Origin of the sequence: Butyrivibrio hungatei, from assembly GCF_900101605.1 — a bacterium.
GTDB lineage: Bacteria > Bacillota > Clostridia > Lachnospirales > Lachnospiraceae > Butyrivibrio > Butyrivibrio hungatei_B.
Genome location: NZ_FMUR01000009.1, coordinates 1 through 115,343, shown reverse-complemented (window position 1 = coordinate 115,343; position 115,343 = coordinate 1). Strand labels below are relative to the sequence as shown.

The following is a 115,343-nucleotide window of genomic DNA, read 5'->3' as shown; positions in this document are numbered from 1 at the left end:
GAAGATGAACGAAGAGCACAGCCTTGAGCTTATCGACAGCTACGAAGCTTGATATATTTGTTTTGTAAAAGAAATTATAAAGACCTGGCCATATTATATGGTCAGGTCATTTAATGAAATGGGGCGTCTTATCTATGAATAAAAAGAAAATTTTATTCAATGCAATAGTTGCGGCATTAATGGCATTTGCCATTTTTGTTACTAACGCTCTATGCCTTGAACTGGCAGCAGGCGAAGAGCTTAAGGAAGCAACTGGATGTACTTTCGTCCTTAATTCCGAATTTGTTCCTGCCGGGGTGAAGGGTTACTATGTAAATAAGTACAGACCTATGGAATCATCATCTGTAAGTTACAATGTGCATGATAACAGCGCCGACTCCATGCTTACGAACAGAGAAAAAGCCGAGATCGCAAGCGGTGAAAAGAGTATCGACAGCCTCGGAAAACTCGATAAGCACAAATATGAAGCTCTCGTTTCGGAAGGGTATAAGGCTCAATATGGAGCAGATGTGGGATTCAAAGTAGAATCTTTTGACCACATAGAAATAGACGGCTATCCCGGTTACAAGATAGTCGCCAAATATGAACCCGAAGGCTCGCAGGTCGTTCATCAGACCGTATATATAATACGTTCCAAATATCGCACATTCACCATCACATATCAAAGAGCTGCAGATGACGATTGCGAGGAAAGCTTTAATATAAGTGCAAGTACTATAAGGGTCCACTGACCGTTACGCGGTGGCAGTGTAAAACTTAGGGGCTTATTGCAAGGTATGGCTGTAGCCTTTTTGCTGCTTTCATCGAAATTATATTGGCCCGAGGATTGGATATATGCTGCGCGAAGTTGTCTGAGCAGATGCACCTTAGAATTTTCACCTGTTCATGCAGATTCGTTATATCCTCTTGTTTTTCTAAAGGTCAGATTACTTTCCCTCTTGCATGCTTCGAAAAGAACTTGCAGGACGCTCGAAAAATTATATTGGTCATGGTCATACGGTGCGTAGCACCTACAGCAAAAAGGCTACAGCCATGCCTTGCAATAAGCGGGAAGTTATATATATGCCGCAGTATAATTCTCGGATTTTACAAGTACTTCATCCGTAAAAAGTCTGATCTGTAAAAGGTCCCGGTTATCGGGGTGGCTTGACGCATCGTCAAGCATACTCAGCATTATTTCTATTTGTACATCTTCGCATGTCCCGCGAAGAGATTCATATTTGTTTCTGATTTCAGAACGCATTTTTCCAAGACAAAAGAATGAACCTAAAAAGTTATTGTCCGCCGCAAGCCATGCTCTGGCGTTTTGCTCGAGTACCTTGTGGTATTCGTAACTGTCGCCGAGACCGCATGTGCCGAAGAAAACAACATTTTTGCCGTGCAGAGAGGAGATAAGATCGATTATCTCAAGACTGCATGAACCTCGGTTGACCCAGAAGCCTATAAAATAAAGCTCTGCATCCAGAGTGCCGTTCCAGGCCCGTATGTCTACAAGGCCCTTGTCATCTTTGGGACAATTTATGGCATTATAAATTTCTTTTGCCAGCATAAGGGTATTACCTGTTTCACTGGCGTACACGACCAGATATTTTTTCATTCTATGCTTTCTTTTTAAACTCGGTCATACACTTGGGGCAGCGAACCATGATGGTTCCGGCACCCTTTGGTATGCGTATCTTCTGCTTGCATTGCGGGCAGGTATAGATGTGATAGTGTTTGCGCTGAACAAAGTTGTTTTGCGTTTTTCTGAAGAATAAACGTATCTTTTGCTCAATTCTTATAAAACTCTCATTTTCCTTGTATCTCTTTGTGATATTTTTCGATAAAAGCCTGAAATATGAGTAGATCAATAACGCAAAGGCAACATAGTATAGAATACCAAATGGTGAACAAAGCGAGACGATCAAAGCTATTACTGACAATATCAAAAGAAACCTTGTGAGTTTGTCCATTCCGTAGGAACCGTAGCGTCCCTGGAAAAATTGGGAGAAAAAGTTTCTCATTTTAGGTCTCCTTATTATGAAATTATATACAAAAGTCGGTGTACAAAACCTCCACCGACATCATAATTGTACCGTCAGAATGCTATATATACAATGAACTTAAGAGGAAATTATTATAAAAAAACGATAAAACAGCGACTTTCAGCGATTCAATGTGCCAAAAAAACGATGTTTTCGCGCTTTTTGGGCAGGTTGATTATTATTAGATTAAACAATATAATAATAGAGGTTGCTCAGCTAAATTAAGAGCAACCTTTTAGTCTTTTATATGGAGGAATTATATGCAGATCATAGTAGTTGGCTGTGGAAATGTCGGCCAGACGCTTACTCAACAACTTAGCAAGGAGGGACATGACATAACAGTCATTGAGGAAAACAGTAATGTTCTCCAATATGTGGTAAACAGTTATGATGTCATGGGAATAGTTGGTAACGGTGCCAGTTATTCCATAATGAAGGATGCGGGAATTGAGTCAGCGGATCTTATGATTGCTGTTACTGAGTCGGATGAGCTTAATCTTCTCTGTTGTCTTATTGCGAAGAAAGCAGGTAACTGCCACACAATAGCAAGAGTACGTAATCCGATCTATAAAAAAGAGATCAATTTCATCAAAGAAGAACTTGGTCTTTCAATGGTAATCAATCCCGAGGAAGCAGCGGCGGGAGAAGCGGACAGACTTCTTAAGTTCCCGTCGGCTACGAAGGTTGAGACTTTTTCAAGGGGAAGAGCGGAGCTCGTAAAGTTCATCGTTACCAAGAACCTCAGAATCTGCGATAAGGCTCTGAGAGATATCCCTGACGACCTCAAGAAGCAGGTTATTATTTCTGTTGTATCACGTGACAATGAAGTATTTATCCCGGACGGTAACTTTATATTAAGGGCCGGAGATGAGATAACAATTTTTGGATCGAGCAGAAACACACTTACATTCTTTAGAAAGCTCGGACTTCCGACTGCGAAGGTTCCGTCAACTATAATCGTCGGCGGCGGAGAGACAGGTTTTTATCTGGCAAAAGAGCTTATCTCTATAGGAATCAAAGTTACTCTTTTTGAAAAAGATGCATCAAGATGCAAGGAGCTTTCGGAGCTTCTTCCTCAGGCACTTATAATAAACGGCGACGGAACGGATAAGGATATGCTTCTTGAAGAAGGCATCACTTCCGTCGGTTCTTTTGTAGCGCTCACAAACCTTGATGAAGAGAATATCATGCTCTCAATGTACGTTAAGAGCATAAATCCCAAGGCTAAGATTATTACTAAGGTTCACAGAGTAAATTACGGGGATATAATCGGTTCGCTTGATATAGGAAGTGTCATTTATCCCAAGAATATTACCGCTGACAGGATAGTTCAGTTTGTAAGAGGTATGTCAGCTTCCAAGGACAGTAATATTGAGACATTGTACAAACTTAATGATGAGCGCGTTGAGGCACTTGAGTTTATCGTAAGAAAGGGAAGTCCCGTAATCGATGTTCCTCTTGCACAGCTCAATCTTAAGAAGGGCATTCTTATAGCCTGCATAAATCACTACGGAGAGATACTGTCTCCTACAGGTGCGAGTGTGATCAAGGACAGAGACTCCGTGATCGTTGTTACAACGCATACAGGATTAAAAGACATAAATGATATTTTGGAGAACTAAAAAATGAATTATTCAATGATCAGATACATTCTCTTTAGGCTTATGAGAGTAATGGGATGTCTGTTTATGCTACCGTTTGTAGTGGCAATTATCTATAAGGAATATGACAGCGCGGTGTCTTTTCTGGTACTTGCGGCGGCCTGCTCACTTATAGGTGTCATAGGCTCGTTAAAAAAGCCTGCAAACAAGGTTATCTATGCAAAAGAGGGCTTTTCTATCACGGCCGTTGCTTGGATACTTATGAGTCTTTTGGGAGCGGTTCCCTTTGTTATTACAGGAACCATTCCAAGTTACGTTGACGCTGTGTTTGAGACGATATCAGGTCTTACGACCACAGGAGGAAGTATTCTTACAACTCTTGACGGGATAGAGTACAGCGTACAGTTCTGGAGAACATTTACACACTGGATCGGAGGAATGGGAGTTCTGGTATTCCTTCTTGCAATCGTTCCGATGGCGGACGGATACAGTATGCACCTTATGCGTGCGGAGAGCCCGGGACCCGTTGTAGGTAAGATCGTTCCCAAGGTAAAAGATACCGCTAAGATTCTTTACCTTATTTATTTTGGAATCACCGTTGTTGAGATCATATGTCTGTTTCTTTCGGGAATGCCGCTTTATGATGCGATAACGATTTCTTTTTCAACTGTCGGAACGGGTGGATTTGCCGTTAACAATGCAGGTGTCGGCGGATACTCTGTGTTGAGCCAGGCCATAATCATTGTATTCATGGCACTTTGCGGAGTAAACTTTACCGTTTACTATTTCCTTTTAAACAGGAAGCCCAAAGAGGCTTTTGCCATAGATGAAGTAAAATTCTACTTTGGAACAATGTTCCTTGCAGCAGCACTTATTGCTGTGAATATATACAGGGCGGGAATTCTTGATAATGCAGGGCTTTCGTTCCACCATTCGCTTTTTGCGGTTGTTTCCGTTATGACTACGACAGGATTTGGAACACTCGACTTTGATAAATGGCCGATGTTTTCAAAGATGATCCTGTGTATTCTTTCACTTGTCGGAGCCTGCGCGGGTTCAACAGGTGGTGGATTCAAGTTCTCAAGAGCGATCATTGTAGTAAGAAACTTTAGGAATGAGCTTAATTTCATAGTTCATCCGAAAGCTATAAAGAGAGTTTACATGGACGGACACACGGTTGAAGGAACTACGGTTAAGTCGGTTTCTGCATATCTTGGCCTATATGTTATGACATTTATTGCTTCGACAATAGTGGTTGCACTCGATAATTTTGATTTCCAGACGACGGTTACTTCGGTTGCGGCTACGCTCAACAATATAGGACCGGGACTTGGAATGGTAGGACCTATGGGTAATTATTCAGAGTTCTCTGTTTTGTCCAAAATAGTCCTTATGTTTGATATGCTTGCCGGAAGACTTGAGTTGTTACCGATATTTATAATCATGAAACCCAAAACATGGCGTAGATAAGCCATTTTCAAGAAATTGAATAAAATTTGCAATATTTTTGAAAAAATCTATTGGAATTTGTGTCCAAATTGTGATAAACTTTAGTTTATTCTGTGAAATAATAGTTAAAAAAGAATAAAGTTTATTTTGAGGTGAAGATGAAAAGAGCAAGGTGGGTAGTTATTGTTCTTGCTGTGGTATTTGTTGTCGCTTTGTCTGTCGTTAGCATTCATATTTACAGAAGGCACGGCTCTAATCAGCAGACAGCTGATAATGAAGATGCATACTATGCCGCAGAAGAGACACTTCTTAAGTATTTGGGCGTTGATAATAAAGAGGATGATTCTTCCGATAGTGACGAGGAAATAGTTGCAGATCTGACGGCGAACAGCAGGTTTACCCAGAGGGTGACTGTTAAAGACGATAATGATGAGATACTCCCGTACAGCGGAACGATAACTAAAGATCCGGAATCGTTTTATCCGGGAACATATGAGATATCATTTAATCAAGAAATTTTGCCAAAAGAGGTAACGGTTGAAGTTGAGATGGATGTGTTAAAGGGCGATGAGGTCTACATACTTACGGGAGATAAGGATTCAGGTTACACGGAGTATGCGGTTGTAACCGTGGATAAGTACAATACCGTAAGATTTTCAACGGAAACGTTGCAGACATATACTTTGTCTACAACAAATATTGCCGCAGCACAGGAAGCTATGGCAGGCATTGTAGGGGATTGAATCAGTTTGAAAGTGCGCCGGCGATAAGAAGCGTGGTCACATATAAGATGATGAGATGAACAGGGTAAAAAGCGTAGAGCAGATATTTATATTTGCCAAGCTTTTTGCCTTGTTTTTGATTATAAAGAAATATTAGGATAAAGGCTGGAAAACTTTGCCATTCAGTGCTGTATGAAGCGATAACAATATATGCGGCGAGTATGTTTAAAGGAAAGATCGGTCTGAAGAAGCAGAATATTACTGCAAGGAAGATTCCGTAGCATTTGTAGTCGCTTTGCATAAAAGATGCAGCGGCAGATGTTATCAGAATTATTATGATGCTTGCGAACATTGCATATGTGGTATTCAGATTTTTTTTATGAAAATAATTACTTACGGCATCTACGCCGCATAGCGTGATAAGGGCAAGAAAAAGCGTTATGAATACATTGCTGTTTTCAAGATCTATTTTCCCGTAAAAAGCATAGTCATAGGGGAGCTCAGATATCAAAGCAAAAATTAGCAGGCTTGCAGCATATTTTAGTCTGTTTGAAGTATGTATGAAACCTTCCGTGATTAGAAAGATAAAGATAGGGAAGGATGTTCTTCCGATAAATCTCAGTGCCTTATATATTGTATTAAGGGTGTCAAAAGACATCCCCACAGGTAAAATGTCATCTTCTACAAGTGGGGCAATCACAGCGGCTCCTATGTGGTCTATAAGCATAGTCACAAGAGCTATCATTTTAAGCGTGTTTCCTGAGATTTTACGAAAATCTGCAAATTTATCCATTAGTCTAAGCTCCGTTATGTCAGATTGCGATAGGAATGTCTTTGAGCTGTTCTCCGGCAACTTCGTAGTTTTCGAGTGACACATCATTTCTGGTAAATTTATAGAAATCCTTTATATCCGGATTTAATGTAAACTTCGGCGCGGGAAGAGGAGTGCGCTTGATGAGCTCTTTTACAAGCGGAATGTGTCTGTCGTAAATATGGGCATCGGCTATCACGTGAACCAGTTCTCCCACGTTCATATCACATACCTGAGCCAGCATATGGACAAGGACCGCATACTGTACGACATTCCAGTTGTTTGCGGCAAGCACGTCCTGCGAGCGCTGGTTGAGTACGGCATTTAGCGTAAGTCTGTCTTCGCCTTTTTTCTGCGTGACATTATAAGTTACGCTGTAGGCACAAGGATACAGGTTCATCTCGTGAAGATCTGAAAACATGTATGTGTTGGTCATGATACGTCTGCTGAAAGGATTGTTCTTAAGATCGTAGATGACTCTGTCGATCTGGTCAAACTCGCCTTCTTTGTATATACTCTTTTGAGCAATCTGATAGCCGTAGGCTTTTCCGATAGAGCCTGTTTCATCAGCCCATTCGTCCCAGATATGACTGTGAAGATCGTTTATATTGTTACTCTTTTGCTGATAAATCCAAAGTATCTCGTCGGTAGCACTCTTAAGTGCTGTCTTTCTGAGCGTCATTATTGGAAATTCTTTTGAAAGGTCGTATCTGTTTACGACACCAAATTTCTTTATAGTATAGGCAGAAGTACCGTCCGGCCAGTGTGGGCGCACTTTTTCACCTTCTGTTGATGTTCCGTTCTCCATGATATCTTTGCACATGGAAATAAAAATTTCATCGGCTTTTGACATACCGTTCCTCCTGAATTTATATGATTACTTTCCCCATTTGTCGCACAATGCGATTATCTGGTCCGCAAATTTTGCTTTGTCTTTGTTTGTCATACCTTCGCTCTTTGCGATTATGCCGACAAGCCTTGCTCCGGCTGCCTTGAGTCTTGCGTAGACATCGGATACGAGAGTGGCCTCTTTGCTCTTTTTGGGAACAGGGACGGCTTCTTTTATGAAGGTTCCTGACACAAGGTCAAACTCTGTTCCGCTGTAAGGCGCGTAGGCATCAAAACCGTAATCGTCTCTGAGAAGTTTGGCAAAAGAGCTGCAGACGCTGTCTTCACCGTGCACGACGAAAACTTTTTTGGGGCGCTTTTCGTTAAAGCCGTTTATCCATTCGATAAGTCCGTTTTTATCTGCGTGTCCCGAGAGTCCTTCAAGTTTGCAGATATCGGCTTTGACATCTACGGTTTCGCCAAAGAGCTTTATCTGCTCGGCGCCGTCGATTATTGCCCTTCCCGTAGTGCCTACGGATTGATATCCGACGAAAAGAACGGTACATTCTTCTCTCCAGAGATTGTGCTTTAAGTGGTGTCTTATACGGCCTGCTTCGCACATGCCTGATGCCGAGATTATTACCTTCGGCTCGGAATCTTCGTTTATGGCTCTTGATTCTTCGGTCGTGATGGCAAGATTAAGCCCCGGAAAAGTTATGGGATTTATCCTGCGTTTAACAAGCTCCATAGCCTCTTCATCGTAACATTCATAGCGGTTTTCGTTAAATATCTCGGTTGCTTCGACCGCAAGCGGACTGTCCACAAATACCGGGAAATCGGGAAGAGACTTTACGAGTCTGTCCTTTTTTATCTTCCTGATAAAGTAGAGCATTTCCTGAGTTCTTCCGACGGCAAAAGAGGGGATGACAACATTTCCGCCTCTTGCAAAAGTTCTGTCGAGAATCTCCGACAGTTCTTTTATATAATCAGGTCTTTCCGTAGAGTGAACCCTGTCTCCGTAGGTCGATTCCATGAGGACATAGTCTGCCGAAGCGGTAAACTCGGGATCTTTGATAAGCGGCTGGGCTTTATTTCCGATATCGCCTGAAAAGACAATTTTTTTGCTGATATTTTTTTCCGTGATCCAAACTTCAATGCTGGCCGAGCCGAGAAGGTGACCGATGTCGGTGAAGCGTATCTTTATTCCGTCGCAGACAGTGATCTCATCGCCATATTTGCACGGAATAAAAGACTTTATCGTCTTTTCCGCATCTTCCATGGAATATGAAGGCTCAATCTGCGTTATATCTTTGTTTCGTTTGGCTTTTCTGTTGCGCCATTCGGCTTCCTGCATCTGGATATGAGCGCAGTCTCTGAGCATTATGTTGCACAGATCGCAGGTCGCGTCGGTTGAAAATATTTTTCCCCTGAAACCTTTGGAGTATAAAAGAGGAAGATTACCCGAATGATCCACATGAGCGTGGGTGAGAAATACATAATCAATCTCGGGTGCCGAAACCGGAATCGGGACATTCTCAAAATAATCTTTGCCCTGTTCCATTCCATAATCTATAAGAATATTTTTTCCACAAGCGGAAAGTAAATGGCAACTGCCCGTAACTTCGTGGTCAGCACCTATAAAGGTAAGTTTCATGGCGTTTCCCCCTTTTCATTTAGCATATCATAATTTCTTTGTGGAAAAAATAGCCGATATTTGGTAAAATAATTGCATTGACTTAATTAGCTAAGAAAAAATTGGGAGATGTTTACTATGAAAAAAAGGGAAAAATTTATTGCGATTGCAATGTGCACAGCTATGGCTTTTTCCGTTGTAGCTTGTGGAAAAGATAAGGGAGCTGACGATTCTTCACTTTCTGTTTCGGTTGAAGATGTTGCAGTAGAGGCTTCTTCAGAAGCTTCTTCAGAAGAAGCGGAGAACTTTGAGGTTCCGGAAGGAATGTACCTCAGTGAGATCACAGGTGAACCTATAAGTGAAGAACTCAAGGATCAGCGTCCCGTTGCGGTTATGGTAGATAATGAGAAGACAGCTCTTCCTCATTTTGGAACATCAGAGGCTGATGTTGTCTACGAGCTTATGAACAGTACACAGAATGACAGAATTACCAGACTTATGTGTATCGTTAAGGACTGGGATAAGATTGAACAGATGGGAAGCGTAAGAAGTACACGTCCTACAAATATCCTTCTTGCAGGTGAGTGGAATGCGGTACTTTGCCATGACGGCGGTCCTTTCTACATTGATGAGTATCTGAAGAACCCTTGGGCTCAGCACTTCTCAGGAACATTCCAGAGAGTAAAGAACGGAAAGCCCAGAGAATTTACAGAGTATGTTTGCAAGGGAGACCTTGATAAGAACTTCTCAAGTAAGTCTTCAGATCCTGAGTATTCAAAGAATTATACACAGTATAAGAATGAAGGAAGTCACTTCAACTTTGCTCCTTACGGCAAAGAAGTAGATCTTACAAAGGTTTATGAGAGGACTTATCCCGCAACAGAGATTTCACTTCCTTTCTGGCACAATACTTCAACACTTAAGTATAATGACGAGACTAAGGAATATGAGTACTATGAGTACGGTTCACGTCACGAGGACGGAGAGGATAACGAGCCTCTCAGCTTCAAGAATGTACTCATTCAGAAATGTGATTTCCATCAGTATGATGAGCACGGTTATCTTATTTATAACTGTATCGCAGCAGGACAGCCTGGATGGTACATTACAAACGGCGTTGCCAAAGATATTACTTGGGTAAAAGATGGCGATAATCATGTAACCAAGTATTATGATGAAAATGGTAAAGAGATTCAGATCAACACAGGTAAGACATATATCACACTTGTTCCGGCTGATACATGGGATTCACTTACTGTAAAGTAATAAATTAAAAAAACTATGAGGGCTGCAATGAATATGTTGCAGCCCTTTACTGTATTGTAGGAGGAAAATATGAAAGCAATAGTAGCAGTTGATAAAAATTGGGCCATAGGATATCAGGGACGTCTTTTGGTAAGTATAAGAGCAGATCAGCAGAATTTTAAGAATTTAACAATGGGAAAAACTATCGTATATGGAAGGAAAACTCTTGAGACGTTTCCTCGAAAAGCCGTTCTTCCCGGAAGAAACAATATTATTCTTTCTACAAAGGAGGATTATGAAGTAAAGGATGCCGTTGTGGCGCACAATAAGGAAGAGCTTTATGAGCTTATAAAAGATATTCCTTCCGATGATATATTTATCATTGGCGGAACAAGCGTGTATAATGAATTTATTGATGAGTGCGATACGGCTATTGTCACTTTTATCGATAAGGAATATCAGGCAGACAGTTTTTTTCCAAATCTTGATGAAAATCCTGACTGGGAGCTTGTCGATGAGAGTGAGGAACAGGTTTATTTCGACATAACATATACATACAGGACATACAAAAAGAAATAAAAGTGTTAATGGGGTGAGACGCCTATGGAGAAAAGAGTTCTTATTTTGATAAATAAAACTGCGGGGGTTGGAAAAGCAGGAAATTATACTATGGATATTGTGACGAGGTTTGCAAAGGCAGGATATGAGCCGGTTGTGTTTCCTATTTTGCCTGAGGATGGTATAACCTCGGAATCTATCATATATCAGTATGACGGCAGGGTAGATGCCATACTGTGCAGCGGCGGCGACGGTACGCTTAATCATGTGGTCAATTCAATAATGCGGATGAAGAACAAACCTGTTTTGTCATATATCCCTGCGGGAAGCACCAATGATTTTGCCAAAGGTCTTGGAATACCCGGAGTGAGAGCAAGAGCTATCGAGGCAGCGGTAGACGGAAAACCGTTCAGTTACGATGTGGGAAAGATGAATGGCACGTATTTTAATTATGTTGCGGCATTCGGAGCTTTTTCGAAAGTGAGTTATGCAACGGATCAGGAGTTAAAAAATGTTCTTGGCTACGCGGCATACATACTCAGTGCCATCGCTGAACTTCCGCAGAACATCGGATACAGCTGCCACATGGAGATTGAGGCTGACGGCGTAAAAGAAAGCGGTGATTATGTCTTTGGAGCAGTGAGCAATTCATCGTCTGTTGCGGGAATGACTCTTTTTGGAGATGAGCTGATACAGCAGGATGACGGACAGATGGAGCTTATTCTTATCCATGCACCAAAGAATCTTGTTGAATTTAATTCAATAATTTCCGCACTTGCGATGAAATCACCGGATAATCCGTATCTTACATACAAGCAGGTTAAGCATGTTACATTCAAAGCTACGGAAGATGTAGAGTGGACGCTTGACGGTGAATTTGGCGGATCGTATAAGGAGACGGATGTATCTGTCATAGAGAAGGCTATAACTATACGGACAAAGTATACATAAGGAAGATGTGGTGACAGGGGGACGGAGCAGTTGACACCTCGTACTGAGGTGTCAAATGCTCCGTCCCCCTGTCACCAAATGCTCCGTCCCCCTGTCACCAAATGCTCCGTCCCCCTGTCACCAAATGCTCCGTCCCCCTGTCACCACCGTCTCCCTGTCTGCTCCCCCTGTAACCAATTCAAAAAAAGGGAAACGCTGATGATTCAGTGTTTCCCTTTCTGAAAAAGAGGGTGTGGTTATCTATAGAATACTTCACCGAGTTTAAGATCTCTCTTAAACGACGGTATGGAAGTGTTCTTATCAATTATTACGGCTTCAATCCCCATCATTTCAGCCCAATCGGCCATCTGATCTGCGGTAAGGTCATAGGAGAATGCTGTGTGGTGTGCGCCGCCTGCAAGTATCCATGCTTCGGCTCCTGTGTAAAGATCCGGATAAGGTGTCCAATAAGCAGTTGCAACCGGAAGGTTAGGCATGGGCTTTTCTGTCTTTTTACATTCAACTTCGTTGATGATAAGGCGGAATCTGTTGCCGAGGTCTATAAGTGATGTGGCAATACCTTTGCCTTCTTTTGAAGTAAATACAAGCCTTGCGGGATCTTCTCTGTCACCCATTGAAAGCGGTTTAACCCTGATGCTGATAGGACCGTCTGCGATAGTCGGGCATATCTCAAGCATATGGGCTTCAAGTATTCCTTCTTTTCCCCTTACAAGGTTATATGTATAGTCTTCAAGCATTGAAGTGCCCTTTGCATCTTTCATGCCGGAAGTCATTATCTTCATAAGGCGTACCATTGCCGCAACTTTCCAGTCGCCCTCTGCGCCAAAGCCGTAGCCTTTTTCCATGAGCCTCTGGATTGCAAGTCCGGGAAGCTGGCCGAGTGAGCCGAGGTCGCCGAAGTGTGTAACGATTGCCTGATAGTTCTTTTCCTCAAGAAATCTTTCAAAGCCAAGCTCAATCTGAGCCTGAACGGCAACGTGTTTCTTGAATTCCTCGGGATCTCTTCCGTCAAGGATGATCTCGTATTTGTCATAATACTCATCGAGAAGAGCGTTTACGTCGGAAGCACTCACGGATGCGACACTGTCTGCAATCTCATTTACAGGATATGTGTCGACTTCCCAGCCGAATTTGATCTGAGCTTCGACCTTATCGCCCTCGGTAACGGCAACGTTTCTCATGTTGTCGGCAACACGCATTACTCTGATGTGACTTGATTCCATAACGCCGACAGCGGTTCTCATCCAGGATGCAATCCTGTTTCTTACTTCGTTGTCTTTCCAATAGCCTGCGATAACTTTGCGCTCGATGCCCATTCTGCTTACGATGTGTCCATATTCCCTGTCACCGTGTGCAGCCTGGTTTTCGTTCATGAAATCCATATCGATGGTATCGTAAGGAATTTCTTCATTGTACTGAGTGTGCAAGTGTAAGAGAGGCTTTCTGTATTCCTGAAGACCGAGAATCCATGATTTTGCGGGTGAAAACGTGTGCATCCAAGTGATCACACCTGCGCAAGTCTCATCGGCATTCGCCTCGTTGAAAGTCTGTCTGATAAGTTGATTTGTTATAAGAACAGGTTTCCAGACAACTTCGAACGGAAGTATGCCTGACTTGTTGAGCTCTTCAACAATCTCTTTTGAATGATTCGCAACATGTCTCAGGACTTCATCCCCATAAAGATCCTGAGAACCTGTGCAGAACCAGAACTTGTACGTTTTTGTTTGAATCATATGTAACCCTCCTTAATATATAGCGTTTACCCCATGTATTGCTTTCCCTTCTCACAAAAAAGACAATACGTTTATAATATGATTTTCAAACTTGTACGTACGAGTGGTCAAGTTGTAAACTTTGATTCCAAGAAAAAAATAATTAGATCAGTGTTTTCCTAAATAGCCCTGTTTTTACAGGAGTTTCCGGTGATGAGCTTAGGTTCGATGACAATCTTTTTGTCAACTTCCTCGCCGTGGATCATCTTTAGCAGGGCTTCTGCGGCAATTTTGCCGAGTTCTTGCTGAGGGTGAACTATGGTCGTAAGGGTAATATCAGTGTTAGTCGATGTTTGCGAGTTGTCATAACCTGTAATTGAGATATCTTCGGGGACTTTAAGCCCGAGTTCGCGGATGGCCTTGATAAGGTGAAAGGCTATCTGGTCATTGTAGGCAACGATCGCATCAACTTTTTTGCCGCTTCGTATCATTTTCTGAAGAGTTGTATATGGGTGAACGGCGCGGTCTTCCGTATAGAACCAGATGACATTCTCCGGATCGTAGGCGATGCCTTCTTTTGCGAGAGCTTTGGCGTAGCCTTTGTGCCTGTTTTGTCCCTGTGTATCGTCGCTTTTAAATACGCCGAGGATGTTCCTGTGCCCGAGCTTTATCAGGTGTTCGGTCAGAAGGTATGCGCCCTTTTCATCGTCCATTATCACGTGCGGCTTATCCTCCATGACAGAGTACGCACCCTGAATGAAGATGTAGGGGATGCCGTAGGAATCAAGCCTGTCATACAGATATTTGTGCTTGCAAAAGACATTGCTCTTACTGGGCTCTATTATTATTCCGTCGATGTTTTTTTCAATAAGATTTTCAAGACATTGTATTTCTCTTGTCCTTGAGTTGTTGGTATTTTTAAGAACAATGCTGTATCCGTTTTCTGAAAGAACGGAATCGATACCGCTTATGACCTTCGGAAAAATGTAGTCCGAAAGATATGTCATCACAACGGCGATATCCTTTGAGTCCTTTTTGAATCTTGATGCATCCGAGCAGAATGTTCCACTTCCTTGAACTGCGTACACGAAACCTTCGTTTATCAGGTTTGAGATTGCCTTTCTGACTGTCTGGCGGCTAACGCCATACTTTGCGGTAAGTACATTTTCGGACGGCATTTTTTCTCCGGGTTTAATCTGTTCTTCTAAGATAAGTTGCTTTAGTTCTTCCTCTATCTGCTGATATTTAAGCGAAGCTGATTTTTTATTATTCATGTGAAAGTTCTCCTTATTGTCAGTGAACTATAATTTTTTGGTTGTAAATACATATATAAGTCATAAGTGTGGGGGAGTCAAGGAGGGAGAGAAAGGGTGGTGACATGGGGACGGAGCAGACAGGGGGAGGGTGGTGACAGGGGGACGGAGCAGGTGACACCTCGGTACGAGGTGTCACCTGCTCCGTCCCCCTGTCACCACCCTCCCCCTGTCTGCTCCGTCCCCATGTCACCACCGTCACCTCCCCCTTGCCTTGTTGCACTGTGGCAGTGGTTTTGGTAAACTTCGAATAGTGTAGGAAGGAACATGAAAACGAAATGTTTTTGTATGAGAAAAAGAACCATAAAAAAGACGGACATGAATATATTGCGATAACCGGATATGAAGGAGCTGTCAGGAAACTTGCGGTACCGGCGGAGATTGACGGTATTGCTGTTGAGGAAATAGGAAATCATTCTTTTTCGGGAAGAGATGATATTGAAAGCGTACAACTTCCCGAAAGTATAAAGACTGTCTACGGCTTTGCTTTTCATAATTGCAAGTCACTCAAAGAGATAAGTGTATACGACGGCATAATCGATTACTACGACGGCGTTCTCAGGCAGTGCGACAGTCTTAGGAATATAGATGTGACCATAAACAACGGAAGATATGAGATAATACGAAACTTTCTTGCAGATGTGGACGGGACGCTGAACTTCAGGATAAAAATTCTTAAGGAGAACGGGAGTATAGAAGAAGCTCTTTTGACCTTCCCTGAATATCTGTATGATTTCAATGAAAATACCATGGCAAGGACAATACAGTTCTCAATTGGCGGCTCGGGATATGCGTACAGAGAGTGTGTTGACAGGACATTCATCAATTTCAGGGAGTACGACAAGCTCTTTGAGAAGGCGAAAATAGACGGCAAGGAAATTGCAGAAGATATCGCGTTGGGACGACTTCTTTATCCATATGAGCTCGCGGAAGGTTACAGAGAAAAATATGAAGACTATGTTTCCGTCAATTTTGGAAGCATTTTTGGCAGGATGATAGAAGGTGCATCGGAGACGGAAGAGGAGCTTGAGTATGTCGGTAAACTTCTTGATTACAGGACATCCGATGAAAAAGCTCTTTTCCTCGATGAACATATAGAAGAGGGGATAAAGAGGGCTACCGATGCAGGAAAGACGCTGCTTTGCGCGGTTATTATCGAACGCAGCAAAAGGCAGAGCGGTAGCTTTGAGGAATTTAATCTTTTGTAAACAGCGGAGGATGATATGAAAAAAGAAAACTCCGGAAGTGCGAAAAGAAGGGAACTTGAGGCGGTTGGTGTAAAAGCGCTTGAGGCGTCAAGAACGGAACTGTACATCGCAATGAGATTTATGGGCGCGGCGCTTATGAGCCTTAAGTATGAGATGGATCTTTCGACCGTGACCGTAGGTACCGATGCGGTGAATATCAGATATAACCCTTCGTATATATTAAAGCTCTTTATCGAGGAGCCGGGGAAGCTTAACAGAACGTATCTTCACATGATAATTCACTGCATTTTCAGGCATATGTACACATCGGCGTTTTATGAGGATGAGAGGCTGTTTGATCTGTGCGCGGATATCGTTGTCGAGTCGATTCTTGACGGCATGGATTATCCCTGCATATACAGAGTTACGTCGGATTACAGGGACAGGATGTACGCGCGGCTTGAGGATGAGCTGAAGGTCCTTACCGTGGAGAAGTTATACAGATTTTTTTCCACAGAGGGAAAAGAGCTTACGATAGATGAACTTGAGCGGGCAGAGCGCGAGTTTAAGCTGGACGATCATAGTTTTTTCAGAAGGATTCCGAAGGACGATCCGGAAAAAGAAAACGACGAAGATGAGAAAATTAAGGAAAAACTGATAAGTCCGCTTGTTTTAAGGGAAATAAAAGATAAAGAAAAAGACTGGGAGAAAGAGGCAAAGCGCCTTCAGAGCGAGATAGACGCGCTTTCGAGCAGGGCTTCCGACAAGGCCGGCAAGCTCTCTTTTCTCTTGCAGATACAGAATACATCAAGGACGGATTACCGCGAATTCCTGAAAAGATTTATGATACTTCGGGAAGAGGGCGGCATCGACATGGATACTTTCGATTACGGGATGTATTCATATGGGATGATGCATTATGGCAATATGCCGCTCATTGAAGAGAATGAGTTCAGGGAAGTTAAGCGGTTAAAAGAGCTTGTGATCGCGGTTGATACTTCCGCATCCTGCACAGATACGCTGCTTGAAGGGTTTCTGAGAGAGGCTGCGAAGATTCTTTTGGATAGAGAGAGCTTTTTTCAAAAGATCAAAGTTCATCTGATCGAGTGCGATGACAGGGTGCAGAAGGATGAGATTATTGAATCTGTCGATGATATGGAGAGCCGAATTGGAAAGATTACGGTGGAAGGCGGATTTGGAACGGACTTTAGGCCGGTGTTTGAATATGTAGAGAGCCTGCGGGAGAAAGGCGAGTTTGAGAATCTAAAGGGGCTTATCTATTTTACCGACGGGTACGGAGAATATCCGGAAAAGAGCCCTGACTACGATGTTGCATTTGCATTTCCGAAAGACGGAGATATCGATGATACCAAGGTGCCGGAGTGGGCGCTGAAGCTCTATGTTTAATGAAGGACAACTACGACACAAAAGATGAGGAATTGACCATGAATATAAATGAAGCAAAAGATGAAGTGAAAAATGCCGTGAGGGCATATCTTACAAAAGATGAGAGCGGGCAGTACGAGATTCCCGTAAACAGGCAAAGGCCGGTTCTTCTTATGGGACCTCCCGGAATAGGCAAGACGGCGATCATGGAGCAGATAGCGTGGGAACTCGGGATAGGTCTTGTGTCCTATACGATAACTCATCACACAAGGCAGAGTGCGATCGGACTTCCGATGATCTCGGAGAAAGAGTACGGCGGCAGGAAATATTCCGTGACAGAATATACCATGAGCGAGATAATAGCGGCTGTTTACGATCAGATAGAGAAGTCGGGGGTAAAAGAGGGAATTCTTTTCCTCGATGAGATTAACTGCGTATCTGAGACACTTGCGCCTACGATGCTTCAGTTCCTGCAGTATAAGACTTTCGGAACGCATAAGCTTCCTGACGGATATATAATCGTAACTGCAGGAAATCCTGCAAAATATAACAAGTCGGTCAGAGATTTCGATATCGTAACCCTGGACAGAGTGCGTCAGATCAACATTGAAGAGGATTTTGAGGCATGGAAGGAATATGCCTACAAGGCGGGAGTTCATGGCGCAATTCTCGCATATCTTGAGATTAAAAAAGATAATTTCTACAACATCAGGACTGAGCTTGAGAAAAGAAGCTTTGTCACGGCCAGAGGTTGGGAGGATCTGTCGAGAGTTATCAAGGTTCATGAGAAGCTAGGGATTGAAGTCGATGAAAATCTTGTCGGACAGTACATTCAGAATGCGGATATTGCTTCCGATTTTGCCACGTACCATGAGCTTTATCACAGATACAGAGAACTTTATAAGATTCCCAAGATCCTTGAGGGAGAGGCGTTTGAAGACAGGGATGCTCTTCGTAACGGAAGCTTTGATGAGAAGCTTAGTATTATCGGACTTCTTGTCGATAAGCTGATGGAAGAGTTTAGGGACTATGCGAAAGATCAGGCGGTTCAGAAGGATCTTTTCGGAATCATGAAAGAGTTTCTTGGCTACTGTGAAAAGAATGCCTCAAAGGCCGATGCTGCCTCTGAATATCTGCTGTCTAAAGCGGATGAGGAACTTGAGAAACTGGAAAAAGACGTTGAAGCAGGAATGGTGAGCCGCGACGATGAGAAATATAGAAGGATTGCGGCAGCAGAACTAAAGAACTGTGCGGAGATCATTGCAAAAGACTGCGATAAGGATCCTGTCGCAGTGGTAAAAGAGTGGTTCAACAGCCGCGAGCTTGCAAGGAAAAACGCAAGTGAAGAAGCCGGAAGGCATCTTACGAACAGCCTTGAATTCATAAATCGCGTATTTGGAGATGAGGAGTCTCTTTCGGGAAGCCAGGAGATGGTCATCTTCCTCACCGAGCTTTCAAATGCTTACTACAGCCTTAAGTTTGTGCGCGAGACGGGGAACGAAGCCTATTACAAATACAATAAGATACTGCTTTTGAATGACAGGAGGCAGGAGCTTAATGAGGAGATTCGGAAGGTTGTGTACGAGCTGCAATGAACGGTTGTTTAAGCTGAAATAAGCGTGAAGTTTTAGTGGTTTATTATAAATTGATATAGTAAGATAGAATACATAACAGTGTTTTTGCGATAATAACTGCATGATAAATCACATAAGGAGGCCGCGATGTTTTTTAAGAAAATAAGAGATAATGACGCCTTGCTCGACGCTATACAAGGCGGAAGCGTAGACAATGTCCTAAAGGGCGGGAAATTGATAAGCAATCATGAGGCCGTTTCTGAAAGTGAAAAAGAAGCAATTCAGAGGATAAATGATAATGTTTCCGAAATAATGGAATATGCAAATGGTGAGACTGCGAAGCTTAATATGGTCAATGAAATAATACATTCCGGAATGTGGGAGATGTATTTTGATCCTGATAGCGGCGAGATCAATAGAGTTAATTGGAGTAACGAATTCCGAAGAATGATAGGCTATAAAGACAGATCTGATTTTCCGGATACATTGGATGCGTGGACGGGCAAATTGCATCCTGATGATAAAGATATGGTTCTTTCGGAGTTTAATGCTACTTTGGCGGATAAGTCCAACAGAAAGAAGTACGATGTCGATTACCGTTTAAAGACAAAGGACGGCTCCTACAGGTGGTTTCGCGCAGCCGGGAATCTTTCAAGGAAGCCAAACGGCGTACCTGAGATATTTATAGGAATCTTTATTGATATAACGGAGCAAATCGAACAGAAGAGACAGTTGGAACTTGAGACTCAACGTCACGATGCCATCGACAATACGTTGTCTGAGGGTAGTTGGAGTATGAATGTTATCGGCAGAAATCCATCCAATCCGGACAATCCTTTTTGGTGGAGCCGGCAATTCAGGCATCTTCTTGGATATCAGGATGAAAGAGATTTTCCGAATGTACTCAATTCCTGGAGTGACAGTCTTCATCCGGAAGACAAACAGGCGGCATTGGATGCGTTTAATAAGCATGTCAATGATTATTCAGGTCGCACACCTTTTGATATTGAATACAGATTGAGAAAAAAGGACGGTTCCTACAGGTGGTTTAAGGCTGTTGGCACGACCGTAAGGGAGAGTGACGGAACTCCGATAGTGGTTGCCGGATCGATACTGGATATTACGGATTCCAAGAAGAATAAAAAGATTGAGAGTGAGATGAGAACCAGTGTAAATAATCTCACAAATGCTCTCTCAGAAATGACCAAGACTGTCGATCAGGCAACAAAAGATATGACAGGCGTTGCCGAAAAACAGTCCGAGATCGTAAAGTCTACCGATGTGATAAATGAGTCGGTTGAAGCTTCTCTTAGGATAATTGATATTATTCAGGACATTGCCTCCGAGACTAACCTTCTTTCATTGAATGCATCAATTGAGGCTGCCAGAGCCGGAGAAGCAGGCAGGGGATTTGCCGTTGTTGCGGAAGAAGTAGGAAGACTGGCGGTTACTTCCACAAATACGAGTGAGGAAATCGCACAGACACTGAATCATATGTCCGAAACCATTAAGAGGATGGTAGATAAGACTGTGGGCATAAATGAAAACATTTCTTCACAGGGCGCAGCAATGGAAGAAATCAATGCCAACATCGAGGAACTGAGCGCAATGGCAGAGACAATCAATCAGATTTCTAAAGGATTATCCGAATGAACGGACATAGTAGTAGCTTTAGATAGTTATAATAAATATAAATGGCGCAGGTCTTTGAAACGACCTGTGCCATTGAAATAATGCGGCGTAAATGCAACGTAATTTTTTTCGTTGCATTTACGCCGCTGTTTTGATACGATACAGATGAAAACAAGGAGGAATTGTTAATGAAGGAAACAAGGACATTGGAATATAAATCTGAATTGACAAATTCTTTTTTGAAGACAGTCAGTGCCTTTTCAAATTTCGTAACGGGGAAAATACTATTTGGAATTGCTGATGATGGAACTGTTATTGGTGTAGATGATCCGGATCAGAGATGTCTTGACATTGAAAATAAGATTAATGATTTGATTTCCCCCAAACCTGATTATGTGCTTTCAATCAATAGAAAAACTAATGTAATAACATTGGAAGTTAATGAAGGAAAATATAAGCCATATCTTTACAAAGGAAAAGCATATCGTAGAAGCGATACTGCTTCTATCGAGGTTGATCAGATCGAATTGAAGCGACTTACTCTTGAAGGAAGCAACATGTATTTTGAATCATTATGTAGTGAAGAATATGATATGACATTTGCTAAACTTGAAGAAAAGCTTATTGAAAAGTTAGGGGTTACGAGAGTCACTGATGATACTCTTCGGACTTTAGGACTATATACAAAAGATGGCAAACTTAATAATGCTGCTTCGTTATTATCTGACATAAATTCTTTTCCCGGTATTGATGTTGCGCGTTTTGGTAATTCTATTGATGAAATATTGGATAGAGAAAGTTTTGTACATGTTTCAATTCTTATGCAGTATGATAATGCAATTATGATGTACCGAAGATATTATCAATACGAGCAGATTAAAGGTGTGGATAGAACTATAGTTGAAAAGATACCTGAAAAAGCTTTTCGCGAAGCTGTTGCAAATGCGTTAGTTCATAGAACATGGGATATAAGCGCGAATATTAGAATATTGATGTTTGAGGATAGAATTGAAATTTCGTCTCCCGGTGGTTTGCCAAGCGGAATAAGTGAGAATGAATATTTAGATGGTAATATTTCAACACTAAGAAATCCGGTATTGGGAAATATATTTTTTAGGCTGCATTATATTGAAATGTTTGGTACCGGGATCAAGCGAATAATAGATTCATATAGAGATTATAAAACAAAACCGAAGTTCGATATAAAAGATAATTCTATTACAGTTATATTGCCTGTTTTATCATCGACGGTATCAGTTACTTCCAATGGAAGCAAAGTGTTGGAGATACTTGGCAGTGAGTTGCGTTACAGTAGTAGTGAACTGGCAAAGAAACTGAAATGGAGTAAGGATAAAACAATAAGGATATTGAATGAGTTGGTAGATGCGGGCTATGTTGTGAAATACGGAATGGGTAGAGGAACTAAATATGGCAGTAAATAGCCTTATTCCATATTGTAATTCCCCTCATAATGGTGTATAACCATATTTATAAAAATTAAACAGACGGGAGCTTGTATTACAGGCTGAGAGGAAGGTGTGACCTTCGACCGAGAACCTGATTTGGATAATGCCAACGTAGGGATGCCTTGTAGAAATAGGAGATTTATGCGGAAGCTTACCGGACGGGAGCTTCCGCTTTTTTGATGCAAAAAAAGATGCCTCCGCCGGATGCTAAAGCACTATCGTGCATTGATTTTCAGGCCCGTCAAAAGGAGATTGATATGAAAAATCAAAAAGTATTGCTGAAAATGGTTACGCTTGCGATGTTTGTCGCACTCGGAGTTGTGATTTCTCCGATACTTCGTGTTGAGGGAATGTGCCCGATGGCGCATCTTATCAATATCACGTGCGCTGTGTTTATGGGGCCTGTGTATTCATTTACATGTGCGGTTTTGATAGGTGCCATCAGGATGGCAACAATGGGAATCCCGCCGCTTGCGCTTACGGGTGCGGTGTTTGGCGCGGCTCTTTCAGGAATCTTGTATAAGCTTTCAAAGGGCAAGATTATCGCAGCGGTTATCGGCGAGATCATCGGAACCGGAATTATCGGCGCAGTCGTATCATATCCCGTTATGACTTATCTTTGGGGCAAAACTGGGCTAACACTTTTCTTCTATGTCCCTTCATTTATCATGGGAACGCTGATAGGTGGAAGCATTGCGTACCTTCTTCTGAAGAGACTGTCCGCTACAGGAATGCTTAGAAAAATACAGGACAGTCTGAACGGCAGTGATGAAGTGGTAAGAGTAGAAAAATCTAAAACAAAAAATGATTCGAATGATATCATCGATAGTAAAACAAATAAAGCTGTTTAAGAGACGAAAAGGTCACATATATGAAAACAAACATCTGCAAACAACTAAAAGAACAATCGCCCCTAATTCACTGCATCACTAACCCAATCTCAATAATGCAGTGCGCCAATGCCGTGCTCCTTCTGGGAGCAAGACCAATCATGGCGGAGCACCCGGACGAAGTCAGAGAGATTACGGCGAGTGCGAAAGCTCTTTTGCTCAACTTCGGAAACGTGACGAGAGACAGGCTTGAAGCAATGGCAATATCGTATGACGAGGCCATGCAAAAAGAGTTGCCCGTTGTCATAGATGCGGTGGGCGTTGCATGCTCGGAGCTTCGAAGAGGCATTGTAAAAAAGATGATCTGCATAAGCAAAAGAAATCCCCAAGCGCCTATGCTCATAAAGGGCAATTACTCTGAAATCCGCGCTCTTTTTGACAACAGTTATAAGTCATCGGGCGTTGATGCAGACAAGAAGCTTACATTGGAAGAGATGATCGATATTGCAGCGAAACTAGCGCAGAACATCAATGCCATCGTTCTTGCAAGCGGAGAAAAAGATATAGTATCGGACGGCAGCAAAACGGCGGTTATCGGGAACGGAACAAAGAAACTCGGTAGCATAACAGGAACAGGATGTATGCTCGGAGCTGTGTGTGCAAGTTTTTTTGCGGCAGATACAAGTATAGATTCAATCGTGAATGCGACGGCGGCCTTTGGAATAAGCGGCGAAAACGCAGAGGGAGATATGTTCCTGATGCGACTTTTTGACGCCATCGCTGATATAAACGACGACATAATCGAAGAAAGGAAGAAAGTTACATGGCACTAGACAGAAAGCAGCTTAAGCTCTACCTTGTCACGGACAGCACGGGTAAGAGCGACGAAGAGTTTCTGAAAGCTCTTGAAGAAGCGATAGAAGGCGGCGTTACCTTTGTCCAGATAAGGGAAAAAAATAAGACGACCGCGGAGTATATAAATCTTGTGAGCAAGGCCCTTGAGGTTACGAGAAAGCATGGGGTACCGCTTATCGTTGATGACAGAGTCGATGTCGTTCTTGCAACGGGCGCGGACGGAGTGCATGTCGGAAGAGAGGATATGCCTGTTGAGACGGCAAGAAAAATCCTTGGAAAAGAAAAGATAGTAGGCGCAACGACCAAGACTGTGGAGCAGGCACTTGCAGCATATAAAGCGGGAGCGGATTATCTCGGAGTCGGAGCGATATATCCCACAACGACCAAAGTAAAAACAGTTCTTACTTCAACTGATACTTTGAATGATATCTGCAATGCGGTGCCGATTCCCGCAAATGCGATAGGCGGGCTGAATAAAGACAACCTTGGCGTACTGAAAGGTATTCCTATCGCCGGAATCTGCGTGGTTTCAGCAATTATGAAATCCGAGTCACCCAAAGAGGCGGCGCAGGGACTTATTAAAGCAATTGATGAGCTTTGATTGCATAAATGAATTACAGGAGAGGTTTTCAATGAAAGTAGTTTTATCTATAGCGGGAAGTGACAGCAGCGGCGGAGCAGGGATTCAGGCAGATCTTAAGACAATGACCGCACACAAAGTATACGGAATGACTGCGATAACGGCGCTCACAGCTCAGAACACAACAGGGGTTACGGATATTATGGAGTCAAGTCCCGAGTTTCTTGGGGAGCAGATTGAAGCTTGTTTGAGTGATATTCCGTGTGATGCTGCCAAGATAGGAATGCTTCCGTCGGCAGAGCAGGTCAAGGTTGTACACGAGAAACTTACCAAGTATAAGGTAAAAAATCTTGTCGTAGATCCTGTGATGGTCGCAACAAGCGGCAGCAGTCTTATGAAGGATTCAACAGCCGAGGTTATGGCGAGACTTCTTTTACCCATAAGCCGCGTTATAACGCCCAACATACCTGAAGCTCAGGCACTTACGGGGCTTAAGATAACATCGAGAAAAGACATGGAGAAAGCCGCGGAAGAGCTTGGAAACGAATGCGGATGCGCAGTCCTTCTAAAAGGAGGGCACAGCATAGAGGACGCGAGCGATGTCCTTTATGAAAACGGCAAAATCACATGGTTTGAGGGAAAAAGAATTGAGAGCAGCAATACTCACGGAACGGGATGCACACTCTCAAGTGCGATAGCTTCAAACCTGGCACTTGGCGAAAGCCTCGAAGATGCTATTCGAAATGCCAAAGCTTATATTTCAGATGCTATAGCGTCCGGACTTAATCTTGGCAAGGGCTCAGGACCTCTTGATCACATGGTGAATTTATGAATCGAAAATAAAAGAAAACGGGAGGATACATGGTCAAAATAAACGGAGAAGAATACCAATATGAAAACAAGCAGCTGACCGCGGTTCTTGAGGAACTTAATTACGACAAGACAAGGATCGCCGTTGAGATCAATGAAGAGATTGTTCCTAAGGTATGCTACGACGCAACTATTCTTAAGGACGGAGATACCGTGGAAGTTGTAAGCTTTGTGGGAGGCGGCTGATATGACACCGACGAGAGAGGAGTTCTACAATGCACTTATAGAGCGGCACGGAGCCGAGAATCAAAAGAAATTTGACGAGGCGACAGTGGCAATCTGTGGACTTGGCGGGCTCGGTTCAAATATATCGATATGTCTTGCAAGAGCAGGCGTTGGAAAGCTGATACTTATCGACTTTGATAAGGTTGATATATCCAATCTTCACAGGCAGCAGTACAAGGCTGCGCAGGTTGGCATACCGAAGACACAAGCTCTTTCGGATAATCTGAAAGAAATAAATCCATATATAACCATCGAGACGCACAACACGAAGGTCACGGAAGAAAATGTCATAGAACTTACAAAAGATGCGGATATAGTGTGCGAGGCATTTGATAAGGCAGAGAACAAAGCAATGCTTGTAAATGCGATACTTGAAAATGCTCCCGAAAAGTATCTTGTATCAAGTTCGGGAATGGCGGGCTTTGGAAGTGCCAATCTTATCAAGACAAAAAAGATCTCGAAAAAGTTCTTTTTATCGGGAGATTCCGTTAGTGACGTTAATGACGGCATCGGACTTATTTCTTCGAGAGTTATGGCATGTGCTGCGCATGAAGCACATATGGCACTTCGCATATTGATGGGAGAAACGGAAACTTGAATGGTTTGATGAGCTGACAAGCCGGTTTTATCAGACAATGAAATATTCAGATCGGCAATATCACAGCACATCGGGTAGGAGAAGGAAAATGGCAGAAGACAAATTGATCATTGGAGGAAAAGAATTTAATTCAAGATTCATTCTTGGATCGGGAAAGTACTCGATGAAACTTATCGAGGCTGCAACACGTGATGCGGGCGCTGAGATAATCACGCTTGCAGTAAGACGAACAAATACGAAGGATGAGGAGAACATTCTGGACTTTATTCCAAAGAATGTCACACTTCTTCCAAATACGAGCGGAGCAAGAGATGCAAAAGAGGCAGTGCGTATAGCCAGACTTGCAAGAGAGCTTGGATGCGGTGATTTTGTAAAGATTGAGATCATGCGCGATACGAAATATCTTTTGCCCGACAATTATGAAACTATCAAAGCGACGGAGATACTTGCAAAAGAAGGATTTGTGGTAATGCCTTACATGTACCCGGACCTCAATGTTGCAAGAGAGCTTAAGGAAGTGGGAGCAGCGTCAATCATGCCGCTCGCATCGCCTATAGGTTCCAACAAGGGACTTGCTACAAAAGAATTTATACAGATTCTTATAGATGAGATAGATCTTCCGATAATCGTTGACGCAGGTATCGGAAGACCTTCGCAGGCCTGCGAAGCAATGGAAATGGGAGCTGCTGCGATAATGGCAAACACAGCGCTTGCGACAGCAGGAAATCTGACTCTTATGGCATCGGCATTTAAAGATGCCATTGAAGCCGGAAGAAAGGCATATCTTGCCGGAGTCGGAAGAGTTTTGACCCGCGGAGCCAGCGCATCCGATCCTTTGATAGGATTCTTGCATTAGTGATGCTGTTGTAAGATATTTCGACTTTTGTACAGAATGGACAGCAACACTAAGGAGGAAGATATGGAAAATCATTTTTTGATTGATTCGGATGAATTGTCCGAGGCAGGGCTTGAGAGAAAGCACAGGATAGAGAACGATCCTTCGTTCAGAACGGACCATATGGCTTATTTGCCCGGAATGGACGTGATCGAATCCGATGTTTGCAAGAATGTAATGGAGCACTTTGAGTCATACGATTACAGCAAATATACGGCGAAAGATGTCAGAAGAGCGCTTGATAGCGAGAGGTGTTCAATTGAAGATTTCAAGGCACTTCTTTCACCCGCGGCGGAGCCTTTCCTTGAGCAGATGGCTGAGAAAGCACAGCGCGAGACGAGCAAGCACTTTGGGAATACGGTATATCTTTTTACCCCGATATATATTGCAAATTATTGCGAGAACTACTGCGTTTACTGCGGATTCAACTGCTATAACAGGATTAAAAGAATGAAGCTGTCATACGAGCAGATTGAACACGAAATGAAGGTCATCGCAGACAGCGGAATGGAAGAAATCCTGATTCTTACGGGAGAGAGCCCCGCCAATTCGGATATTGAGTATATCGGAGAGGCATGTAAGATCGCGAGGAAGTATTTCCGAATGGTCGGAATTGAGATTTATCCCGTGAATGTTAAAGACTACAAGTATCTTCACGAGTGCGGTGTGGACTACGTCACTGTATTTCAGGAAACTTACGATACAGTCAGATATGAACAGCTGCATCTTATGGGCAACAAGAGAGTCTGGCCGTATAGGTTCGATGCACAGGAGAGGGCGCTTATGGGCGGAATGCGCGGCGTAGCTTTTTCTGCGCTTTTGGGACTTTCTGATTTCAGGAAGGACGCACTTGCTTCGGCGCTTCATGTATATTTTTTGCAAAGAAAATATCCTTATGCCGAGATGTCTTTGTCCTGTCCAAGGCTTCGCCCCATTATCAACAACGAGACCATAAATCCGCTTGATGTGGGCGAGAGACAGCTTTGCCAGATACTTTGCGCATACAGAATATTCCTGCCGTTCTGCGGAATAACGGTTTCATCGAGGGAAACGGCGGAATTTAGAAACGGCATAGTGAAGATTGCGGCAACCAAGGTTTCTGCAGGAGTTTCGACGGGAATCGGTGACCACGAACAGAAGTATTCGGGAAAAGAAAAAGGCGAAGAAGCCGGAGATGAGCAGTTTGAAATATCGGACGGAAGGAGCCTTAACAGAATGTACGAAGATATTGAAAGCGAAGGACTGCAGCCGGTTTACAACGACTACGTATATCTATGATATAGAATCGCGAGAATTTCGAAGAAACGGGACGATTCGAATATCAAACATGGCAAAATTTAGTTTATTAAACCCTAAATATAAAAAAATCAGAATAGGAGAAGGTTTTAATGAGAGAGTATTCAACACAGATGGAGGCGGCGCGCAAAGGAATCGTGACCAAGGAGATGGAGGCGGTTGCCAAGAAAGAGTATCGTGATACTGAGTTCATAAGAGCACTTGTTGCGGAAGGAAAGATTGCGATTCCCGCAAATAAGAATCACAAATGTATCGATCCCGAGGGCGTTGGTTCAATGCTCAGAACCAAGATCAACGTAAACCTTGGTGTATCAAGAGATTGCAAGGATTATGATATTGAGATGGAAAAGGTTATGGCCGCTGTAAACATGGGTGCTGAGGCTATCATGGATCTTTCAAGTCACGGAAATACACAGCCTTTTAGAAAGAAGCTTACAGAATCATGCCCTGCAATGATCGGAACGGTTCCTGTATATGACAGCGTTATTCATTATCAGAGAGATCTTGCTGAGCTTACGGCTAAGGATTTCATCGATGTTGTAAGACTTCACGCTGAGGACGGAGTTGACTTTGTCACACTTCACTGCGGAATTACAAGAAAGACGATTGAGCAGATCAAAAAGCACAAGAGAAAGATGAATATCGTATCAAGAGGCGGTTCACTTGTGTTTGCATGGATGTGCATGACAGGGCAGGAGAATCCGTTCTATGAATATTATGACGAAATCCTTGAAATCTGCAGAGAATATGATGTTACAATTTCACTCGGAGATGCCTGCAGACCGGGATGTCTTGCCGATGCAAGCGATGTCTGTCAGATAGAGGAACTTGTAAGACTTGGCGAGCTCACAAAGAGAGCTTGGGAAAAAGACGTTCAGGTAATGGTTGAAGGCCCGGGACATATGCCTATGGATCAGATCGAAGCAAACATGAAGATTCAGAACACAATCTGCATGGGAGCTCCTTTCTATGTACTTGGCCCTCTTGTTACAGATATTGCACCCGGATACGATCACATCACTTCAGCAATCGGAGGAGCCATCGCGGCAGCTTCAGGTGCGGCATTCCTTTGCTATGTAACACCTGCTGAGCATCTTGCGCTTCCGAATGTAGATGACGTTAAGCAGGGAATCATCGCTTCCAAGATTGCAGCTCATGCGGCAGATATCGCAAAGAAGATTCCTCATGCTATGGACCGCGACAATGCGATGGGTGATGCCAGAAGAGTTCTTGACTGGGATAAGCAGTGGGAGTGCGCACTCGATCCCGAGACAGCCAAGAAAATCCGCGATGACAGATCTCCTGAGTATGACGATACATGCTCGATGTGCGGTAAGTTCTGTGCGGTACGCAGCATGAACAAGGCACTCAACGGCGAGTATATTGATATTTTGGGATAAAAACTGAAAAGTATAGCGACATGGCAAAAAACATCAAGTAAAATGATTAATTTTGCCATGTTTTATTTGTGAAAAAATGTGATATCATAATATCCATCAACAAAACTGAGATATTTTAATTCGATTATGATAAAAAATATCAAGAAATCAAGGAGCAGATGAATAATGGATAATTATCAGAAGTATCAGTGTCAGTACTATATGCCTCCTAAGGCAACATATAATTGGGTGAAAAAGGATCATATCGAGACTCCGCCCATCTGGTGCAGTGTTGACTTAAGAGACGGAAACCAGGCGCTTATTGAGCCCATGAGTCTTGAGGAGAAGCTTGAATTCTTCACAATGCTAGTAAAGCTCGGCTTCAAGGAGATTGAGATCGGTTTCCCTGCGGCTTCTGTTACAGAATATGAATTTGCAAGAACTTTGATTGAGAGAAATATGATCCCTGATGATGTTACGGTTCAGGTTCTTACACAGGCAAGAGAACATATCATCAAGAGAACATTTGAGGCTGTAAAGGGTGCGCCCAGAGCAATCATCCACCTTTACAATTCAACTTCCGTAGCACAGCGTGAGCAGGTATTCAAAAAAGATAAAGATGAGGTTAAGAAAATCGCTATTGAAGGAGCTAAGCTTCTTGATAAGCTTGCAAAAGAGACGGAAGGAAACTTCTCTTTTGAATACTCACCCGAAAGCTTCCCGGGAACAGAGGTTGATTACGCTGTTGAAGTATGTAACGCCGTTCTTGATGTATGGAAGCCTACCAAAGAGAACAAGGTAATAATCAATATTCCTACAACCGTTGAAAATTCCATGCCTCATGTATTTGCGACACAGGTTGAATATATCCACAATTCACTTAAGTATCGTGATGCGGTAACACTTTCTCTTCACCCTCACAATGACAGAGGAACCGGTGTCGGTGATGCAGAACTTGGATGCCTTGCAGGTGCCGACAGAATCGAAGGAACTCTTTTCGGAAACGGTGAGAGAACAGGTAACGTCGATATCGTTACACTTGCTCTTAATATGTATTCACACGGCGTTGATCCGAAACTTGATTTTTCACATCTTCCTCAGGTCGGAGAGACATATGAGAAACTTACAAGAATGCGTATCTATGAGAGACAGCCTTATGCAGGACAACTTGTCTTCACTGCATTTTCAGGATCTCACCAGGATGCTATCTCCAAGGGATTCAACTGGCATGAGCTTAAGAAGGACAACGGCATCTGGTCGGTTCCTTATCTTCCCATCGATCCCAAGGATATCGGAAGGGAGTACGACGGAGATGTTATCAGGATCAACAGCCAGTCAGGAAAAGGTGGCGTAAGCTATATTCTTAAGAATAATTATGGTATGATGGTTCCCAGAGAAATGCAGGAAGATGTCAGCTACACGATCAAGGACATTTCTGACAGAGAACATGCGGAGCTTTCTCCCATGCGTATCTACCAGATCTTTGAGGATAAGTACGTTCACAACAATCATGTATTTAAGATTGATGAATGTCATTTCAAGCAGAAGGAAGGAATACTTGCAGAAGTCAAGATAGATCATCTTGATGCGCAGCAGGTTGTTGAGGCAAACGGAAACGGACGTCTCGATGCTGTAAGTAATGCCATCAAGCAGTATTTTGGAATAAAGTACGAGCTTTCAACATATGAAGAGCACGCTCTTTCAAGAGGTTCTTCATCAAAGGCCTGCACATATGTGGGAATTACCGTTGAAGGCAAGAAATACTGGGGAGTCGGAATTGACGAGGATATCATCAAGTCTTCAATAAACGCTCTTGTTGTTGCGGTCAATCAGCTCGATGCCGTTAAGAACAACAAGGATGTGAGAGATGTGAGGATCAATGCGATCATGAATTATATTCAGGAGAACTACCTTACAATCACTCTTGATGATCTGTCCAAGCAGTTCTTCCTTTCAAAGCCTTATCTGTCCAAATTTATAAAGGATAAGTCGGGAATGACTTTCGGTGAGAATGTAAAGCAGATAAGACTTAACAAGGCAAGTACTCTTTTGCGAAACGGAAATATGAAGGTTGAAAAAGTAGCTGAAGCATCGGGATATCAGAACGTTGAGCATTTTAACCGCCTCTTCAAAGAGAGATTCGGTATGACTCCCGTTCAGTATCGCTGCAGCGAAAAATAACAGATCGGATCGGGTAATAAAAAGTGAAAAACAAAAGACGGAGCGGCGAACATAAACACAATATAATAGCAGGAAGAATTGCGGCAGTGGTCGCCGCCTGTTCCTTTGTTTTTTTAACGGGATGCGAATCGTCCGATAAGCCTGTCAAAATAGTATTTACCACGGGTTTTGCTAAGGATGAAGTGTTCAGGATAGAAGACACGGTGTGCACCTTAAAGGAAGCCAAGGCGTATCTCTTAAATACCAGGGAAGGGTATGAGGCCAGCTTTGGAGAAGGAATATGGAACTGCGAAGCCGGAAATGAGACTGTTGAGGATAGACTGAAAGATTCTGTTCTTGCCAAGATCGCGCAGATAAAAACGATGGATATTCTGGCAGCGGAAAAGGGAATTGTGCTTGACGATAAAGAGAACCAGAAAGCGGAAGAAGCAGCGGCTGAGTATTATGAAACGCTTTCCGAGGCCGATATAGCAGCCATGGATGGGATCACGAAGGAAGACATTGCGTGCATATACAAGGACCAGGCGCTTGCCGATAAGCTCTATAACGATATCATCAAAGATATCAATCCCGAGATAAGTGATGATGAAGCCAGAACGATAACGATTGAGCAGATTCTTATAAAAACATATTCGCTTGATGCCAACGGAAACAAAGTGGATTTTGGCGAGTCCGATAAGGCGGCTGCCAAAGCCAAAGCTGATGGGATTTACAGAAAAATTAAAGATGAAGGCGCGAGTTTTGAAGAACTCATGCTTGAATATAATGAGGCCGACAAAACTGAACTCTCTTTTGGAAAAGGGGGCGAACAGCCCGATTACGAAGGCGTTGCGTTTAATCTCGGAGGCGATGAGGTGAGCAGTGTCTTTGCGACAAGCGAGGGATATGCAATAATCAAGTGCATCAGTAAATTCAATCTGGAAGAAACTGAAGCCAATAAGGCTAAAATCGTTCAGCAGAGAAAGCGCGAAGTTTTTGGTGAAGAGTATGACAGCTTCGTTGCCAAACTGAACAAACAGCTCAACGAAAAACTGTGGAGCAGTGTGACCATAGGAAACAATCCCGAAGTTACGGCAAAAGGGATGATGGATGTTTATCAGAAACATTTTCCGAAAAAGTGATAATTTAATAGAAGATGTCAAATTGACGTATGATTTTTGCTTTTGCAAGGGTCATACGTCTATTTTTATCCACTTTAAACAAAATGGAAGCGCTACCACTAGCAATATGCACAAATAAAACATGAAAATTCTTTGATTTATGGTCAAGAAGTAAAAAAAGTGCTTGATGAAGTAAAAAAAATATGTTCAGAATATTTACTTAATCGTTTATATTGTTATCAGTAGTATCAAAATTACACAGAGGTGATGATAAGCATGAAAAACTTAAAAACGACTTTGATAATACTTGCACTTACTATGGTGATGCTTATCCCCACCGGTTGCGGCTCTGCCAACAAAATCGAATCATGGGCAAGAGATTATGAGCCAACTGAAGAGTATCTGGCTCTTTATGATGACGGCAAGGCTGTTTTCGAGGGCAAGGATTACACATATGTTAAGGATGACGACAGTATCACTCTTACAGATAAGGATGGTAATTCGATAGAGCACAGATACTACATTGATAATGAAAAAATGGTTTTTTATATAGCATCGGTGTATGAATATCAGGATGAAGGGGAACCTGATGGGATTGTTGGGAATTGGGCCTGCGGTAACAATGTTTTCAGATTTTTACCCGCGCCTAAGTTGGAATTTAGTGAGGAGGATGCCTTCTACGGCCACTATTCAGTGGATGAAGCTAATTCCAGTGTAAAACTTATGTATGATGCACCCCTGCCGGATGCAACGTTCTATTATTCTTTGACCGGTAAGGAACTTACGATCGATTATCCCTGGCCTTTAGTCAAGACTCAGGCGAAGGATACGACCAAGAAGGATGAGGGCACAACGTAATCGAAACGCATGGCGCGTTTACGATAAATTATGGCAGCTTGTCTGTCAAAACCATTATAAGAAGGAGAGGTATGAAATGGAGAAGAAGCGTTTAGTTTCAATGTTATTGGCGGGCGTGATGACTCTTTCTCTTGTTGGATGCGGAGATACAGCTTCAGCACCTGCAGAGTCAGGTGACAACGGCGCAGCAGCAGCAACAGAGGCAGGAGCGGATGCAGGAGCAGATGCGGGAGCAGAAGCAAGTGCTGCAGGCGCAGGGTTAGATGACAGCACCCCTATTACTCTTAACATGTGGTGTATCGCTACAGAGAGTGATTCAAACCGTAAGTCTTACGAGACAGCTATTAAGGAGATGGAGACAAACCATCCAAATGTTACTTTGAACTGGGAAGCTTTTGAGAACGAGTCTTATAAGACAAAGATCAAAGCTGCAGTTTCAGCTAATGAAATGCCTGACATTTTCTTTACATGGTCATGTGCATTCCTCGGTGACTTCGTAAGCGCAGGAAAGGTACAGTGCCTTGACGAAGCATACGAGAAGTATAAGAACGAGCTTCCTGAAGCTATGCTTAAGAACACAACATTTGACGGAAAACACTACGGTGTTCCGCTTACAATGAATATTGTAGGTCTTTTCGCTAACATGGATATCCTTAAAGAAGCTGGATATGATGAGATTCCCGGAACTTATGAAGATTTCATTAAGTGCTGTGATGCTCTTAAGGCTAAGGGCAAGATTCCTTTCGGATGTGCAGGTAAGGAAACATGGTGCGTAACTGAGTATCTTGAGTCTATCATCGAGAAGAGCGCAGGCGCTGAGACACTTGACGCTATCTTCGCAGGAAATGAGTCATGGAACAACCAGGATGTTGCTGATTCTGTTGATACATTCCAGAAGCTCATCAAAGACGGATACTTCGATCCTTCAGGAATCGGTCTTTCAAACGATGAAGTTAAGGCTAACTTCATGGCAGGCAAGTATGCATTCTACATGAATGGTACATGGAACTGTGCAGACTTCGCAGCAAATGCTGAGTTCTTGCCTAAGGTTAAGGTTGGTGAGTTCCCTGTAATCAACGCTGACAAGTCAAAGCTTGGACAGCTCATCGGTGGACCTTCAGATACACTTGCAGTTGCAGCTTCTTCACCTAACGCTGCAGCAGCTGCTGATTACACATTCGAGCTTGGTAAGCTTATCTGCCACTACGGATACCTTGATGGATGCGGACTTCCTGCATGGACACCTTACGGTGATACAAGTGCTGTAAATCCTCTTACACAGGCCGTTGCAGAAATCGTTCAGAAGTCTGATTACATGGTTCTCTTCGGAGATACAGCTATGGCAGCAGATAAGGCTCAGACATACCTTTCATATGTTGATCAGGTTTATGGATGCCAGATCGACGGAAAAGGATTCATCGAAGGTCTTGCAAAGGATATTAAGTAATTCCTTTACAGATATTGTAAATCTAAAATGATTTTATTTTGGTTCTTCCTGTGCTTCCAATGGGAAGCATAGGAAGAACCGTATTTTATTGGAAGGTTATTTTGTATGGAAAGAGATAAGAGTGCGTTAAAACAGAAGAGGAATAAGGAGTTGAAAAAAGGGCTGGCAGTCTTTGTATTTCTGCTTCCCGGATTACTTTTATTCGTTAGTATTTTAATTGCTCCCATTTTAGTTTCTTTGTATAAAAGTTTATATGACTGGAATGGGTTTACCGATGGAACATTCATAGGATTAGCCAATTATAAAGAGCTGTTCACCAACGGATCCATTAAATTTATGATCTCATTGAAGAACTCACTTATATTGGCACTATTTTCAGTATTTATACAGTTACCGCTTGCATTATTGCTTGCGCTTATACTTGGAAGAAAGCCGAAGGGCGAGCGTTTCTACCTTACAGTTTTCTTCATGCCCGTGCTTATTTCAACGGTTGTTATAGGTCAGCTTTGGCTTAAGATCTACAACCCCGATTACGGTATCTTGAACAGATTCCTTGAAGCAATTCATTTGGGAAGTCTGAAGCATATTTGGGTCGGCGATCCAAAGACTGCACTTGGAAGTATTGTAGTTCCTACAATATGGCAGTATGTCGGATATCACATGCTTCTTATGTATGCCGGAGTTAAGGGTGTTTCACCCGATCTTAGAGAGGCCGCAATGATTGACGGTGCAACTAAGTGGCAGACAGACAGATTCATTGTTATCCCGATCATTAAGCCTATCATCAGAGTCAGTGTTATCTTTGCGGTGACAGGTTCACTTAAGACATACGACCTTGTTCGTATCTTGACCGACGGAGGCCCTTATCAGACAACAGAAGTTCCGAGTACATTGCTCGAGTACATGTTGTTCTTGAGAAACAGATACGGAATGGGAAGTACGATCTCTGTGATGCTTATTGCTCTGTGCTTCGCTTTTGCGTTACTAATTAGTGCTGCATTTAAGGAAAAGGATAATTAATGATGGTAGGAAAGAAAAAAACATTTGTATATATACTTTTGGTTATCTGGTCGATAATCAATTTATTCCCGATATATTTCATGTTTACTTTCTCTCTTAAGGGAAATGACGAAATTTTCGGAGCAAATATTATCGGACTTCCACAGCATTGGTTGTGGTCCAACTATAGCTCAGCTTTGGGAACCGGTAATATGGCACTGTACTTTTTTAACAGTTTACTTGTTACAGTGGTTTCAATTGGTATTTCAATTATTGCCGCTATGATGGCAACATATGCACTTACACGTATTAAATGGAGACTCAGTAAGCTCACAAATGCATTCTTTATGCTTGGACTTACAATCCCGCTTCAGGCTTCGATCGTACCTGTATATGTAGTGCTTTCAAAGCTTCACTGGCTCAATAAGTATTCAACACTTATTGTTCCTTACTCAGCTTTTACACTTTCAATGTCAATTCTTATTTGTACGGGATTCATGGTAGATATTCCGTATGACCTTGATGAAGCTGCGATAATTGACGGATGCGGTCTTTTTGGAACATTCTTTAAGATTATTATGCCGCTTATGAAGCCCGCTCTTTCAACAGTAGGTATCTATGCATACCTTCAGTGCTGGAACGAGTTCATGTTTGCCAACGTATTCATTTCAGATCAGAAGCACAGAACATTGCCTGTAGGTATTAAGGCTTTGTCGGGTGCATACACGACTGATTGGGGCCCGATCGGTGCGGCTCTCGTAATAGCAACATTTCCGACTCTTATTGCTTATGTATTCTTAAGCAGAAAGATTCAGGACAGCTTTATTGCCGGAGCGGTTAAGGGTTGATGTTGGTTTATAATTGAATATTGAATATAGAGACTCGGCATACATTTATTGCCGGGTCTTTTGTATTTTGCGAATAGTAGGAAAAAATGGTATCTTTTTATAGAACGGTTATTGATATTTTTACTTTTCAACAGGGGAAGAAGATGATCGATCAGATTGGGGATAAAAATAAAAAGACTACGCTTTCATCAAGTTTCAGAAGCACCTTGATTGGAATTGTAATGATAGTTTTTGTGTCTTTTTTGATATCGACTTATATCATTACTGAAAAAGAGCGTAGAGCATATGTTGCAAGAGAATCGGAAAGTGTGATAAAAGCTCTTTCAAACAATATAAGTTCCGATCTGAAAAATTATATGGATGTTTCGAGGCTTGTTATAACAGACAGAAGGCTCGTGACATTTCTTAAAGCGGATATAAATGCCGTTGATGACAACATGACAAATGATGCCAGATACGGGATGATGGATATATTGAATGCGGCAGAAGGGGTGGATTCTGTCATGGCATTCAGAGAAGATAAAAAAATGGTCTCAACCAACAGAATCTCATATAAGTACGATCAAGACCTTATGAATTCAGGGGAGTGGAGAGAGGCCATATATTCCAATGAAGGAAGAGCCATAGTCACCTTGAATTGCGGAGGTGTTGCAAGGAGAATCGATGATAAGCCCCTGGTTACGATTGAGAGAGCGATAAATGACATAAATTCCCAGAAGTGTATCGGAATAATGATGATGAACATATCGTCAAATGTCTTTCAGGATATGCTAAATCAGCTTCGTTATGACAATATCTGTATTCTTGGTTCGGATGGCAGTTTTATTGCAGGAAATGAAGAATATTTGAATTATTACAGCCCAGGTTTTGCAGTCGGAGGGATAAAGAATAAAAATATCAAAGTCGCCAACAAGCGTATGCTTTTATCGGCGTGCAGCGTCGACAATTATCCGATCGTGATAATCAGGGTATCAAAGTACGGAACGGAAGGTATACCGTATGGAATCTTGTATGTTTTGATGGTGCTTTTGCTCGTGTTTGTTGTTCTGGCGATTCATATGGGACTTTTTATCAAGACGGATATAACTGATCCCATATATAAGCTCTCCGAGTCAATGGAAAAAAATAAGAGGACCGGAAACCTTAAGACGATTGATATAGAGATGCCTTCAAGCGAGCTTGATATGCTTAAGGACGATTACAACAATCTTATCGATCACGTCAATGAGCTTATCGCGACTTTGATCGAAAAGGAAAAAACTCTTCAGAGAGCTGAGATGCGAGTCTTACAGGAACAGATAAAACCGCATTTTTTGTACAATTCACTTGAGACTATAGGTTTTCTTGCACTTGATGCGGGAGCGGTGAAGGTTCACGATTCACTTGAGATACTCGGAAGCTTTTACAGAAATTTTTTAAGCAAGGGAGACAGAGTCATACCTCTTTCAAGAGAGGTGCAGATTGTAAAAGATTATCTGGCGCTTCAAAAGCTCCGCTACGGAGACATATTCGAAGATGAGTATGATATAGATGAAAAGACGGGGAAGTTCATTCTTCCCAAGCTGATACTTCAGCCGCTTGTGGAAAATAGTATATATCACGGTATCAGAATGAAAGGAGAGAAGGGAAGTATAAAAATAAGTTCTAAGCTTGAAGATGGTTTTCTTCATCTGAAAGTTCGTGACACCGGTGTCGGAATGACACAGGAACAGATCGACAAGATTCTTCACTCGGACAGGAATTTTAAAGGAGAGATCGAGGGCGAGAGTTTCGGACTTTGGGGAACCATCGAAAGGATCAGGATTTATTGCGGAAGTAACGATGTTGTCAGGATTGACAGTGAAGTAGGGGAATACACTGAGATAGAGTTTATTATTTCGGAAGAAATGGCAATAAGGGGCGTAGGCGATGGACAGAAATTATAGGGTTATGATAATAGACGATGAGGAGTCGGCTCGGAAGCTCATGCGCGCAGCGATAAATTGGGGAGAGCTGGGCATGGAAGTTGTCGGAGAAGCGGCAAGCGGCATAGAAGCCATAAATGTTATTGACGATCTGAAGCCTGATATAGCATTTGTGGATATTTCGATGCCTTTTATGGACGGCATTGAATTTACCCAGACCGCGACAGGGCGATATCCGAATCTTGTAATAATAATAATGACTGCGATCAACCAGTTTGAATATGCAAGGAAATGCGTAAGTCTTCCGGTTTTTGACTATATGCTAAAGCCTATGGTCAGAACGGAGATCACAAAGGTTCTTGAGAGGGTAAAAAAGATGCTTGATGCATCAAGTGACACCTGGGAGGAGCAAAAGAGCGAGCACGTTGCACCGGCTGTGGATGAGAGCAATACAACCGAACTGATAAAAAAATATGTAGAGGACAACTTTGCGGATTCCAAGTTGAACCTTGCTTACATAGCACAGCACTTCGGCTTTAGCGCAAGTTACCTCTCGAGAAAATTCAAGCAGGAGACGGGGAGCAATTTCATCGAATACCTGACAAATCTTCGCATGAAAAAAGCCATGCAGATCGCGGGAGGAAATGTAAAGATGTATCAGGCTGCCGCCGAAGTCGGTATCCCCGATCCCAATTATTTCAGCCGCTGCTTTAAGAAATATGCGGGAATGAGCTACTCAGAGTACGTTGCATCCAAATACGAATAAACAATAGCAAACATTTGCATCGTTCACAACGTTGGAATTTACCGCCCACCACAGGGAGAAAGCCGAACAGATGCATAGCTGAGCTTTGTGAAAGAGCTTAGGTTTTCATGAGGCACCAAAATCTGCTATGAAATTCTGGTTTAGGCTCATTGTCTGACATTCGGTTCACGTAAAAACAGGGACTATGGATGTATTTATTTGCACTATCACTAAAGCTCACATTTTTAATGATGTTCCGAACGTTTTTCTTTCAATGCGCATGTGTCGGCTATAAACGCCTCACATGCGCTTGAAAAACGTTTTTTGGAACATCACAAAATGTGGCTATAGTGATAAATGTGCAAAAAATATACATCCATAGCCCCATTTTTTTCCGTAGAACCGAATGGAGTTTTTGAGCCGTTAGAATTTCATAGCAGATTTTGATGCCAATGAAACCAAGCGAAGGAGTAGCTCATCTATGCATCGGTGCGGCTTTCCCCTGTGGTGGGCGGTAAATTCCATGAAAGTGAACCGATGTGTTTTGCTAGCACTCAAACGAGGTGAGTGCTAATTTTTTATTGACTTTTGTGGTTTAGGGAATTAAACTTTTATTTGTACGGTGATGGGTGACAGGATCCGTACTTATACTGAAATGATGCAAAGGAGTGAGAGTTATGGCTTCAAAAAAAGGTAATCTTTCAATCAATAGCGAGAATATGTTTCCGATAATAAAGAAATGGCTTTATTCGGATCATGACATTTTTTACAGGGAAGTAATTTCAAATGCCTGCGATGCGGTTACGAAGATCCGCAAGATGGATATGATGGGCGAATATGAACTTCCTGAAGGTTTTAAGCCCCGTGTTGATGTGGTGCTCAATGATAAAGATAAGACTATTAAGATTACGGATAACGGAATCGGTATGACAGCCGAGGAAGTTGAAGAGTATATCAATCAGGTGGCTTTTTCGGGAGCAACCGATTTCCTTAATAAGTATAAAGATAAGGCAAATGCCGATCAGATTATCGGACATTTCGGACTTGGTTTTTATTCAACATTCATGGTATCAGATTCTGTTGATATAGATACTCTTTCATACAAGTCGGATGCAGCTTCTGTTCACTGGACATGCGACGGCGGTTCTGACTTTGAGATGTCTGACGGTGAGAAGAAAGAAGTAGGAACTACAATTACCTTACATCTGTCGGATGACTGCCTTGAGTTCTGCAATGAGTACAAGGCAAGAGAAGTTATAGAAAAATACTGCTCATTCATGCCTTATGACATTTATCTTTCAAGAGAGAACGAAGAAGGTACCGAGACAATCAAGGCAAGCGAGAAGCTTGATTCGGATGTTGTGATAGAAGAAGTACATCCCGAGAAGAAAGAGGGCGAGGACAAAGAGCCTGAGCTCGAGTACAAGATTAAGAGAAGACCTCAGCTTCTTAACGATACACATCCCCTTTGGGCTAAGACTCCCAAGGATTGTACAAATGAGGAGTATCTTGAGTTCTACAGAAAGGTGTTCCGCGATTATAAGGAGCCTCTTTTCTGGATTCACCTCAATATGGACTATCCGTTTAACTTAAAGGGAATTCTTTACTTCCCTAAGATCAACATGGAGTTTGAGTCAATTGAGGGAACTATAAAGCTTTACAATAATCAGGTATTTATCGCCGACAATATCAAGGAAGTTATCCCTGAGTACCTTATGCTCTTAAAGGGTGTTATCGATTGTCCCGATCTTCCTTTGAACGTTTCAAGAAGTGCGCTTCAGAACGACGGATTTGTAAAGAAGATCTCAGAGTATATCAGCAAGAAGGTTGCTGAGAAGCTTGCCGGACTTTGCAAGACAGATAAAGAAAACTATGACAAATACTGGGATGATATCAGCCCATTCATCAAATACGGTTGCCTTAAGGATGACAAGTTCTGCGAGAAGATGAACGATTACATCCTCTTTAAGAACCTTGACGGTAAGTATCTCACACTTCCCGAAGCTCTTCAGATCAACAAAGAGGCTGAAGAAGAGGCTAAGAAAGAGGAAGCTGTGGATGAAAACGGAAATAAGGTTGAAGCAGAAGTTGTTGACGATAAGTCCGAAGACAAGAAGGATGAGAAAGAGGAAAAAGAGCCTCGTATCATCTACTACGTAACAGATGAGCAGCAGCAGAGCCAGTACATCAAGATGTTCAAGGCTCAGAAGATGGAAGCTTTCGTAATGAAGCACAACATCGATACTCCTTTCATGCAGCAGCTTGAGAGCAAGAATGAGGGAATCAGCTTTAAGAGAATCGATGCCGATCTTACAGATACATTTAAGAGTAAGACATCCAAGAAAGCTGCAAAAGAGCTTGAAGAGAAGGAAAAAGAGATTTCTGAAAAGCTCAAGAAAGCTCTTAAGAATGATAAGCTTGTTGTTAAGCTTGAAAAGCTTAAGGATAAGAAAATGTCTTCAATGCTTACTGTTTCTGAGGAATCAAGACGTCTTGCCGATATGATGAAGATGTATGCAATGAACGGAATGTCCATGGGAGATTTCGGCGCATCGGAAGGTCAGACACTTATTCTTAATGCAAATCATCCTCTTGTTCAGTATGTGATGGACAATAAGGATGAGAAGAATACAGAGATGATCTGTGAACAGCTCTATGATCTTGCAAGGATCCAGAATGCGCCTCTTGACGCCGAGTCAATGACTAAGTTTGTTGAGAGAAGCAATGAGATCATGTTGATTCTTGCTAAATAATAATGTTGATGGTTTAAGGTTTGATGCACTGTTTATGCTAAGTCATAGACAGTGCATGAATTATAATGGGGATTGCATATGAAAAGAATTCGCAACTGTAGGATAGGTAACATTATTTTGAAGATTTTCTTGATAAGTACGCTGGCTTTTGCCTGCTATTATTTGAGAGATCTTTTTCAAAGTCCGTTTGGGTTCAGCGGATTCAGGGACAATCCATCGATTTTTGTCGTAAAAATACTTCTGATAATTACTGTAGAATCGATCCTTTTCTGGATAGGAATAATTCTGGTTTACATAAATTGCAGACAGCTTGGCGTTAAATGGAGAGCACTGGGCATCTTTTTTGGAATGGTGCCGATACTCAACCTTATTATGCTTGGTAAGATCATTAAGACTGCAGATGATGAAGTTAGATTTGAATCTGCGAAGATGAAGATAGATGCTGAAAGAAAAGCTGATAAGATATGCAAGACAAAGTATCCCATCCTGTTGGTTCACGGGGTTTTCTTCAGAGACTTTGAACACCTTAATTACTGGGGAAGAGTTCCGCAGGAACTTATAGATAACGGCGCGACTATTTTTTACGGAGAGCACAACAGTGCGGCTACCGTTGAAAAGAGCGGCGAAGAACTGGCAAAGCGTATCAAGGAAATAAAGGCGCAGACGGGATGTGAGAAGGTCAATGTCATAGCTCATTCAAAAGGCGGACTTGATATGAGATATGCAATATCAAAGTGCGGAGCATATGAGGATGTGGCTTCTCTTACAACCATTAACACACCTCACAGAGGATGCGAATTTGCGGATTACCTTCTTGGAAAGATACCGGAAGCGCAGAAGCTTGCGGTTGCAAAGGCATATAATGCAGGAGCTGCCGCACTCGGAGATGTTGATCCCGATTTTATCGGCGCTGTAACAGACCTTACACACGAGGCATGTGAGAAGCGAAATGAAGAACTTCCCGACAGAGAAGAAGTTTACTATCAGTCTGTTGGTTCGATTCAGACAAGGCCGCTTGCGGGAAGATTTCCTCTCAATATGTCATATCTTCTCGTTAAATTTTTTGACGGGAAAAATGACGGACTCGTCGGAGAAAAATCTTTTCCCTGGGGCAGTGATTTCAGGATGCTTGTGCCCAAAGGAAGAAGGGGAATATCTCACGGCGATATGATAGACCTTAACCGCGAAAATATTAAGGATTTCGATGTCAGAGAATTTTATGTAAACCTCGTAGAAGAACTGAGACTCAAAGGATTTTAAGATTTATAATTCCTCCTGTTCAGAAAAGAAAAAACGGAATATAATGTTCATAAGATTTTTATTTCGTTCTCTCATCATTGTTCGATGGTCTTTTTCATATGTTATTTATGAAATAATTACAGCACGCTGATTCATTACGATCGTACGGAGGTAAGGCATATGAAGAGAAAAGCGCTGAGGGTAATTCTCACATGGGGAATGATTGCAGTTTTTTTGATCGGATGCAGCGAAAATATAGCCGATAGTATGCTCAAGAAAAGCTCTGTCAGAGATGGTGCCGATGATGAAGATGTTCAGGTGGTCACGGTGTGGAGTGATAATGCACATGAACAGTCTGTAAGGGAGGCTCAGATTGAGGAGTTCAACAATACGATAGGTAAGCAGGAGGGCATCAGAATCGATTATACCGTCTACGGTACAGATTATGCAGATGTCATCAACGTTGCTCTTATGGCAAATGAAGGGCCGGATCTGTTCAGACCTTTATCCAATACTTTTGCTGAAAACGTGAATGCGGGATATGCGGTTCCGATATCTGAACTTGAGGGCAGCGATTCACTTCTTTCAAGATATGATAAGGAAGATCTTCTTATAGGCGATCAGGTCTTTGGAGGCAAGATCTATACGCTTCCGTACAACCTTCAGTCGTACAAGATGATCATAAACAAAGATCTTTTTGACAAAGCGGGAATAAGCATATATCCCAAGACATGGGATGATGTGAGAAAAGATGCGAAGCTGATCACGGATGTATCAAATGGTGACGCATACGGTTATTTTCTTGCATTTCAGAGCGGATGGACGATAGATCATTATATTTACAGTGTTTCTTCCGCTTCGCTGGGACATTTTGGCTATGATGCCGTGAGCGGAACATACAGATATTCGGACGGACTTCCGATTATTGAAAATATCCTCGGAATGATCGAAGACGGCAGTGTTTTTCCGGGATATGAGAATATGGATGCGGATACTGCAAGAGCACAGTTTTCTGCAGGCAAAGTCGGTATTGTTATGGCTGCCTGCTTTGATGTTGCCGTATATACAGAACAGTTTCCGGCAAAATGTAACTGGGTCGTATGCGATCCGCCGGCAATAGACAGTTCCGGGTATTCATACAAAGAGATGGTAACGCCGGTAGATCTGTTGGCTGTTGCAAAAAAATCGCTTGAAGCAAAGGATACCTCCAAGATTGCTCGCGTTCTTGAATGGTTTTACGCTGATGAAAATCTTGTGGAGATGTATGAGAAAGGAATGTATCTTCCGTACAGAAAAGAAGTGCTTGATATGGCCGGGGAGTCTAAGGTCAAAGGCTGGAAAGAGTTTGTTACGTTCCGAGATAATCAGTTCGTTGTTCGAATGGCAGATCCTAAGGGCGTCATATCTTATGAGGGACTTTCTGCGAGAGAGACGATCATAAAGCTTCTTTCAGGAGGCTATTCGGAAGATGCGGAGGCAGTGTTGCAAGATCTGGATACAAGGCTAAATCGCGGTCTTGCCAGACTTGATGATGAGGTTATAAATGAATATGTTGCTCCTCCGAGCTATAAAGTTGAAAGAGATTAGCATGTGTTTGAAGCGGCTTATCTTACAATTTAGTAAGATAAGTCCTTTTTTTCGTAAATGTACTTGACATACTTCGGCTGGCGTAGTAATTTGTACTACGACAGTCAAAGTATACTAATATAACAATTATTGAATATCAAAAAAGGATAGACCTTATATGAAAAAACTTGTTGAGATCAAGGATGTATGCAAGATATACAATCCCGGAGAAAACGAAGTAAGGGCATTGAATCATGTAAATCTGACCATCGGTGAAGGCGAGCTTGTTGCGATAATCGGCCAGTCAGGTTCAGGTAAGTCGACACTTATGAACATGCTTGGATGCCTTGATACTCCCACGAGCGGTAAATATTTCCTCCACGGACATGATGTATCCCATATGACGGATGATGAACAATCGGATATCAGAAACAGAGAGATCGGTTTCATCTTTCAGGGATTCAACCTCATTCAGTCACTTACGGCGATGGAAAATGTAGAACTTCCGCTTATTTACAGAGGAGTGGGTAAAAAAGAACGAGAACGCCTCGCTGATGCTGCTCTTAACAGCGTGGGACTTGAGAAGAGAAAGACGCACAGACCAAACGAGATGTCGGGAGGACAGCAGCAGAGAGTTGCGATAGCAAGAGCTATAGCACAGGCGCCGCCGATACTTCTTGCGGACGAGCCTACGGGTAACCTTGACTCGGCTTCAAGTAAGGAAATCATGAAGATAATAAAGAGGCTGTATGCAGAGGGCAGAACGGTCATCATTATCACTCACGATCCGGGTATTGCCGCACAGGCAAAACGAATCATAACAATCTCTGACGGAATGATTCAGAGTGACATTATAAATCCTGATTACAAAGAAGATTAAGGAGCTGAGAAAATGGCAGACAATAAAGAGTTAAACAAAGAAGTGGAAAATAAAGAAGAAAAAAAGGTTTCCGCTGCGGAGAGCAATAACGAGATTAAAGAGACAACAGGCAGCAGTGTAGAAATTTACGATGAATATGATGAAGATGAAATTGAGCAGTCGGCAAAGCCCAAAAAGAAGATCAAGAAAAAATGGATAGTAATCGGCGTAGTGGCTCTTCTTCTTATCTTTTTCATTGTAAAAGGTGTTTTGGGAGCCAAGAATGCCGTAACGATCGTTGAAACGGCAGATATCAAGAAGGGAACAATTGAGAATATTCTCTCTGTTTCAGGAACTGTTGAAAGTGCTGAGACAAAGAGTTATTTCGCAGATGTTGCTGCACCCGTTGAAAAGCTTAATGTCAAGGTTGGTGATAAGGTTTCAAACGGCGATGTGCTCTATACTTTCAATGAAAAAGAGCTTAATCTTGCAGAGAAGCAGGCTCAGCTTGCAATCAAACAGGCTAAGGGTTCATACAGTGCTCTTTTCCCCGAGACCGCAGCTGCTGACAGAAAGTATGCTGAAGGCATGAACGCGCAGCAGATCAATGACAGGATTGATGCGATTACAGCAGAGATCAATGCTTTGAATGATAAGATCACAGAGAAGACAAATCGTATGGAAAAGACACTTTCAGATCTTAACAAGACAAAGCTCGATCTTGACCAGGATGGCGTGCTTGACGGAACGGAAGAGGATTTCGATTATAACGAGAGAAGAGAAAACGACGAGCAGGTTGCACTTGCTTTGAATGAAGCAATCGCTGATGTAAATTATGCAATCGCTCATGATTCTGAGATAAAGGGCTGGAACGATCAGATCACAAACCTTAAAGAGGAGCAGTCTCATCTTACAACAGCAAAAGCTTCTCAGGTAAACGGCGGACAGGTTCAGTCCACAAAGGCATCACTTGAAACAGCACAGCTTACTCAGGGAGATGCTATCGCAAAACTGGAGGCTGCAAAGGGTGGCGTTAAGGCTGATTTTAACGGTGTTGTTACAGAGGTCGATATCGTAGAAGGTGCTACAGTTGCAAGCGGAACAAAGATTGTTACACTTGCAAACCTTGATGACGTTCAGGTAAATGTTCAGGTGTCAAAGACAGATCTTCCCAAGATCTCGGTAGGCCAGAAGGTTGATATCAAGATCAACGGTAAAGATTACAACGGTGAGATCTTACAGATCTCAGGTTCTGCCACAAAAAATGCCAACGGTGTAGCTGTTGTAGATACCAAGATCAAAGTTACAAATCCTGATAAAGACATAATCCTCGGAGTAGAGGCAAACAACAAGATTCATGCCGAGAAGGCTGATAATACCATTGTTCTTCCTTATGAGTATGTAGTTACGGATGCAGAGGGTGATTATGTATTTGTTCTTGAGAACGGAACAGCCGTAAAGAAACCTGTTAAGATCGGCATCTCAACAAGTACGGAAGCTCAGATCACAGAAGGCCTTACAGAAAATGACAAGGTAATAACAACAAATCTTGATACGCTTACTGACGGAATGCCGGTAGCGGTTATGGAAGCGAAGAATGAGTAAATTAGGTGAGTATATAAAAAGTGCTATAAAGCAGATGAAGCATAACGGCTACAGGACGCTTATGACAATGCTTGGTATTGTCATAGGTATAGCGGCTGTTATTGCGGTGGTTGCTCTCGGTAACGGAATGAAGCAGTACGTTAAAGACCAGATCAACGGAATATACGGTAATTACGGTGTGATCAGCATCGATACGTCGAAGACTACCGACTTTTTTACCCGGGATGATATTTCTCTGCTAAAGGAAGAGTTACCTGATATAAAAGGTGCATCGCCGGATTATTACGTTGGAGGAAAGGTTAAGGGACCCAGAGGAACGTTCCTTGCTTCTGTAGAGAGCGGAACGGAAGTGATTGAATATCAATATCCAAATAAAATTATCAAGGGAAGTTATTTCACTCAGCAGCAGGTGGAATCAGCTCAGAGAGTATGCGTTATGCTGCAAAATGATGCAAAAAAGCTCTTTGGAACCGATGAATGTCTGGGAAAAGAGATAGAACTATTAATAGACGGAAAATCAGCTAATTATACCGTTGTTGGCATCAGAGATAATACAAATGAGATGTATGATTTCTTTACACAGGATATGGACTATTCAGCTACGATTGAGGTTCCGTATACATCGTTTGCTTCAGATTACGGGTACGATATAGGTAAATGGTCTCAGCTGTATCTTTTCACAGATCAGGATGTCTTACAGCAAAGATGCGATGAGGCACAGGTCATACTTACAAATGCGCATGGGCTTAGAGGAGCAAATGCAATTTCTTCTTACAGCATGGCGGACATGTCGGATTCAATTGATACGATTATGAGCAAAGCAAGTACATTCCTTATCCTTGTTGCATTTATATCGCTTCTCGTTGGTGGAATTGGCATTATGAATATCATGCTCGTGTCTGTAACGGAGAGAACAAGGGAAATAGGAATAAGAAAATCCATCGGTGCAAGAACGGGAGCGATAACCATGCAGTTTTTGTCTGAGGCGGCAATCCTTACGCTTTCGGGCGGAGTACTTGGAATTATACTTGGAATAGTTCTTGCAAGAGTGATGTGCAAGATGATCAATATGCCGCTTTTCATTCCACCTACAGCGATAGTGGGAGCAGCATTATTTTCAATAATGGTAGGCCTTGTCTTCGGTCTTTATCCTGCAAGAAAGGCTGCAAAAATGAAACCGATTGATGCATTGAGAGTGTGAAAATATGGGAAAAGCAGGAGAATATTTAAAAAGTGCGATTGCAAGCATACGAAATAATAAGGGAAGATCGCTTCTTACAATGCTTGGAATCATAATAGGTATAGCGTCGGTACTTACGATCCTCGTTATCGGAGACGGTCTTAAGGCTACCGCCAACGGGCAGTTTGAAGACATGGATGTTTTGACGATAGATGTATCTATTGATGAGAGCAAGACCGATAAGTGCTTTACGCCTGAAAATATGGCTGCCGTAGAGCGCAGTATGGGTAATATATACGGATTTGGACCGAGTGTAAATATGTTTGGAACGTCTGACGGGAAAAAAGATTCTTACAGTCTGTATTTTACCGGAGTAAGTGATGTGAAGCGTTTTACCACTGGAAATAAGATTGTGCACGGGCGCTATTTTACCCGCGATGATGTTGATGAATGTAATTATGTGTGCGTTATAAGCCAAGGGGCTGCAGTTGCATTGTTTGGGTATGAAGAGGCTGTCGGAGAAACGTTTGAAGCCACTGTCGGTGAAAAGACGAAGGAATTCACCGTAGTCGGTATCAGAGAGGATACTTCGATGGATAAGGCGTATGCAGGTCAGTATGGAAACGATCCGATATTTATGCCTGATATACCATATACTGTTGTCCCTGATATGTGCGACAAGGACGTAAATAACATGTTTACTTCGGCATCTGCATATGTGCACAAAGACAATAAAGATGAAGCCCAAGCCAAGATAAAGAGTGTTGTAGAGAATGTCATGGGGCTTAGAGGCGAAAGTGCGATTAAAGTTAAATCGACGGAAGGAATGGACACCGTATCGGAGACTATCCTTGATGTAATAACATCAGTAGTAAGTCTTATAGCGAGTATCTCTCTTCTGGTCGGAGGTATCGGTGTTATGAATATCATGACGGTATCTGTTACCGAGAGAACGAGAGAGATCGGAATAAGGAAATCCCTTGGTGCAAGGACATCTTCAATCCTCACGCAGTTCCTTGCCGAGGCATCAATCCTTACATCCATCGGTGGAATCATCGGCATAATCTTAGGTCTTTTATTTGCCAAACTTGCCTGCATGGTGGCCGGATTCGGCTTTGTAGTCAATCCTTTTCTTATAGCAGGTGTCGTTGCAATCTCAACCGGAATAGGCCTGTTTTTTGGTATCTACCCCGCAAGGCGTGCCGCCAAGCTCAATCCTATCGATGCACTCAGGAGTGAGTAATTGATAGGGGTGTTTCATTGAACACTATAAAAACAGGATAATCTTTTAATGAATGCGTCGCATTATCGTGGTATACTAAAATGGATGAAAGTATTATGGGGTGCGGCGTGAGAGAGATAGTTGAGAGAATTTTACAGGGAAAATATGAGTATGCGGAGAAGAAATTAGATTTTTCAACTCCGCGTATTGAGCTTTTGGTTAGTTCAGGTGAAACTTCCGAAGGCTCTTTTACCATATTCGGACCTGAAGATAAGCTGGTTACCGGAAAAGTAAGCTCCACTGAGATCAGGATGGAGGTTCTCACCGAGAATTTTTCCGGTTCTCCTTATGAAGTATCTTATAGATTCAATTCCCGTGGGCTTTCGCAGGGCGATGTGCTCAAGGGAGATTTTCGAATTGTATCAAATCAGGGAGAGTACGTTCTCCCTTTCGTTGTCACGGTAAGGCATGAGCAGATTGCATCAAGCCTTGGTGACATCAAGAATCTTTTTCATTTTGCAAATTTGGCAAAGACTGATTGGGAAGAGGCAATCGACCTCTTTTATTCAAGTGACTTTATTTCAATATTTAAGGGAAATGACGAGCAGTACGAGAGCCTTTACAGAGGACTTTCCTGCGTGCCCGGAAATGAGCAGAACGTAGAGGAGTTTCTTATTGCGATAAGTAAGAAGCGCCCGATGAGTTTTTTGCTTGATCAAAAGGAACTTGTGATTGACTATACCGGACTTCCGCACGATAACGGTATTCTCATAACAAGGAACGGCTGGGGCTACAGCAGATTAAGTATTCTGGTTGAAGGCGAATTCATCATGCTCGATAAATACGAGATAACGGAAGATGATTTTACCGGAAGCAGCTGCCATCTCAAGCTTCGTCTTAGGACAGAGAAGCTTCACAGCGGCAATAATTTCGGAAAGATTGTCTTTTGCAATGCTTTCTTCAAGGTGGAACTTCCTGTTACGGTTTCGGTGAATCTTACGGGAAAACATCCTTCCGCCGCTTATCAGGAGAAGAAGAAACTCGTGGTTCAGCTCGTTAAGACATATGAGAGTTTTAGGTGCAAGAAGATAACTTCGAGAGTGTGGGTTTCCGAGACGGGCAAAATAATATCCAAGATGAACGCTCTTGATGATAAGGATATTGAGTTTAGGCTCTATACGGCTCAATATTATATAACTGCGGGCAGAGTTAACGAAGGTAAGTGGATTCTCGACCAGCTCGCAATGGAAGTTGAAAATGTACCGGGGGATGTGCTCTACAGCTATCATCTTTATTTGACATCTCTTTGCAGCAAAGAGGACAGGGTTATAAATGACGTCTCCGAAAGGCTTGAAGGGATATTTAGAAGAAATCCCGACAACTGGCGAATTGCCTGGCTCCTTCAATATGTGAGCGAAGACCATGTGATGAGCGGCCAGAGAAAGTGGATGATGATCGGCGAGCAGCTTTCACACGGCTGTATGAGTCCTATTTTGTACCTTGAGGGAATGAATATTTTAAACGAAGCGCCTTCAATCCTCGCAAGGCTTGAGAGTCAGGAACTCAGTATCCTTGAGTACGGGGCAAAAAAAGAGATTTTAAGCCTTAATCTTATCGATCAGGTCGTTTATCTGTCGGCAAGAGTCAGGAACTTTGACAAGAGACTCTTTAGAATACTCAAGGCCTGCTATAAGATAAAGGGAAGCGATGATGTGCTTGAAGCTATCGTATCTCTTTTGATAAAGGGCGGAGTGACCGACAGGTACGCGTTTGAGTGGTATGAAAAGGGCGTTGACAGGGAGCTTAGGATAACGAGGCTGTATGAGTATTATATGATGTCCATTTATGTAAAAGATGACGGACAGCTTCCTTGCGAGATAAGCAGGATGGTTCTCATGTATTTCTCGTATCAGAGCACTCTTGAATATGATAAAAATGCAATCCTTTACAGATATATACATGAAAGACGCCAGGAGTATCCGGAACTTTACGATACCTATGTGCCTCAGATCGAGAAGTATCTTATGGCGCAGCTTGATAAAGGGCGCGTGGGAAGAGACCTTGGATATCTTTATAAAAATCTTTTGACCAAGCAGATGGTTGATGCTTCCAATGCATCCAAAGTTCTTGCGGTTCTTTATACATCTGAGATAAAGACTGACAATCAGAAGATGTGCGGAGTTTGCGTAATATACGATAAGTGCGCGAAAGAGATGCGCTATCCGATGAGCGGAGGACGTGCATTTGTGCCGTTGTACGGAAGCGATTATACGGTTCTTTTGGTAGACCATGATGAAAACAGGTATGCGGTGAGCGTGCCTTATTCCAATATCAAGATGATGATTCCCGGTAAGCTATCGGGATATGCGATTCCTTACATTCAGAAGGGAAGAGAGAATCTTGATCTGTTTTTGTGCGATCTTGGCAAAAACGCGTACACCATCGATATGGAGAATGTCGGAAGGTACAGAGACCTTGCCGAGTCGGAGTTTGTAAAAAAGGAATACAGAAACGAGATACAGAGCAGTCTTGTGAGATTTTATTACGACAATGATTTTACAAGGCAGCTTACGGAGTATCTTTTGGCCATCGATCCCATCAGCATGGAGGGGCATGAGCGCAGCGAGATCATAGAGCTTATGGTTCTCGGCGGTCTGTGCGATAAGGCGCTTGAGTGGATGGGAACTTACGGAACGTATGGAATAGACGCCAAAGTGATACTTAGAATGTGCAACAGACTCCTTGATAAGGATGATCTGGGTGTTTCGGCAAAAGAGATCGAGATAGCCTACTACGCATTTGTAAACGGCAAGTATGACGAGCAGCTTCTTAAGTATCTTGAGAAGAATTTTTCGGGAACCGTAAAAGAGATGAGAGATATATGGAAAGCTGCGGAAGCTTTTGGTATAGATACTTATTCTCTTTCGGAGAGGATGCTTGTTCAGATGCTTTTCAGCGGTTCATATATCGGTGAAAAGATAGATATTTTCAAGTCATATGTGCGAAGCGGAGCAAATGCGGACATTGAGATGGCATTTTTGTCACTTGGGGCATACGACTATTTTGTGCACGGAAGTGTTACCGACAGGTATATCTTTGAGAGGATAGAGGCTTTGGCGGTTCAGGAGCTTCCTATACAGGATGTGTGCAAGCTTGCATATCTCAGATATTATGCTACGGAAAAGAGCTCCGAGGAGACGGTAAACAAAGACGTCGCAAAGGTATTTATAAAGAGCCTTATGGCAAACAATATATATTTCCCGTTCTATCTTGAGTATTCGGAAATTGTTCCGGAACTTTCGCATTTTGCGGATAAGACGATGCTTGAATACCGCACGGAGCCGGGAACTCACTGCCACATTCACTACAGACTTGCGGGTGAAGAGGACAATGAGTACCACAGCATCGAACTTCAGGAGATGTACGAGGGAATTTATGTCTGTGCTTTCGTTCTTTTTTTCGGAGAACAGCTTCAGTATTACATTACCGAGGATAAGGAAGACAACGAGGATGCTCTTACAGAGAGCGGAACTATCCAAAAGAGTGATATTACAAAGAATCAGAGCGACAGCAACAGCAGATACAGTCTTATCAATGACATTATGATAGGAGAGACGCTTCAGGATTACGATACTGTGGATAAGCTCCTTGCGGAATATCATAATAAGAACTTTGTCTGCAACGGTATTTTTAAACCGATACAGGAAAAAAGAAACAGTGAAGAGTAAGAGGAAGATATAAAATGCTTTTTGGAAATTCTGAGGAAAGACGTTTTGTACTTGGATATGATCTGGGAGAGAAGGTCTCACAGATAAGTTTTCTGGCATCAGATGCGGATATGCCGGAAACTTTATCGGTGCTTGCAGGATCCGAACTTTATAATATTCCTACCGTTCTTTGCAAAAAAAATGATGTAAACCAGTGGTTCTACGGAAAAGAGGCTGTGCGTCACATAGAGGAACAGGACGGACTTCCGGTATACGGCCTTGTGAGCGCCGCAAGGGAGGGAAAGCCTGTGGCTGTCGGAGACGGCGAATACGATCCGATAGCTCTTTTGACCTTATTTATAAAAAGAAGTCTGTCGCTTTTGTCAATGGAACTTTCTCTCGATAATGTCGAGGCGATAATGTTTACCACGAGGTCTCTTGATCACAGGATGATTCAGGTTTTGAATGCCGTGACGTCGGCGCTTGAGTTTAAGACTGAGAATATCTTTTATCAGAGCCACGAGGAAAGTTTTTACAATTATATGCTGTATCAGCCGGAAGAACTTATGAATCACACGGTTGTCGCATGTGACTTTGATATGGAGACGCTGAGAGTGTACGAGATGTCTCTTAATCACAATACGACGCCCGTTGTTGCGACGATTGAAGAGAGCACCTATGATGAGCTTAAGTTTTCTGCGGACGGATTTCCCAAAGAGGGTGCGGCATATCACAAGATGTGCGAGAGGCTTGACGATGAATTTTTGACCGTGATGCAGAAGGTGTGCAGTGAGAAGATTATCTCGACTGTATTTCTTTTGGGCGATGGTTTCAGAGAGAAATGGCAGAAGAGGTCGCTTGAGTTTTTGTGCAGGACAAGAAGAGTTTTTCAGGGAAACAACATGTTCAGCAAGGGCGCAAGTATTGCGGCGAGGGAGAGGATAAATCCCACAAAGCCGGTGAAATTTGTTTTTCTGGGTGAAGATAAGCTAAAGTCCAATCTTGGAATAAATCTTTTAAAATGCGGAACGGAAGTGTACTGTGCACTTCTTGATGCGGGAATAAACTGGTACGAAGCCGAGACGGGAATGGATATCATCATGGATCAGAGCGGAATACTTAATATCCAGGTGACGCCTCTTACAGGCAAGATGCCGAAGATGGTGCAGCTCTATCTTGACGGACTTGAGAAGAGGCCGCCCGGAACAACGAGGCTGAGGATTTTGATGAACATGAATTCTGTCAGCGAAGTGAACGTGAGAGTTGTTGATATGGGATTTGGAGAACTTTTCCCTGCATCCGGCAAATCATGGGAACAGATCATAGAACTTTAATGAAAGTGGGCAGCAGATATGAATAAACCGATATTGTGCATAGGAACATACGCGCAAACGCCGTTTCATATGGAAAAAATTGGCAGGAATGTCTTTTGCATAGAGGAATTGTGCTATTGCATTGTACAGAATGCTTTTTTGCTCGATGAAGAGAGTTTTGGAGACGATCTTTTTACATGGATAGACAAGGAATGTTCGCTTGTGAAACTTGCCGACGAGCTTAGAGGTATGGCTTCGAAGAAGTGCTCGGTTGCGGCGCTTGCGGGAACAATCCTTGATTATGTCGGCTACAATACGCGCAAGGAGATTGAACGCACAGAGAGCATACTTCGTGAAAATGCGGGGATGGATATTTACAGCAAGAAGCTTGCGAGAGCGGATTTCCTTATGCGGAGCGAGAAGTTCAGTATGGCTTTTAAGGAATATGAGTTTTTGCTTGAGAATACGCCGGATATCGATCTTGCGATCAGAGCGAGGATTGAGCACAACGAAGGTGTGATGTATGCGAGACTTTTTCTTTTCGACAGAGCGGCGGAGCTGTTCATGAAGGCCTATGAAGACGGTAAGGATGAGGAGTCGTATATTCAGTATCTTGCGGCGCTTCGTATGAAGATGTCGGATGAAGAGTATGTTAAGTTTGTCGCTGAGGATAAGAAAGCATATGAAACTTCTCTGGAACTTGAGAAGAGGATGAATGAGTGTGCGGATCTGTATGCTGCAAGCGATGAGAATCACGTGATCGGAACGCTTGGTGTATATAAGGCTGAGGGGAAGATGCACGAGTATTATGAGAAAATCGGTGAACTTACCGAGAGTATAAAGGCAAAGTACAGGGAGACTGTCAAGGAAAAGACCGCCGGCTCAAGGAGATGAGCAGGTTCCGAATGAATATGTTGTTTGCCGGATGCGGCAATGGGAGTAAAGAATGGGGTTTTGGGACAAGATTTTTCATAAGTCCGCAGCCGATGAGTGGAAAAAACAGCAGGCTGAGCTTGAGAACTGGAGTGACATAGTTTATACGAGAAAAGATCTCGATATGAACGATCCGGTTCAGAGAAGAGAATATATTGGAAGCTGCCTTCAGCAGATGGAGGAAGCTGCGAGAGAGCTAGATGCTCTTGAATTTGAGTACAACGATGTCACGAGTCATCTGCGGGACATGGAGGAAATCAATGCGCTTCCGCCCGAGCAGAGGAAAGAGATTGACGACTGCGCCAGAAAGATTGTTGAGGCAAGGGAATTTCAGGAGAAGTTTGACAAGAGAAAGAGCAGGATGACGGACGAAGAGTTTGAACGTATGGACAGACTCAAGGACAATGCGAAGGAAGCATCCGAGAAACTTCTCGAAGCGGAAACTTTCCAGAAGAAGATAAAGAATGATCTTAAGCGTCTTGATTCTGAGCATGAGGCTTATATTTTCAGAGAAGACGATCTTAACGAAACTATTGAAAATTCGAAGAAACTGACCATTACCGTGGGCGTTGTTCTTGTGGTTATGATAGTTTTTCTTTTGATACTCCAGTTTGCATTAAAGCTTAATGTTATCTATGGCTATATGATGCTGATCCTTCTTGCGGCAATCGCGATAACGGTGCTATATGTGCAGAGTACCAACGCGCAGGTTGAGCTTAAGAATGTGAAGAAGTCGATATCAAGGCTTATAATGCTGCAAAATCAGGTTAAGGTAAGATATGTAAACAATACAAATCTGCTTGATTATCTTCGCATGAAGTACAGGGTCATGAGTTCATCGGAACTTACGGAACTTTATAACAAGTATCTCAGAGAGCGCAAGGAACGTGAGAAAATCGAAGATGCCAGAAGGCTTCTGGATTCAAATCAGAAGGATCTCATCTATATGCTAAGGCACTTTAGGGTACGCGACCCCGAGATCTGGATTCATCAGGCAGAGGCGCTTCTTAGTCATAACGAAGAAGTTGAGATAAGGCACAGCCTTAATGTACGCCGTCAGTCTTTGAGAAAGCGCATGGAATACAACAAGGACATCGTTGCAGGCAATGCCAAGAACGAAGTGGAAGATATGGCGCGCCAGTACCCTGAGTACGCGCAGGAAATCCTCGATATGGTTTCGAAGTATGAGGATAGGGAGTGAAGCCTGGGAGCTGGGGCCTGAACGGGCTTCTGGCGTGGCTTTTGGCGGGGGCTTTTTGAAAGGCTTTCGAAGCGGGGCTTTGGTGGAGTTTTTTTGTATGTGACGGGGGTCTTTTTTGGTGGGTGTCTTTTGTATGTGACGGAGGTCTATTTTTGCGGGGATATGACTTTTTTGATGATTATATGCTGAAAAAGTCATGAGAATGTGGCGAAAATCCTCGTTGACCATCGCTTAGAAGGGAGATGGTATGACCTTTTTTAAAGAAAGTGCAATAAAAAGTCATGAGAAAGCAGTGAAAACCATCGCTTAGAAGGGAGATGGTATGACCTTTTTTAAAGAAAGTGCAATAAAAAGTCATACGAATGCAGTAAGAAACCTCGTTGTGAAAGGAAATGCCATGACTTATTTGGAGTAAAATGCAATAAAAAGTCATAAAGCTGTTTTTTTATATAGATTATTTGGAGTTTTATGGTTTGGTATGAAGGATTTTGTTTTTTTGAGAGAGCAGTGTATTAGTGAGATTACTTGTCTTGGAATAGAGCTTGGCAAGATTGACTCGTGGTCTGTGAACAGAAGAGCCAAGACTCGTTGGGGCTTGTGCAGATTAAAACGTGACGGAAGTTATGAGATTGAGATTGCGGAGAGACTTCTTGTTGATGACAGGATTTCTGAAAAAGCCTGCAAGGAAACAATTATCCATGAGCTTCTTCATACCTGCAAAGGTTGCATGCGACATATGGGCAAGTGGAAGCAGTACGCCGAGCTGATGAATTGTGCTTACGGCTACAATATCAAACGAGTGACCGAAGGCTGTGAAAAAGGCATCGAGAATTACAAGGCCTCTGAAATGGCAATAAAGTATGTATTTACCTGTGGCGGCTGTGGTGCCACAATCTATCGCAAGCGTGATAGCAAGTTTACAAGAAATTATCGCCACTACGGCTGTGCAAAGTGCGGAGCCGTTGCTTGGTCGAGAAAGACTGTAAATTCATGTTCATCTGAGGTCGCCTCATATATAAATGTGGATAAATCCGGTAGTTAGCATTATTAGTATTATGGGAAAAGCAACAAAATTATGAGTTTATATTTTTTTTGATGCTTAAAATGAAAGTAATGAGCGTTCAAAGCATCATAATTGATACATTTTCGGAAATTTGATGCTTCACATACTCTAGGCTATGTGTTGAAAGCATCAATTGGGGAAGTTTTCAAATTTTTTGATGCTCGCATATATAGTGGGCTAAGAAGAGGGATTTTGATCAGTTGCGAAGTGAAGTGGATGATTAAAAGTCTGCGAGATATTATATTGGTAGTGCAGTGCTACTGTAACCAAATAAGTAGACTATAGTAATTGTCTAACTTGTTGTAATCTACGTTGGTGTCGTCAATCCCCTTGCAGAATGACAATTTATTCTTCGTAAAAGGTTGAGGTATTTGATGGCACTAATACTAGATAAAACAATAGCAGAACATGTTTCACCGTTTGAATTGAAGAACATTCTTTTCAGGCGGTGAATTTGTTATGAGTTTCAATGTTTGACGTAGTTGTTGTTTATAAGCTTTTGAAATGCATGGGAAAAAGGTACTAATTTATCGATATTCAATTTGCTTGGGCGTATACATAGTATAATAGTAATAAGAGATTATGATTTTTGCAATCCCAAAAGAAGATATTAGCAAGGAGCGGTCAATGAAAATAATACATTGTGCAGATATTCATCTAGATTCACAAATGACGGCAAATTTAGATAAGGTAAAGGCAAAAGAGAGAAAACATGAGATATTGGACACGTTTTTGAGAATGGTTGATTATGCCGAAAACAATAATATTGATGCAGTCATAATCGCCGGAGATTTGTTTGATACAAAGTCTTTTTCAGCTGGGACACGCAATAGCGTTGTGGATGCTATTGTCTCTCATCAAGATATCGCTTTTTATTATCTTAAGGGCAATCATGGAGGTGGAGACCATTTCATCGATGCTATTAAAGAGATACCTGATAATCTTCATTTATTTGAAGAGAGTTGGAAAAAATATAATTTATTTGAAAAGGAAGGAAAAAGAATCACACTATCTGGGATAGAGCTTAGTAATGATAACATAAGCACTGTATATTCATCCCTCTTGTTGGATCCAAGAGATTTCAATATTGTTACTATGCATGGGCAGATATCAACGTATCAGGTCAAGACTTCTCCAGACAACATAAGCTTATCTGATCTGCGCAACAAGAATATTGATTATCTTGCTCTTGGACATATACATGAATATCAGGAAGGCAGTTTGCCGCCAAGAGGTAAATATTGCTATTGTGGATGCCTTGAAGGCAGAGGATTTGACGAATGTGGAAAGCATGGCTTTGTTGTACTTGATATAGATGAAGGTGATTTTACGTACAATACGGAATTTATAGATTTTGCAAAGAGACATCTTTATGAAATTCCGGTTGATATTTCAGATTGCAAAACTAACGCTGATATTAGAGGAAAGATTGATGCGGCAATAGGATTACAGAAGTCTGAAACAAAGGATCTGTTAAAGATTGTTTTGACAGGTGACATTGAAGTTGATTGTGAAAAGAATACAGAATATCTAGCAAAAATATTGTTGGAACGTTTTTATTTTGCTAAAGTTAAGGACAAAACCAAAATTGCAGTTGACTATAATGATTATGAACTCGATGCTTCGCTCAAAGGAGAATTCGTAAGAATTGTTAAAGGTGATGAATCGCTTACCGAGGAAGAAAAAGCTGAAATAATTCGTTGCGGTTTTCAAGCGCTTAATGGGGAGGATATCGAATTATGAAATTGGTCAGTTGCCACATAGAGAGTTTTGGAAAGCTACAGAATTTTGATTATTCATTCGATGATGAAAAGAGCATAATACACGAGGATAATGGATGGGGTAAAAGTACGCTTGCCACATTTATTCGCGTTATGTTCTATGGTTTCATAGGAGAAAACAAGAGGACTATCGTTGATAATGAGAGAAAAAAATATAGACCATGGCAGATGGGGACCTATGGCGGAAATATCGTTTTTTCGGTAAATGGTAGAGAATATCGTATGGAAAGACGATTTGGAGAAAAGAAATCAGGATCTGATGAATTTGCATTATATGACAATGCGACAAATCTGAAATCAGATGACTATTCTACTAATATTGGCGAAGAAATATTTGGTATCGATCTAGAGTCTTTTATGAGAACAGTATTTATAGCGCAGCAGGATTGCGGTACAGAGGTCACACCCAATATAAGTGCAAAGATAGGCAATGTTTCTGATCAGACTGCAGATATGGGAAATTATGATGATGTTCAGATTGTTTTAAAAAATGAGATGAACAGACTTACTCCGGATAGATCAACAGGTAAGCTTAGTAAATTGAACATGAGAATTTCCGAGCTTAATGAAAAGGTTAGAAATAAAGAGTTTTATGTGGATAATTTCACAGAACTCGAGAGAAGACTTGGAGAACAGATACACAAAAAAGAAAAGAAACTTGAAGAACAGCAGGCTGTCCAAAAAGAATTGGTGCGTGTGTCGGCTATCAAGGATTCGCAGGCAGGTGCTGAGAGATATAAGGAATTATGCGGACAGGTAGCTAATGCCAAGCAGGAATATGAAAATGCAAAAAGTTTTTTTCCTAAAGATGTTCCTGAGAAGGCAGATATTGACGCTGTTATAAAACGTTGTGATGATTATGAGAACGCTCTTCAGACAATGAAAAACTTCGCGTTGTCAGATGATGAGAGTCGGAAAAGGATTTCTTTGGAGTCGTTTTTTAATTCCGGTGTGCCTGATGAGGATAAACTTCGTGATATAGAGGGCAGCATAGATAAATTGTCTAAACTTGAATCGGAAAGGGATGCAAGTCAACTTTCTGATGTAGAGAAAAGAAAACTTGATGATGCAAAGAAACTCTTTGAGAATTACAAGCCTTCTTTGGAAGAAATCGATAATCTTTCAAATGAATGGGGCGAAAGAAAGAGCAAAAAAGAGGTACTTTCTTCAAAAAGGATGAATGCAGAATTATTTAAAAATGCTAATTCTGCGAATAGTGGTTCAGAATCTTCATATAAAACAGTGGGGCTGCTCCTTATTGTGATCGGTATAGTTGCGGTGATCAGTGGAGGTGCGATTATTGTAACCACAAAGAATATAGCATTAGGTGCAATCGTTATTTTAGTTGGAGGGCTTCTTTCTGTAGTAGGCGTAGTTCTTTCGTCGGGAAAGAATAAGAAAAAGACTGATGGTAATAGTACGGATAATTCAGCATATGAGCAGTTACTTGATGAAATAGCAAAAGATGAGGATTTTATTAAGAGGGTAGAGCAAGGCTGTATCGAAATGTTTGATAAGCTTGGGATGCAGTATAACGAATATGATGCGCCTGCAGAACTTTCGCGTATCAGAGGCCTTATTAAGGATTATGATGAATTGGCTGATAGGTGGCAAAAAGGAGAATCTCCTGAAAGGGAGGAAGAGATAAAAGATTTAACGATTTCTATTGCAGGATTCTTGGGTAATTACAGACAGGATGTTCAATCCGATTATCAAAAAGCACTCTATCAACTTAGAAGTGATGTATCAGATTATTCAAGGCTTAAGGATAAAATGGATAAGATGCAGAAAGCTTCTAAAGAGAGGGATGATGTAGGAAATGAGGTTAAGAACTATATAATATCAATGGGATTTGAACCTGAGGAAAATCTTAAAGATCAACTTTCTTTGATGAATGAAAAGATTATTAGTTTAAACTATTCAAAGGATGCTTTAAAAAATAGTACCGAAAGAAAAGAGGCCTTTGAAAGGGACAACGACGTTACAAAGTTCATTGATATTGATTACACAGCAGAAACAGCTTCTCTTGAGGAATTGAATGGATCCTTTAATAAGTTGAAGCTAGAAATTGCTGAAGTGGAAGATCTTGAAGATAGCTTCAGAGATCAACTTGGTACGACTGCACAAGAGCTTGAAACTATAGAAAGCGATGAGGCGGAACTTGAGGAACTACAAGAAGAATATGCGGCTGATATGAGAAAATATCAGATTATTGCTAAGACGAAAGAGTATCTGGAGAAAGCAAAGCAGAACTTTTCAGGTAAATATATGGATGATATCAAGAAATCATTTGAAAAGTATCATAACATTATTTCAAACAGTGATGAAAAGTATGAGCTTGATGCAAATCTCAATATTAAGTTAAAAGAAAAAGGGAGCTTGCATGAGCTTGGGGTATTGAGTGAGGGCTATAAGGATCTTGTTGGTCTGTGTAGAAGAATTGCAATGGTTGATGCAATGTATGATATGGAAAAACCGTTTCTTATTTTTGATGATCCATTTGTAAATCTGGATGAAAGCAGACTGTCCGGTGCGGTCAAGTTTCTTGATGATCTATCAAAAGAATATCAGATAGTGTACTTCTCATGTCATAAGAGCAGATGTTAACGGATGCTTTTGCAAAGGAGAATGTGGATGAGTATTATTATACTTTTTTATTTCGCTTTTTTGTTTATTTTGGGGGCTTGTATTGTTATTGCATATGTGATAAAACTTGAGCGCCGAAAATGTGTTGACAAAATTCACGTAGGTATGAGTGAGAGCAAAATGTTTAAAATTATGGGAAGAAGGTACAATAAAAGTTTGTTGAAAAATGGTAGAGTGAAATATGAGTGGCGCTATTCCAATGGCGGAAGATATAGAAATGTAATTAAGGTGGATATATATTGTAAGAATGGATGTGTAGAAGAAGTGAGATCGCATAATCTATAGTGTCAATATGTTCGGCAACATTGGCGTAATAGTGATGATTTTTGCCAGAACCTGAACTATGGTCATATAAAGGCAGTTGCACTAAATTTGGTGTGGCTGCCTTTTGCTATATAAAGATTGCTTAGCTATTACATTGTTGCCAACATAAAAAATAAACAGCATATAACAGTTGACAACAGTTATATGCTGTTATACACTGTTTATGAACGGAGAAAAAACTTACTGCAGAAAGTTTTGGTTTCCGCACTGCGCAGGCGGGAAGCTCCGGGAAAGGAAATAGACATGCAGATAGTGATAAACGGTTCATCTATGGTGCCGGTATACGAGCAACTTATGGACAATATCAAGCAGCAGATAATAAGTGGAGAACTTAATGAGGGCGATGCGCTTCCGTCAGTAAGAAAACTTGCAAATGAGCTTAAGATAAGCGCCCTTACGGTGAAGAAGGCCTATGACCGACTTGAGGAGGAAGGCTTTGTTGTTACTGTGCATGGGAAGGGCAGCTTTGTTACGGGAACGGATATGGCGCTTGCTGTTGAAGCCAGAAAGAAGTCGATAGAAGAAGAGTTTGCCGTTTCGGTTGAACGTGCCAGAGCACTTGGCCTTAAGGATGATGATATTCGTGAGATTTTGGAGATAATTCTGGGCGAATAAAAGGAGAAAATGATGATTAAGATAGATGGGCTTAAGAAGAAATATAAGGATTTTGAACTTGATATTTCAATGGATATCAAGGAAGGAACGGTAACAGGGCTTATCGGAAAGAACGGAGCAGGAAAGAGCACTGCTATAAAGGCTATACTTGGTCTTATACATCCCGATGCAGGTAGCATCAAGGTTATGGGTGATGTTCCAGGTAAAAATATGGAGAACATAGGCGCGGCTTTTTCTGATTCCGGAATGAGCATGCTTTATAACATCAATGATATTTCACGCATTATGCATGCGATGTACGATGAATTTGAAGAAGATAAATTCAAGGAATTATGCCAAAAGATGGAACTTCCTTTTGATAAGCTTTTGAAGGACTTTTCGAGCGGTATGAAAGCAAAGCTGAAAGTTCTTTTGACAATAAGTCACAAAGCAAAGCTTCTGGTGCTTGATGAGCCTACTACGGGACTTGATGTTCTTGCAAGAAATGAAGTGATGGATATGCTAAGGCAATATCTCGAGGAGGACGCTACGAGGTCTATTCTTATCAGTTCGCACATCTCAACAGATCTTGAGGGGCTTTGCGATGACATATACATGATTGACAAAGGAAAAATTATTTTGCATGAGGATACGGATGTACTCCTTGGTCAGTACGGAGTTCTCAAGATGTCGGAAAAAGAGTTTGAAGAACTTGATAAACAGTATGTAACCGTCAGCAGAAAAGACAGCCTCAGTGTGACCTGTCTTACAAATGAAAAGCAGTATTATATTGATAATTATCCTAATATAGCAGTGGAAAACAGCAGAATTGATGATATTATCATGCTTACTTTAGGAGGAAATTGACTATGAAGAGTTTTTTGATAAAGGATTTTATATTACTTAAGCAGAGAAAAAGTTTTTTTATGGTATATTTTTTGATGATAGTGGCGATGATCTACACAAAGAATATTGTTTTTTTCATAGACTTTTTTTCAATACTGGCCATGATACTGGCTTTTTCGACGATGTCATACGACAGTCATGACAATGGGATGGTATTTTTGATGACAATGCCAAACGCAAGGAAAAACTACGCGAGAGCAAAGTATGCTCTTTGTGGGATTCTTCTTTTGGCGAGCTGGGTTGTTCCGTATCTGGTAAAAGTAGTTTCTTCCATAAAAGAGTATAATATGATCAATATAGCGGATATTCTCTTAGATAGTATCATTATTATGCCGATATGTATTCTTATTTGCAGTGTAATGATTCCCGTGATGCTTAAATTCGGTGCTGAAAAAGGTCGATTGGTACTGGCTTTGGGTTTCGGGACTTTGACGATTATCGCCGTTGTGATAATGAAAACGGAGATTTTAAGTAATCTTTTTGGACTTGCAATATTGGAAGTTGGTAATCTTTTTGGCTTTGAAATTTTGGGCATCGCAGCATGCGTGGTCATACTCATCGGGCTTGTTGTATCTATTATTATAAGTGACAAGATCATGGAAAAGAGAGAGTTTTGAACGTTAACATGACTATTTTGATGAAATAAGCCGAGACAGTCATGAGGTTACTTGCTTGCAGATAGCGGCAACCGCATCGGTAGCGGGATAGCGTGAGGTGCTGTACATCTGAGTCCGCTTCATATATAATTACGAATAAGAAAAAATAGAAATGTCAGAATTATTTAACCGCCTGGAACTAAGGAAAATGTTTCAGGCGGTTTATTGCTTAGAAATACTGCTCGCGCGTCGCCATTTTGCGAGCGAAACGCTTTTTAATGATACTTTTTGGCAAAACGGAGGAGTTAAGTGTATGGGACAGATAGAAGAATTGGAGAGGGAACTTGAATCGATAAAGTACCAGGTCGGTCAGATTCAACTTGGTTTGTCGAGAGCCACACATGCTGTTGTAGATATAAAAGAAGAGCAGAAAAAGTTGCAACAAATGCAGGCACAGATACAGTCGAACATGCAGCAAGCAAATATGCAACAACCACAGTCGCAAATGCAGTCGCCTATGCAATCACAGCCGCAGATGCAGCCAAACATGCAACAGCCTCAAATGCGGGGAACTTTGCAACCGCAGGGGATGCAATCGCAATATCGCCAGATGCCCCAAGGAGCGGCGCCGGCGCAGCCTATGAATGGGCAGCAGAACAGTGACCAGACTGGATATCAGCCTATGCAGAACAGGCAGCAATTCAATCCGGCATATCATCAGAGCAGGCAGCAATTCAATCCAGCATATCAGCAGAACAGGCAACAATTTAACTCCGCATACCAACAGAATCTGCAGCAATTAAACCCTGCGTATCAACAGAATCCTCAGTCCGCATTTCGCAATATTAATAATGCAAATAAGAACTCAGCGGAGTCGTGGATAGGTAAGCATTTGATGGGTGTGTTTGCAAGCGTACTCATCTTCATAGCGCTTATTCTGTTTGCAAGCCTCATTATTCCATATCTCAATGACGTGATCAAAATTAGTCTGATGTTCACAGTGAGCATTGCGCTTACGGGATTTGCATTTTATGAGCATCAAAAGAGGCCTGGGAACACCTTTTTTACAGCGCTTCTTGCGTGCGGAATCGGATGTAGCTATCTGTCGATACTTGTGACAAGGATCTACTTTAAAGTTATCGGCGATGTGGCCATGTATGTCCTTTTGCTTGTCTGGGCCGGAATTATTTTGTACATGGGCAAAAGAGAAAGCAAGCTTTTTCAGGTTATCGGAAATGCGGGATATATCATTTCCGCGCTTCTTGCATGGAATTTAAAGGATGGAGCTTTGGTTTTGCCTGTTCTTGTTTATCTTTTGATCATGGGAGGCGCCTTCCAGTATAACTTTAGAAAAGATAATTTGCAGCGAACGATTCAAAGTTGTATAAATCTGGCGATAATTTTATATTTTGCAACACGGATTGGTCATAATGTTGAAAAATGCGTTTCTTTAACCGCTTCTGCAGGCCTTATTGTAGTTATCAGTGCAGCATATTTTGCGGCTTTTCTATTCGGAAAGAAGCTTATTAACAGTGCTAATAAGACATTTTTTGCAAGTGCAAGTGCGATTGTCTTTTATGTGTCATTTCTTTTGCTTGCAGACTGCCTGAAAATGCCGAAATGGATTGCACTAATGGTGTTCTTTGGTGTTGCTGCGATTGCGGAAGCAGAAGCCTTTTTACAGCGGAACGAAAAAGAGAGCGAAACAGTATCGTTCTTTAAGAGCTTTTGGATAACTGCCTGGTTTGCAATCGCGGAGATCGGTACATATATTTTATATCAGGAGTTTTTTGACAGCGGAGCTCTTTTTGTCGCACTTCTCCCGATTGCTGTTTACGGCGTTAAGAAGGAGTATGCTCTTTTTAGAAATCAGGCGATCATATTGGCGGCGCTGATGACCTTGCTTGAGAATTTCGGCGAGTGGAGCATCATATTCTGCGCTGTGGAACTTGTATATGCAATCATAGTTTTGGTAATGGAAGGTTTTGTCGTCAAAAAGTCGTTTGAATATAAGTTTATTTGGTATTTCTATGTTCAGGCATGTATTGCGCTTTTATTTTGGACTGTTGCAGATAAATCTGCTTTTGGTAATGACGGTTTCAGGATTATGTGTGCGGTTATCCCCGTGGGAATCTTCAACATGCTCATGCGGATGCTTAAGTTTGACAGGGACGATAAGGGCGTAAGTAATATTACGGCATTGATGGTTCTTGATGGTGTAAATGCAGCGGGATTACTTTTGGGACTTTACAATATTTATATGGTCGAAGGAGCTATTCAGCAGGGAATAAATATTGCCTTTACTACAGCGCTTGCCTGTGTCAACGTTCGCAGGCATTTCGCAGGAAAAAGTGCTGAAAAACTGTACGCCGGAATTAAATTTGGCATAATCCTTCTGGTTTCGCTTATCAGTTATGATGCGGCAGGCTATATTGTCAGCGTTGCGGTTTTGGCTTTTGCCATACTGTGCATAGTCATTGGGTTCAACAAGATTTTTGGGGCAAAAGAGCTCCGAATATATGGACTTGTATTGGCTATGGTCAGTGTTGTTAAGTTTATAATGTACGATATCACTTATGAAAATACGATCGGGCGTGCGATCAGCTTCCTGATCAGCGGAATACTGTGCTTTGGGATTAGCGCGATCTACAACCATTTTGAGAAGCAGGGGCAGCAGTAAGATGATTATTGGCACCGTACAGAATGTAGAGAGGCTAATAAGTTCTGATTGAATCGTACCTGATATGATGTTAAAATGTTCGGTGTTTGAGGTTATTTTTTTCTTTAAAAACAAGGAGAACAAATGAATTACGAAGGTAGGACTGAGAATTATAAGCGTCTTGGTGAAGAATGCGGTGTCTTTGGTATGTATGATTTTGACGGCGGCGATGTTGCCGGATCTATATATTACGGACTCGTTTCACTTCAGCATAGAGGACAGGAGAGCTGCGGTATTGCCGTGAGCGACACAACCGGACCAAAGGGAAAAGTTACAAGCCATAAGGATATGGGACTTGTAAATGAGGCTTTTACTCCGGAGATATTGGACACTTTAAAGGGAGACATCGGAGTAGGTCATGTCAGATACTCAACAGCAGGCAGCAGTACGCGTGAGAATGCGCAGCCGCTTGTTCTAAACTACGTAAAAGGAACCTTGGCACTTGCACATAACGGTAACCTTGTCAATGCACCTGAGCTTCGTCATGAGCTCGAATATACCGGTGCAATCTTTCAGACGACAATCGATTCGGAAGTAATTGCATATCATATTGCCAGAGAGAGACTTGCGACCAAGTCTGTCGAAGAGGCAGTCGGAAAGGCTATGCTCAAGATAAAGGGTGCATACAGCCTTGTTATCATGTCGCCCAGAAAACTTATCGGAGCAAGAGATCCTTACGGATTTAAACCCCTTGTTATAGGAAGAAGAGAGAACTGTTATATCCTTGCTTCCGAGACATGTGCGCTTGATACGGTAGGTGCGACATTTATCCGTGATGTAGAGCCCGGTGAGATAGTTACAATTTCTCCCGAGTTTGGAATTCAGTCCGACAAGAGCATGTGTATCCCTAAGGAAAAACATGCGAGATGTATTTTTGAATATATTTATTTTGCACGTCCTGACAGCACTATCGACAATATCAGCGTATATGATGCCAGAATAGCTGCAGGAAGATTTCTTGCTATGGATTCACCCATAGATGCGGATCTTGTAGTAGGCGTTCCCGAGTCCGGAAACGTTGCGGCACTTGGATATGCAATGCAGTCGGGAATACCTTATGGTCAGGCTTTTGTAAAAAATTCTTATATAGGAAGAACTTTCATTAAACCCAAGCAAAAGAACAGAGAATCAAGCGTTCAGGTTAAGTTAAATGCACTTGGAAGTGCGGTTGAGGGTAAGAGGATCATTATGATTGACGACTCGATCGTAAGAGGAACAACCTCAGACCGAATTGTAAGAATGCTTCGCGATGCGGGTGCAAAAGAAGTGCATATGAGAGTAAGTTCACCTCCGTTCCTGTGGCCATGCTATTTTGGAACCGATGTCCCTGCAAGAGATCAGCTTATAGCTTATAATAGAAATGTTGATGATATCTGCAAGATAATCGGTGCAGATTCACTTGCTTATCTTGGAATAGAGAGACTTGAAGAGATGGTTGGCGGAAATCTCGGTATCTGTAAGGGCTGCTTTACAGGTTCTTATCCGGTTACCCCGCCTACTGAGGACATCAGAGGAGAATTTGAGAAATAAAAGAATGTGTCTTTTATCAGGAGGAATGAAATGAGTACAGATCGTTATACAAGCCCCTTATCGGAGCGTTATGCAAGTAAAGAAATGCAATATATCTTTTCACAGGATATGAAGTTCAAGACATGGAGAAAGCTTTGGATCGCACTTGCTGAGATAGAGAAGGATCTTGGACTTAACATAACTCAGGAGCAGATCGATGAGCTTAAGGCTCACAAGGATGACATAAACTATGATGTTGCAAAGGCAAGAGAAAAAGAAGTTCGTCACGATGTAATGAGCCATGTGTATGCTTACGGCCAGCAGTGCCCCAAGGCTAAGGGAATCATCCATCTTGGCGCAACAAGCTGCTACGTTGGTGATAACACAGACATCATCATAATGACGGAAGGGCTTAAGCTTGTAAGAAAGAAGCTTATAAATGTTATCGCAGAGCTTTCAAAGTTTGCCGAGGAATACAAGGCGCAGCCTACACTCGGATTTACTCATTTCCAGCCTGCACAGCCTACAACAGTAGGAAAAAGAGCAACACTCTGGCTTCAGGATTTTACTATCGATCTTGAGGATCTTGATTATGTTCTTGATAATATGAAGCTTCTCGGATCAAAGGGAACAACGGGAACACAGGCTTCTTTCCTTGAACTCTTTGACGGAGACCTTACTAAGGTTGATAAGCTCGATCCCATGCTTGCTGAAAAGCTTGGCTTCAAGGGATGCATGGCTGTTTCAGGCCAGACTTACAGCCGTAAGATTGATATGAAGGTACTTAACGTACTTGCCGGAATTGCATCATCTGCAACAAAGATGGCACAGGATATCAGACTTCTTCAGCACCTCAAGGAAGTTGAAGAGCCTTTTGAGAAGAGCCAGATCGGTTCATCTGCAATGGCATATAAGAGAAATCCTATGAGAAGTGAAAGAATCTGCTCACTTGCAAGATATGTCATCATTGATACTCTCAATCCCGCTATTACTGAGGTTTCACAGTGGTTTGAGAGAACTCTTGACGATTCTGCAAACAAGAGAATTTCAATTCCCGAGGGATTCCTTGCAACAGATGGTATACTTGATTTATGCATAAATGTGGTTGACGGCCTTGTGGTTTATCCTAAGGTTATCGAGAAGCGCCTTATGTCTGAGCTTCCTTTCATGGCAACAGAGAATATCATGATGGATGCCGTTAAGGCAGGCGGAGACAGACAGGAACTTCATGAGAAGATCCGTGAGCTTTCCATGGAAGCAGGTAAGACAGTTAAGGTTGAGGGAAAAGACAATAATCTTCTTGAACTTATCGCAGAAGATCCCGCATTCCCGCTTACTATCGAGGAGCTTAAGGCGTCAATGGATCCCACTAAGTATGTTGGATGCAGTGCGCATCAGGTAGATAAATTCCTTGCGGAAGTTGTAAAGCCTATATTGGATGCAAACAAAGGAGACCTCGGTCTTACCGCTGAGATCAATGTTTGATACCGCTCGGAGGCAATATGAAAATAATTGACATACTAAATAACAAAGATGTGACTTTGTCTTTTGAGGTTTTTCCGCCCAAAACTGACGATAAGTACGCTGATGTTGAGAAGGCTGCGGCAGAGATTGCCGCACTTAAGCCTGATTTTATGAGCGTTACTTACGGAGCAGGCGGCGGAACAAGTAAGAATACGGTGAATATTTCGGCGGATCTTCAAGACAAGTACGGAGTTACCGTGTTGTCACATCTTACATGCGTATCGTCTACAAAAGAGGATGTTAAGTCCATGATTTCCGTTTACAAGGAAAAAGGAATCGAGAATATCATGGCACTTAGGGGGGACATTCCGAAGGAAGGACGAATCTGCTATGATTACGATCATGCGACGCAGCTTATAAGCGACATAAAATCGCTTGATGAAAATATATGTATAGGCGGAGCGTGTTATCCCGAAGGACATGTAGAATGCGCAAGGCAGTCGGAGGACATCATTCATCTTAAAGAAAAAGTGGATGCAGGTTGTGATTTCCTTACAACCCAGATGTTTTTTGACAATTCTACGTTGTACCAGTTCCTTTACAGGATAAGGGAAAAGGGCATAGAAGTGCCGGTTCTTCCGGGAATCATGCCAATAACCAACGCAAGACAGGTGGCAAGGAGTGTTTCTCTTTCAGGCTCGACCATTCCGCAGAAGATGAAGATAATGGTTGACCGTTTCGCGGACGATCCCGAGAAGATGAAAGAGGCGGGTATAATATATGCCTGCGATCAGATAATCGATCTTATCTCCAACGGAGTCAGCCATATACATGTTTATTCAATGAACAAGCCTGATATCGCTGCTGGCATAATGAGGAATCTTTCTACAATTATTAAATGATAAAAGGGGAGTATAGTGATGGACGAAAATGTACAGAACATGACGGAGGAGCTTGGGAAAAAAGCTCCTTCAAAAAGTAATATAAATGAAATTGACTTTGCTTATTCACAGGAAGTTATAAGGAAAATGTCGGATTACTTTGACGAGAAGGTAGTCGGACAGAAACAGCTTAAATTTTCTCTTATCGCATCTATTCTGGCGGACGGACATATTCTTATCGAGTCTGTTCCCGGTCTTGCAAAGACTACTGCGGCTAAGGCTATTTCTGATGCCGTAGACGGAAAATTTGCGCGAATCCAGTGCACACCGGATCTTCTTCCGGCAGATATCATCGGAACACAGATTTATAATCAGGCAACATGCAAGTTTGAGACTATGCTGGGGCCTGTTTTTGCCAATTTTGTCCTCCTTGATGAGGTCAACCGTTCAAGTGCAAAGACTCAGTCTGCAATGCTCGAAGCGATGCAGGAGAAGCACGTTACCATCGGCGGAAAGACCTATAATATGCCGGAGGACATTTTTATCGTTATAGCAACGCAGAACCCTATTGAGCAGGAGGGAACATATCCTCTTTCAGAAGCTCAGACGGACAGATTTTTGATAAAAGAGGTTATTACATATCCTACGGCCGCTGAGGAAGTAGAGATATTGAAGAGAATAGAGTCTGGAGTTATATCCGAAAAGACAGATCCCGTGCTGACAATACAGGATATCAACAAGGTTCAGGATATTGCGGATCAGGTATATGTTGATGAAGCTGTTAAGTGGTACATTTCAAGTATCGTTGTTGCCAGCAGAAGAGCCAATCAGATTCCCGGATTTGAGCTTGGCAAATATGTAAGGATCGGTGTAAGCCCGCGTGCTTCAATAGCATTCCTTAAGATGGCCAAGGCTGCAGCTCTTATGATGGGAAGAACTTATGTAACACCCGAAGATGTAAAGGTTGTAAGACATCAGGTTTTAAGACACAGAATAGGTCTTAATTATTCGGCTGTTGCAGACAATATTTCAGTTGAGACGGTAATTGACGGAATCGTAAATTCTGTTAAGACTCCGTGATAGAGTGCGACTATGAATATTGATTACGAATACTTATCGAAGATAAGGAGAGCGGTAGCTCTTTATACAAATAAAAAAACCTCCAATATTCTTGACGGTGATTTTCATTCCATACATAAGGGAAGAAGTATGGAATTTGAAGATCTGAAAGAGTATGCGCTTGGCGATGAGGTTCACGACATCGACTGGAAATCATCTTCCAGAATGGGAAAAACACTGGTAAGAAGATATATGACCGACAGAAGACACAACGTGATGTTTGTGTGTGACTGTGGAAAAAAGATGACGGGCGATACTCCGAAAGGTGAGTCAAAAAAGGATGTTGCGCTCTATGCTTTCGGAACTGTGGCATATCTTACGGACAAGAACGGAGCCGATTTTTCGATGGCTTTTCCTAAGGGAGATACATCAGAAATAAGTATGTTCAAGGCAGGAACTGAGCATATAGAGAGACTCATATACGAATATGAAAAGTATATTGATAAGGACAGCAATATTTCTTTTGAACAGTGCATAAAGAACGTCCTTAACTGTGTACATAAGAGAATGATAGTTATTCTCATAACTGATATCGAGGGACTTTCATCTGTAAGTGAGAGTACGCTCAAGGCGGTTTCCTGCAATAACGATCTTATGGCGATGTGTGTGGAAGATGCCATGCTGACGGGAGATAATGTTTTTGACAATGAGCTTGGACACTATGAGAAGTGGTTTCTTTCTCACAACGAAAAGCTCAAAAAGCAGGAGCTTGAGTTTAGAGAAGCTACGGCAAACAGCATAGCGTTAAGCAGTAGGCAGAGCAGAACATCGGTTATCTCTCTTTCAGGTACGGAGGAGATAATTGATAAGACAATAGTTTTATTTGAAAGGCACAGACATGGAAACTACGGTTACATTAAGACCACCATTTGAATACAGTCTTTGGGTTTTGCTGGTCGGAATCGCTATTTTTGCGGCCTTTCTTTTTGCGTTTATATGGGTGCTTTCCAAGATACTTGGAATCGAGAGAGGTGAGAATATTACTTCCGATAAAAAAGACAATCGTTTCAGTATCGGCAGTGGATATCAGTACATAATGAAACAGAAGTATATTGCGCAGATTCAGATGCTCAGTAATGATTACAGAAAGGGGAAGGTGAGCCAGAGAGAGGGATTTCAGAGGCTCAGTCTTTTGATAAGAGGCTTTATACATGATGTTACGGGAATCAATGTTGAGACGGCGACTATCCGTGATGTCAAAAAGCTTGGTATCAAGCATCTGGATAAGCTTATGGAAGAGTATTACGTTCCGGAATTTGCGGAGGACGGAAGACCGATATCCAAGGAACTTTCGGAATCCTGTGAAATTGCGATGGGAGTGATCAGAACATGGACATAATGCATAAATGGGTCATCGTTTTGGGAGTCGTGCTGATCGCCGGAATTTGTTTTGGACTTTATAAATACAGCAAGAAGATAACGACTAAATTTAACGGCGGAATCAGAGCTGCCAATACCCGGAAAATCAGATCCAGCAAGTTATATACAGAATTGTTTAAACAGTACCGCATAATCAGGACGGTCTTGATAGCGGGACTTATAATATGCATGCTTTCGTCTTTTATTCTTATTTCAAGACCGTTTAAGTCAAAGGAAGTTGTTAACGGTGTAAAGAAAAGAGATATCATAATATGCCTTGATGTATCATATTCGCTCTATGACCTCAACTCAGAGATCACGGAGTATATAAAAGGCGTGGTAAAAGGGCTTGAAGGTGACAGGATAGGAGTGAGCATTTTTAATACTTCATCCGTTACATATGTGCCTCTTACAGACGATTATGAGTATGTTGCACAAAAGCTCGATGAACTTGATGAGTATTTCAAGCTTCAGAAGGATATGTACGACAATTTTTACAATAAATATCAGTATCTTACGGATATGACGGAAGAGGAAAAAGAGAGGTTTTATGAGCTTGATGAGAAGCTTTCATACTACGAGGCGGGAACTCTGTATCGCTCAGATACAAAGGGATCGTCGCTTATAGGAGAAGGGCTCGGCTCTGCACTTTATTCTTTTCCCTATCTCGGAGAATCGGACAGGACCCGTGTGATCATCATGTGCACCGATAACGAGCTGAATTCGTACTATCCTGAAATTATGAATCTTACTGACGCATCAGAAGCGTGCAAGAATAATAAAACCACGGTATTCGGAATATTCCCTTCGGAGGATAAGTTTTATTTGCCCGAGGAATACAGTTATAAGGTCTGTTCTTCGGAATTTCAAAGTGCCGTTGAGAATACCGGCGGAAAGTTTTATGTAAGAACGGACGAGCATCCTGTTTCCGAGATTGTTCAGGATATCCAGAAGCAGGAAGCAATGATGGTGAAAGTTGTATCATCAAGAGAAAATGTTGATATCCCCGAAGCGGCATTTATAATGCTTCTTTTGGGAATTATCGTGTTCTGCGGAGCAGGATGGGTGTTGCAAAAATGATTATAAGACCTATTTTACCGATAGCGTTTCTCCTCATAATCTTTGCGGTTTTGATCGCGATTACAGTATGGGGAGTTATCAGAACGAGTGTCGGAAGAAAAGACAAAATATTTACTGCGCTGAGGCTCGTGATTATATATATCTTGGTGCTTATTATCGGATTAAGGCCCATGACGGTGGATGAAGAATACGAGTTTTCCACAAGGAATCTCGATGTTATCTTTGTTGTGGACACAACGATCAGCATGTGGGCTGAAGATTATTACAACGGCAACAGGATAGACGGCGTAAAGAAAGATGCAAAGCAGATCATAGATGATCTTGCGGGAAGTAACTTTGCGCTTGTTACGTTTGACGATCAGTCTCACGTTGTTTCGCCATGTACACAGGATTTGGAGCATGTGAAGACTCTTCTGGATACGCTTGCGCCTCCCGGATATGAGTATGCCGGCGGAAGCGATATGTCTTTGCCATACAAAGATCTTGAGTCGCTGCTTCTTTCTTCTTCAAGGAAAGAAAACAGGAAAAGCATAGTTATATTCATGAGTGACGGCGAGATTACAAACGGCAATGAGCTTACGTCTTATGAGGCTTTGAAGCAATATGTGGATTCGGGAGTGGTTCTCGGATACGGCTCGGCAGGCGGCGGAAAGATGAAGATTGACAATACGTACATCTATGACGATGCTGAGGGAAAAGAAGCCGTATCTTACCTCAATGAGGATAATCTTAAGAGCATTGCGGGCGACCTTGGGCTTGAATATCATAATATGAACAGCGGAAGCAAAGGGCTTAACACTACGATCGATGTGATAAAAGAGACCTCAAAGACCGTAACGGAGAAAGAGGACGGTATGGAGAAGTATGTCGATCTGTACTTCTGGTTTGCTATACCTCTTGTTTTGGCGCTTTGTGCGGAGCTGTGCATATTTAGCATAAAAGGGAGGTTATGAGTATGAAAAAAACACCTCTTAGATATATTTTTTTACTGGTATTTTCATTTGTTATCTGTATTGCGGGTGCTTCGATAGTTACAAGGGTGCTGGTCAACAAGGTTTTTGTAAAAAGATACAACGCAGGAAACTACGATACGAAGCTTGAAGAGAAGCTTTTGCTTCTGAATTTTCCCGAGAGTTACACTCCTTTCTATAATCTTGGAGATGCGTATTACAAGCAGGAGAGCTATTCGGAGGCAGCAGGCTATTTCACCGAAGCGCTCAAGATGTATCCTCCCGAAGATAAAGAGTGTTCGATAAGGATAAATCTTGCACTTGCGCTGTGCAATACTATAGATTTTGACGATCTTTCAAGTCAGGATAAGATTGATACGGCTATTTACGTCCTTTATAAGGCGAGGGATGTTCTTCTTGAGAACGGATGGGCGGTTGAGGAAGGTGATAACTTCAGGGATGCCGATGCCCAGCAGCTCAAAGAAGATATTGATAAAATGCTTGAGAAACTGGAGAATCCCGATAAGTCAAATGACGACCGGCAGAAAGATGACAAATCTTCCGAGCAGGAAAAAGATGATTCTTCAGACGGCGAAAATAAGAGCAGTCCGAAAGAAAAGCGTCAGCAGGATGAGTTGCAAAAGAGTAAAGAAGGCGCTATGAAAGAGCGACAGGAAACAAGACAGAGTTCTGAGGGTGAGAAGAGAGCCCGTGAGAAAGAAGAAGGGCAGGTAGGCGGATCCGACGGTCAGGGCGGAGAAGGAACGCCACAGCCCGTGAAACAGTGGTAAATCAGATTTTTTATAGGAACTATTTTATAGGGAAACGCGGATTTAAGCGTTTCCCTAATTTAATTAATTAGAAAATTTTGCATATTTTAGTTGAAAAAACGCTTTTTTTAATAAAAGAAACACACATATGTGCACAAGATGATGTATAATGTAACTGTAATTTGGTATATTTTGTGTGAAAAAGTATTGCGAAAGGGGATAAGAAAATATGAAAAAAAGCATATCGGCTATCTTGGGTGTTGCGTTGACGATTGTTGTCATAGTGGCCGGAGCGCTTGTTTTTCCTGTGGATTCAAAGGCATCGGAGATGACTTTTACAGGTAAGATTGACGACAGAACGACGGCTGAAAAGATGTATCTTTCTACGTCCGGCGGAACAGTAGAGATTAAGATCGATGATTCGACAGATAACAGTGAGGCAAAGTTTTTCTTCCCCGGAACAAAGGTTACGGTTACTTGTTCTACGGGAAGTGACGGGTACTGGCACGCAACTTCGATCAAAAGCGAGGTAAAGCCCGGCAAAGCTGAAGTTGATTCTGCCAAAGCCACTACTGTAAAGGGCAAGATAGCAAAGGGAACAACTAGAGAGAAGATATATCTTAAGTCCGGTGACGGAACAATGGAGATAAAGCTTGATAACGAAACCGATCTGAGCGGAGTTAAGTGCATCATGGTCGGCAGAGAGGTTGAGGTAAACTGCGCAAGAGGATCCGATGCATATATGCATGCTCTGTCTGTAAAAGACAAAATGACAAGTGCTTTGTCCACAGCCAATGTTGAAAAGTACGGAGCAGGTGTCAGAGGAACAATATCCGGACAGACTACTTCAAGTAAGCTTGTACTCAAGACTTCCGAAGGCAGGATGGAGTTTGTGATCGACAGTAATACAGATGCTTCGGAAGGAAGAGTTGTTTTCCCAGGACAGAAGTATACGGTATATTTCTACAGAGGTAATGATTCATGGAACCATGCTTCAAAGATTGTAAATGAGAGTGATACGTCATCACCTACAGTTTCTGTTGATGAGAGATCAAAAGCTACCGTAAGCGGTAAGATCAAGAGTAAGACCAATGAGAGTACTCTTTTCCTTCAGACCAAAGACGGAACAATGGAGATAAGACTTGATGCCAATACGGTATATAACAATTGCCTGTTCCTATTGGAAGATAAGAGAATTGTTGTTACCCTTGCAACTGGTTCTGACGGATATAACCACGCGGTGTCCATATCACCTGAGTGGTAAGTTGTAAGATATACAGAATATAAAAGCCTTGATTATGGAATCTTCCATAGCCAAGGCTTTTTACATTGTTTATGATTTTTTATGCTTTCTCGGGTTCGGGATAATCTACTCCGAAAGTCTCTACTGTAACTGTCTTCATAACCTGAGGTGTTGTGGGACGGTCGTTCCAGTCTGTCTCGGTCTCGGCAATCTTGTTTACGATTTCGAGGCCTTCTGTAACCTTACCGAATGCAGCGTAGTCTCCGTCAAGGTGAGGAGATGTCTTGTGCATGATAAAGAACTGTGAGCCTGCCGAATTGGGCATCATGGATCTTGCCATTGATAAAACACCCTCTGTGTGCTTTAAGTCATTTTTAAATCCGTTTGATGAAAACTCACCCTTGATTCCGTATCCGGGGCCGCCCATTCCGCTTCCTTCCGGGTCTCCGCCCTGAAGCATGAAGCCTTTTATTACGCGGTGGAAAATAAGTCCGTCGTAGAAATTCTTTTTGATAAGTGAAATAAAGTTATTTACTGTGTTGGGGGCAATCTCCGGATAGAGCTCAGCCTTTATGACATCACCGTTTTCCATTGTGATTGTAACAATAGGATTCTGTGCCATTTTTTTCCTCCTGATAAATGTTATTGTGTTAGAATCAAACACTTCTGCAAGTATAACATAAAGAAAAGCAAAGTGAAAATACAGGGAGAATACAGATGAAATTTAGCAAATTTATGGCTATAATTATATTATAATCCGTTAAAAGGAGATGAGTGAGTGGAACTTAAATATTTGATTACCGATGCGGAATTGTGGGGCGCATTGTTCTGTATACTGGCATCTGTATATTTGTTTTTGGGCCGCACGATCATAAAGAAAGAGTATAGGGCGCTTGCAATACTGGAACTGACTGTAGGACTGGTTCTGGTGTTTGACGGTCTGGCCTGGTGCTACAGAGGCGTTCCGGGGGAATTTGCGTATGGAATGGTCACTGCATCTAATTTTGTGACGTTCTTGATAAATCCCGTGATCCCTGTTTTTGTTTCAATCTATGTGATCTTTTCTGTTTATGAAGAAAAAAGTGATTTCACGATTTTCTACGCAGTAGCCGCTATCGCGATATGTGCTGAGATTATGCTTATGTTTTCGCAGGGGAGCGGATATATCTATAGAATTAATCCCGATACGAATCTATATGAGAGAGGCCCCGGATTTCCTTTGTGGACTCTGGTCAATATGTCTGAAGCCATAATCTGCATCTCGTATCTTACGTATATGCGCAAGAAAGTGACAAAACGCAGGTTTATTGCGGTGTTCTGCTTTATCTTTGTTCCGATTCTTGCGGCGGGGCTACAGGTATTTGTTTACGGCTATTCTCTTTATAATCTCGCCTGCCTTATGAGCGCGCTACTTATGCTTGCTCAGGCAATAGAAGATAATTCCAAGAATTTATTGAATCAGCGGGTGATGATAAGTACAAAAGAAAGTGAACTGTCCAATTTGAGAAATAAGATAGCGCTGTCGCAGATCAGGCCGCAGTTTATTTATACAACGCTTGATTATACAAAGGAGCTGTGCGAACGTGATCCCAAGAGGGCAAAAGATCTTGTCTCATGGCTGTCTGAATATATTAAAGGTAATAAGGGTTTTTCTGAAAAAGATGAGATGATCTTGTTTTCGGACGAGCTCGATCATACGATGACTTTTCTTGAGATTGAAAAGGTTGTGCTTGAGGATGCTTTTGAAGTAGAGTATGACATACGGGAAAAAGACTTTGAGCTTCCTGCACTTACCCTGCAGCCTGTCGTTGAAAATGCAGTAAGGCACGGCATAAGAAAACTTGCGCCGGGAACCAAGGGCATCATAAAGATAAGCACTCATCGCGGAAACGGATATATCAAGATTGAGGTAAAAGACAACGGAATAGGTTTTGATACAGATGAGATCACAGATAATCCCGATTATGAAGCAGAAATGCATGGCTTAAAGAATGTGGAAGAACGGCTTCGCATAATGGAAAACGCAGAGATGCATGTTAAGTCGTATCCCGGAAGGGGGACTACGGTTGAGATTATTATTCCGGTGTGAAAGGAGGAAGTATATTGTTTAAAACTATAAATAAACCAGATATGGATGAATATAATAATCTTATGGAGAAAACTCAGGAATGGGCTGAAAAAGTCGGAATGACGGAAAACGATATTAGTGAAGCAATTTCTGAAGTTAGAAAAATAAGAAAAGCAGCTATCATCATCATTGATAACTGCTTTATTGCTATTTTAACTATTCAAAGATTTATTTGCAATTCGTTTTTTATCAGTAAGTAGCTCCTTTAGCTTCGTTGCTCCACTCACTGAAAGTTCTGCTTGCTCCTTCGCCCTTATAAGCTCTTACCTTAATAAGGAAATCGAAATCATCCTGTGCTCCCACAGTATAGAAGTTATCTGTGGTCTCATAGGTTGAAGCATCCTCAGTATATTCCTGTTCTTCACAGTACTTTGACTTTACAGAGATTTCATATCCATCGGCTCCGTCAACGGAATTCCACTCAAAGTATACATCCTGTCCTTCAGGTCCCTGCTTCTTTACACCATCTTTTACTGTAGGTGCGGCAAGAGCTGAATCTTTTGCCTCATCCTTTGTTGACTCTTCCGCCGTATCGGCAGCTGTATCCGTATCATCTACCGGATCGGTATTTTCGGCACTTTCCACTTCCTCTACCGTTTCTGTCTCAGGCTGCTCCGGCTGTTCAGCCTCCTGTCCGCATGCCATAATTGAAGCTGCCATAATAGATGCAGCCATGATTGTATGAAATCTTTTCATATTCTTTCTCCTTCCATTCATTTTCACCCTGTTATTTGTTTATTTTTATTTAGCATTCCAAATGCTCTTTTCATTATACCAGCATGTATTAGCGTTTCAATGGCAATAGTTGCTAAATATATTGTTAACAAAAGATATTTTTCTGTCTTCTTTCACCTTTTTCAGATATATTGGCATGATTCCTCATACATTTGTCACTTAATGCCGCTGATGTGGTATACTTTTAAAATATATTTAAGATAATGAGGTAGATTCATTGGAAAATATAAACGGAAAAGAACTATGGAAACCGGGGAACATGCTGTATCCCATACCTGCAGTTATGGTAAGTTGCCAAAGAGAAGGCGAGAAGCCAAATATCATTACCGTAGCATGGGCCGGAAATGTTTGCAGCTCACCTGCGATGTTATCCATATCTGTTCGCAAAGAGCGCTACTCCTATGATATTTTAAAAGAGACTGGCGAGTTTGTGGTTAATCTCACGAACAGAAAACTTGCTTACGCAACCGATTGGTGCGGAGTAAGATCGGGAAAAGACTATGACAAGTTCAAAGAAATGCATCTGACGCCGTTAGAATCAAGATTCGTGTCAGCTCCCGGAATCGCAGAGAGCCCCGTAAATATTGAATGTAAGGTAAGAAACGTTCTGGAACTTGGAAGCCATGATATGTTTGTGGCTGAAGTGATGGGCGTTACCGTTGATGAGAAACTATTAGACAACAAAGGAAAATTTGACCTGCGCGCCGCAGATCTGATCTCTTATTCACACGGAGAGTATTTTACTCTTGGTGAAAAGATCGGAAAATTCGGATACAGCGTAGTGAAAAAGAAGACATCGAAAAGGAAAAAATGAAATATTTTTTATTATACATAAAAGAAACACTTAGATTCGTATTAAAACCAATGTCCTTTCTGCCTGCAATAATGATGATGTGCATTATCTTTATGCTTTCATCGCAGGAAGGTACGACCAGCAGCCAGTTAAGTTACAAAGTGGGGGTAAAGATCTTTACTGTTACAAACAAGGTGCTCGATAAAGGCTGGAGCGAAGAACGTATCGATCAGCTTTCCACAAAATATCAGTATTATGTAAGAAAGACAGCACACTTTACGGAATACTTCCTTTTGGGAGTATCTGTAGCTTTTCCGCTGTATGTATATGGCGTAAGAGGAATGAAACTGATCTTTTTTGCGGGACTATTCTGTGTCGGATATGCAAGTCTTGATGAATTCCATCAGTCTTTTGTCCACGGTAGAGGGCCGTCGCCAAAAGATGTAATGATAGACTCAAGCGGAGCAATTACGGGAATAATACTTACAAGAATTGTAGGATGGACGGGAAGAATGACTATTTTCAAACCATTGTCCAATCATAAAGATGAAGATCGCGGCAAAAAACGGAGATAAACTCTTTTATTTTTATTCTTTACAAGCCTAAATTGCTATGATATAATTTCATTCGTTGGTGCGACATGTGCCGACAAATCGTATAGATAGGGGAATCATACAATGGCTAGTATGCCGGTCTCCAAAACCGCTCATGGGGGTTCGAATCCCTCTTCCCCTGTTGCTAAAAGCGCTTAACTCATTGAGTTAAGCGTTTTTTTGTTGAATAGGAAATTTCTCTGAAATTCCCTATTCAACAAAAAAGCTCCGCAGGGATGCGCAGGAAACTAATTCTTTTTCTTAAGTAACATCAAAACAACGGCGTATACAAGCGTTGCAAAGGCTCCTCCCAAGATAAGCACCATATACTTATTGGACATAAGCTGCTCGCCGCCGTAAGTATACAGGAAAATATGCGGGAATCTTGCGATAAATGTGAGCGGAATCCACATAATAAGCGGTTCTTCCGAGTAATAGCCAAGCCAGGCATATGTATCCTTGGGAAGGGGCAGTAGCATGAATAAAATATGAATGATCTTTGGCTTTCCTTTTTTTATTATGTTTTCAACATGCACAAGCTTATCTTCAGGGAAAAGATATAGTAAAAAATCTCTTCCGAATTTCTTACCGATAAGAAAAGCGGCTGTGTTTCCGAGCGTTGCAAACGTATCGCACAGAAGAGCTCCTTTAAAGCCGCCGAGAAGATAGCCTGAAGCCAGATAAAAAGGCAGTCCGGGAATGCAACTTGACATTGTTTGTATCAGGACAAAAAAGCCAAAAACTAACAGACCTGCGGTTCCTTTGCTTTGCACAAAAGCATCCAGAGCCTCGGGATCTTTGACAAAACCAATCATGGGTCTGCCGACGAATACATATAAAAGCAGCATGAATATCGCTATTAGGAATAAAGTAACAGTTGTCCTTACAGTTCCCTTTTTCATAAATACATTATACTATTTGTGAGCAGCGACAATAATTGTTTATATTGTTTTTATTTTTATTCCACAAATTAGAAACATTACTCCTGTACTATAGATATATCTACTATTTAAAACACAGAGGGGAGGTATAGGAATCATGCGTGGATTTGAAGCAGAGATCGCAGAATATGTCGGAAATTACACGAGGCGTCGTGGTTATCCGCCTACAGTTGAAGACCTTATAGCTACTTTTGGTCTGATAACGGTATTTTGTGCGATGTTCTACATATTAAATCTTTATAGGATTGGTATGATAAGAAACAGCTTGTTCTTTGGAACAAACGATCTGTTGCTTATCCCTGTAAAGACTAAATAATAATTTAAAACAAAAAAGTTGACAGAGACTTTTTACTGTGATATATTATTTCAGTATTTGATAACAAAGCAGAGTATCCACTCTCACCCTGCGGCACAGCCAGCAGGCGTTAATATCTTTTCAAGAATAATACCGTCAGGTTTTTTATTATGAATAGAAAAGTGGATACGTTGCGTATTCACTTTTTTTATTTTGCGGAGGATAAAGCCATTAGCGAGTTATTTATCAATGAACAGATTAGAGCTAAGGAAGTTCGTGTAATTGGAGTTGAGGGCGAACAGCTCGGTGTTATGTCAATCCAGGATGCCAGAAAGACAGCCGATGATGCAGGTGTTGATCTTGTTATGATCGCTCCGAATGCTAAGCCACCTGTTTGCAGAGTTGTTGATTATGGTAAGTTTAAATATGAGCAGCTTCGCAAAGAAAAAGAGGCAAGAAAGAAACAGAAGACTGTTGAGATCAAGGAGATCAGACTTTCTCCCAATATCGACAAGAACGATCTTAACACAAAAGTAAATGCGGCTAAGAAGTTCCTTGAAAAAGGAAACAGAGTTAAGGTAACACTTCGTTTCCGCGGACGTGAGATGGCTCACATGGGCGCAAGCGTACATATTCTTACAGATTTTGCAGAGGCACTTGGCGATATCGCTGTTATCGAGAAGCAGCCTAAGGTTGAGGGACGTAGCATGGCAATGTTCCTTACAGAGAAGAAAAACTAAGGTTTTTACCATTATTTTTGGTTGAACACTATAGAATAAACTTAAGATTCACAGGAGGATTTAGTTATGCAGCAAAAGATGAAAACAAAGAGAGCTGCTGCCAAGAGATTTAAGGTTACTGGCACAGGCAAGCTTATGAGAAACAAAGCGTATAAGCGCCACATCTTGACAAAGAAGTCCACAAAGAGAAAGAGAAACTTGAGACAAGCAGGACTTGTTGATGCTACAAATGTAAAGGCAATGAAGAGCATTCTTCCTTACGCTTAAGCAGAGCACTTAGCGAGGTTTTATCGAACTTAGTGCGAGCTATGGGGATATACTTACATGAGGTTTTGTCGAATTTAGTATATATCCCATAAGCAGAGCACTTAGCGAGGTTTTATCGAGCTTAGTGTAAGAGCACTAACAGTTTTAAAATGTTTTTGAAAAATTTTAGGAGGATATTTTAAATGGCAAGAGTTAAAGGCGCATTGAATGCCAAGAAAAAGCACAATAGAGTATTAAAACTTGCAAAAGGATACAGAGGAGCAAGATCAAAGCAGTATAGAGTTGCAAAGCAGTCAGTTATGAGAGCACTTACTTCTGCATTCGCCGGACGTAAGCAGAAGAAGAGAGATATGAGATCTCTTTGGATTACACGTATCAATGCTGCAGCTAGAATCAATGGTCTTTCATACAGCAACATGATGCACGGTCTTAAACTTGCAGGCGTTGATATCAACAGAAAGATGCTTGCAGACCTCGCAGTTAACGATCCTGAAGGATTTAAGACACTTGCAGAGCTTGCAAAGACAAAGATTGCATAAATTAAAACATGCGTTGATAAAACGATATTGTTGCGATAGAATAAAGAAGTCTCGAAAGAGGCTTCTTTATTTTTGGAGGTAACACAAATGTCAGTATTAGAGAACTTAGAACCCAAAGAGGTTTTTCATTTTTTTGAGGAGATATGTAAGATTCCGCACGGCTCCAGAAATTTGGAGCAGATAAGTGCTTTTCTTGTTAATTTTGCAAAGGAGAGGAATCTGGAAGTAATATCTGACGATGAGCTTAATGTCATCATCAAGGCACCTGCTTCTAAGGGATATGAAGATAGGGAACCTATTATTCTTCAGGGCCACATGGATATGGTTGCCGTAAAAGATGATGACTGTGACATAGATATGAAGAAAGACAGTCTCAGAGTAAAGACTGACGGAGAATACATCTGGGCAGAGGGTACAAGTCTTGGAGGAGATGACGGAATAGCAGTGGCTTATATTCTGGCACTTCTTGATTCCGATGATATACCTCATCCTCCGATCGAAGCGGTCATTACCACCAATGAAGAGATAGGTATGCTTGGTGCGTCAGCACTTGATCTGTCTATGTTAAAAGGCAAGAAGATGATCAACATAGACAATGAGAAAGAAGGCGAATTCATCACAAGCTGTGCGGGAGGCGCAACATTCATCTCCGAAATTGCAATAAAAAGGGAGAGTGTATCAGGCGTTGAATGCAAGATTGCTGTGTCGGGGCTTAAAGGCGGACATTCCGGCGGAGATATCAAGTATGAGAGAGGAAATGCTGATATCTTATGTGCAAGGACGATGCTTGAAGCATTTGATGCTGCAAAATTCTATATAAAAGATTTTAGCGGCGGAGAAGCTGATAATGCTATTCCTTATGCGGCTACAGCAAATATTGTTGTTTCTGAAGGCGATATCGCAAAGATAAAAGAGAGCGTTGAAAAGACAGCAGAAAATGTCAGGGATGAGCTTGAGATAAAGGATCCCGATGTGGCGATAACATTCAGTGAAGTCGGCAAGACAACCGCAGAATGTATTGTCGAAGAAGATGCATTGAAATTCTTGAAGATGATAATAGCTATGCCAAACGGCCCTCTTGCAACTAGTGCGGCAATTGAAGGGCTTGTAGAGACTTCCGTTAATCTTGGTATTGTAAAGACAAGCGAAGATAAGGCACAGACTGTTCAGTCGCTTAGAAGCAGTGTTGAATCATCTAAGGAGGTCCTTAAAAAGAAACTTGCGGCAATCGCTGAAGTTTTTGGTGCAGAAACACGTGTAGAAGGCATTTATCCCGGTTGGAAGTACAGACGAAACTCTAAACTCAGAGATGATATGGTTGCTGTTTACAGAGATATGTACGGAAAAGATCCGGTTCTTTGTGCAATTCATGCAGGACTTGAGTGCGGAATTATATGCAGCAAGATAGAAGGTCTTGATTGTATATCGATAGGACCTGATATGCAGTCTATTCATTCCTCAAAGGAAAAATTGTCTGTACAGTCTGCAAGGAATGTGTGGGAGTATTTAAAAGCTGTGTTGGAGAAATGCTGACACGGTGACAATCAAATAAAATAAAAAACTTGTGAATACCGGGGGGATGCTCACATGGAAGATATAAAGGAAAGAATTATCGACGAGACATTGATACGCTTTAGCAAGGTCGGGCTTAAGTTTACTCTCGATGAGCTTGTGGATGAAATGCATATAAGCAAGAAGACAATCTATAAGCAGTTCAAAACTAAGGCCGATCTTTTGAAGGCTGTCATTGATTACGTATTTGAGGGAATCAGGGAAAAAGAGATCAAGATAATCGACGATAATTCCATTGATCTGGTTCAGAAGATAAGACTTTCCATAATATGTCTTCCGGATAAATATAAAGATATTGATTTCAGAAAAGTTTATCAGCTCAAGAGTAAATATCCCGATGTTTACGAGTATTTGATCTATAAGATAGAAAATAGCTGGGATAACGTCGACAGGCTTCTTATCAAGGCTATGGAAAAGAAACTTATCAAGGATATGCCCCTTACTTTTGTCAGATTATTGTTTATAGGATGCATTAAACAGCTCATTGCTTCCAGGGAAATGCTCAAAGTCGGACTTAGCTTTAGCGAGATCATGGAGACCACGATAGATGTTATAATGGCCGGAATTCTTATATAAATATAAAGAGTTCAAAATGATACTTGCTATAAATGAATGTGTGCGATAAAATGATTTTGCACAATTTATTAAGTTTGGATCAGCTTTTTAAAGTAGAGCATTTAACGAGATGTTGTGTTTAGAACGGAGAATATATGAGTAAGTTAAAAGATCTGTTCTTTGGTAGCGATGAAGAACGTAGCAATAACGAAAGTGAGGAGATTAAGTTGGCAAACGAAGAAGTAAAAAATGAGTCAGGTGCGCAGGCACTTGTTACAGCAGATATGCTTGTCGGAGATCTTTTGGTAAAGCACCCGCTTGCATCACAGTTCTTGATGGAGTGCGGAATGGGATGTATTTATTGTCCTGCTTCACAGATGGAGACACTTGCAGAAGCATGTGCAGTACACGGTATTGACGGGGAAGAGATTGTAGATGCGCTTAATGATTATCTTATTGAGCATAATGCATAATCATAATAAAAATGCTGTATTTGAAAAATGTAAAAAAGAAGGATAAAAGCTTAATCGGTAATCCGAAAAAAGTTTTTATCCTTCTATTTATTTAGAATCGATCAAGAAAAATTACAGGTCGTCAAGATTGTCAAAATCGACAATCTTTAGATCATCGGAATCATCAGAAGTATTTGCCTTAACAGGAGCGGCTTTCTTTTCGCTCTTAGTTTCTTTCTTCTTAGCCTTCTTTTCCTTCTTATCTGAAGCAGGTTTTGCAGCGGCTGCATTATCGGAAGGAACCTGAATCTTGAAGTATTTGACGTTTGCGGTAAGTTCCTCGGCAATCTGCTGGAGGTCTTTTGCCTGACTTACGACAGATTCCATATTTGTATCAAGTTCCATGAGAGATGCGCTTGTTTCCTGAGTTGAAGCGGCATTCTCTTCGGAGATGCTTGAAAGTGATTCGATAGAGTTAAGAATGTTCTCCTTGTCTGAGTTCATTGTCTCTACGAGAGTAGCAATCTGCTTGTTTCCTTCCTCAGTCTCCTGAAGGAGTCTGAGCATTTCGTCGAAGGAATTACTCATCTCTTCAAGCGCCGTAGCTTCGTTTGTTGTAGCAATCTTGATGCTTTCTGTAAGCTCTTTGTTGGTATCTGAGTAATCGGTTATCGTTGAAAGCATGTTTGTGATCTCACCTGCGAGAGCATTTGTATCGCCTGCAAGGTTCTTAATGTTATCCGCAACGACTGCGAACCCTTTTCCTGCTTCACCGGCTCTTGCGGCCTCAATCGAAGCATTGAGCGCAAGGAGGTTTGTCTGGCTTGCAATCGAGATGATGGATTCTGCGGCTGTTGAGATCTGTTCAACAACATTTGCGGTCTCGTTAACCGATTCTGCAACACGTCCTGCCATTTCGTCGGTTTTCTGATCTTGAATCTTAATCTGTTCAAGCTGTTCTTTTACCTTGACGGACTCGTTGTAAACAAGGCGTCCCTTTTCAAGGTTGGAGTTTGCTGAATCAAGTACGCTGTCAACAGAAGAACCGATGTTGATCGTAATGGTGGATGTGCTCTGTACATCTTCGGCCATGGCTGTTGCTCCGGATGCAAGATCGTTTACTGCGGAACTGATATCGGTTGTGGTTTTCTGCGAGCTGGTGATGGAATCTTTTGCAATCTCAGCTTTGCTGTTTACGGTATCGGCGTGGGTAATGACTTTAAGTAGCGCGTGTCTGAGTTCATGTCTCATTCCCTCAAGGGAAGCTGCGATATTATTAAAGTCTTTTATAATGCTGTTAGGTCTTATCTTGGTAACAAAGTCTCCTGTAGCAACATTCTTAACCGCAAGAGATATGCTCTTTAGGTTGTTTACGATGTTGAGGAGCATAATGATCGTGAAGATAAAAAGTACAGCTGCGATAGCTCCGAATAAGGTTGAGCTGACGATGATCTTTCTGTTTATAGACGCGTTATTCATCTCTTTTTCATCATTGGCCCATTCTTCGGCAATCTTAGTCATATCTGTAAGATAACCTCTTGCAATCGCATAATCATCCGTAAGCTTTTTAATCTCGCCGGATCCTGCGTTATATTCATCAGAACCTGATCCTATTGTAAGTTTGTAGTCCTCCTGCCATGTGGCAAGTGCTGTGACAAATAAATCATGAGTTGCGCTGAAAGTTGCGCCGGTGTCTGAAGTTATAGTGTTATACAGATATGAATTGGTCTGGGCAAGCCCGTTTGCTTTTTCTACTCTGGCTGATGTCTGATCGATGCAATTCTGAGTGGTATCCATGTAACCCGTAAGGACACTCATATTTGCATACTTAAATTCTGAAAGGTAGCGACTGATTGAAAGCATTGCTTCGTTCAAGTCTTTATCTGCATTTACAAGCTCAAAATTAATCGTATATAGCATGTCATAATAAATCTTCTCGTCGGTCTTTTCGATGTTCTTCATCTGCACGTTGCTGAAAATAATGCTGCATATTAGCGCTATTATAAGCGGGATTGTAACCATTAAAAGCACAGCAGACATGCTGGCGTGGAACTTGGGTGTTCGTTTTTCCTTCATAGAAACAATTACCTCCGTGTCAGTCTATTATACAAATATATCGGCAATTTTGTTGGAAAAAATTATATTTTTCCATTAATTTTTATGCTTTTTTTCCAAAATTTTATCCAGTATAGATTGACGTGTCACCTCAATTTCTTCCCAGAATTCCGATGCGGACATTCTTATCGCACCGGCGCTGAATACTATGACTTGTTCGATTGCATCTGAAGTGGCAACTGTAACCTTATATTTCTTACTGAATTCGTGAGCAGCTTTTTCTATGTACTGATCGGCTGTCTCAGCTTCTTTTGTAAATATCACTGTAAGGTTATTTAGTTTTTCAATGTGCTCTTTCCCTCCGGGAACTTTGTAGGCGTCAAATATAAGTATGACTTCTTCCCTCCGGTATCCCTGGAAATTTGACAGCGTGTCTATAAGTGAGTCTCTCGCGGCCTTGAGATCGTGTTTTGCAAGTTCTTTTAATTCTTTGGATGCGTGAATCACATTGTAGCCATCGACCAGAAGATAGTGCTTGGAAGCTGCGTTTGCGGCTTTCTCTGCTGCGGTGGCGTTTCTGTGTCTGTCGCGTTTTTCTTGTTCGATATCAAGGTCTCTGTTATTTTCGCTTGTCATGCTGTCTGCCGAAGCAAGTACGGACCTGTCCTCCGTATAGCGAGGTTTTATGGTTCCGTATGTTCTTTCAAATATGGACTTTAGTTCGTCTTCGGCGGCGAAATAGTCTTTTTGTTTTTCTGCAAAAGAGCGTGTATCTTCCGCGTTTTTACGCGCATTTATCTTCTTTAAGGCTTCGAGATCGATGCCGGAGGTAAGATCTGTTACAGTATCGCTTTTTGCTGAGTCTGTCTTTTTAAAATCCAGATGCATGTAATCCGGGACTTGATCCCATGAGACCAAAGTTGCCGCACCATGCATGCAAAATACGGAAGAAGACGGGTTATCCGTATCAAGGTCCGGGTCATAGCCGGAAGAAGCAATGACTTCCTCTGCGTTGTGACAAGGGCCGTATCCGCTGAGTGTGGTGTAGATGTGTCCTTCGCCCTTTGTATATGCGGAAAGTTCCTGTGCGTAGTTACCGAGACATGCTGCGGGAACGGTTCCCGTAAGAATCGATCTGCCGCCTTCGATGTCGGGAAGCCCAACGGTTCCGTTCATCATCTGGATGTCCGTGAGAGCCCTTCCTACATTTTCTTGTGGAAGTTCTATCCTGTAATCGAGTATCGGTTCCAAAAGAACTGAATCTGCCTGCATAAGTCCCTGCCTTACGGCGCGGTAGGTTGCCTGTCTGAAATCACCGCCTTCTGTGTGTTTCTCGTGTGCCTTTCCGGCGACGAGTGTGATCTTCATATCGGTTATTTCAGAGCCTGTCAGGACTCCGCGATGCTTTTTTTCACCGAGGTGCGTAAGTACAAGTCTCTGCCAGTTAAGCGCAAGGTCATCGGTAGGGCAGTCTGACGAAAAGACAAGGCCGCTTCCCGGTTCTCCGGGTTCCAGTAGAAGATGAACTTCTGCATAGTGGCGGAGCGGTTCAAAATGTCCGACACCTTCAACGGTATTAGCTATCGTTTCCTTATATACAGTGTGTCCGGGACCAAACTCTGCTTCGATATCGAATCTGGTCTTTAGCATATGGCGAAGAATCTCTTTTTGCACTTCACCCATTATCTGGATTTCAATCTGTCCGGTTTCTTCAAGAGAAGTCACCTGAAGCATAGGCTCTTCCTCTTCAAGAATCTTAAGGTGTTTGAATACGGGAACGGGATTCACATCTTCTGGAAGAATGAGAGTGCATGACAAGATAGGCTGCAGAATCTCGGAGACATTACTTCCTTCCAGAATCCCAAGTCCTTCGCCGGCTCTAGTCCAGGTAAGTCCTGTTACGGCACATATCATTCCGGCATAGGCACTTTTTACGGGTTCAAATCTGTCACCTGAATAAAGTCGTATCTGGTCGACTTTCTCACCTTTAAGGCTATCTCTGACGTTTAGAACACCGCTTGTGATCTTGATGTGAGTTAAGCGGTTTCCGGAGTTGTCCCTGCTGATCTTGTAGATCCTTGCACCAAATTCTTTTGGCGAGCCGTCTGCATTTTCTGCTTCGGAAGACATGCTCGGAGCAACCTCGCATATGAGATCGAGGAGCTTTTGCACGCCTTCGGCTTTGAGGGCTGAGCCAAAGAGAATAGGGAAGCATTTTCTGTTTTGAACAACACTGCTGATATTCTCCGAAGTGATTTTTTTACCGTCAAGGAAACTTGATAAAAGATCTTCATCGCACATGGCGAGTTCTTCGTAGAATTCATCTTCAGGCACGCTTTCGTCAAAAGAGATGCATGAGGATGAAAGAGTTTCCCTGATATCGGATGTTACCGCATTTATATCTGTTCCCGGCTGATCCATTTTGTTTACGAAGATCACAGTCGGGATGCGGTAGTGCTCAAGGAGCTTAAAAAGCATCACAGCTTGTGAAGTAACGCCGTCCGGTGCGCTTATTATAAGTGTAGCAATGTCAAGAACCTGGAGAGTTCTTTCCATTTCCGGAGAAAAATCTGTATGCCCTGGGGTATCCAACAGATTAAAGCGTATGTCGTTATGATCAAAAATGGCTTGTTTGGAAAAAATTGTAATTCCACGTGATCTTTCGAGTTCGTATGTATCAAGAAAAGTATCTTTATGATCGACTCTTCCCGGCTTTTTTATTCTGCCGGCAAGATACAAGAGGCTCTCTGAAAGAGTAGTCTTACCCGCGTCAACATGAGCAAGTATGCCAAGGGTCACGTTTCTTTTCATATATCACATCCTTAATGTTTTCTTATTGTTATGTTACTATTTTTTGTTCGAAATATGCAATGGATTACAATATTAAATTGCGCGCAACTTGCAAATGTTTTTCACAGAATGTACAATAATTTGAAAGTAAATAGCAGTTTAGGGGTAGGAGGAAAGTGCGATGAAAATATGTCCTAATTGTGGGAAAGAGTTGGAAGATGACGTAAAATTCTGTGAGAAATGTGGCTGTGCTATAGAGTCATATAACCAGAATCAGGGAGTGGATACGAATTCTTTTCAGGATGGTAATGTACCACAGATGCAGCCCGGATTTAATCCGAACGGGCAGAGCTTTAATCAGTTTGCACCTCAGTATACGGCATTTGATCCCAAGGATCATACTTCTGATTATGATAAAAGAGATATTGCAGACAACAAGATATTCGCGGCCCTTGCATATACAGGTTTTATGGGCTTGATAATAGCTCTTTTGGTAAACAATTCACCGTTTGCAAGATTCCATGCCAGAAATGCGGCTATGCTTGCAGTTGCAGATATTATTGCGGCATTTTTGTTCTTTATTCCGTTCATCGGATGGATTGCGGGACCTATCATACTGCTCGTACTGTTTGTAGTAAGGATTGTTGCTTTTGTGCGAGTACTTAAAGGAAAAGCAATGGAACTTCCTATAGTATCAGATGTAGGTTTTCTTGCATAATATGAAAATATAAATGACAGGCGAGCAGGTGTTTTCTTGTAAGGCACCTGCTCGTGGTGTCATATGCGCAGCTCGCGGAATGGTTGATAATTGCTTCGCAATACCGCTCGCGCGCTAGCATTTTGCGAGCAAAATGATTTTATAGAATATTTTTTTGCGGAGATAAACATGCCCCGAAGGCTTTCAACTTATTTAAAAGAAACATACGGTGAAAAGATATACAGACTTTCTCTTTCATCAGGGTGTACATGTCCCAACAGGGACGGTTCTATTGTCACCCCTGACGGAAAAAAGCTGACAAAGGGATGTACTTTTTGCTCTGAGCAAGGTTCCGGTGAGTTTGCGGCGAAGATTGCGCCGATAGATGTTCAGATTGAAGATGCAAAGGCAAGGATAAAGCAAAAGACAGGTGCAAAGAGTTTTATCGCATATTTTCAGTCCTATACGAATACATATGGCGATGTTGAGCGGCTTTCAAGGCTATATAATGAGACTGTTGACAGGGATGATATTAAGATACTTTCCCTTGGAACAAGACCGGACTGCCTGGGAGACGACGTGATGGATATGCTTGCGGCTCTTAACCGCAAGAAGCCTGTTTGGGTGGAGCTGGGACTTCAGACAATCCATGAAGAGACTGCCCGCAAAGTGGACAGAGGATATGAACTGAAAGTTTTTGAGGATGCATACAGGAAACTTAAAGAGGCCGGCATAACGGTCATAGTGCACATTATTCTGGGACTTCCCGGTGAAACAAAAGACGATATGCTTGAAACGGTCAGATATCTTGCGGGGCTTGAGCCCGTACTTGACGGTATTAAGATCCAGAACCTTCAGATACTAAGGGGGACTTCGGTATATGATGATTATATGCGAGAGCCTTTTTATGTGATGTCAATGGAGGAGTATACGGATCTTGTAAGCGAGTGTATAGCTCTTTTGCCCAAAAAAACCGTGGTACACAGGATGACGGGAGACGGACCGAGACGCCTTCTTGAGGCACCTTTGTGGAGTCTTGATAAAAAGAGGGTACTGAATATGCTGAACAAAAAGTGTAATGACTTTTTTTCTTAATTAAGTATTATAGGATTTAGGTTCGTTTAAGGCACGGAATGTAAACTTCTTGGTAGTGTGCTTTTTGTTCCGCAAATAATTAATTTGAAAGGTTAAAGGGGGACACATATGAAAAAGAGACTGGTAGCGGCTTTAACTTTGATTGCAACAATTTTTACAACTTCTTCCTGCAACAATAATTCTAAGGTTTTTCAGCCCGGTGATGATACGGCTGAGGAAGTTTATGCGGATGAAGCGAGTAAAAATCTTACACCCGATCCCGATTCAGAGATCACGATCACTGCGTTTAAGTGCGGAAAGGCTGATGCTTTTCTTTTGAGAACGGCGAATCACACTGTTGTAATAGATACGGCGACCGATAAAAAGGGTGATAACTTCCTTGAGCTTATAGATGAGCAGGGTATAGACACCATAGATGAGATGATAATCACTCACTTTGATAAAGATCATGTCGGAGGTGCAGATCAGATAATAAGGGCCAAAAATGTAGGAAAGATCTACACAACATATCTATCAAAGGATTCCGATGATATAACGGAATATTACAGTGCCCTCAAGGAAAAAGGCTATAAAGACCTTATTGTAAAGGATGTTTTTTCTTTTAAAGAAGACGGAGTTGTATATACAATCTATCCGCCGGAAGCAATGAATTATAAGAGCAGCGTAAGCAATAATTCATCCCTTGCAATCAAGGTGCAGTGCGCCGATAAGACTATGCTGTTCACCGGAGATGCGGAAGAGGAGCGTATCAACGAACTCATCTCGACAGACGGACTTGAATGTGATGTTCTCAAAATGCCGCATCACGGCCGCTTTAAAAAGAATCTTGATGAATTTATAAAGCGCGTCACTCCTAAGTACGCAATCATCACAGCAAGTAAGAAGGAACATGAGGACGCGGAGACTGTAAATATCTTGGATGCGGAAGGTGTGGAAACCTATATCACCAGAGGCGGAGACATAACCATTAAGATGAACGCCGACGGCGTAACGATAGAGCAGAGCAGTAAGTGAGGGCCTTATATAGCGCTTGGGGCGTGCGGGCATAGGCTCTGTAGTGCGTAGTTCTCGGACGAGCAAGATGATTATCAATATTTATAAAAACAGGAACCGCTGACTTTTCTGAACAACGTGAAAGGAAGCGGTTCCTGTTTTTATAAATTCATGATAATCACTGCGCAGCCGAACACAAGCATTACAGAGCCTATGCCCGCACGCCCCAAGCGCTATATAAGGCCCGGATTTACTTTATTTTCACGGCAGTTCCGTATGCGACAATTTCTGCAGCACCCTGCATGACTGCGGATGAACCGTAGCGAACTCCTACGATCGCATCGGCGCCGAGACTCATAGCCTCATCAACCATACGCTTTGTGGCAATTTGCCTTGCTTCCGTGAGCATCTCGGTGTATCCCTTGATCTCACCTCCGACAAGTGTCTTCATGCCGGCCATAAAATCTCTTCCCAAATTCTTGGACTGCACAACAGTTCCTTTTACAAGGCCGAGAGCCTCAATCTCTGCTCCGGGAATGGTATCAATACTTACTAGCTTCATCTTCTTCTCCTCCTTCTATTTCCTTAAGTCTTTGCCTTAAAGCAAGAATACAACCAACTATTACAGCGATGCCTACAAACATGATCACAATGAACAGAGGCATCGGAGTTTCGCCGCTTACACTGACCATAAGGAAAAAGATTATGTAAGCGACCATTATTGCTAAGAATACCGCAGCTGCCAACAAAGCTCCCAGTTTCTTTTTCTTGACGTCTGTCTGCGAAACATTCATGAACTTTCCACCCCTTTCTTCAATCCTATGCATTTCTTCGAGATAATCGTCTGCTTTAAAATAAGAATAATCAAGATTTTTGTCCTTGACTGAATCACACAGTTCAATCGAATTTTCCAAGGATGTGATCTCGCTTTTTAAATTGCTGCTCTGTTTTTCAAGACACATGCTGAGCGAAAGTTCTTTTTTCTGAACCTTTCGAATGTCCTCTAATGGAACTGAGAGCTTTCTTAAAAATTTGATCTTCATAAGCTCATCAACATCCTTAAGAGAATATTCTCTGTATCCGTTTTCGGGATCTCTTTCAGGAGAAAGAAGTCCTTCGTCTTCATAAAAACGGATATTCTTTTTGGTGATGCCAACAAGTTCTTCTACCTGACTAATCTTCATAGATGTCTCTCCAATCGCATCGATCTGTTTGTTGATATAAGGAAAATACACCTTCCATAAGGTGGAAGGTCAATACTTTTTATGATTTTTTATAAAATCTATTATACATTGCAGTGAAAGCTTACCTTTATTTTTTTTACCAAAAATAGTAAAATCTAAAATGTTATGGATTTATTTGATTATATGCGTGAAAACAATATGGATAAAGAATCTCCGCTTGCCGCAAGAATGCGCCCTAGGACTCTTGATGAGGTGGTAGGGCAGCAGCATATCATTGCAAAAGACAAGCTTCTTTATCGTGCAATTCAGGCAGATAAGCTAAGTTCCATAATACTGTACGGACCACCCGGAACGGGAAAGACCACGCTTGCCAAGGTCATTGCGGGTACGACGAAAGCTGAGTTTACCCAGATAAATGCTACCATAGCGGGCAAAAAAGATATGGAAGAGGTCGTCAACAAGGCTAAGGACAACCTTGGAATGTACGGCAAGAAGACCATTCTTTTTATAGATGAGATTCACAGGTTTAATAAGGGGCAGCAGGACTACCTTCTTCCGTTTGTTGAGGACGGAACGGTGATACTTATCGGAGCAACGACGGAAAATCCTTATTTTGAGGTGAACGGAGCTCTTATATCAAGATCGGTAGTTTTCGAACTTAAACCGCTTACGGCAGAAGATATAAAAGTGCTTTTAAATCGTGCCGTTACCGACAAAGAAAGAGGAATGGGCGGTTATAATGCCGTTCTTGAGGATGATGCTGCAGATTTTCTTGCAGATCTTTCCGACGGAGATGCAAGACATGCTCTTAATGCAATTGAACTTGGCGTTATGACAACAGAGCGCAGCAGTGACGGTCTCATACATATAACCAAAGAAGTGGCTGAGGAGTGTATACAAAGGAAGGTTGCCAGATATGACAAGGACGGCGACAATCACTATGATACTATATCTGCTTTTATAAAGAGTATGCGAGGTTCGGATCCGGACGCAGCGGTTTACTATCTTGCAAGAATGCTGGATGCCGGAGAAGACCCTAAATTCATAGTAAGACGAATGATGGTATGCGCTTCTGAGGATGTTGGAAACGCAGATCCGCAAGCTTTGCAGGTGGCGGTTGCAGCTTCGCTTGCAGTTGAGAGGCTCGGTATGCCTGAAGCACGCATAACACTGGCTCAGGCGGCAAGCTACATTGCCACGGCACCAAAGAGCAACGCGGCGTATCTTGCAATAGAGAATGCGCAGCATACTCTCAGGGAAACGGGGAATCTTCCGATTCCGCCGCATCTTCAGGATGCACACTACAAATCGGCCGCAAAGCTTGGGCACGGCCTTGGTTACAAATATGCCCACGATTATCCGGACCATTATGTTGAGCAGCAGTATCTGCCGTATGAACTTAATGGAAAGGAATTTTACAATCCGACGGGAAATGGCTACGAACTTAAGATAAAGGATCATATGAAGAAATTAAAGAGTAGAAATAAAAAAGGAGACTGATGAAAAAAAGAAAGCGCAGGATGCGAACCCGGCGAGGAAGTACAAGAAATCAAAGAATCCGGCGAAACAGAAGATTGCTTGCCTTCACAGGAATAGTTACAGCCGTTGCGCTTGTTGTTGTTACAGTATTAGTTGTAACTTTGCTAAAAAATATATATAACGGAGATAATGAGTCTGAACCGGAATCTTTTCTTGAGACTATCGAAGTAGCACATGATACTACAAATAACGGAAAACACGAGTATTTAAATCAGGATATTATAAATTTCATAACGGGATCGGGTATGACGGTTACGGAAGGTCTTATGCAGAGACCGGAAACGATCGAACTTACGCCCGAGAACACTGCCGAATTTGCCAGTATAAACAACTGTGCCATCGTTGATGATGACAAAGTACAGATAGAAGCAACATCTTCGGGTATACCGGCAAGTGATGATAAATACTATTATATTTTTGAACAGGCAACATATGAGGACGGTCTTGCAGAAGACGCGGAGCCTATTGACAGGATATATAAGGGAGAAGAAGCACAGTTTAAGCTTAATCTGAAAAAAGATACTGCAGATTCAAGGCTTTTTTCCAAGTTTATGCTTGCTGTCAAAAAAGACGACGGCTTTGTGGGCATAAGCCATCCCAAGTACATAACAAATCCCGGTGCTTGTGCAAGGCACAGCTACGGGGGCATGGAGCACAAGTCGATAAAGGGAATACTTCCGCATCCGCTTAAACTTTCGGAACTGCCCGATCTTGGAGTGAATTATTGTTCTTACAATATTCCTCTTTCACATATACTTACAACTTCCGGCGGAATTGAGTATGATTATGGCGGTAAAGTTTATCATTTTAACTCGCAGATAATGAATGATTATGATAATCTATTCCAGAAGCTCAATGGTATGGGGATAGACATAGCTGCTATCATATTAAATGATGCCAGCCCTTCCACATATCCCGAGATCACTCATCCGGATGCACGAAGCGGTTCCACTGCACCGTATTACATGTTTAACGCATCAGATGAAGGCGGTGTAAAAGCGCTTGCCGCTATAGGAAGTTTTTTGGCGGGAAGATATTCGGGAACAGGTCATGGCAATGTAAGTATGTGGATAATTGCCAATGAGGTCAACGCCAGAAAAGAATATAATTATATGGCAAAGACTGATGTAAATACATATACAGCAGCATTTACAAGGGCATTCAGAGTTTTTTACAATGCCATAAAGAGCGAGAATTCAAGCGCAAAGGTATATATTCCGATTGACCAGCGCTGGACATATAATACGGAAAAGACAGGTGATTATGATGCAAAGGATGTCATAGACATATTTGCGTCGTCCATATCAAATTACGGAAATATAGATTGGGGCCTTGCGGCGCATCCTTATTCTTTTCCGAACGGAAATACAGCGTTTTGGAATGCATCCAAGTACGTTAATCACACGGAAACAACGCCTACGATAACCATGGACAATATCGAGGTGCTTACAAATTATATGCAGAAGGATTCCATGAGGGATACTTCGGGAAATATCCGCTCTATAATTCTTAGTGAGCTGGGATATTCTTCCACATCGGGAGAAGATGTTCAGGCGGCGGCGTTTGCCTATGCATATACAAAAATGGTAAAAAATGGCCATATCGACGCGCTCATGCTGTCAAGACAGGTTGATGCGCAGGAGGAGATATCGGCATTGGGGCTTGCGCTCGGCCTTGAAAACACGGGCGGAGGACATAAGAAGTTGTATGATGTCTTCAAATACATTGATACGGACAAACGAAACGAGGTCGTGTCGTTTGCTTACAGTATAGTTGGAAAAGAGTTTTAACAATGAGAGGAGTAGTACTATTATGACTAACGCTGAGAAAGCACTTAAAATGCACGAGGAATGGCAGGGAAAGCTTGAGACACTTTCAAAAGCTGAGGTGAAATCAAAAGAGGACCTTGCAATCGCATATACCCCCGGAGTTGCAGAACCATGTAAGCTTATTGCTGAAGACAAAGAACTTGCTTATAAATACACGATAAAGTCAAATACCATCGCTGTTGTTTCTGACGGTAGCGCGGTTCTTGGTCTTGGAAACATCGGACCCTACGCAGCAATGCCTGTTATGGAGGGAAAGGCAGTTCTTTTCAAAGAATTCGGTGGCGTAAATGCAGTGCCTATCTGTCTTGACACTCAGGATACAGAGGAAATCATAAAGGCTGTAACATATCTTGCACCCGGATTTGGCGGAATCAACCTTGAGGATATTTCTGCTCCGAGATGCTTTGAAATAGAAGAGAGATTAAAAGAGATCCTTGATATTCCCGTATTCCACGACGACCAGCACGGAACTGCCATTGTTGTTCTTGCAGGTGTGATCAACGGACTTAAGGTTGTAGGAAAGAAAAAGGAAGATTGCAAGGTGGTTGTAAACGGTGCGGGAAGTGCCGGAATAGCTATCACAAAGCTCCTTCTTCGCTATGGATTTAAGAAAGTTATCATGTGCGATAAATCAGGAATTCTCAGTAAGACATCACCCGATCTTAACTGGATGCAGGAGAAGATGATGGATGTGACAAATCCCGATCAGGAGAACGGTACACTTGCCGATGCTCTTAAGGGCGCAGACGTATTTGTAGGAGTTTCGGCTCCCGGAATCGTGACAAAAGAGATGGCTCAGGGAATGAACAAGGATGCGATCATGTTTGCTATGGCAAATCCTGTTCCCGAGATCATGCCCGATGTTGCAAAGGAAGCAGGTGTAAGGGTTATCGGAACGGGAAGAAGTGATTTCCCCAACCAGGTAAACAACGTTCTTGTTTTCCCAGGAATCTTCCGCGGTGCGCTTGAAGGAAGAGCAAAGCAGATAACAGAGGATATGAAGCTTGCGGCAGCAAATGCACTTGCAGGACTTATCCCCGATGATGAACTTAATGATGAGAATATCCTTCCTGCAGCTTTTGATGAGAGAGTAGCAGATGTTATTTCAGCAGCTGTAAAAGCTCACATTTGATAAATGTACTATAGTATTTAAGATGGAGGCATCACTGTGAGCTCACGGTATCTTACTTTATATAAAATGATTGTTCTGTATATGCTAAAGCGCTGCGAAGTGCCACTTAGCAAGTCACAGATTTACGACTTTATATTGGAAAAAGAATATACGACTTTTCTGACGCTTCAGGAAGTGTTTGCTGAGCTTGTTTCATCGGAGCTTGTTGTAGAAAAGACTATGGCCAACAGGACGTTTCTTGAGATAACTGCCGAAGGTGAAGAGACGCTCAAGTTTTTTGGTGATAGAATTAATCCGTCTATCAGGCAGCAGGCCGATGAATTCCTTACGGCCAACAGTCTGAAGCTCAGAAATGAAGCCTCTATACTTAGCGACTACAGAAAAACAGGTGACAATGAGTACACTGCTCAGCTTGTGGCAATGGAGAACGGAAAGTGTATCCTTAATATCTCAATTCCCGTTCCCACCGAAGAGATTGCACAGTCGATTTGCGACAAGTGGCAAAAAAAGAACGAAGAGATTTACCACTACCTCATCGAAGAACTGATGATGTGAATACTGCAGGTAGCACCATATGGTGAAACAGGCAGTATTCTCAGGCCATTGTTGCTGCGATTGAAAAATGCGAAACGCTGTTTTTTCTGCTCATATCTTCGGGAATAAAGAAAAGAGCAGATGTCAAAAAGCTATTTTTACTGACTATATTGTAAGATATAGTAATATGGGCATATGTCAGAAGGAAGAGTGCACTGACTAAAACTAAAAAAGCAGTATATGGTCAGTTGATTTGGAAGAAGTGTAGAGAAAAATAAGAGGAATCAATGGTTTTCTTACTGACTATAATGAGAAAAGTATAAATATGAGCAGATACGGGTAGGAAAATCACACTGCTCATAATTAAGATGAAATGTAAAAGAGCAGATGTGTGCAAGATAAATGTACTGCCTATCTTCGAGATATTTCATGCATGAGCAGGAGATATGCTCTTTCACTATATTCTGATTGACACCGTTATTTAGGATTGTTATAATAAACATCGTGCTTTAGGGCATGCGCTGTTGTAGCACAGTCGGTAGTGCGTCGCATTGGTAGTGCGGAGGTCACGGGTTCGATTCCCGTCAGCAGCTTAGAGAAAGTCGCTTTTGGCGGCTTTTTTGTTTGAGTAGATTCATTCATAGACAGCCCGGCCCCCAAGGGAATTAGGTCTGAAAGTCGATAACTTTTGGCTTCACAGTAAGGGTATAAGGCGGATTTTTGCTGTATTTACAGATGTTGCAATATTCAAGAGCAATAAAAAGACTTAAGATTTCATTCTGTTCTCGCTCCAATTGTTTGAGCCCATTTATGGGCGAGTTTTGGAGCGAAGAATGAAAGCTTAAGTCTTTTTATGCCTTGAATATCAACATATGTAACAACAAGAAAATTCGCCTTATACCCTTACTGTGAAAACAAACAGCTACAATTTCAGACCTGATGCCATTGGGGCTGGCGTTAATTGGGGACAAAAAGGGCTGCCACACAAAAGTGCGACAGCCTTAAAATTAAGCGTCAATTACTGACATATAGTAAGAGTAAAGACTCTTGTATGTTGAGTTGTTGTAATGAAGCCCGTCACCGGTTGAGAAACCGTTCTGCTTGAGGTATGAGTAACCGTCTATCCAAGTTACTCTGGGATCAAGCTGTGATTTGAGCTTCGCATTAAATCTTTCTATCTGGTCATTGGAAACTGTCTTGCAGTTCTTTACGGGAGTAACTGCAGCGTAGTATACCTTGATTCCTGCCTCTGTCCAAGCATCGATGTTGCTGTTTACAAGTTTGATATACTTGGAAGCGTTTGCAAGATCGTTTACACCAAAGTTGATGATCATTGTTGTTCCGTTGCCTGCATAATTGGGAATCTGAGGAAGAGCTGTATTCTTGAACCAGCTGTAACCTTCTCCGACTTTGGCAACATAAGCTTTATCGGTTGAACCGACAGCAGTTTTCAGCTGAACTGTTCTTGAGTCTCCTACAAAAAGAAAAGGCACGCCGGGGATACCGGTAGATACATAGTCCTTGCTGACATAGCCTATTCCGTCTTTGTATGCTATCTCATACCAACCGCTGCCTGTTTCGCCTGTTACTGTGACCTGTGCGCCCCATGAGAGCTTACCGATCTTTTCACACTGGATTCCTGCTCCGTTCCTTACATTAACGGTAGCTGATGCGAACATGCTCGCAGGAACTTCATAATGAATAACTACATTTGGGTCAATAGGTTCTGCGGAGGAAGATGCTGAAGCTGAACTTTCTTCTGCTATGACTGAACTTCCTTCGGTGGAAGCAATTTCGGGCTGAACCGGAACGCCTTCAGTTGAAGCGATAACTGCTTCGGTTGCAGAGACTTTAATCTCGTCCGTTGCAAATGCTGCACCACATACAGCCAATGAGGTGACTAAAAGTGCACCTGATACCAATATTAAGTTTTTGTTTTTTAGATCTTTTAATTTCATATCTTCACCACTCATAATTCTATGAAATTTTACATGAGGTTCAATAAGATGTCAAATTTGACTAAAAAGCTACAAACTCTTATAATATAGCATTGATTGTACTAACGCTTGGTTTAAGCGCTTCAGTTTAAATAGGAATGTTCCTATTAATTAGTTAATATTAGAAATAGATGAAAAGTTGATTGGAGAGGTTATGTGCGGAATTATTGGATACATCGGAAAGAAGAGCACAAAAGACATTTTATTGGATTCGCTTGAGCTTTTGGAGTATAGAGGATATGACAGTGCCGGAATAGCTCTTTTCCCTGATGGAGCAAACGAACCTGTAGTAAATAAGGTCGCAGGAAGAGTTTCTAGGTTAAGAGAGGTATGTGCAGGTCTTACAGATGAGGCGTGCGCAGGAATAGGACATACACGTTGGGCTACACACGGCGGCGTAAGTGATGAGAATGCCCATCCTCATCAGAATGGAAGAGTAACACTTGTACATAACGGAATTATCGAGAATTATAAGGAACTTGTAAAAGAATATGATCTTAAAGATAAGCTTATCTCAGAGACAGATACCGAAGTTGCTGCTGCGGTTTTGAACCAGCTGTATGACGGTGATCCTGAAAAGGCATTAAGAGAGCTTATTTCATTACTTAAAGGAACATTTGCTTTCGCTGTAATTTTTGCGGATCAGCCGGGAAAGATATATGCGGTAAGAAACGTAAGCCCTATAGTTGTTGCGATGACTGAGCATGGTGCAATGCTTGCTTCTGATGTCGCAGCTCTTGGTGTGCATGCAAAGGAATATGCATTCCTTCCGGAGTATCAGGTTGCATGCCTTTCATCTAAGGGAATTGTTGTTCATGATGAGAAGAAACATGAGATTCCTCTTCAGCTCATGACTATCGACTGGGATACAAGTCGCGGCGGTAAGGGTGGCTATGCTTTCTATATGGAAAAAGAAATCCATGAACAGCCCGATGCCATAAAGGATACAGTCGCACCTCACATTGTCGATGGAAAAACATCATTCGAAGCAGAGGGAATTCCCAATTCTTTCTTCAGAGAGAATCAGAATATTGTGGTTATCGCATGTGGAACAGCTATGCATGCGGGACTTATAGGCCAGCAGCTTTTCCATACACTTGCCAATATCCACACTGATGTAGCAGTGGCTTCAGAGTTTACATATACCAATCCTGTTATCAAGCCCGGAACACTTGTAATTGCAGTATCACAGTCAGGTGAGACTGTAGATACGATCGAGGCTATTAAGTATGCCAAGAAGAAGGGTGCAAAGGTTCTTTCTATAGTTAATGTAAAGGGCTCAACAATTTCAGATATCAGTGATTATTGCATCTATACACATGCAGGCCCTGAGATTGCTGTTGCAAGTACTAAGGCTTATACAAGCCAGTTAACTGTTTTCTATCTTCTTGCAATCCATGCGGCAAGACTTAACGGACTTGTTTCTGAGGAAGAAAGCAGCAAGTTTTTGAATGAACTTCAGAGAGTACCTGAAGTTATCGGACAGATTTTAGAGAAAAAAGAATTTGTAAAGAAGATGACAAGTAAGTTCCTCCTTTCGGAGAATGCATTCATGATCGGTAGAGGACTTGATTACTCACTTCTTCTTGAAGGTTCGCTGAAACTTAAAGAAATATCATATGTTCATTCGGAAGCATATGCATCCGGTGAGCTTAAACACGGAACAATTGCTCTTATTACGGACGGAATACCTGTAGTGGCGCTTGTTACTCAGAGTGCACTTGCATCAAAGGAATATTCCAATATCAGAGAGGTTCAGTCTCGTGGCGCAAGCATGATACTTATCACAAGAGAATCTCTTTATAAGGATATGAATATCCCTGAGGATGATACATTCATCCTTCCCGAGATGGATGATATGTTCATGCCGTTCCCTGCAGCTGTTGTTATGCAGCTTATAGCTTATTACACATCTTATACCAAGGGATTCGATGTTGATAAGCCAAGGAACCTTGCAAAGGTTGTTACGGTTGAGTAATTGACGTATAACATGTTGTTTTAAATTATAGAGTTTTGGCGATTTATACACTAAAATTGTATTATAGATTGCCAAAACTCTTTTGTTTGTTCTTATTGAGTGGATGAGGTTTAATTTATTATGAACAAATTATTGAAGGAGAAAAGAAGTCTATTCGGAGACGGATCTTTTTACAGAAATGCTCTTAAGATTGCTGTGCCGATAATGTTACAGCAGCTTATTCAGAACATGGTCTCCCTTATAGATAATTTCATGGTATCGGGACTTGGCGACGTATCTATGTCGGGAGTTAATGTTGCAGGTCAGATACTCTTTATTTTCATGGTATTTCTTAATACCATCTGTATGTCGGGAGGAATATTCCTCACGCAGTTCTTTGGCGCCAATGACAAGGCAGGAATGCAGCAGGCGTTTATATTTAAGCTGTTTATGGGAGTTTCTGCTTTTATTCCTTATTTTCTGGTTTGCAGAGTATTCCCGAGGCAGGTCTTGTCGCTTATGCTCATAGGAAATACCCAGGCGCCGTTTATCCTCGATGAGGCGGTGAGATATATCAATATCATGTTCTGGATGGGGCTTCCCATGACTTTTTCTGTATGTATAGCGACTTCTCTGAGAGATATGGGAAGGGTAAAGGCACCGCTTATCGTAACGATAATAGCTACGCTGACCAATACTACTTTTAATTACCTTCTTATATACGGAAACTTTGGTTTCCCCGCACTTGGCGTAAGAGGAGCGGCTTTTGCGACTGTTATAGCCAGAACGCTTGAATTTGCTATCTTTGTTGGTATATATATCAAGGTTAAGCCTGATTTTGCCGTTGGATTAAAGAATGGAATTAAAGTAAATTTCGGCCTCTTTGGCGAGATATTGAAAAAAGGAGCTCTCATGCTCTTCTGCGAGATGACATGGGTGCTTTCTGAGACTGTAAATACCGCTATTTTTAACAGCAGAGGCGGAGCGGAAGTAGTATCCGGAATGGCGGCAGGTTTTGCCATCGCAAATCTCTTCTTTGTTGCATTTGGTGGAATTTATTCTGCTACAAGCGTGATTATGGGCAAGACACTTGGAGAAGGCAAACTTGAAGAAGCACGTAAGCAAAAGAGCTGGCTCTTGTCCGGAGCATTTGCTTTTGGCTGTGTAATGACGCTTGTCGGTTTTGTGACTACGCTTATCGTGCCTGTAGTATACGGAAGATTGAGTGGCGGCGCTATAGACATATGCAGAAGGATGGTTATAGTATTATCTGTGTTCATGCCAATATGGGTGTACATCAATGCTCAGCAGGCAGTTGCCAGATCCGGCGGTGATACAAAGATGGGAGCATACGGAGATGCGCTTGTAACTTTGTTCGTACTTCTTCCGATGATACTTATCCTTGGTAAATACACGGATATAGGCCCTATTGAGCTCTTTATATGTGTAAAACTTGTTGATTTTATCAAGATAACTATTTTCCATTTCTGGTTAAAGAAAGAGCGCTGGCTCAATAATCTTGCGATAGGGCATGCAGAGTAAATTATGTAAAAAAAGGAATTATGCACCATGGATCTTATCAAGAAATTTATACCCTATTACAAACCTTATATCGGAGTGTTTTTGTTCGATCTTTTTTGCGCGACGGTTCTTTCTATAATCGATCTCGTATTTCCACAGTTCATAAGGATACTCAGAGAGACGCTGTTTCTTGAAGAACCTGCGATCATAATGAAAAGGATATGGATCATCGGACTTTTGCTGCTTGTTTTGTATTTCATCAGATTCCTGTGCAGATGGTACGTGACATACTGGGGACATATGATGGGCGCCAAGATGGAGTCCGGCATGCGAAAAGAGCTATTTGAAAGGTTTGAGGCATTTTCGTTTTCATATTATGACACGCACAACACGGGCGAGATGATGAGTAAGCTTGTATCGGATCTCTTCGATATTTCCGAGCTTGCGCATCACGGCCCCGAGAATATATTTATTTCATTTGTAAAAATAGTCGGTTCATTCATACTTCTGATGCGTATAAATGTGCCGATGACGCTGTGTCTTGTGTCTGTTGTGTTTGTAATGGCAGTATTCTCCGTAAGTCGTAACAGAAAGATGAGAGCTACGTTTTCCGATAACAGAAAGAAGGTTGCGGGAATCAACTCATCACTTCAGGATACGCTCGGCGGTATCAAGGTTGTTAAGTCATTTACGGGTGAGGAGATTGAGGAAAAGAAATTTGATAAAAGTAACCTCGCTTTCCTTGAGTCGAAGAAGGACAATTACAAGCAGATGGCGCTTTTTCATTCGGGAAACAACTTCTTTGAGGGACTGTTGTTTGTAACTGTTATTGTGGCCGGCGGCGTGTTTATTGCCAAAGGGCAGATGACGGTTGAAGATATGGCCATATATGCGCTGTATATCAACATATTTATCAATCCGGTCAACGTACTTGTTGAGTTTACGGAGCAGCTCCAGAAAGGTCTTGCGGGATTTGGCAGATTTTGTGAAGTAATGGATACGGTTCCGGAGATCGTGGATAAAGAAGGGGCAAAAGAGCTGACACACGTTGAGGGCGTTATTGATTATGAGGATGTTTCTTTTGCATACGGAGAGGAAGACAGCGTTCTTGACCACATCAGTCTACATGTTGATAAGGGTAAAAATATAGCTATTGTAGGTCCGTCGGGTGGCGGAAAGACAACGCTTTGTTCTCTGCTTCCGAGATTCTACGATGTTACGGGCGGAAGCGTTAAAATAGACGGAGTTGACATTCGTGACGTAACGCAGAGATCGCTTAGATCATTTATCGGAATTGTGCAACAGGACGTGTATCTCTTTAACGGTACGGTTCGAGAGAATATCGCTTACGGAAAGCCTGATGCCACAATGGATGAGATAAGGGAAGCTGCTGAAAAAGCAGATCTGACGGATTTTATAAACAGTCTGTCAGATGGATTTGACACACTTGTCGGTGAAAGAGGAGCAAGACTGTCAGGTGGCCAGAAACAGAGAATTGCCATCGCAAGAGTGTTCCTTAAGAACCCTCCGATACTTATTCTCGACGAAGCAACAAGTGCACTTGATAACGAAAGTGAGAGATATGTTCAGGATAGTCTTGAAAAACTTTCGGTCGGAAGAACAACAATCACGATTGCGCACAGGCTTTCAACGATTCTTGGAGCAGACGAGATTATTGTTCTTGGAAGTAATGGCATAGAAGAGCGCGGAACGCACAAGGAACTTTTAAGGACAGGCGGTTTGTACGAGAAGTATTACAGAATGCAGTTTGAGTAGATTTTCTGATTTAATGCGGGAAACGCTATGTAATATAGGCGTTTCCCTAAAATAAAAGCGGCTCAAGCAGACTTGGGCGAGGAGACAAAGCATGCGGAAAATTAAGTTGGCGGAAATATCAATAATATCTGTTCTTATTTGGATTGGATGCATTATTTTTTCAAACATTTGCTATGAGGAATGTGATGATATAACCATGAATTTCATAGCGGCCGGTGCATACGGGGAACCTTCGCAGTATCTGGTCTACAGCGGGATATTGCTTGGATATTTTATTAAATTTATGTATGCGCTTTTTCCGTCGGTCAATTGTTACCTTTGGGTATATCTGATATTCAATCTTCTGGCGGTGATCCTATTATTGCTGGCTGTAACGCATGATGCGTCATATCTGACAACTGCGATACTGTCTGTGTTTATCAACATTCTTTTTGCAAAAGACATTTATATAAATCTTCAGTACACCAAGAATGCGGTGCTTTATGCGGCGGTCGGATTTGCTGTTCTTGCATGGGCGCTTGGCAGGGAAAAGACAAATATTATATATGTCATTGCTTCTTCGGTGCTTATTGCTTTGGGACTTAGCGCAAGAAAAGATTCTTTCCTGATGGTGCTGCCGTTTGGATTTATTGTGGTTGCGTTGGTACTTTTCCGGAAAAGAGCCGAGATCAGGAAAAGAGGAATTTATCTTTTGATTCCGCTTTTGCTTACATTGGTCGTCGTTTCCTCCAATTTCGTGGCATTTAAGCTTAATAAAGGATGGAAGGATTTTTATGAGTGGGACGGCATAATGATCCAGAAGCGTGATTATGGCAATTATAATTTCAATTGGAATCGTGAAGGCTATGAAAAGGCCGGCTTTTCTGAGGGGGATTTTAAACTGCTTGATGAATGGATGTGGAATGATACCGAAGTTTTCAGTTTGGATAAAGTAAGGCAGATACAGATTATCGGAAAAGATACCAGAGTAAGTAATCTGCGCTTCGATCCGGATATTTTTGCACAAACTTTTGAAGAGATACAAAAAACATCGACTTTGAGTGTGTTACCTTATGTGCTCTTGGGGCTGCTCCTTTTGACGGTTGCTCTTTGCATATTCAGTAAATCATATCTGCATCTTGCGGCAAGTTTAGTCTGTGTCATCACAGCATATGGTGAACTATATTATCTTTTGAATATGAGACGAGCCATATGGAGAGCGGAGTTTGGCGTGTGGTTTGTGCCTATTGTTTTTCTTACGATGTTTGCAACGGTGTTACCAAAACCTGAATTAAAGAGTACGGGTAAAAAGAGAATTTTGGGTATTGTAATGGCAGTAATTGCCGTGGTAACTCTTTTTTCCTGGCAGAAAAATTATCTTGATTACAGCCGCAGAAGTTATCTTCAGGTGAGCGATTCGGATGTGGAGAGGCACAATGAGATAGATTCTCTTGCCAAAAGCAACGGTTACTATGTAGTAAGCGTTATGAGAATGGTTGTCGGAATGTGCGGCGCAAAGAATATATTTGAAATTGACAAGAAATACGACGGCTGGTTTGACAATATTCTTTTTGACGGAGGTTGGCTGCTTCCATCTCCGATAGGGCTTTATTCTTTTAATAAGAATGGAGTATCAACGTCAGCGGCGGCACTTGTTGACAGGGATGATGTATATTACTGGGGCGACGGTGAACGAATGGGATATTTATATCAGTTCTTGAATGAACACTATGGCCCCGGAATAGAAGTGCGCGATACCGAGGTTAACGGCGTGTCGGTGTGGAAGTTCTTTAGGGCACAACAGGGCAATGAAATAAAAGAATAGAAGAGATGAATTTGAAAAACAGACTTTGGCGATTTATAAGCATTTTTAAGCGTATAAATCGCCAAAGTTTTATTATTTTGACCGCTCTTGGCGACTTATAGATGGGAAATGACTATTAAGGATTGCCGCTTCCGAAAATAAGTTCAAGTATATCATATTGATACATGAATACATTCCTCCTTTTGTTTTGAGATGACAGATTGCATTATATAATAATTCGATTAGCAGAGAGTATATCATTGAGTAAACTACGGCTATCTTGAGTGTATGGAAATATGATTATAGATAAATGATTTTAAAACTATAATAAAGCAAAAGTGTTATATAGGAATTTTTATGATATAATCTTTTAAAAATGTAGCTATTTACTTGATTATAGGGGGCATATGTAATGGATATAGGTACATTCAATATTGCAATATGTGATGATGATAGAGAGTTGCACAACGAAATAATCGGGTTATGCAACTCATTTTTTATTGATAAAAAAGTAAATTATAAGGTTTACTCATATTATTCGGGAGAAGAGATTATAAAGGAGACTGACAGGCATATTGATCTCGTTTTTTTGGATATAGAGATGGGCGGAATCGACGGATTGTCTGTAATGGAAAGACTTGAAAAGATGCCTAATGTTTTAAATATAGTATTTGTATCCAGTCATCATGAATTTGCCGGAGATGCATATGGATATAAGACATTGGGGTTTATCCAAAAGCCGATAAAGGAAACTGATTTCAATTCAAGGATTCAAAAGGTTTATAAGAGAGTGATATCTGATGCATTGGTAGTTTTTTCAGACAATTGCGGCGATTATCATCTTCGCAAGTCGGATATTATATATCTTAAAGCTGATTCAAATTATTGTGATATACATACTATACAAAAGACAATAGTTACTTCTTATACATTGAAAAAGTGTGAAAGTATCCTCGGAGGGATGCCGTTTCTTCGCGTGCATAGATCATATCTTATTAATGTAAATAAAATATCAAATTTATCCGGTGCCTATATTAACTTGATAACAAAAGAAAGCATACCGATTGGGAAAAGTTATAAAGATACTGCTTTAAGAAGTTATAGACAATATTTGTATGAGGGGATGAGTGTATGAAGGATCTTTTATGGGCCGCAGAATATAGTTTGTTGGATTTATTGAAATACTTTTCTTTTTTTCTTATTGCATTTAATTTTCCAATTTACAAGAAGAAAATATCTGTTCCAATTTATTTTGTTTTTTCGATGTTATGTTGTCTTTTATATTTTGAAATCCGTGGAGGAGATAGATGGCTTAGTGGAATTCCGAATCTTTGCTCCATTCTTTTTGTTGTGTTAATAGAGAAAGGAAAAAGGGTTAAGGGGTTTATATACATGGCAGTATCCTGGATAATTATGGATTTACTATCAACATTATCTAAAATGCTCTTTTATGCCATGTTTGAAGATGATTGTTATTTATACGGAGCACTTGTCGGAAGACCTCTTTGGGATAAGGTATTGGTTTTAATTGCTCCTATGATATATCATTTTTTAATGAATATTATTATAAAAAGGAAGGTAGACTATTATCTTTCTACTTCACAACTAGGAGTGATTTTTTCAAGTTTTATTGGGGGGCTTTTTATAATTCCTGCATTGGGGAAAATGGTGAGAAGAAAAGAGTATGATCCAAAAGCTTACGTTATTATATCTGTTGCTATGCTGGGACTATTGTTTCTATTTATTGCTGTTATGGTATGGCAAAGCTTTGTTGTAAATAGAAATAATAAGATGAAGCAAGACGAAATCAAGTATCAATATATGCTTAAAGCTCAATCAGATTATTTTGACGGTTTAAAGAATGATCAAGAAAAAGTGCGAAGATTTAGGCATGATGTTCGTGCACATATTACAGCACTACAAAAATATCTTGACGAAGGCAATACTGAAAAAATGCAGGAGTATCTAGCTTGTATGCAAAAACAAGTTGACATCGACCAAACTAAAAAGTATACGTGCAATATGGCTGCTGATGCTGTGATTAATGATCAAACAAAAGTAATGCAGGACAAAAACATAAAGTTCCAATACGAGGGCTGCCCAAAAATTAGAGAGGAAATAAGCGATTATGATCTCTGCACGATTTTTTACAATCTTTTAAAAAATGCTGTAGAAGGGTGTGAAAAAGTAGAAGCTGATGAAAAAGGCGTAGATGTTAAGGTTTCAAATAGTGGAGAGCAGCTTTTGATTAGGGTGGAAAATGATACGATAATGAAAGATAAAATCATTGATGGAGATATGTTTACTACAAAAAAAGATATTAAGAATCATGGCTTTGGTATGAAGAGTGTAAGAGCTGTAGTAAATAAATACAATGGATTTTATAGTAATAAAATTGAAGATGGTAAATTCGTAGCCTTTATAGCGCTATGATTGATTTTTTGAAACTTCGGTGGTGAAAAGCCGGAGTTTTTTTCGTTTACTCAAGATACCGCGTGTTCACTCAAGATACATTGTGAGTGTGGAAATGAACGATTATCATTAATTATTGTTAAGGTTCAAATGAAAAGGAAATATAAAACGTACCGGGATTAAATATAATAATCGAAGGATAGAATTGTGGCATGAGATACACATTTGTTAAACAGCATGATTATACGGACTGTGCTGCAGCTTGCATGGCAATGGTTTGCTTACATTACAAGAAAGAAACAACCATTACGCGACTTCGTGATATGATGGGCACTGATCTCAAAGGAACAAATCTTATCGGACTATCAAAATGCGCGGAAAAACTTGGATTCATGACACAGGCAGTAAAAGTCGACAAAGAAGGATTTTTAAGTGAATTTTCTTTGCCGTGTATTGCAAATATTATCACAAAAGAAGGTTTGTCACATTTTGTGGTTATCTTTAAAAAAGATAATAAACATATAGTGATTGGTGATCCGGCAAAGGATTTAGAACGTGTTGAAATTGATACTTTCTATGAGAAATTTACAGGAGCGTTACTTCTGCTAAAACCTAACAGTGAATTTGAGTCCGGAAAGGTAAAAGGCGTCAATATATTTGAGCGGTATATTAAGCTTATGCTTCCACAAAAGAAGCTGTTTATATATGCTTTCCTGGCATCGGCGCTTACAACACTCTTAGGAATAGTATCATCTTTGTTTAATAATGTTATCTATGACGAAATCCTGACGTACCAGCAGAAGGATGCATTAAAGATTATGCTTGTAGTCTTTCTTGGGATATCGTTTACTTCGACGGTGCTTGGATTTATCAGACAGTGGATATTGTTACATTTATCAATAAAGATAGATATTCCTCTTATGTTGGGATATTTTGAACACATATATAAGCTTCCGATGAAATTTTTTTCTACAAGAAAAACGGGAGATATAACGACGCGATTTTCTGATGCGTTTACTATAAAAAATATTTTTACCGGAATAGCATTATCGCTGATCATGGATATATCAATGGCACTTATGTCCGGTGTCATCCTGTTTCGGATGAATTCGCAGCTTTTTTCCATAATTTTATTTATGACAGTTGTCAGTATTATATTGGTTTTTATCTTCAAGCAGCCATACAAAAAGATTAATGAAGAGCAAATGCAGCAGGCATCAGTTCTTAATTCAGAGATTATTGAGGGGCTTCGTGCTGTAGAAACAATAAAGGGAAATGCAAATGAGGATACTGAGCTTGAGAGCATAGAAAAAGAGTATATAAAATCTCTTAGAATTGGCTACAAAGAATCCATGCTTTCAAATGTACAGGGAACTATTTCGAGTATCATATCGGGAATGGGAAATATTGTTTTATTGTATGTTGGAATCAGCTCGGTAATTAATAACGAACTTACACTTGGAAGTTATATGGCGTTTATGACTCTCTCAGGATATTTCATGAATCCGATAAGTAATCTGGTAGGGCTTCAGTTGCAGATTCAGGAAGCAAATATCTCTATGAAGAGATTATCGGAAATTATGGATTACGAGAGGGAAGAAAAAGAAGATGAGCAGCAAGAAATAACAGGTGTAGACGGAGATATCGAAATAAAGAATCTTACATTTAGATATGGTAATAGAAAACCGGCTTTGGACAATATCAGCTTTACGATTCCGAAAGGACAGAAGGTTGCATTGGTTGGGGCAAGTGGTAGCGGGAAGTCGACTATAGCAAAGCTATTATTGCGCTATTATGAACCTGAGAACGGTGAAATCACAATAGATGGTGCTGGTCCTATGTCAATAAATAGTACAAATTAAAATGAGAGGTTTACCTGCTTATGCAGCAGGCGCAACCATAACCCTCTCATATAGTTCTTCGAATTCGTTAGGAGACATATAGTCACAGTGGCTGTGAATCCTAACGGTGTTATAAAAGGTTTCGATATACTCGAATACAAGCCTATATGCGTGCTTGTAGTTGATAATAGAAAAGCGGTTAAGCCATTCCCTTTTAATCAAGGAATGGAAGGATTCTATGCAGGCATTATCGTATGGATAACCGCTATGGGAATAGCTACGCTGCATCTTTTCAGTAGCCTCACGCCATGCGC

At 41.6% G+C, this 115,343-nt stretch carries 99 protein-coding genes, 2 tRNA genes and 1 riboswitch (1 of these 102 running past the window's edge); of the genes, 86 read left to right on the top strand and 15 right to left on the bottom strand.

Going from position 1 to position 115,343, the window contains the following annotated elements; all coding sequences use genetic code 11:
• Nucleotides 1-52: the 3' portion of a threonine--tRNA ligase gene (locus tag BLP87_RS08385; protein WP_074462298.1), read on the top strand. 1,832 nt of this gene lie to the left of the window's left edge; the window shows 52 of its 1,884 coding nt (coding positions 1,833-1,884); the start codon falls outside the window, past its left edge; its stop codon occupies nt 50-52.
• 82 nt (nt 53-134) lie between these two features.
• Nucleotides 135-731 (top strand): hypothetical protein, encoded by a 597-nt coding sequence (locus tag BLP87_RS08380; RefSeq protein WP_074462297.1) that lies wholly within the window; start codon nt 135-137, stop codon nt 729-731.
• Between the two features lie 323 nt (nt 732-1,054).
• Here the strand turns inward: BLP87_RS08380 and BLP87_RS08375 are convergent, their stop codons facing one another.
• Entirely contained in the window at nt 1,055-1,597 is a 543-nt protein-coding gene (locus BLP87_RS08375) for a flavodoxin family protein (RefSeq protein ID WP_074462296.1), read from the bottom strand.
• Nucleotides 1,598-2,284: 687 nt separating this feature from the next.
• On the opposite strand from BLP87_RS08375, the gene trkA reads away from it, so the two are divergent.
• From trkA to BLP87_RS08355, 3 genes are all read left to right on the top strand, one after another.
• On the top strand, nt 2,285-3,646 hold the full coding sequence (trkA, locus tag BLP87_RS08365; protein ID WP_074462294.1) for a Trk system potassium transporter TrkA: 1,362 nt from the start codon (nt 2,285-2,287) through the stop codon (nt 3,644-3,646).
• A 3-nt stretch (nt 3,647-3,649) separates the two neighbouring features.
• Complete coding sequence (locus BLP87_RS08360) at nt 3,650-5,095, top strand: TrkH family potassium uptake protein (protein ID WP_074462293.1); 1,446 nt, start codon at nt 3,650-3,652, stop codon at nt 5,093-5,095.
• Nucleotides 5,096-5,232: 137 nt separating this feature from the next.
• The gene (locus BLP87_RS08355; protein WP_074462292.1) at nt 5,233-5,817 is read left to right on the top strand and encodes a hypothetical protein; all 585 of its coding nucleotides are present in this window, start codon (nt 5,233-5,235) and stop codon (nt 5,815-5,817) included.
• 1 nt (nt 5,818) lies between these two features.
• Here the strand turns inward: BLP87_RS08355 and BLP87_RS08350 are convergent, their stop codons facing one another.
• From BLP87_RS08350 to BLP87_RS08340, 3 genes are read right to left on the bottom strand one after another with little or no spacing between them, the layout of a single operon-like run.
• Nucleotides 5,819-6,589: a TraX family protein gene (locus BLP87_RS08350; RefSeq protein WP_074462291.1), complete on the bottom strand. Its 771-nt coding sequence runs from the start codon at nt 6,587-6,589 to the stop codon at nt 5,819-5,821.
• Between the two features lie 19 nt (nt 6,590-6,608).
• On the bottom strand, nt 6,609-7,460 hold the full coding sequence (gene thyA / locus BLP87_RS08345; RefSeq protein ID WP_074462290.1) for a thymidylate synthase: 852 nt from the start codon (nt 7,458-7,460) through the stop codon (nt 6,609-6,611).
• Between the two features lie 24 nt (nt 7,461-7,484).
• A complete protein-coding gene (locus BLP87_RS08340) occupies nt 7,485-9,089 on the bottom strand; it encodes an MBL fold metallo-hydrolase RNA specificity domain-containing protein (RefSeq protein WP_074462289.1) in 1,605 nt (534 codons plus the stop codon).
• A gap of 117 nt (nt 9,090-9,206) precedes the next feature.
• Here BLP87_RS08340 and BLP87_RS08335 point away from each other — a divergent pair, with 117 nt between their 5' ends.
• The 3 genes from BLP87_RS08335 to BLP87_RS08325 all read left to right on the top strand — a co-directional run bounded on the left by BLP87_RS08335 (nt 9,207) and on the right by BLP87_RS08325 (nt 11,822).
• Nucleotides 9,207-10,334, top strand: coding sequence for a DUF3048 domain-containing protein (locus BLP87_RS08335; protein WP_083334540.1), 1,128 nt, complete (start codon nt 9,207-9,209; stop codon nt 10,332-10,334).
• A gap of 69 nt (nt 10,335-10,403) precedes the next feature.
• On the top strand, nt 10,404-10,892 hold the full coding sequence (locus tag BLP87_RS08330; RefSeq protein ID WP_074462288.1) for a dihydrofolate reductase: 489 nt from the start codon (nt 10,404-10,406) through the stop codon (nt 10,890-10,892).
• Nucleotides 10,893-10,916: 24 nt separating this feature from the next.
• A complete protein-coding gene (locus BLP87_RS08325) occupies nt 10,917-11,822 on the top strand; it encodes a diacylglycerol/lipid kinase family protein (protein WP_074462287.1) in 906 nt (301 codons plus the stop codon).
• A gap of 236 nt (nt 11,823-12,058) precedes the next feature.
• Here the strand turns inward: BLP87_RS08325 and araA are convergent, their stop codons facing one another.
• On the bottom strand, nt 12,059-13,555 hold the full coding sequence (gene araA / locus BLP87_RS08320) for an L-arabinose isomerase (protein WP_074462286.1): 1,497 nt from the start codon (nt 13,553-13,555) through the stop codon (nt 12,059-12,061).
• Between the two features lie 158 nt (nt 13,556-13,713).
• Entirely contained in the window at nt 13,714-14,808 is a 1,095-nt protein-coding gene (locus BLP87_RS08315; RefSeq protein ID WP_074462285.1) for a GntR family transcriptional regulator, read from the bottom strand.
• A gap of 317 nt (nt 14,809-15,125) precedes the next feature.
• Between BLP87_RS08315 and BLP87_RS08310 the strand changes: the two genes are divergently transcribed.
• The 51 genes from BLP87_RS08310 (at nt 15,126) to BLP87_RS08060 (ending at nt 78,305) form a co-directional block, all read left to right on the top strand.
• The gene (locus tag BLP87_RS08310; protein WP_074462284.1) at nt 15,126-16,055 is read left to right on the top strand and encodes a leucine-rich repeat protein; all 930 of its coding nucleotides are present in this window, start codon (nt 15,126-15,128) and stop codon (nt 16,053-16,055) included.
• A 15-nt stretch (nt 16,056-16,070) separates the two neighbouring features.
• Entirely contained in the window at nt 16,071-17,441 is a 1,371-nt protein-coding gene (locus BLP87_RS08305; RefSeq protein WP_074462283.1) for a vWA domain-containing protein, read from the top strand.
• Between the two features lie 38 nt (nt 17,442-17,479).
• Nucleotides 17,480-19,015 carry an ATP-binding protein gene (locus BLP87_RS08300; RefSeq protein ID WP_074462342.1) on the top strand — a complete coding sequence of 512 codons (1,536 nt, stop codon included), beginning with the start codon at nt 17,480-17,482 and terminating at the stop codon, nt 19,013-19,015.
• A 126-nt stretch (nt 19,016-19,141) separates the two neighbouring features.
• Entirely contained in the window at nt 19,142-20,647 is a 1,506-nt protein-coding gene (locus tag BLP87_RS16430; protein ID WP_074462282.1) for a methyl-accepting chemotaxis protein, read from the top strand.
• Nucleotides 20,648-20,814: 167 nt separating this feature from the next.
• Nucleotides 20,815-22,068: an ATP-binding protein gene (locus tag BLP87_RS08290; RefSeq protein WP_074462281.1), complete on the top strand. Its 1,254-nt coding sequence runs from the start codon at nt 20,815-20,817 to the stop codon at nt 22,066-22,068.
• Nucleotides 22,069-22,120: 52 nt separating this feature from the next.
• A riboswitch (TPP riboswitch) is annotated at nt 22,121-22,227 on the top strand.
• A gap of 122 nt (nt 22,228-22,349) precedes the next feature.
• The gene (gene thiW / locus BLP87_RS08285; RefSeq protein WP_074462280.1) at nt 22,350-22,943 is read left to right on the top strand and encodes an energy coupling factor transporter S component ThiW; all 594 of its coding nucleotides are present in this window, start codon (nt 22,350-22,352) and stop codon (nt 22,941-22,943) included.
• Between the two features lie 20 nt (nt 22,944-22,963).
• Nucleotides 22,964-23,755, top strand: coding sequence for a hydroxyethylthiazole kinase (gene thiM / locus BLP87_RS08280; protein WP_074462279.1), 792 nt, complete (start codon nt 22,964-22,966; stop codon nt 23,753-23,755).
• Complete coding sequence (thiE, locus tag BLP87_RS08275) at nt 23,746-24,378, top strand: thiamine phosphate synthase (protein ID WP_074462278.1); 633 nt, start codon at nt 23,746-23,748, stop codon at nt 24,376-24,378. Before thiM ends, thiE begins: the two co-directional genes overlap by 10 nt.
• A gap of 31 nt (nt 24,379-24,409) precedes the next feature.
• Entirely contained in the window at nt 24,410-25,189 is a 780-nt protein-coding gene (thiD, locus tag BLP87_RS08270; RefSeq protein ID WP_074462277.1) for a bifunctional hydroxymethylpyrimidine kinase/phosphomethylpyrimidine kinase, read from the top strand.
• Between the two features lie 29 nt (nt 25,190-25,218).
• On the top strand, nt 25,219-25,413 hold the full coding sequence (gene thiS, locus BLP87_RS08265; RefSeq protein ID WP_026514724.1) for a sulfur carrier protein ThiS: 195 nt from the start codon (nt 25,219-25,221) through the stop codon (nt 25,411-25,413).
• 1 nt (nt 25,414) lies between these two features.
• Entirely contained in the window at nt 25,415-26,050 is a 636-nt protein-coding gene (gene thiF / locus BLP87_RS08260; RefSeq protein ID WP_074462276.1) for a thiamine biosynthesis protein ThiF, read from the top strand.
• An 88-nt stretch (nt 26,051-26,138) separates the two neighbouring features.
• Entirely contained in the window at nt 26,139-26,906 is a 768-nt protein-coding gene (locus BLP87_RS08255) for a thiazole synthase (RefSeq protein WP_074462275.1), read from the top strand.
• A gap of 63 nt (nt 26,907-26,969) precedes the next feature.
• The gene (gene thiH / locus BLP87_RS08250) at nt 26,970-28,223 is read left to right on the top strand and encodes a 2-iminoacetate synthase ThiH (protein WP_074462274.1); all 1,254 of its coding nucleotides are present in this window, start codon (nt 26,970-26,972) and stop codon (nt 28,221-28,223) included.
• Between the two features lie 110 nt (nt 28,224-28,333).
• Nucleotides 28,334-29,641, top strand: a complete 1,308-nt coding sequence (gene thiC / locus BLP87_RS08245) for a phosphomethylpyrimidine synthase ThiC (protein WP_074462273.1) — start codon at nt 28,334-28,336, stop codon at nt 29,639-29,641.
• 165 nt (nt 29,642-29,806) lie between these two features.
• Nucleotides 29,807-31,801, top strand: coding sequence for a 2-isopropylmalate synthase (locus BLP87_RS08240; protein ID WP_074462272.1), 1,995 nt, complete (start codon nt 29,807-29,809; stop codon nt 31,799-31,801).
• A gap of 23 nt (nt 31,802-31,824) precedes the next feature.
• Nucleotides 31,825-32,922, top strand: a complete 1,098-nt coding sequence (locus BLP87_RS08235) for a peptidylprolyl isomerase (protein ID WP_074462271.1) — start codon at nt 31,825-31,827, stop codon at nt 32,920-32,922.
• Nucleotides 32,923-33,177: 255 nt separating this feature from the next.
• Nucleotides 33,178-33,759 (top strand): hypothetical protein, encoded by a 582-nt coding sequence (locus BLP87_RS08230; RefSeq protein WP_074462270.1) that lies wholly within the window; start codon nt 33,178-33,180, stop codon nt 33,757-33,759.
• Between the two features lie 76 nt (nt 33,760-33,835).
• Nucleotides 33,836-35,206, top strand: a complete 1,371-nt coding sequence (locus BLP87_RS08225) for an ABC transporter substrate-binding protein (protein WP_074462269.1) — start codon at nt 33,836-33,838, stop codon at nt 35,204-35,206.
• A 105-nt stretch (nt 35,207-35,311) separates the two neighbouring features.
• Complete coding sequence (locus BLP87_RS08220; RefSeq protein WP_074462268.1) at nt 35,312-36,226, top strand: carbohydrate ABC transporter permease; 915 nt, start codon at nt 35,312-35,314, stop codon at nt 36,224-36,226.
• Nucleotides 36,226-37,053, top strand: coding sequence for a carbohydrate ABC transporter permease (locus BLP87_RS08215; RefSeq protein WP_074462267.1), 828 nt, complete (start codon nt 36,226-36,228; stop codon nt 37,051-37,053). Before BLP87_RS08220 ends, BLP87_RS08215 begins: the two co-directional genes overlap by 1 nt.
• A 143-nt stretch (nt 37,054-37,196) precedes the next feature.
• Entirely contained in the window at nt 37,197-38,978 is a 1,782-nt protein-coding gene (locus BLP87_RS08210; RefSeq protein ID WP_176756621.1) for a cache domain-containing sensor histidine kinase, read from the top strand.
• Entirely contained in the window at nt 38,962-39,723 is a 762-nt protein-coding gene (locus tag BLP87_RS08205) for a response regulator transcription factor (RefSeq protein WP_074462265.1), read from the top strand. The genes BLP87_RS08210 and BLP87_RS08205 overlap by 17 nt, the downstream gene beginning before the upstream one ends.
• Nucleotides 39,724-40,379: 656 nt before the next feature.
• Nucleotides 40,380-42,455, top strand: a complete 2,076-nt coding sequence (gene htpG / locus BLP87_RS08200; RefSeq protein ID WP_026656888.1) for a molecular chaperone HtpG — start codon at nt 40,380-40,382, stop codon at nt 42,453-42,455.
• Between the two features lie 78 nt (nt 42,456-42,533).
• Nucleotides 42,534-43,715 (top strand): esterase/lipase family protein, encoded by a 1,182-nt coding sequence (locus BLP87_RS08195; protein ID WP_074462264.1) that lies wholly within the window; start codon nt 42,534-42,536, stop codon nt 43,713-43,715.
• Between the two features lie 159 nt (nt 43,716-43,874).
• Nucleotides 43,875-45,281 (top strand): ABC transporter substrate-binding protein, encoded by a 1,407-nt coding sequence (locus BLP87_RS08190; RefSeq protein WP_074462263.1) that lies wholly within the window; start codon nt 43,875-43,877, stop codon nt 45,279-45,281.
• A gap of 157 nt (nt 45,282-45,438) precedes the next feature.
• Nucleotides 45,439-46,140, top strand: coding sequence for an ABC transporter ATP-binding protein (locus BLP87_RS08185; protein ID WP_074462262.1), 702 nt, complete (start codon nt 45,439-45,441; stop codon nt 46,138-46,140).
• Between the two features lie 12 nt (nt 46,141-46,152).
• Nucleotides 46,153-47,724, top strand: coding sequence for an efflux RND transporter periplasmic adaptor subunit (locus BLP87_RS08180; protein ID WP_074462261.1), 1,572 nt, complete (start codon nt 46,153-46,155; stop codon nt 47,722-47,724).
• A complete protein-coding gene (locus BLP87_RS08175; RefSeq protein ID WP_074462260.1) occupies nt 47,717-48,925 on the top strand; it encodes an ABC transporter permease in 1,209 nt (402 codons plus the stop codon). The genes BLP87_RS08180 and BLP87_RS08175 overlap by 8 nt, the downstream gene beginning before the upstream one ends.
• 4 nt (nt 48,926-48,929) lie before the next feature.
• Complete coding sequence (locus tag BLP87_RS08170; RefSeq protein WP_026656896.1) at nt 48,930-50,147, top strand: ABC transporter permease; 1,218 nt, start codon at nt 48,930-48,932, stop codon at nt 50,145-50,147.
• An 80-nt stretch (nt 50,148-50,227) separates the two neighbouring features.
• Nucleotides 50,228-53,854, top strand: a complete 3,627-nt coding sequence (locus tag BLP87_RS08165) for a DUF5717 family protein (RefSeq protein ID WP_074462259.1) — start codon at nt 50,228-50,230, stop codon at nt 53,852-53,854.
• Between the two features lie 14 nt (nt 53,855-53,868).
• Nucleotides 53,869-55,167 carry a DUF5716 family protein gene (locus BLP87_RS08160; RefSeq protein WP_074462258.1) on the top strand — a complete coding sequence of 433 codons (1,299 nt, stop codon included), beginning with the start codon at nt 53,869-53,871 and terminating at the stop codon, nt 55,165-55,167.
• An 18-nt stretch (nt 55,168-55,185) separates the two neighbouring features.
• Nucleotides 55,186-56,040, top strand: a complete 855-nt coding sequence (locus BLP87_RS08155; protein WP_074462257.1) for a tetratricopeptide repeat protein — start codon at nt 55,186-55,188, stop codon at nt 56,038-56,040.
• Nucleotides 56,041-56,092: 52 nt separating this feature from the next.
• Nucleotides 56,093-57,280: a hypothetical protein gene (locus BLP87_RS08150; RefSeq protein WP_074462256.1), complete on the top strand. Its 1,188-nt coding sequence runs from the start codon at nt 56,093-56,095 to the stop codon at nt 57,278-57,280.
• Nucleotides 57,281-57,758: 478 nt separating this feature from the next.
• Nucleotides 57,759-58,322: a SprT-like domain-containing protein gene (locus tag BLP87_RS08145; RefSeq protein WP_074462255.1), complete on the top strand. Its 564-nt coding sequence runs from the start codon at nt 57,759-57,761 to the stop codon at nt 58,320-58,322.
• Between the two features lie 603 nt (nt 58,323-58,925).
• Entirely contained in the window at nt 58,926-60,086 is a 1,161-nt protein-coding gene (locus BLP87_RS08140) for a metallophosphoesterase family protein (protein WP_242871831.1), read from the top strand.
• Nucleotides 60,083-62,731 carry an AAA family ATPase gene (locus BLP87_RS08135; RefSeq protein WP_074462253.1) on the top strand — a complete coding sequence of 883 codons (2,649 nt, stop codon included), beginning with the start codon at nt 60,083-60,085 and terminating at the stop codon, nt 62,729-62,731. Before BLP87_RS08140 ends, BLP87_RS08135 begins: the two co-directional genes overlap by 4 nt.
• A 27-nt stretch (nt 62,732-62,758) precedes the next feature.
• Nucleotides 62,759-63,055 (top strand): hypothetical protein, encoded by a 297-nt coding sequence (locus BLP87_RS08130; protein WP_074462252.1) that lies wholly within the window; start codon nt 62,759-62,761, stop codon nt 63,053-63,055.
• A gap of 282 nt (nt 63,056-63,337) precedes the next feature.
• Nucleotides 63,338-63,709: a GntR family transcriptional regulator gene (locus BLP87_RS08125; RefSeq protein ID WP_026667250.1), complete on the top strand. Its 372-nt coding sequence runs from the start codon at nt 63,338-63,340 to the stop codon at nt 63,707-63,709.
• Nucleotides 63,710-63,721: 12 nt separating this feature from the next.
• Nucleotides 63,722-64,555, top strand: a complete 834-nt coding sequence (locus BLP87_RS08120; RefSeq protein ID WP_074462251.1) for an ABC transporter ATP-binding protein — start codon at nt 63,722-63,724, stop codon at nt 64,553-64,555.
• A gap of 2 nt (nt 64,556-64,557) precedes the next feature.
• Nucleotides 64,558-65,211, top strand: coding sequence for an ABC-2 transporter permease (locus BLP87_RS08115; RefSeq protein WP_074462250.1), 654 nt, complete (start codon nt 64,558-64,560; stop codon nt 65,209-65,211).
• A 292-nt stretch (nt 65,212-65,503) separates the two neighbouring features.
• Nucleotides 65,504-67,870, top strand: a complete 2,367-nt coding sequence (locus tag BLP87_RS08110) for a DUF2756 domain-containing protein (protein ID WP_074462249.1) — start codon at nt 65,504-65,506, stop codon at nt 67,868-67,870.
• Nucleotides 67,871-67,993: 123 nt separating this feature from the next.
• Nucleotides 67,994-69,439 (top strand): amidophosphoribosyltransferase, encoded by a 1,446-nt coding sequence (gene purF, locus BLP87_RS08105; protein WP_074462248.1) that lies wholly within the window; start codon nt 67,994-67,996, stop codon nt 69,437-69,439.
• Between the two features lie 30 nt (nt 69,440-69,469).
• Entirely contained in the window at nt 69,470-70,903 is a 1,434-nt protein-coding gene (purB, locus tag BLP87_RS08100; RefSeq protein WP_074462247.1) for an adenylosuccinate lyase, read from the top strand.
• Nucleotides 70,904-70,920: 17 nt separating this feature from the next.
• Nucleotides 70,921-71,784, top strand: a complete 864-nt coding sequence (metF, locus tag BLP87_RS08095) for a methylenetetrahydrofolate reductase [NAD(P)H] (RefSeq protein WP_074462246.1) — start codon at nt 70,921-70,923, stop codon at nt 71,782-71,784.
• An 18-nt stretch (nt 71,785-71,802) separates the two neighbouring features.
• Nucleotides 71,803-72,843, top strand: a complete 1,041-nt coding sequence (locus BLP87_RS08090; protein ID WP_083334537.1) for an AAA family ATPase — start codon at nt 71,803-71,805, stop codon at nt 72,841-72,843.
• 12 nt (nt 72,844-72,855) lie between these two features.
• Complete coding sequence (locus BLP87_RS08085; protein WP_074462245.1) at nt 72,856-73,755, top strand: DUF58 domain-containing protein; 900 nt, start codon at nt 72,856-72,858, stop codon at nt 73,753-73,755.
• The gene (locus tag BLP87_RS08080; protein ID WP_074462244.1) at nt 73,721-74,221 is read left to right on the top strand and encodes a hypothetical protein; all 501 of its coding nucleotides are present in this window, start codon (nt 73,721-73,723) and stop codon (nt 74,219-74,221) included. The genes BLP87_RS08085 and BLP87_RS08080 overlap by 35 nt, the downstream gene beginning before the upstream one ends.
• On the top strand, nt 74,212-75,321 hold the full coding sequence (locus BLP87_RS08075; RefSeq protein ID WP_074462243.1) for a VWA domain-containing protein: 1,110 nt from the start codon (nt 74,212-74,214) through the stop codon (nt 75,319-75,321). Before BLP87_RS08080 ends, BLP87_RS08075 begins: the two co-directional genes overlap by 10 nt.
• Nucleotides 75,318-76,274 carry a vWA domain-containing protein gene (locus BLP87_RS08070; protein ID WP_176756620.1) on the top strand — a complete coding sequence of 319 codons (957 nt, stop codon included), beginning with the start codon at nt 75,318-75,320 and terminating at the stop codon, nt 76,272-76,274. The genes BLP87_RS08075 and BLP87_RS08070 overlap by 4 nt, the downstream gene beginning before the upstream one ends.
• Nucleotides 76,275-76,276: 2 nt before the next feature.
• Nucleotides 76,277-77,062, top strand: coding sequence for a tetratricopeptide repeat protein (locus BLP87_RS08065; protein WP_074462241.1), 786 nt, complete (start codon nt 76,277-76,279; stop codon nt 77,060-77,062).
• Nucleotides 77,063-77,270: 208 nt separating this feature from the next.
• A complete protein-coding gene (locus BLP87_RS08060; protein ID WP_074462240.1) occupies nt 77,271-78,305 on the top strand; it encodes a hypothetical protein in 1,035 nt (344 codons plus the stop codon).
• Between the two features lie 79 nt (nt 78,306-78,384).
• Here the strand turns inward: BLP87_RS08060 and BLP87_RS08055 are convergent, their stop codons facing one another.
• The gene (locus tag BLP87_RS08055; protein ID WP_074462239.1) at nt 78,385-78,906 is read right to left on the bottom strand and encodes a peptidylprolyl isomerase; all 522 of its coding nucleotides are present in this window, start codon (nt 78,904-78,906) and stop codon (nt 78,385-78,387) included.
• A 156-nt stretch (nt 78,907-79,062) separates the two neighbouring features.
• On the opposite strand from BLP87_RS08055, the gene BLP87_RS08050 reads away from it, so the two are divergent.
• The gene (locus BLP87_RS08050) at nt 79,063-80,373 is read left to right on the top strand and encodes a sensor histidine kinase (RefSeq protein WP_074462238.1); all 1,311 of its coding nucleotides are present in this window, start codon (nt 79,063-79,065) and stop codon (nt 80,371-80,373) included.
• Between the two features lie 14 nt (nt 80,374-80,387).
• Nucleotides 80,388-80,612: a hypothetical protein gene (locus tag BLP87_RS08045; protein ID WP_074462237.1), complete on the top strand. Its 225-nt coding sequence runs from the start codon at nt 80,388-80,390 to the stop codon at nt 80,610-80,612.
• Here the strand turns inward: BLP87_RS08045 and BLP87_RS08040 are convergent.
• Nucleotides 80,602-81,108: a hypothetical protein gene (locus tag BLP87_RS08040; protein WP_074462236.1), complete on the bottom strand. Its 507-nt coding sequence runs from the start codon at nt 81,106-81,108 to the stop codon at nt 80,602-80,604. The genes BLP87_RS08045 and BLP87_RS08040 overlap by 11 nt on opposite strands.
• A 298-nt stretch (nt 81,109-81,406) precedes the next feature.
• On the opposite strand from BLP87_RS08040, the gene BLP87_RS08035 reads away from it, so the two are divergent.
• The 3 genes from BLP87_RS08035 (at nt 81,407) to BLP87_RS08025 (ending at nt 82,675) form a co-directional block, all read left to right on the top strand.
• Nucleotides 81,407-81,961 (top strand): flavin reductase family protein, encoded by a 555-nt coding sequence (locus BLP87_RS08035; RefSeq protein ID WP_034469015.1) that lies wholly within the window; start codon nt 81,407-81,409, stop codon nt 81,959-81,961.
• Entirely contained in the window at nt 81,958-82,515 is a 558-nt protein-coding gene (locus BLP87_RS08030; protein ID WP_034462180.1) for a VanZ family protein, read from the top strand. Before BLP87_RS08035 ends, BLP87_RS08030 begins: the two co-directional genes overlap by 4 nt.
• A gap of 88 nt (nt 82,516-82,603) precedes the next feature.
• Nucleotides 82,604-82,675 (top strand) — tRNA-Trp (locus BLP87_RS08025).
• Between the two features lie 106 nt (nt 82,676-82,781).
• Here the strand turns inward: BLP87_RS08025 and BLP87_RS08020 are convergent.
• A complete protein-coding gene (locus tag BLP87_RS08020; protein ID WP_143002113.1) occupies nt 82,782-83,435 on the bottom strand; it encodes a TVP38/TMEM64 family protein in 654 nt (217 codons plus the stop codon).
• Nucleotides 83,436-83,571: 136 nt separating this feature from the next.
• On the opposite strand from BLP87_RS08020, the gene BLP87_RS08015 reads away from it, so the two are divergent.
• The 7 genes from BLP87_RS08015 to BLP87_RS15735 all read left to right on the top strand — a co-directional run bounded on the left by BLP87_RS08015 (nt 83,572) and on the right by BLP87_RS15735 (nt 87,915).
• On the top strand, nt 83,572-83,790 hold the full coding sequence (locus BLP87_RS08015) for a hypothetical protein (protein WP_026656922.1): 219 nt from the start codon (nt 83,572-83,574) through the stop codon (nt 83,788-83,790).
• Between the two features lie 149 nt (nt 83,791-83,939).
• Nucleotides 83,940-84,509 carry a translation initiation factor IF-3 gene (infC, locus tag BLP87_RS08010; protein WP_242871830.1) on the top strand — a complete coding sequence of 190 codons (570 nt, stop codon included), beginning with the start codon at nt 83,940-83,942 and terminating at the stop codon, nt 84,507-84,509.
• Nucleotides 84,510-84,575: 66 nt separating this feature from the next.
• Complete coding sequence (rpmI, locus tag BLP87_RS08005) at nt 84,576-84,776, top strand: 50S ribosomal protein L35 (protein ID WP_074462235.1); 201 nt, start codon at nt 84,576-84,578, stop codon at nt 84,774-84,776.
• Between the two features lie 182 nt (nt 84,777-84,958).
• A complete protein-coding gene (gene rplT / locus BLP87_RS08000; RefSeq protein WP_026656925.1) occupies nt 84,959-85,315 on the top strand; it encodes a 50S ribosomal protein L20 in 357 nt (118 codons plus the stop codon).
• Nucleotides 85,316-85,402: 87 nt separating this feature from the next.
• Nucleotides 85,403-86,848 (top strand): aminoacyl-histidine dipeptidase, encoded by a 1,446-nt coding sequence (locus tag BLP87_RS07995; RefSeq protein ID WP_074462234.1) that lies wholly within the window; start codon nt 85,403-85,405, stop codon nt 86,846-86,848.
• Nucleotides 86,849-86,902: 54 nt separating this feature from the next.
• Nucleotides 86,903-87,463 carry a TetR/AcrR family transcriptional regulator gene (locus tag BLP87_RS07990; RefSeq protein ID WP_074462233.1) on the top strand — a complete coding sequence of 187 codons (561 nt, stop codon included), beginning with the start codon at nt 86,903-86,905 and terminating at the stop codon, nt 87,461-87,463.
• A gap of 134 nt (nt 87,464-87,597) precedes the next feature.
• Nucleotides 87,598-87,915 carry a DUF1858 domain-containing protein gene (locus BLP87_RS15735; RefSeq protein WP_083334536.1) on the top strand — a complete coding sequence of 106 codons (318 nt, stop codon included), beginning with the start codon at nt 87,598-87,600 and terminating at the stop codon, nt 87,913-87,915.
• Between the two features lie 111 nt (nt 87,916-88,026).
• Here the strand turns inward: BLP87_RS15735 and BLP87_RS07980 are convergent, their stop codons facing one another.
• Nucleotides 88,027-89,970, bottom strand: coding sequence for a methyl-accepting chemotaxis protein (locus BLP87_RS07980; protein WP_074462232.1), 1,944 nt, complete (start codon nt 89,968-89,970; stop codon nt 88,027-88,029).
• A 75-nt stretch (nt 89,971-90,045) separates the two neighbouring features.
• Nucleotides 90,046-92,760: a translation factor GTPase family protein gene (locus BLP87_RS07975; protein ID WP_074462231.1), complete on the bottom strand. Its 2,715-nt coding sequence runs from the start codon at nt 92,758-92,760 to the stop codon at nt 90,046-90,048.
• Nucleotides 92,761-92,920: 160 nt separating this feature from the next.
• On the opposite strand from BLP87_RS07975, the gene BLP87_RS07970 reads away from it, so the two are divergent.
• The 3 genes from BLP87_RS07970 to BLP87_RS07960 all read left to right on the top strand — a co-directional run bounded on the left by BLP87_RS07970 (nt 92,921) and on the right by BLP87_RS07960 (nt 95,545).
• Entirely contained in the window at nt 92,921-93,457 is a 537-nt protein-coding gene (locus tag BLP87_RS07970) for a DUF4870 domain-containing protein (RefSeq protein WP_074462230.1), read from the top strand.
• A 168-nt stretch (nt 93,458-93,625) separates the two neighbouring features.
• The gene (locus tag BLP87_RS07965; protein WP_074462229.1) at nt 93,626-94,531 is read left to right on the top strand and encodes a tRNA modification radical SAM protein MnmL/YtqA; all 906 of its coding nucleotides are present in this window, start codon (nt 93,626-93,628) and stop codon (nt 94,529-94,531) included.
• Nucleotides 94,532-94,639: 108 nt separating this feature from the next.
• Nucleotides 94,640-95,545, top strand: a complete 906-nt coding sequence (locus BLP87_RS07960) for a ComEC/Rec2 family competence protein (protein WP_074462228.1) — start codon at nt 94,640-94,642, stop codon at nt 95,543-95,545.
• Between the two features lie 229 nt (nt 95,546-95,774).
• Here the strand turns inward: BLP87_RS07960 and BLP87_RS07955 are convergent, their stop codons facing one another.
• Both BLP87_RS07955 and BLP87_RS07950 read right to left on the bottom strand, forming a co-directional pair.
• Entirely contained in the window at nt 95,775-96,086 is a 312-nt protein-coding gene (locus tag BLP87_RS07955; protein WP_026656935.1) for a YbjQ family protein, read from the bottom strand.
• Nucleotides 96,067-96,708, bottom strand: a complete 642-nt coding sequence (locus BLP87_RS07950) for a MerR family transcriptional regulator (protein WP_074462227.1) — start codon at nt 96,706-96,708, stop codon at nt 96,067-96,069. Before BLP87_RS07950 ends, BLP87_RS07955 begins: the two co-directional genes overlap by 20 nt.
• Before the next feature lie 165 nt (nt 96,709-96,873).
• On the opposite strand from BLP87_RS07950, the gene BLP87_RS07945 reads away from it, so the two are divergent.
• The 5 genes from BLP87_RS07945 to BLP87_RS07925 all read left to right on the top strand — a co-directional run bounded on the left by BLP87_RS07945 (nt 96,874) and on the right by BLP87_RS07925 (nt 102,335).
• Nucleotides 96,874-98,208, top strand: a complete 1,335-nt coding sequence (locus tag BLP87_RS07945; RefSeq protein ID WP_074462226.1) for a replication-associated recombination protein A — start codon at nt 96,874-96,876, stop codon at nt 98,206-98,208.
• Entirely contained in the window at nt 98,208-100,037 is a 1,830-nt protein-coding gene (locus tag BLP87_RS07940) for a DUF5722 domain-containing protein (protein ID WP_074462225.1), read from the top strand. The genes BLP87_RS07945 and BLP87_RS07940 overlap by 1 nt, the downstream gene beginning before the upstream one ends.
• A gap of 22 nt (nt 100,038-100,059) precedes the next feature.
• On the top strand, nt 100,060-101,208 hold the full coding sequence (locus BLP87_RS07935; protein WP_074462224.1) for an NAD(P)-dependent malic enzyme: 1,149 nt from the start codon (nt 100,060-100,062) through the stop codon (nt 101,206-101,208).
• A gap of 36 nt (nt 101,209-101,244) precedes the next feature.
• The gene (locus BLP87_RS07930) at nt 101,245-101,763 is read left to right on the top strand and encodes a DUF4364 family protein (RefSeq protein WP_074462223.1); all 519 of its coding nucleotides are present in this window, start codon (nt 101,245-101,247) and stop codon (nt 101,761-101,763) included.
• A gap of 499 nt (nt 101,764-102,262) precedes the next feature.
• Nucleotides 102,263-102,335: transfer RNA gene (locus BLP87_RS07925), tRNA-Thr, on the top strand.
• Nucleotides 102,336-102,749: 414 nt separating this feature from the next.
• On the opposite strand, the gene BLP87_RS07920 is transcribed toward BLP87_RS07925, so the two are convergent.
• Nucleotides 102,750-103,700, bottom strand: coding sequence for an SH3 domain-containing protein (locus BLP87_RS07920; RefSeq protein WP_074462222.1), 951 nt, complete (start codon nt 103,698-103,700; stop codon nt 102,750-102,752).
• Nucleotides 103,701-103,893: 193 nt separating this feature from the next.
• Here BLP87_RS07920 and glmS point away from each other — a divergent pair, with 193 nt between their 5' ends.
• The 7 genes from glmS (at nt 103,894) to BLP87_RS07885 (ending at nt 115,050) form a co-directional block, all read left to right on the top strand.
• Nucleotides 103,894-105,717: a glutamine--fructose-6-phosphate transaminase (isomerizing) gene (gene glmS / locus BLP87_RS07915; RefSeq protein ID WP_074462221.1), complete on the top strand. Its 1,824-nt coding sequence runs from the start codon at nt 103,894-103,896 to the stop codon at nt 105,715-105,717.
• A 120-nt stretch (nt 105,718-105,837) separates the two neighbouring features.
• Nucleotides 105,838-107,238 carry an MATE family efflux transporter gene (locus BLP87_RS07910; RefSeq protein ID WP_074462220.1) on the top strand — a complete coding sequence of 467 codons (1,401 nt, stop codon included), beginning with the start codon at nt 105,838-105,840 and terminating at the stop codon, nt 107,236-107,238.
• 27 nt (nt 107,239-107,265) lie between these two features.
• A complete protein-coding gene (locus tag BLP87_RS07905; RefSeq protein ID WP_074462219.1) occupies nt 107,266-108,993 on the top strand; it encodes an ABC transporter ATP-binding protein in 1,728 nt (575 codons plus the stop codon).
• A gap of 91 nt (nt 108,994-109,084) precedes the next feature.
• On the top strand, nt 109,085-110,797 hold the full coding sequence (locus BLP87_RS07900; RefSeq protein WP_074462218.1) for a hypothetical protein: 1,713 nt from the start codon (nt 109,085-109,087) through the stop codon (nt 110,795-110,797).
• Between the two features lie 391 nt (nt 110,798-111,188).
• Entirely contained in the window at nt 111,189-111,911 is a 723-nt protein-coding gene (locus BLP87_RS07895) for a LytR/AlgR family response regulator transcription factor (protein ID WP_074462217.1), read from the top strand.
• On the top strand, nt 111,908-113,209 hold the full coding sequence (locus BLP87_RS07890; RefSeq protein WP_074462216.1) for a sensor histidine kinase: 1,302 nt from the start codon (nt 111,908-111,910) through the stop codon (nt 113,207-113,209). Before BLP87_RS07895 ends, BLP87_RS07890 begins: the two co-directional genes overlap by 4 nt.
• Nucleotides 113,210-113,400: 191 nt before the next feature.
• The gene (locus BLP87_RS07885) at nt 113,401-115,050 is read left to right on the top strand and encodes a peptidase domain-containing ABC transporter (RefSeq protein ID WP_242871829.1); all 1,650 of its coding nucleotides are present in this window, start codon (nt 113,401-113,403) and stop codon (nt 115,048-115,050) included.
• Nucleotides 115,051-115,068: 18 nt separating this feature from the next.
• Here the strand turns inward: BLP87_RS07885 and BLP87_RS16540 are convergent, their stop codons facing one another.
• A complete protein-coding gene (locus tag BLP87_RS16540) occupies nt 115,069-115,317 on the bottom strand; it encodes an integrase core domain-containing protein (RefSeq protein WP_242871835.1) in 249 nt (82 codons plus the stop codon).
• Nucleotides 115,318-115,343 lie beyond the last annotated feature (26 nt).

Excerpts from the sequence above, each read along its gene's own strand:
- trkA (WP_074462294.1), top strand. The coding sequence starts at position 2,285 with ATGCAGATCATAGTAGTTGGCTGTGGAAATGTCGGCCAGACGCTTACT.
- BLP87_RS08215 (WP_074462267.1), top strand. The coding sequence starts at position 36,226 with ATGATGGTAGGAAAGAAAAAAACATTTGTATATATACTTTTGGTTATC.
- BLP87_RS07960 (WP_074462228.1), top strand. The coding sequence starts at position 94,640 with ATGAAAAAGAGACTGGTAGCGGCTTTAACTTTGATTGCAACAATTTTT.
- BLP87_RS08195 (WP_074462264.1), top strand. The coding sequence starts at position 42,534 with ATGAAAAGAATTCGCAACTGTAGGATAGGTAACATTATTTTGAAGATT.
- BLP87_RS07970 (WP_074462230.1), top strand. The coding sequence starts at position 92,921 with ATGAAAATATGTCCTAATTGTGGGAAAGAGTTGGAAGATGACGTAAAA.
- BLP87_RS15735 (WP_083334536.1), top strand. The coding sequence starts at position 87,598 with ATGAGTAAGTTAAAAGATCTGTTCTTTGGTAGCGATGAAGAACGTAGC.
- BLP87_RS07905 (WP_074462219.1), top strand. The coding sequence starts at position 107,266 with ATGGATCTTATCAAGAAATTTATACCCTATTACAAACCTTATATCGGA.
- BLP87_RS08175 (WP_074462260.1), top strand. The coding sequence starts at position 47,717 with ATGAGTAAATTAGGTGAGTATATAAAAAGTGCTATAAAGCAGATGAAG.
- BLP87_RS08130 (WP_074462252.1), top strand. The coding sequence starts at position 62,759 with ATGAGTATTATTATACTTTTTTATTTCGCTTTTTTGTTTATTTTGGGG.
- BLP87_RS08065 (WP_074462241.1), top strand. The coding sequence starts at position 76,277 with ATGAAAAAAACACCTCTTAGATATATTTTTTTACTGGTATTTTCATTT.
- BLP87_RS08055 (WP_074462239.1), bottom strand. The coding sequence starts at position 78,906 with ATGGCACAGAATCCTATTGTTACAATCACAATGGAAAACGGTGATGTC.
- BLP87_RS08230 (WP_074462270.1), top strand. The coding sequence starts at position 33,178 with ATGAAAAACTTAAAAACGACTTTGATAATACTTGCACTTACTATGGTG.
- BLP87_RS16540 (WP_242871835.1), bottom strand. The coding sequence starts at position 115,317 with ATGCAGCGTAGCTATTCCCATAGCGGTTATCCATACGATAATGCCTGC.
- BLP87_RS08330 (WP_074462288.1), top strand. The coding sequence starts at position 10,404 with ATGAAAGCAATAGTAGCAGTTGATAAAAATTGGGCCATAGGATATCAG.
- BLP87_RS07940 (WP_074462225.1), top strand. The coding sequence starts at position 98,208 with ATGAAAAAAAGAAAGCGCAGGATGCGAACCCGGCGAGGAAGTACAAGA.
- BLP87_RS07885 (WP_242871829.1), top strand. The coding sequence starts at position 113,401 with ATGAGATACACATTTGTTAAACAGCATGATTATACGGACTGTGCTGCA.
- BLP87_RS08185 (WP_074462262.1), top strand. The coding sequence starts at position 45,439 with ATGAAAAAACTTGTTGAGATCAAGGATGTATGCAAGATATACAATCCC.
- BLP87_RS08075 (WP_074462243.1), top strand. The coding sequence starts at position 74,212 with ATGGACATAATGCATAAATGGGTCATCGTTTTGGGAGTCGTGCTGATC.
- BLP87_RS08110 (WP_074462249.1), top strand. The coding sequence starts at position 65,504 with ATGGGACAGATAGAAGAATTGGAGAGGGAACTTGAATCGATAAAGTAC.
- BLP87_RS08170 (WP_026656896.1), top strand. The coding sequence starts at position 48,930 with ATGGGAAAAGCAGGAGAATATTTAAAAAGTGCGATTGCAAGCATACGA.
- BLP87_RS07995 (WP_074462234.1), top strand. The coding sequence starts at position 85,403 with ATGTCAGTATTAGAGAACTTAGAACCCAAAGAGGTTTTTCATTTTTTT.
- thiF (WP_074462276.1), top strand. The coding sequence starts at position 25,415 with ATGACACCGACGAGAGAGGAGTTCTACAATGCACTTATAGAGCGGCAC.
- BLP87_RS08310 (WP_074462284.1), top strand. The coding sequence starts at position 15,126 with ATGTTTTTGTATGAGAAAAAGAACCATAAAAAAGACGGACATGAATAT.
- BLP87_RS08015 (WP_026656922.1), top strand. The coding sequence starts at position 83,572 with ATGCGTGGATTTGAAGCAGAGATCGCAGAATATGTCGGAAATTACACG.
- BLP87_RS08255 (WP_074462275.1), top strand. The coding sequence starts at position 26,139 with ATGGCAGAAGACAAATTGATCATTGGAGGAAAAGAATTTAATTCAAGA.
- BLP87_RS08335 (WP_083334540.1), top strand. The coding sequence starts at position 9,207 with ATGAAAAAAAGGGAAAAATTTATTGCGATTGCAATGTGCACAGCTATG.
- BLP87_RS08350 (WP_074462291.1), bottom strand. The coding sequence starts at position 6,589 with ATGGATAAATTTGCAGATTTTCGTAAAATCTCAGGAAACACGCTTAAA.
- metF (WP_074462246.1), top strand. The coding sequence starts at position 70,921 with ATGAAAATAATTGACATACTAAATAACAAAGATGTGACTTTGTCTTTT.
- BLP87_RS08155 (WP_074462257.1), top strand. The coding sequence starts at position 55,186 with ATGAATAAACCGATATTGTGCATAGGAACATACGCGCAAACGCCGTTT.
- BLP87_RS08070 (WP_176756620.1), top strand. The coding sequence starts at position 75,318 with ATGATTATAAGACCTATTTTACCGATAGCGTTTCTCCTCATAATCTTT.
- thiD (WP_074462277.1), top strand. The coding sequence starts at position 24,410 with ATGAAAGTAGTTTTATCTATAGCGGGAAGTGACAGCAGCGGCGGAGCA.
- araA (WP_074462286.1), bottom strand. The coding sequence starts at position 13,555 with ATGATTCAAACAAAAACGTACAAGTTCTGGTTCTGCACAGGTTCTCAG.
- BLP87_RS08220 (WP_074462268.1), top strand. The coding sequence starts at position 35,312 with ATGGAAAGAGATAAGAGTGCGTTAAAACAGAAGAGGAATAAGGAGTTG.
- BLP87_RS08125 (WP_026667250.1), top strand. The coding sequence starts at position 63,338 with ATGCAGATAGTGATAAACGGTTCATCTATGGTGCCGGTATACGAGCAA.
- BLP87_RS07935 (WP_074462224.1), top strand. The coding sequence starts at position 100,060 with ATGACTAACGCTGAGAAAGCACTTAAAATGCACGAGGAATGGCAGGGA.
- BLP87_RS07965 (WP_074462229.1), top strand. The coding sequence starts at position 93,626 with ATGCCCCGAAGGCTTTCAACTTATTTAAAAGAAACATACGGTGAAAAG.
- BLP87_RS08360 (WP_074462293.1), top strand. The coding sequence starts at position 3,650 with ATGAATTATTCAATGATCAGATACATTCTCTTTAGGCTTATGAGAGTA.
- BLP87_RS08085 (WP_074462245.1), top strand. The coding sequence starts at position 72,856 with ATGAATATTGATTACGAATACTTATCGAAGATAAGGAGAGCGGTAGCT.
- BLP87_RS08080 (WP_074462244.1), top strand. The coding sequence starts at position 73,721 with ATGGAAACTACGGTTACATTAAGACCACCATTTGAATACAGTCTTTGG.
- BLP87_RS08300 (WP_074462342.1), top strand. The coding sequence starts at position 17,480 with ATGAATATAAATGAAGCAAAAGATGAAGTGAAAAATGCCGTGAGGGCA.
- BLP87_RS08030 (WP_034462180.1), top strand. The coding sequence starts at position 81,958 with ATGAAATATTTTTTATTATACATAAAAGAAACACTTAGATTCGTATTA.
- BLP87_RS08120 (WP_074462251.1), top strand. The coding sequence starts at position 63,722 with ATGATTAAGATAGATGGGCTTAAGAAGAAATATAAGGATTTTGAACTT.
- BLP87_RS08135 (WP_074462253.1), top strand. The coding sequence starts at position 60,083 with ATGAAATTGGTCAGTTGCCACATAGAGAGTTTTGGAAAGCTACAGAAT.
- purB (WP_074462247.1), top strand. The coding sequence starts at position 69,470 with ATGAGTACAGATCGTTATACAAGCCCCTTATCGGAGCGTTATGCAAGT.
- BLP87_RS07950 (WP_074462227.1), bottom strand. The coding sequence starts at position 96,708 with ATGAAGATTAGTCAGGTAGAAGAACTTGTTGGCATCACCAAAAAGAAT.
- thiC (WP_074462273.1), top strand. The coding sequence starts at position 28,334 with ATGAGAGAGTATTCAACACAGATGGAGGCGGCGCGCAAAGGAATCGTG.
- BLP87_RS07900 (WP_074462218.1), top strand. The coding sequence starts at position 109,085 with ATGCGGAAAATTAAGTTGGCGGAAATATCAATAATATCTGTTCTTATT.
- thiE (WP_074462278.1), top strand. The coding sequence starts at position 23,746 with ATGGCACTAGACAGAAAGCAGCTTAAGCTCTACCTTGTCACGGACAGC.
- BLP87_RS08040 (WP_074462236.1), bottom strand. The coding sequence starts at position 81,108 with ATGAAAAGATTTCATACAATCATGGCTGCATCTATTATGGCAGCTTCA.
- purF (WP_074462248.1), top strand. The coding sequence starts at position 67,994 with ATGAATTACGAAGGTAGGACTGAGAATTATAAGCGTCTTGGTGAAGAA.
- BLP87_RS08355 (WP_074462292.1), top strand. The coding sequence starts at position 5,233 with ATGAAAAGAGCAAGGTGGGTAGTTATTGTTCTTGCTGTGGTATTTGTT.
- BLP87_RS07975 (WP_074462231.1), bottom strand. The coding sequence starts at position 92,760 with ATGAAAAGAAACGTGACCCTTGGCATACTTGCTCATGTTGACGCGGGT.
- thiM (WP_074462279.1), top strand. The coding sequence starts at position 22,964 with ATGAAAACAAACATCTGCAAACAACTAAAAGAACAATCGCCCCTAATT.
- BLP87_RS08115 (WP_074462250.1), top strand. The coding sequence starts at position 64,558 with ATGAAGAGTTTTTTGATAAAGGATTTTATATTACTTAAGCAGAGAAAA.
- BLP87_RS08240 (WP_074462272.1), top strand. The coding sequence starts at position 29,807 with ATGGATAATTATCAGAAGTATCAGTGTCAGTACTATATGCCTCCTAAG.
- BLP87_RS08090 (WP_083334537.1), top strand. The coding sequence starts at position 71,803 with ATGGACGAAAATGTACAGAACATGACGGAGGAGCTTGGGAAAAAAGCT.
- rpmI (WP_074462235.1), top strand. The coding sequence starts at position 84,576 with ATGCAGCAAAAGATGAAAACAAAGAGAGCTGCTGCCAAGAGATTTAAG.
- BLP87_RS08165 (WP_074462259.1), top strand. The coding sequence starts at position 50,228 with ATGGATGAAAGTATTATGGGGTGCGGCGTGAGAGAGATAGTTGAGAGA.
- rplT (WP_026656925.1), top strand. The coding sequence starts at position 84,959 with ATGGCAAGAGTTAAAGGCGCATTGAATGCCAAGAAAAAGCACAATAGA.
- BLP87_RS08325 (WP_074462287.1), top strand. The coding sequence starts at position 10,917 with ATGGAGAAAAGAGTTCTTATTTTGATAAATAAAACTGCGGGGGTTGGA.
- BLP87_RS08210 (WP_176756621.1), top strand. The coding sequence starts at position 37,197 with ATGATCGATCAGATTGGGGATAAAAATAAAAAGACTACGCTTTCATCA.
- thiS (WP_026514724.1), top strand. The coding sequence starts at position 25,219 with ATGGTCAAAATAAACGGAGAAGAATACCAATATGAAAACAAGCAGCTG.
- BLP87_RS08035 (WP_034469015.1), top strand. The coding sequence starts at position 81,407 with ATGCTGTATCCCATACCTGCAGTTATGGTAAGTTGCCAAAGAGAAGGC.
- BLP87_RS07920 (WP_074462222.1), bottom strand. The coding sequence starts at position 103,700 with ATGAAATTAAAAGATCTAAAAAACAAAAACTTAATATTGGTATCAGGT.
- infC (WP_242871830.1), top strand. The coding sequence starts at position 83,940 with ATGAATAGAAAAGTGGATACGTTGCGTATTCACTTTTTTTATTTTGCG.
- BLP87_RS07910 (WP_074462220.1), top strand. The coding sequence starts at position 105,838 with ATGAACAAATTATTGAAGGAGAAAAGAAGTCTATTCGGAGACGGATCT.
- BLP87_RS08290 (WP_074462281.1), top strand. The coding sequence starts at position 20,815 with ATGAAGGAAACAAGGACATTGGAATATAAATCTGAATTGACAAATTCT.
- BLP87_RS08145 (WP_074462255.1), top strand. The coding sequence starts at position 57,759 with ATGAAGGATTTTGTTTTTTTGAGAGAGCAGTGTATTAGTGAGATTACT.
- thiH (WP_074462274.1), top strand. The coding sequence starts at position 26,970 with ATGGAAAATCATTTTTTGATTGATTCGGATGAATTGTCCGAGGCAGGG.
- BLP87_RS16430 (WP_074462282.1), top strand. The coding sequence starts at position 19,142 with ATGTTTTTTAAGAAAATAAGAGATAATGACGCCTTGCTCGACGCTATA.
- BLP87_RS08340 (WP_074462289.1), bottom strand. The coding sequence starts at position 9,089 with ATGAAACTTACCTTTATAGGTGCTGACCACGAAGTTACGGGCAGTTGC.
- thyA (WP_074462290.1), bottom strand. The coding sequence starts at position 7,460 with ATGTCAAAAGCCGATGAAATTTTTATTTCCATGTGCAAAGATATCATG.
- BLP87_RS08225 (WP_074462269.1), top strand. The coding sequence starts at position 33,836 with ATGGAGAAGAAGCGTTTAGTTTCAATGTTATTGGCGGGCGTGATGACT.
- BLP87_RS08190 (WP_074462263.1), top strand. The coding sequence starts at position 43,875 with ATGAAGAGAAAAGCGCTGAGGGTAATTCTCACATGGGGAATGATTGCA.
- thiW (WP_074462280.1), top strand. The coding sequence starts at position 22,350 with ATGAAAAATCAAAAAGTATTGCTGAAAATGGTTACGCTTGCGATGTTT.
- BLP87_RS07990 (WP_074462233.1), top strand. The coding sequence starts at position 86,903 with ATGGAAGATATAAAGGAAAGAATTATCGACGAGACATTGATACGCTTT.
- BLP87_RS08375 (WP_074462296.1), bottom strand. The coding sequence starts at position 1,597 with ATGAAAAAATATCTGGTCGTGTACGCCAGTGAAACAGGTAATACCCTT.
- BLP87_RS08020 (WP_143002113.1), bottom strand. The coding sequence starts at position 83,435 with ATGAAAAAGGGAACTGTAAGGACAACTGTTACTTTATTCCTAATAGCG.
- BLP87_RS08180 (WP_074462261.1), top strand. The coding sequence starts at position 46,153 with ATGGCAGACAATAAAGAGTTAAACAAAGAAGTGGAAAATAAAGAAGAA.
- BLP87_RS08060 (WP_074462240.1), top strand. The coding sequence starts at position 77,271 with ATGAAAAAAAGCATATCGGCTATCTTGGGTGTTGCGTTGACGATTGTT.
- BLP87_RS08160 (WP_074462258.1), top strand. The coding sequence starts at position 53,869 with ATGCTTTTTGGAAATTCTGAGGAAAGACGTTTTGTACTTGGATATGAT.
- BLP87_RS07890 (WP_074462216.1), top strand. The coding sequence starts at position 111,908 with ATGAAGGATCTTTTATGGGCCGCAGAATATAGTTTGTTGGATTTATTG.
- htpG (WP_026656888.1), top strand. The coding sequence starts at position 40,380 with ATGGCTTCAAAAAAAGGTAATCTTTCAATCAATAGCGAGAATATGTTT.
- BLP87_RS08315 (WP_074462285.1), bottom strand. The coding sequence starts at position 14,808 with ATGAATAATAAAAAATCAGCTTCGCTTAAATATCAGCAGATAGAGGAA.
- BLP87_RS07955 (WP_026656935.1), bottom strand. The coding sequence starts at position 96,086 with ATGAAGCTAGTAAGTATTGATACCATTCCCGGAGCAGAGATTGAGGCT.
- BLP87_RS08380 (WP_074462297.1), top strand. The coding sequence starts at position 135 with ATGAATAAAAAGAAAATTTTATTCAATGCAATAGTTGCGGCATTAATG.
- BLP87_RS07945 (WP_074462226.1), top strand. The coding sequence starts at position 96,874 with ATGGATTTATTTGATTATATGCGTGAAAACAATATGGATAAAGAATCT.
- BLP87_RS07895 (WP_074462217.1), top strand. The coding sequence starts at position 111,189 with ATGGATATAGGTACATTCAATATTGCAATATGTGATGATGATAGAGAG.
- BLP87_RS08205 (WP_074462265.1), top strand. The coding sequence starts at position 38,962 with ATGGACAGAAATTATAGGGTTATGATAATAGACGATGAGGAGTCGGCT.
- BLP87_RS08305 (WP_074462283.1), top strand. The coding sequence starts at position 16,071 with ATGAAAAAAGAAAACTCCGGAAGTGCGAAAAGAAGGGAACTTGAGGCG.
- BLP87_RS07980 (WP_074462232.1), bottom strand. The coding sequence starts at position 89,970 with ATGAAGGAAAAACGAACACCCAAGTTCCACGCCAGCATGTCTGCTGTG.
- BLP87_RS08140 (WP_242871831.1), top strand. The coding sequence starts at position 58,926 with ATGATTTTTGCAATCCCAAAAGAAGATATTAGCAAGGAGCGGTCAATG.
- BLP87_RS08150 (WP_074462256.1), top strand. The coding sequence starts at position 56,093 with ATGGGGTTTTGGGACAAGATTTTTCATAAGTCCGCAGCCGATGAGTGG.
- glmS (WP_074462221.1), top strand. The coding sequence starts at position 103,894 with ATGTGCGGAATTATTGGATACATCGGAAAGAAGAGCACAAAAGACATT.